Consider the following 110,066-nt stretch of genomic DNA (forward strand, 5'->3'; position numbering starts at 1 on the left):
CAGCGCGCAACTGGTCAGCCCGGCCCGGTACGCGTCGTGGAAGATCCGGTCGAGCGCGCCGAACGCCTCGGCGTCGACCGCCCGGCCGAGCATCTCCGCGTAGTAGTCGGCGATCGGCCGGCGGAACCGCACCCGGTGCTCGTCCGCGCTGACCGCCGGACCGCCGGCGCTGGCGAACGCCACGTTGGTGGCGCGCACCACCAGGTCGAGGTCGTCGAGCAGGGTGCCGTTCCAGTCCCACACCAGGTGGCGCCGCGTAGCCGTCACCCGAGCACCATAGTTCACAGTTGCGGGGTGGTCAGGTCCCGCAGCAGCCGGTCCTCCTCGACCCGCCAGTAGCCGTGCTCCTTGCCGTCGAGCAGCACCACCGGCAGCCGGTCGCCGTAGTCGCGTTCCAGCTCGACGTCGCCGCTCACGTCCTTCTCCACCCAGCGGTCGCCGGTGACCGCCACCACCCGGTCGAGCGCCGCCTTCGCGTCCGCGCAGAGGTGGCAGCCGGGCCGGGTGATCAGGATGAGCCTCGCGTCACTGGACATCGGGTACCTCCGTGCGGGTCTCGGTCGGCGGTGCCGGCGACGGCACCACGGGCGCCGGGCGCAGCTCGGTCTTGCGGACCTTCCCGATCGCCGAGTACGGCAGCGCGTCGACGAACTCGACGGCGGTCGGGCACTTGAACCGGGCCAGGTTACGCGCGCAGTGGGCGAGCAGCTCCGCCGCCGTCACCGACGAGCCGGCCGCGCGCACCACGTACGCCCGCACAGTCTCGCCGGTCCGGAGGTGCGGCACGCCCAGGACCGCCGACTCGGCCACCCCGGGGTGCGCCTGGAGCACCGACTCGACCTCGTGCGGGTAGACGTTGAAGCCGTTGACCAGGATCAGCTCGCCGAGTCGGTCGACCAGGAACAGGTCGCCGTCGCCGTCGGCGTACGCCACGTCGCCGGTGGCCCACCAGCCGTCCGGGCCGGGCCCGCCCCGCCCGTCGGGCCAGTAGCCGGCGAACAGGTTCGCGCCACGCACCACGATCTGCCCGGGGTCGGTGCCGACCGGGTCGTCGGTGAGGTCCATCCCGTCGTCGTCGGTCTCGGCGGCGGGCACCCCGTCGCGCCACAGCTCGTCGCCGTCGGAGCCGACCAGGCGCAGCTCGACGCCGGGCAGCGGGCGGCCGATCGAGCCGGGTTTCGGCTCACCGCCGACCAGCGTGGAGGTGAGCACCGGCGCGGTCTCGGTGAGCCCGTAGCCGACGTGCACGGGATGCCCGGTCAGCTCGGTGAAGCGCGCCCCGACGGGCAGCGGCAGCGGTGCCGCGCCGCAGACCGCGACCCGCACCCCGGCCAGCGCCGCGCTCGGGTCGCCGGCCGCCTCGGCCCAGGTCAGGAACATCGACGGTACGCCGAGCAGCACGCTGACCCGGTGCCGGGCGATCTCGTCGAGCGCCCCGGTCGGGCCGGGCTCGTCGACGAGCACGCCGGTGGCGCCGTGGTGCAGCACCGCCCCGAGCCCGGCGTTCAGCCCGTACGCGTGGAACAGCGGCAGCGCCAGCAGCACGGTGTCGTCGGGCCCGACCACCGGGGGGTCGATCCGGTCGGCCTGGGCGTGGTTGGCGGCCAGCGCCCGGTGCGACAGCATCGCGCCCTTGGGCCGGCCCTCGGTGCCCGAGGTGTAGAGCAGTACGGCCAGGTCGTCCCCGTCCCGCGTCGGGAACCGGGCCGGGGCGTCGTCGTCGGCGACCGGCGGGACGGTGTGCACCGTGCGCAGCGCGGGCAGGTCGGCGGGGTCCACCCGGGCGGTCACGTCGGCGGCGCCGACCAGGACGGCGGCTCCGGAGTCGGCGAGCACGTGCCGCAGTTCCCGGCCGGTCAGCGTGGGGTTGACCGGCACGGCGACCAGGCCGGCGCGGAGCGTGGCCAGGTAGGTGACCACGAAGTCGGGGGTGTTGCCGAAGCCGATCGCCACCCGGGGCGGGTGTGGCGTGCGGTCCGCCGACGGCGCGGCGGCGCGCAGCGCGTGGGCGGTGGCGGTGACCGCGGCGTCCAGCGCGGACCAGGTGAGCGTGGTGTCGCGCCAGTGCAACGCGACCCGGCCGCCGTGGTCGGTGGCGGCCCGGCGGAGGCGGTCGGCGAGGTTCGGCGCGGTGCTGTCGGCGGCGTCCTGCACGGTGGCTGAGTCTGGCACAGCGGGGTGCGCCGGGCCATGCCCCCGAGCGCCGCCCGGGTCCGCCGGGTGAGGCCGCAATTGACAGTGGACGCGATTCCCATGAGTGGGAGCGTGATCTTCACGGGCTGCGGGGGCGTGACTGGAGACGGATTCACGAACCGCGCTCACGACACGCCGGGCGGCCGAAAAATCGGCCTCGACCTGGACTTCCACTGCGGACCAGGTTGCCGCACGAAAGTCAACCACGAGCGACGGACAACCGGTCCGGCAGGAGTGCGACCACGCGGGAAATACTTCCGCTCTGTGTAACGGACTTGCCACGCGCGGGTGACGTTGGGCCTATCATCACTCGGGTCGGCTCACCCATTTGCCGTGAGTCGACACCCCTCAGCCCGAGGAGGCCCCCGTGCCCGTGAGCGCATTGGACCAGCACCTCAACGGTACGTGCCGCCCGCCGACACGTCCCGCACCGGCCGCGCCCCACCGGGTCGCGCCCGGCCCCGCAGCGCCGCACCGGCGCCCGGCGAGGTCGCTGCCCATCTGGACCGGGGAGGCACGGTGACCACGTTCGGTTACGCGGAACGGCCGGCCGGGGTGACCGGCCCGACCCAGCGGAACCCGCTCAACGAGCGCGCCGAGCCCGCGCCACGCGCGGACGGCCTGCTCGCGCTGAGCGGCGAGGCAAGACGGACCCGCAGCCGCGCGCACCACGGCAACGAGGCGCCGCTGCGCCCGGCGTCCCCCGGCGGCAACGCGAAACCCGCCGCCGGGCGCGTCGGCGCTCCGCCCCGCCCGGCCGTCCCGCCGGCCCAGGCCCGCCGCGGTGACGCGGCGCCCAGCGCCGAGCCCGCCGGCGCCGAGACCGCGGTGCTACCGGTGGTGACCGTCGGCGACACCGCGGTGCTGCCGGCCGTCCCGGCCGCCACGTCGGCCACCGGCTTTCCCAGCCGCCCCGACCCGTCCGACCCGGCCACCGAGGTCTGGACGCTCGTCGAGCGGGCGCAGGCCGGCGAGTCCGAGGCGTTCGGCCTGATCTACGACCGGTACGTCGACACCGTCTTCCGGTTCGTCTACTTCCGGGTCGGCAACCGCCAACTCGCCGAGGACCTCACCTCCGACACGTTCCTGCGGGCCCTCAAACGCATCGGCAGCTTCACCTGGCAGGGGCGTGACCTGGGCGCCTGGCTGGTCACCATCGCCCGCAACCTGGTCGCCGACCACTTCAAGTCCGGGCGCTACCGGCTGGAGGTGACCACCGGCGACGTCCTCGACGCCGACCGGGAGGACCGCGGCCCGGAGGGCAGCCCGGAGGCGGCGGTGGTCGAGCACATCACCAACGTCGCCCTGCTCACCGCCGTCAAGCAGCTCAACCCGGAGCAGCAGGAGTGCATCGTGCTCCGGTTCCTGCAGGGCTTCTCGGTCGCCGAGACGGCCCGTGCCATGGGCAAGAACGAGGGCGCCATCAAGGCGCTGCAGTACCGGGCGGTACGGGCGCTGGCCCGACTGTTGCCCGACGGCTTCCAGGCCTGACCCGCCGCATCCCCGTCCCGCCACCGGCCCGACGCCGGTGGCTGACGCGCGCCCCGGCCCGCCCGCGACCCCCGTCACACCCGGTTATTTCGCCCCCGAACGGCCCGTAACCGGCGACCGGCGCGAACCGTTTCTCCGGGTGCGACCAGTGGTTGTCCCGGCGTCCCCCGGGCCCACCCGGTCCGGCGGGTCAGGTCGGCCGTCCCGGTCGGCACTCGGCCACATGCTGCCACGGGTCGCTGGTGACGACGACGGCCGCCCGGCCGTGACCAGCGAGAGGGGGTGCCCGCAGTGGACAGCGACCTCTTCTCCGGTCGGCGAGCCGAGCGCTTCGCGCAACTCCTCGACGAGGCCAACGGCGGACGCCGACACCACGTCCGGTCCCGCGCCGACGGCGAACTCACCGCGCTCGTGGGAGTGACCCGTCGGCTCACCGTCGAGCGGCCCACCGTCGAGGTCGACGCCGACTTCCGCACCGGCCTGCGCGCGATGCTGGTGGCCACCGCCGAACGGGAGGGCGTCCCCGCCACCACCGACGCCGGCGCCGGCGGGCTCGGCGCGCTGCTACCCGCCATCACCGGCCGCCGGGCGCGGGCCCGGGGCGCGATCCTGGTCGGCGTGGCCGCCGGCGCGATCGCCCTCTCCGGCATCTCCGCCGCCAGCGAGAACGCGCTGCCCGGCGACGCGCTGTACGGCATGAAGCGCTCCACCGAACGCGCCCAGCTCGCCCTGGCCAGCTCGGACATCAGCCGCGGTCAGCTCTTCCTCGACTTCGCCCGGACCCGGCTCGACGAGGCCGCCACGGTCCGCGACGACCGGCTCGGCTTCAGCGCCGTCCTGGACGACATGGACGCAGACACCCGCCAGGGCGTACGCCTGCTGACCACGGTGGCCGCGCAACGCGCCGACCCGACCGCGCTGGACGCCGTGGACACGTTCCTCGCCGGTCAGCGCCGGGTGGTCAGCGGCCTGCTCGCCCGGCCCGACCACGCCGACCGGGACCGCACCCGCCGCTCGCTGGCCCTGCTCGACGCCGCCGGCCGACGCGCCGACGCGCTGCGCGAGACGATCGCCTGCGGGCTGCCCGCGCCGACCGCCAGCGACACGCTCGGGCCGGCGCCGGCCACCTGCCCCGGCGAACGCTGAGCGCGCGGCCACACTTCCCCCGACGGACACCCGACCGTCACGAGACGCCGGATACGGTGGACGCGGCACGCGTACCAGGGTCGTCGAGGGAGGGAGGTCGCGGTGACCGGGTCCCGCAAGGTGACGGTCAGCACCGACGTCCACGGGCACACCGCCGGTTGGGCGGAGACCCCGGCGGCACCCGCGACCACGATCGCGCCGGACCCGACGGCCGCCGCGTTCTTCGACGTGGACAACACGATGATGCAGGGCGCGTCGATCTACTGGTTCGCCCGCGGGCTGGCCGCCCGGAACTACTTCACCGCCGGTGACCTGGCCCGGTTCGCCTGGCAGCAGGCCCGGTTCCGGCTGCTCGCCACCGAGCACGCCGGGACCATGTCCCAGGCGAAGGAGGCCGCGCTCGCCTTCGTGCCTGGCTGGCGGGTCGACGACGTGGAGCGGCTCACCGAGGAGATCTTCGACGAGCTGATGGCGCCGCGCATCTGGGCCGGCACCCGCCGGCTGGCCCAGCGTCACCTCGACGCGGGCGAGCGGGTCTGGCTGGTCAGCGCCGCCCCGGTGGAGATCGGCCGGGTGATCGCGGCCCGACTCGGCCTGACCGGCGCGATCGGCACGGTGGCCGAGGTGGTCGACGGGGCGTACACCGGCCGGCTGGTCGGCGATCTGATGCACGGGCCGGCGAAGGCGGAGGCGGTCACCCAGCTCGCCGCCGTGGAAGGGCTGGACCTGACCCGCTGCGCGGCCTACAGCGACTCCGCCAACGATCTGCCGATGCTGTCCGCGGTGGGCCGCGCGGTCGCGGTCAACCCCGACCCGGCGCTGTCGCGGCGGGCCCGGGAGCGGGGCTGGGAGGTCCGTGACTTCCGCACCGGCCGTCGGGCCGTCCGCATCGCCGTGCCCTCGACCGCCGCCGCCGGGCTGCTCGCCGGCGCGGTGACCGCCGGGCTGGCCCTGCACCGCCGCCGCCAGCGCGCCTGACCCGGCGCTCAGGGGCCGAACGGGTCCGGACGGCGTTCGAGCAGCTTGTGCAGCGTCTGCTGGATGGTCTCCCGCACCTGGTCGGCGAGGTTGAACACGACAAGCGGGTCGTCCGCGGAGTCCCGCAGGTGCGCGGTCGGGATCGGCGGGCAGAACTCGATCAGCCACTTGCTCGGCAGCGGCACCATGCCCAGCGGGCCCAGCCAGGGGAACGTCGGCGTCACCGGGAAGTACGGCAGCTTGAGCAGCCGGGCGAGCGGCTTGATGTCGGCGAGCATCGGATAGATCTCCTCGCCGCCGACGATGGCCACCGGCACGATCGGCGTGCCGGTGCGCAGCGCGGCGGAGACGAAGCCGCCCCGGCCGAAGCGCTGGAGCTTGTAGCGGTCGGAGTAGAGCTTGCCGATGCCCTTGAAGCCCTCCGGGAACACGCCGACCAGCTCGCCGTTGCCGAGCAGCCGTTCGGCGTCCGGGTTGCAGGCGACCGTGCCACCGGTCTTGCGGGCCAGCTCGGACACCACGGGCATCCGGAAGACCAGGTCGGCGCCGAGCAGGCGAAGGTAGCGGTGGCTCGGATGCCGGTCGTGCAGCGCCGCGGAGAGGATCAGCGCGTCCAGCGCCACGGTGCCGGAGTGGTTGCCCACCACCAGGCCGGCGCCCTCGGCCGGCACGTGCTCCAGGCCGCCGACCTCGGTGCGGAACCAGTCCCGGTAGAGCACCCGGACCAACGGGTGGAAGACCGCGTCGGTGAGGTCCGGGTCGAAGCCGAACTCGTCCACCTCGTAGTCCCCGGCGAGCCGGCGGCGCAGGAACGCGAGCCCTCGCGCGACCCGGCGGTCCCACTGGTCGCCGGGCCGGTCCCCCACCGCCGGCCCGGACGGGCCGGTCCCGGGGGTGGCGCTCTCCGCCGTCGCCTGCCTCGCCACTGCCTTCTTCGCGACCGCCTTCTTCGCCACGGCCTTCTTCGCCACGGTCTTCTTCGCGACCGGGCGGGTGGTCGGCTCGTCGGCGGAGGTGTCCGGCTCGTCGGCCGGCTCCGGGGGCGCGGGCGGTCGGGCGGCCGGCGCGGTGACCGGCCGGTGCCCGTTGCGCCGCGCCGGCTCCGCGTCCGGCCCGGGCCCGGTCGGGGGTATGTCGAAGCGGGCGTCCCACCGCTCCGGTGTGCTGCTCACGAGCGCTCCCGAACGGTCGAGCGGACCTGCCGGATGCTCTCCAGCACCAGTTGCTCGGCCGCGGCGAGCTGGTCGCGGGTCACCACCACCCCGCCGTGGTGGGCGCGGACGAAGTCGTCGAAGGCGGCGGCGGTCGAGCGGGGGGTGAAGCCGAACTCACGCTCCAGCCGGGTGGTGTCCACCACCCGACCGTGCACGAAGAGGTCGACCTGGTCCAGGCCGTACCGGCCGAAGCCCAGGGTGCGGGCGACCGCGGCCACCCCGGCCAGGCCCGGCTCCAGCACCGGCACGGCCACCCGGCCGGCCCGGCGGATGGCCTGCGAGAGCGACAGCACGCCCGGACCGGCCACGTTGAACGTCCCCGGGTGCTCCTCGGCGACCGACCGGTGCAGCACCGTCAGCGCGTCGTCGATGTGCAGGAACTGGAGGCGCGGGTCGCGGCCGAAGATGGTGGGCACCACCGGCTGCGCGAAGTAGCGGGTGAGCGTGGTGTCGGCCGTGTAGCCGATGAACGGCGCGAAGCGCAGCACGGTGGCGGTGACGTCGGGCCGGCGACGGCGGAAGCCGCGAACGTACCCCTCGATGTCGAGGATGTCGCGGCCGAACCCGCCACGCGGCACCTCGCGCGGCTCGGTCTCCTCGGTGAAGACGGCCGGGTCGCGGAACGACACCCCGTACGCGGCGGTCGACGAGCGGACCACCAGCCGGCGCAGGCGCGGCGCGCGCTGGGCGGCAGCGAGCAGCTGCATGGTGCCGATGACGTTCTGTTCCTTCATCGCCGCCCGACCGCCGTGCTGCGGGTCGGGCGCGGTGACCAGCGCCAGATGCGCCACGGCGTCGACGTCGAGGTCGATCAGGAGACCGCCGAGCGAGTCGAGGTCGAGCCGGACCAGCTCGACGTCGGAGAGCAGGTCGGCCAGCTCGGGGTTCGGCGGGGCCGGGTCGACGCCGATGACCCGCTCGATGCGTGGGTCGGCGGCGAGCCGGGCGGCGAGGTTGGCGCCGAGGAACCGGCCGACCCCGGTGACGACGACGACCCCCGGGGCACCGGAGGTGCCACCGGGGGTCATGTCGTGCGCCTTGCGCGGCAGGCAGGATCGAGCCGGAACGTCCGCGGCCTGATCACCTGAGCCTCCGAGGGTCGACAGTTGGCAAGTGGTGCCGGTGCCGGGTCAGCGCCCGGCCCCGGTCACTTGCCGAGACGGCGACGCTGGACGCGGGTCTTGCGCAGCAGCTTGCGGTGCTTCTTCTTAGCCATGCGCTTGCGGCGCTTCTTGACCACCGAGCCCATACGACAGCCTTTCGATGCAACGTGCGGGGCGGACCGGGAGGCACCACCAACGCGGTGGCACCCTGCCCGCTTGCGGACAACGGACCGGACCAGCGTGGTGGGCCGGGCACACCAGGAGCGATCACGGTCGGGCTCCAGGGTAGCCGGAGTGCGTCAGCAGGACCAACGCGCCCCCGTCGATGCCCCTTTTCGTCGCACTCGGCTGGCGTCGCCGAGGCTCAGGCGGACTCCTGGAACGCGCCTCGGAGATATTCGTGCACGGCGTGCTCGGGCACCCGGAACGATCGACCGACCCGCACCGCGGTCAGCTCACCACTGTGCACGAGACGGTAGACCGTCATCTTGGAGACCCGCATGACCGTTGCCACCTCGGCGACGGTCAGGAACCTGACATCCGACAGCCGTGCGTCGGACTGCGACCCGGCCATGGCTCACCGACCCATTCCCGTGCCCGGCGCGTGCCACCGGGCAGGTGCTCCCGCCTCGACGAGCGACGCGCGTGTAATGAGTACGGTAGCGGGACGGCTGTGACCTGCGCGATCCCTTCCGTCCTTTGATCATGGCCGGGCGGGCGTCCGCCGGGGCTTTTTCGCCCGGACGGGTGGCGCGTCCGGATCGCCTACTCGGCGCGCAACGCCACCACCGGATCGAGCCGGCCGGCCCGCTGCGCCGGCACCACGCCGAACACGATGCCCACCGCCGCCGAGACGCCGAACGCCAGCGCCAGCGACCACCAGGTGATCGCCGCCGGGATCGGGGAGAACGCGTCGACCAGCAGCGCGGTGCCCACCCCGAGCGCCATCCCGGTCAGGCCACCGATCGAGGTGAGCAGCACCGCCTCCAGCAGGAACTGCACGCCGATGTCCCGGGGCCGGGCACCGACCGCCTTGCGCAGGCCGATCTCGCGGGTGCGCTCGCGTACCGAGACCAGCATGATGTTGGAGACGCCGACGCCGCCGACCAGCAGCGAGATGCCGGCGATCGCGGCCAGCACGCCGGTGAGCACGCCCAGGATGTCGCCGAGCACGCCGAGGATCTGCTGCTGGGTGACGGCGCTGAACTCGGTGTCCGGGTGCCGGCGGGACAGCTCCGCGACGATCCGCTCGCCGAGCTGGTCGATCCGCTCCCGGTCCGGCGCCTTGACCGCGATGCCGTCGATCCGCTGGGTGCCCCACAGCCGCTGCGCGGCGGTCACCGGGACGTGCACCTCGTCGTCCCGGTCCACGCCGAGGCTCTGCCCGAGCGGGGCGAAGACGCCGATCACCCGGAACCGTACGCCGGCCAGCGTGACCTGCTGGCCGAGCGGATCACGGTCGGGGAAGAGCGACCGGGCCACCGACGCGCCGAGCACCGCCACCCGGCGGCTGGTGTCCACGTCGGCCCCGGACAGGTAGCGGCCCCGGGCCAGCGACCGGGTGAACACCGACGGGGTGGTCTCCAGCACGCCCTGCACGGTGGTGAAGTCGGACCGGTTGCCGGCCCGCGCGGTCGCGCCGGAGGCCACCGTCACGGCCACCCGGCCGGGATCGCCGACCACCCGGGAGACGGCGTCGACGTCCTTGAGGTCCAGCGGCGACACCACCGGCGCGGTGCCCACCTCGATCTTTCCGGGCACCACCAGCAGCAGGTTCGAGCCGAGCCCCTCGACCTGCTGCTCTACCTGCCGCTTCGTGCCGGTGCCGATGGCCACCAGGATCACCACCGAGGCGACCCCGATGATCACGCCGAGCATGGTCAGCAGGCTGCGCATCCGGTTGGCGCGCAGCGCGTCCAGCGCCACCCGCCACGCCTCGGCCACCCTCACCGGGCCGCCCCGTCGCCGGCACGCGGAAGGCGTCCGGTGGCTCCGGTGGCGCCACCGGAGCCACCGGACGGGTGCCCCGGGCCGCTTCCGGACGCGGACCGGGGCTCCGCGCTGGGAGCGGGACCCAGTGTCGCAGGTCCGTCCGGGTCGTCCGACCCCGGTCGATCATGAGCGGTGTCGGACCGGATCAGCCCGTCCCGGACCGCGATCCGCCGACGTGCGCGGGCCGCCACCTCCTGGTCGTGCGTCACCATCACCAGCGCCACCCCGGACTCCGCGTTCAACCGCTCCAGCAGCTCCAGCACCGCCTCGCCGGTGACGCTGTCCAGGTTGCCGGTGGGCTCGTCGGCGAGCAGCACCGCCGGCTCGGTGACCAGCGCCCGGGCGATCGCCACCCGCTGCTGCTCGCCCCCGGAGAGCTGGTTCGGCCGGTGGTGCAGCCGGTGCCCCAGCCCGACCCGGCCGAGCATCGCCGCCGCCCGTTCCCGCCGCTGCCGCGCCCCGACGCCCCGGTAGACGAGCGGCAGCGCCACGTTGTCCACCGCGGACGTCCGGGCCAGCAGGTGGAACGCCTGGAAGACGAAGCCGATCGTCTCGTTGCGCAGCGTCGCCAGCTCCGGCGCGGTCAGCGTGGCCACGTCCCGGCCACCGATCACCAACCGACCGCCGGTGGGCCGGTCCAGCCCGCCCAGCAGGTGCATCAGCGTGGACTTGCCGGAGCCGGACGGCCCGATCACCGCCACGTACTCGCCCTGGTCGATGGTGAGCGACACACCGCGCAGCGCGGACACCGACACCCCGTCCAGCTCGTACGCGCGGGAGACGTCGACCGCCTCGACCGCGGCGACGGTCACGGCAGCTCCTGACCGTCGCGCACCTGGTCGGCGCCGCGCACCACGACCCGGTCGCCGGCCCGCACCCCGTCGACGATCTGCACCAGATCCTGGCCCTGCACGCCGACGGTCACCGGCACCCGGTCCGCCCGGCCGCCCCGCAGCACCCAGACCGCGTCCCGCCCGTCGGCGGAGAAGACCGCCGAGGCCGGCACCGCCACCGCGTCCGTCGCCTCCCGGACCCGGAGCCGGACCACCGCGTTCATGCCCGGACGGGGCGCCGGGGCGGCCTCCTCGCCGAGCCGGCCGGCGCCCAGGTCGAGCCGGACCCGGTAGGTGACACCGCCCCGCGCCGAGCTGGTGGGCAGCACGTCGACCGAACGGACCGTCGCCTCGTACGTCGCGCCGGTCACCGCGTCCAGCTCGACCGAGGCGGGCACCCCGGCGCGGACCAGCAGCACGTCCGTCTCGTCCACCTCGGCGAGCAGGCCCAAGCGGCCGATGTCCACCACGGTGAGCACCGGCGTGCCGGCGGTGACCCGGCCACCGGCCGGCACCGCGTCGTCGACCCCGGCCGGCGGGCCACCACCCGACCCGGCCGCGCCCAACGCCGACGGGTCGAGGCCGGGCACCCCCGCGCCGCCGGCCGCGCCGAGCAACCCGGCCAGGTCGGTAGGCGTCGCCGCGCGGGTGCCGCCCGGCTGCACCACGCCGGCGATCGGGGCGCGCAGCGTCAACGCGTCGACGGTCGCCTTCGCCAGGTCGTACGCCTGCTGGGCCTGGAGGCGCTGCGCGGCCGACAACGCGCCGACGGCGCTGTTCAGGCCCGCCACACCGCGCTGCACGGCGGCGACCGCGCGGTCGGCGGCGCGGGCGGCCGACGCGTACTGCCGCTGCGCGGACTCGACCTGGAGCAGCAGCGCGGCCCGGGCCTGCGGGTCGCCGACCTTGCCGGCGGCGGCCCGCGCGGCGGCGAACGCCTCGTCGGCGGCCCGGTCGGTGCCACGCCGGTTGCCGCCCAGGTCGCCGACGCCGACCCCCCGGCCGGCCCGCTTCGCGGCGCGCAGCGCGTCCCGCGCCCGGGCGAGGCGCTCCCGCGCGGACGGCGAGTCGATCACCGCGAGCACCTGGCCCCGGGTGACCCGCTGTCCGGGCTGGACCTTCAGGGCGGCCACCGTGCCGTCGGCGGGGGCGGTGAGCGTCGCCGCGGCCCGCGCGGTGACGGTGGCCGGCGCATCGATCACCTCGGTGACCGGCGCGCGCCCCACGGCGGCGACGCTGACCGCGGGGGTGTCGTCGCCGCACCTGGCGGCGGTGGTGCCGGTCAGCGCGACGGCGGCGAGAAGGGCGGTGACGAGACGGGGGCGGCGGGCCGCGGGCAGCCGCGGCGAGGGGGTGCGGGCCACCCGGCCCATGCTACGACCCGTCGACCGGTGTCGACGCCTCGGCGCGTCGGGCCGCCGCTCAGCCGGCGGCCGACCGGACGTAGGCGACGCAGTCGTCGTGCAGCGCCGGCCACGGATCGCCGAACACCTCGTCGGCGGCCTCGTCCGGGGCGCGGCGCTGGTGCACCACGGCCCGGAAGAAGTCCAGCACCCGCTGCTCGCCGTACCTGTCGACCAGGTGGCGCACCGCCAGGTACCCGACGCCGTAGGCGCCGCCGACCCGGTCGTCGGTCGCGTCGTCGGCCGGCGCCACCGCGTCCAGCCGGCCGGACCACCCGCCCCGGAGCAGCTTGTGCACCTCGGCCAGCCCCTCGTAGCGGTCCGCCGGCTGGCCGTCCGTGCCGGCGTACTCGGCCAGCCCCTCCACCAGCCACCAGTCCGCGCGGTCCGCGTAGCCCTGGTCGGGCAGCGAGGCGGCGTGCGTCAACTCGTGCCGGAGCAGGTCGTCGACGCCGGCCGGGGCGAGGCTCTGCGCGTTGAGCACGACGTCGTGGCGGCCACCGCCGACACCCACCGCGTAACCGGCGGTCCACTTCGGCCGGCCACCGCCGTACCAGCGCTGCCACTCGGCCCGACCGGCGTAGTAGACCAGGTACCGGTCGGGCGGCGGGCCGACCGCGTACCGGTCGGCGGCCCGGGCGGCGGCCTCGGCGCGGGCGAGCAGGCCGGGCAGCTTGGCCCGCTGGGCCGGCGTGGTGGCCACCAGCGCCCGCTTGCCGACCGCCACAGCCAGGTCGTCCACCTCCCACGGGCGTACGCCGGTCGGGTCCGTCCGGGACGGCTCCACCGCCACCAGCCGTGGCTCCTCCCCCACCAGCCGCCACCGGGTGCCCAGCTCCGCCGTGCTCGGCGCGCAACCCGGCACCACGAAGCAGTAGCCCACCGTCACGGCCAGCCGCCACTGACCGGGCTGCCCGTCCACCGCCACCGGCACCCGTTCGGTGCCGGGCCGCCACGTCGTGACCCGGAGCGCCCGCAGCGCCGCGTACCGCCGGGTGAGCGCCGGCCGCGCGCTCGGCTCCGCCACGGCGAGGAAGCCGGCCTTGTCGCCGCGCAGCAGCGCGCTGCCCTGCCGGTCGAGCTGCGCGACCATCCGCGCGGCGAGTTGCCGCTCGGCCGCCGTACCGGGCGCCTCCCGGCCCGCCGTCTGCTGGCCGGCCGCGTCCGGCGCGAGCTGCCGCAGGAGTACGCCGGGCACCGCGCCCGCGACCAGCCCCAGGGCCAGCCCGAGCACGGTCCAGAGCGGCCACCGCCGCCGCGTCCCGGTCGCCAGGGCCGGGGCGGGCTCGACGGGTACGACGGCCGCCTGCCCCGCCGTCGGGGTGAGCGGGGCGGGCGGGGCGACGTCCGGCCCGCCCGCACCCGACGCCGCCCCGGTCGTCGTTGACGCGGTCGTCGTTGGCGCGGTGATCGTTGGCGCGGTGATCGTTGGCACCGTCGGTGCCGGCCCGGTCGGCGCTGTGTCGGGCGACTCCGGGGCTACCGGTGCCGGGGCAGGCGCTGCCGTGTCCGGCGACTCCAGCACGGCTGATGCCGTGTCAGGCGGTGCCGCGCCCGGCGACTCCGGCGCGGTTGACGCCGAGGCAGGGATGGTCGGGGCAGGCGGTGCCGTGTCCGGCGACTCCGGCGCGGTTGACGCCGGGGCGGTGGGGGTCGGGGCGGTGGGGGTCGGGACGGCGGGGGTCGGGACGGCGGGGGTCGGGATCAGGTCCGCGGCGGCCGGCTTCGCGGCGGCACCGACGGGGTTCGGCACAGGCAGGGCCGCCGTCACGGCGGGGCCGGATGCGTTCGCCTCGGAGGTCACGGCGGTGCTCGCGTCGGCGCCGCCCTCCGCGCTCGACTCGGGCACAGCAGCGCTCGGCTCGGGCACAGCCGCGCTCGGCCCTGCGGTCACCGCTGGCGAGCCGGACGCGGCCGGTCGGGATGCGGCCGGGTCCGGCGGGGACGGGGTCGCCGGGGACGGGTCGTCCGTCGGGGTCTGCGCTGCCGGGGCCGGGCGCGGCACCGCCTCGTCGACAACGGTGCCAGGGTGCTGCCCCGCGTCGTCGTTCCCGACGTACGACTCGTCGCCGTCGGCTGCCCGGCCGGGAGGCTCCTCGTCGCCGTCGGTCACCGGCGAAGGGTACGACCAATCGGGCGTTCCGGGAAAGAGTCCTGCAAGTAATCCCTTCGTGCCCGCCCCGCACCAGATCCCGGCAGCGGGCCGGACATCGCGTCCGGGCTGGATTCACCGAGATCTTGGTACCGATCCGCCCCGCCGAGGGCGTCCTCGTACCAAGATCCGCCGCACCGGGCGGGAAGCGCGGTCAGATGGGGTTGCCGGCGCGGGTCAGGAGCGTTTTGGTGAGGGACCAGAACAGCACCAGCGCCGCGCCGGCAACGGGGTGGCCGGTCAGGGCCAGCAGCGTCCCGCCGGCCAGGAAGCACGCAGCCTGGACGCCGAGCTTGACCGGGGCGGGCAGCGGCACGGTGGCGCGGGGCGAGCAGAGCAGCCCCCAGACCAGGGCCAGGACCAGCGGCGCGCCCAGGCCGGCGAGCAGCCGCACCGGCCGACCCGCGTCGAGCGTGAAGCCCCAGAAGCCGGCCGCGGCCAGCAGCGCCAACTCCAGCAGGAAGATGCCGACCAGCAGCGCGGCCGTCACCGGGACCGCCAGCCGCGGTACGCGAGGTCGAGCCCGTCGATCATCCGGTCGAACGAGCGGTCGACGTCCCGGGGCAGCCCGAAGCCGCCCGCCGCCTCCAGCGTGACGAACCCGTGCACGGTGGCCCGGAACATCCGGGTGGCGTCGACGGCGGCGTCCCCGTCGATGCCGTACCCGCGCAGGATCGCGAAGATCGCGTCGACCGCGCGTTCGGCGGCGGCCCGGTGCTCGGGGTCGGTGGGGTCGGGCGCGCGCTGGGTGGCCGGGTAGCGGCCGGGGTGCCGCCGGGCGTACCCCCGGTAGGCGGTGGCGACCGCGCGCAGCGCGTCGTCGCCGGCCCGACCCGCGGCGGCGCTGGTCAGCACGTCGGCGATCTCGGTGGTGGCGAGCACGGCGAGCTTCTGGTGCAGCGCGTCCACGCCCCGCACGTGCTTGTAGAGGCTGGGCAGCGCGACGCCGAGCCGGCCGGCGAGCGCGGCCAGGGTGAGCCGGTCGTGGCCGACCTCGTCGGCCAGCACGGCGGCCTCCCGGACCACCGTCGCCGGGGTCAGGCCGGCCCTAGGCACGCGCGGTCACCGCCAGGAACTCGACCAGGTCGGCGGCGGTGGCGTCGGGCTGGTCGGCGTGCGGGTAGTGGCCGGAGTCGGCGATCATGCGCGCCTCGGCGACGGCGAACTGCCGGCGGGCGGCCCGCGCCTCGGCGCCGGGGTCGGGGAAGTCCGGGTCCTTCGTGCCCATCAGCACCAGCACCGGCTGCCGCACCTCGCGGGCCCGCGCGGTCCAGTGCGGGTCGACCGGCGCGACCACGCCGCGCACCGCGTCCATCCGGCCGCGCAGCCTGGCGACCAGTTCCTTCCGGTACGCGGCGTCGTCGGCCGGCCGCCCGCAGGGGAAGAGCGTGCGGTGGAACATCCCGAACAGCCGTGGACTGCGCAGCACGGCGGCCTGGAGCGCGCGCATCACCGGGTTCGGCTTCGGCTGGCTCACGAACGGGCTGATCTGCACGATGCCACCGACCAGCTCCGGTGCGTCGGCGGCGGCGAAGACCACGGCCGCACCGCTGGACGAGCTGCCGACAAGCGTGGCCGGCCCGCCGTCCAGCTCGCGCACCACGGCGAGCAGGTCGCCGCCGACCTCGGCCGGGGCGTACGTGGGCCAGTGCGGGCTGGAGTCGCCGTGCCCGCGGACGTCGATCGACGCGATCCGGTAGCCAGCGGCCACCAGCAGCGGCACCAGGTGGCGGAACGCCGCCCGGTTCTCCCCCATGCCGTGCGCGAGCACCACCAGCGGCCCCGCACCGTGCACCTCGTAGGCGATCGTCCCGCCGTCGCGCACCACCTGGCTAACTGTCATAGCCCTAAGGCTAATGGCATTAGCTTCACGCGTCAACGCTTGACCTCAACCCGACCTGAGGTCGGACGATCACCGACATGCCGATCTCCGCCGACACCCACGTACGCCTGGCGCGGCCCAGCCGCGACCTGGCCGCAGCCGTCCGGTTCTGGGCCGACGGCCTGGGCCTGGACGTGCTCTACCGGGGCGCGCCCGACGGGCCGGGCGAGCACGACCTGGTGATGCTCGGCCTCCCCGGCGCGGCCTGGCACCTGGAACTGGTGGGCGGCGCGACGCTGACCGTCGAACCCCGGCCCACCGAGGAGGACCTGTTCGTGCTCTACCTCGACGGCCCGGTGGAGGACGGCCTGGTGACGAGACTGGAACGGGCCGGCGGGACCAGGGTCTCCGCCGGCCCGTACTGGGACAGGTGGGGGATCACGTTCGCCGACCCGGACGGCTACCGCCTCGTGCTCTGCACCCGGACCTGGTCGAACGACTGACTCACTTCTTCGACATCACCGCACGGCCGAAGAACGCCAGGTTGGCCGGGCGCTCGGCCAGTCGGCGCATCAGGTAGCCGTACCACTGGTCGCCGTAGGGGACGTAGGTGCGCACCGTGTAGCCCTCGCCGACCAGGCGCTGCTGCTCCTCCGGGCGGATGCCGTAGAGCATCTGGAACTCGAAGCGGCCCGGGTCGCGGTCGAACCAGCGCGCCCGGTCCTCGCCGATCGCGATCAGGCGCGGGTCGTGGGTGGCGAGCATCGGATAGCCGTCGCCCGCCATCAGCACGTTCATGCAGCGCACGTACGACTTGTCCACCTCGCGGGCGGACTGGTACGCCACCGACTCCGGCTCCTTGTACGCGCCCTTGCACAACCGCACCCGGGAACCGGCGGCGGCCAGCTCGCGGCAGTCCGACTCGGTCCGCCGCAGGTACGCCTGGAGCACCGCGCCGGTCGACGGGTGGTCCTTGCGGAGCTTCGCCAGCACGTCCAGCGTCGAGTCGGTGGTGGTGTGGTCCTCCATGTCCAACGTGACGGTGGTGCCGGCCGCGTCGGCCGCCACGCAGATCTGCCGCGCGTTGTCGTACGCGAACTGCTCGTCGAACGCCTGGCCGAGCGCGGACAGCTTCACGCTGACCTCGGCGGCCGGGGTGAGGCCGGCGGCGCCGAGCAGGCGCAGCAGGGTGAGGTATTCGTCCCGGGTGGCGTTCGCCTGCTCCGGGGTGGTGGTGTCCTCGCCCAGGTAGTCGAGGGTGACCGCTTGGCCGTCACCGACGAGTGCGCGGGTCGCGCGCAACGCGTCGTCGGTGCCGGCGCCGGCGACGAACCGGCGGACGACGTCCCGGGTGAACGGGGCCGTCGCGACGAGCCGCTCCACCTGGGATGACCGGGAGGCGGCGAGGATGACGGAACGGAGCATGAGCCGAGCGTAACGCCCACCCCCACACCCGCGCCGGGCACGTGCAAGGCCGGGCCCCCTGTTATCGCCGGGCGATAACAGGGGGCCCCGCCAATCACACCGACTGGCGACGATCAGCTACAACGTTCACGTGGAACGACACCCCCGCCGCCGGCTCCGCTCCGCCACCGTGCAGCTCGGTGCGCTGACCGCGCTGGCGCTCGCGCTCTCCGGCTGCAACAACGGCTACGACGACGACGATGACGACTGCGCCCTCGGGCCGGCCGGCGGGGGCGGTGACACCGTCGCGGTGGCGCTGCGGGTCCCCGCGCCGGCCGCCGCGCGCGGCGACGTCGCCCCGACCACCGCCGCGCTGCCCGACCGCGGCGGCTTCGGCACCTTCCTCGCCTCCTGCGGCGGCTGACGTGCGCCGCGAGGCCAGCACGCCGCGCCCCGACTGGGACGACACCATCCGGGCCCAGGGCCTGGTGTACGTCGACACCGAGCTGCCCGACGGCGAGATCATGTCGTACTGGGACGAGACCGCGGCGTACGCGTTCACGCTGGACGAGGTGCTCCGGCTGGAGGAGGCGACCGAGGAGCTGCACCGGATGTCGGTGGCCGCCGCCGAGCACGTGGTGGCCCGCCGCCGCCACGCCGAGTTCGGCATCCCGGAGTGGGCCGCCGAGGCGGTCGCCCGCTCGCTGCGGGAGGCCCCGCCGACGCTCTACGGCCGCTTCGACCTCGCCTACGACGGCAGCTGGCCGCCGAAGATGCTGGAGTACAACGCGGACACCCCGACCGCGCTGGTCGAGGCCAGCATCGTGCAGTGGTACTGGCTGGAGCACACCCACCCGGACGCGGACCAGTGGAACAGCCTGCACGAACGGCTGGTCGGCGCGTGGGCCAAGATCGGCGCCGGGCTGCACGACCCGCGCGTGCACGTCCTCTGGTCGAACGAGGAGGAGTCGGGCGAGGACCAGATCACCGCCGGCTACCTCGCCGAGACGGCCCGCCAGGCGGGGCTGGACGTGACGCTCATGCCGATCCAGCGGGTCGGCTGGGACGGGCGGCGCTTCGTCGACGCCGACGACCGGCCGATCACCACCTGCTTCAAGCTCTACCCCTGGGAGTGGATGCTCGCCGAGCCGTACGGGCCGCCGGCGCTGGACCCGGGCACGCCGACCACCTGGATCGAGCCGGCCTGGAAGCTGCTGCTGTCGAACAAGGCGCTGCTGGCCGTGCTCTGGGAGCTGTACCCCGGGCACGAGCTGCTGCTGCCGGCATACCTGGACTCGCCACGCGGGATGTCCGAGTACGTGGCCAAGCCGTTGCTCGGCCGCGAGGGCGGATCGGTACGCATCGTGACCGGCGACACCGAGATCACCAACCCGGGGATCTACGGCGACGAGGGCTTCTGCTTCCAGGAGTTCCGCGCGTTGCCCCAGTTCGACGGCAACCACACAGTGCTCGGAAGCTGGGTCGTGGACGGCGGGTCGGCCGGCGTGGGCGTACGCGAAAGCGAGAGCCTCATCACAGACGGTTACGCGCGGTTTCTGCCCCACTACATCGACGCGCCGCGTCCGCGCTGAGTCGTCTACCGTTGGTCCCGTGAACTTCGACGCGTACGCCCGGACCGGGGTCGAGCTCGTCAACGCCCGGCTGGACGACCTGGACGGCCTGCGGGCCCTCTTCCCGGACGAGAACGCCTGGATGCGCGACGAGGTCGCGGAACGGGACCTGGCGATCTTCCGGCGGGCGCAGAAGCGCCTCCGGGACGTCTTCGAGTACGGCACGTCGGGGCGCGACGCCGACGCCGTCACGGAGCTGAACGCGCTGCTGGAGGCGTTCCCGGTGCAGCCCCGCATCTCCGGGCACGACTCCTCCGACTGGCACATGCACGTGACCAGCCGGGGCGCGTCGGTCTCCGCGGAATACCTGGCCGGCGCGGTCTGGGGCCTGTCGGTCTGGCTCTGCGAGTACGGCAGCGCCCGGTTCGGCGTCTGCGCGGACGAGCGCTGCGGCAACGTCTACCTGGACACCTCGTCGAACTGCTGCCGGCGCTTCTGCTCGGAGCGCTGCGCCACCCGCTCACACGTGGCGGCGCACCGGGCCCGCAAGCGCGCCGCGGTCGGCGAGCAGCCGGTGCCGGCCCAGCCGCTCGCCCCGGTGAGCTGACGTCCGGGCCGGCGGCCGGTTCCGGGGCCGCCATGCCGGGTGCCGGTGACGCCGACGACCCGGCCGGTCACGCGTCGCGGGACCGAACGGTCAGGCGTCGACCGGGGAGGGGGCGGTCAGGTTCGCGCGGGCGAACGCCAGCGCCTCGCGCAGATCCGCCTCGCGGACCGCGCGACTCTTCGCGCCCCGGGTGGTCACCTCCACCGCCACCGAGCCGGTGAAGCCGCGCCCGGCCAGCGAACGGAGCAGCTCCGCGCAGGGCTGACCGCCCCGGCCGGGCACCAGGTGCTCGTCCCGCCCCTCGCCGGTGCCGTCACCCAGGTGCACGTGCGCCAGCCCGGCGCCCATCCGGTCGGCCATGGCCAACGCGTCGGTGTGCGAGGCCGCGCAGTGCGACAGGTCCAGCGTGTAGGAGGCGTAGCCGGTGTCGGTCGGGTCCCAGCCCGGCACGTACGGCACGAACTGCCGGCCGGCCATCCGCACCGGGAACATGTTCTCCACCGCGAACCGCAGCCCGCCGAACCGCCCGGCGGTGGCCGCCAACCCGTCGCCGAACGTCCGCGCGTAGTCCCGCTGCCAGGTGAACGGCGGGTGCACCACCACGGTCGGCGCCTCCAGCGTCTCGGCCAGCTCGGCGGCCCGGCGCAGCCGCTCCCACGGATCGGCGCTCCACACCCGCTGGGTGACCAGCAGGCACGGCGCGTGCACCGAGAGCACCGGGACGCCGTAGTGCTCGGCGAGGCCGCGCAGCGCGCCCGCGTCCTGGCTCACCGGGTCCGTCCAGACCATCACCTCGACGCCGTCGTATCCGAGCGCGGCGGCGAGCTGGAACGCCGCCGCGGTCCGTTCGGGGAAGACCGAGGACGTGGACAGGAGCACCGGCACGCGGGAAGTCACACCCCTCAGGGTAGCCGCCCCCGCCAGGAGGCATCGGGACGAGCACCCGCAAAGCGCCCGAAGCGAGCGCCCCGGATCACATCGGCGCGAGCTGATCCAGCCGACGCAGGATGACTCCCTCCCGCAACGCCCACGGGCAGATGTCCAGGCTGTCGACGTCGAGCCGGCGCATCACCGCCTCGGCCACCACCGCGCCGGCGAGAAGCTGGTGGGCCCGCTGCGCGCTGACCCCCTCCAGCTCCGGCAGGTGGGCCGGTGGGATGTGCCGGACGAAGCCGAGCACCTGCCCCAGCCCGGTGCGGGTCAGGCTGCGCCGGGCCCAGAGACCGGCGCCGGACGGCACGGCGCCGGCCAGCCGGGCCAGCGTGCGGAACGTCTTCGAGGTCGCCACCGGACGCTCCCAGCCCACCTCGGTCAACTGCTTCACCACCGGGTCGAGCTGCGCGTCCACGTACTCCCGCAGCCCCTCCACGGCCTCGGCGGACGGCGGCAGCGGGCCGGCCGGGTCGACCGCCAGCCGCTCCCGGCTGAGCCGGCCCGCGCCGAGCGGCAGCGAGACCGCGACGTCCGGATGCTCGTCGATGCCGGCGGCCAGCTCCAGCGAGCCGCCGCCGATGTCCATCGCCAGCAGCCGGCCGGCGGACCACCCGAACCACCGCCGCACCGCGAGGAACGTCATCCGCGCCTCGTCCGCGCCGGAGAGCACCTCCAGGCGTACGCCGGTCTCGTCGCGGACCCGGGCCAGCACCTCGCCCGCGTTGGTGGCGTCCCGGACCGCGCTGGTGGCGAACGCCAACAGGTCCTCGGCGCCCAGCCCGTCGGCCGCCGCCCGCGCCATGCCGACCGCCTTGACCAGCCCGTCCGCGCCCGCGTCGGTCAACGCGCCGTCCGGGCCGATCTGCTCGGCCAGCCGCAGCACCACCTTCTCGGAGTGCGCCGGCCAGGGGTGCGCGCCGTGGTGGGCGTCGACCACCAGGAGGTGCACCGTGTTGGAACCGACGTCGAGGACACCCAGTCGCATGGGAAAGACCCTAGGGGCAACACGTTTCGTCGGCTCGCCGGCCGGGCGGGAAGAGCACGCGTACGCTGGTCCGGGTGACAGGGCAGATCGAGCTTCGCGTGCTGGTGGACGACCCGGACGACCCGCGCAGTCGCGAGGTCGGGCTGGACTTCCCCCGGGAGTGGATCGAGTTCGTCGACCCGGCCGACCCGAAGCACGTCGTCCGCGCCGACCTGACCTGGCTGCTCTCCCGCTGGACGTGCATCTTCGGTCAGGGCTGCCACGGCATCGTCGCCGGGCGGGCCGCGGACGGGTGCTGCTCGCACGGCGCGTTCTTCACCGACTCCGACGACGAGAAGCGGGTCCGGGCGGCCGTCAAGCGGCTCACGCCGGAGACCTGGCAGCACTTCCGTCGTGGCTTCAAGAACTGGACCGAGAACGACACGGTCGACGGCAAGACGCCGGCCCGGCGCACCGCCACCCGGGACGTGGACGCGCCCTGCGTGTTCCTCAACGACGCCGACTTCCCGGCCGGCGGCGGCTGCGCGCTGCACGCCCAGGCGCTGCGCGACGGCGTGCACCCGCTGGAATACAAGCCCGACGTCTGCTGGCAACTGCCGGTCCGCCGGGACCAGGAGTGGCACAAGCGGCCGGACAACACCAAGGTGCTCATCTCCACGCTGGCCGAGTTCGACAGGCGCGGCTGGGGCGCGGGCGGGCACGACCTGGACTGGTGGTGCACCTCCTCCACGGACGCGCACGTCGGCGCCGAGCCGATGTACGTCTCCTACGGCCCGGAGCTGACCGCACTCATCGGCGCCCCCGCGTACGCGAAGCTGGTCGAGCTGTGCGCCGCCCGCCACCGCCAGGGCCAGATCGCCCCCCACCCCGCGAGCGAGTAAGGCCGGGCCCCCGCTTAACGCCTCCGGTAGAGCAGCGCGCCCCGCTCAGCGTTTCGGGAGCGCCGCGTCGATCAGGGCGCGGGCGCTCCGCTTCGCCGCGTCGGCGATCACCGGATCACCGTCGAGGACGCCGCCGGCCAGGCCGCCGTCGAGCAGCAGGGTGAGCTGGCGGGCCAGCGACTCCGGCTCGGCCGCCCCGGCCTGCCGGGCCAGGCCGGTGACCCAGTCCCGGACCGCGTTCTTGTGCGCGACGGTGCGGGCGTGCACCGGGCTACCGGCCGGTGTCTCCGCAGCGGTGTTGATGAACGCGCAACCGTGGTAGCCCTCCCGGCGACAGGCTCCGCCGAGCGCGTCGAACATGCCGACGAGCTGCTCGCGCGGGTCGGCCCCGGCGGCCTCCGCCGCCGCCCGCAGCGCCGCCGACCAGGCCAGGTCGACCTTGTCGAGGTACGCCAGCACCAGGTCGTCCTTGCTCGGGAAGTGCTTGTAGAGCGTGGCCTTGGCGACGCCCGACTCGGCGATGACGGTGTCGACCCCGACGCCGCGCGGTCCGTACGCGTAGAACAGCCGGAACGCGGTCTCCAGGATGCGTGCCCGGGCAGCGCCGGCCGGAGTGCGGGCCATGGTTCCTCCTCGTTCTGCGCCGCAGAGTCTACAGACAGGTACGTCTCCTCGGTCCTGTTAGTAGACAGACCTGTCTGTTAGCCTGAGTCGCACCGAGCGCGTTCCGCGAGGCTCGGCCGAGACCGGAGGACGGATTCGACATGCGCATCGCAGTACTGGGCACCGGCATGGTTGGCCGGGCCATCGCCGCCCGCGCCGCCGAGCTGGGCCACGAGGTGACCGTCGGCACCCGGGATGTCACCACCACCCGGGCCGGGAGTTGGGGCGAGTGGGCCAGCGGCCATCCGGGGATCGCCCTGGCCGGGCACGCCGACGCCGCCGCCGGGGCGGACCTGGTCGTGAACGCCACCAACGGCGACGGATCCCTCCCCGCCCTCGACGCGGCGGGTGCGGAGAACCTGGCCGGCAAGATCCTGCTCGACATCGCCAACCCACTCGACTTCAGCCAGGGCTTCCCGCCCACCCTCTCGGTGCTCAACGACGACTCGCTCGGCGAGCGGATCCAACGGGCGTTCCCGCGTACCCGGGTGGTGAAGGCGCTCAACACGCTCACCGCCGAGCTGATGGCCCACCCCCGACAGCTCGCCGACGGCGACCACACCGTCTTCGTGTCGGGCGACGACGCCGACGCCAAAGGCGTGGTCACCGAACTGCTCACCAGCTTCGGCCACACCGACGTGCTCGACCTGGGCGACATCACCACGGCGCGGGGCACCGAGATGCTGCTGCCGATCTGGCTGCGTCTCTACGGCCGACTGGGCACGCCGCTGTTCAACGTGAAGGTCGTGCGCTGAGCCCACGCAGAAGGCCGGCACCCCTGTCCGGGGTGCCGGCCTTCGTGGCGTCTTAGCTGTTCCAGTGCTTGTTGACCAGGTCGGTGGCCTGCTTCTCCCACTGGGCGTACGCGTCCGGGTAGGCCGACACCTGCACCGTCTGCGCGGCCTGGGTCACCGGCATGTCCTGCCAGCCGTCGACCTGCTTCAACCCCTTCAGGAACGCAAGCGTCGAGTACTCCGGGTCGGTGATCTGCTCCGGCGTGCCCCAACCCGAGGACGGACGCTGCTGGAACAGACCCAGCGAGTCGTGGTCGTTACGGTCGCCGAGGTGGCCCAGGTTCTCCAGCTTCGACTCCTGCAACGCCGTCGCGATCGAGACCACCGCCGCCCGCTCCGGCAGCCCGGCCTTCTTCGTCGCCGCGATGATCGCCTTGACGTTGGCGGTCTGCTCGCCGTTCAGGGTGATCGTGGACTGCTCACCCTGCACACTCGCGACCGCGATCGGCTTGCTGGCGGTGGCGGCGTGCGCGGACTCGACGTGACCGGCGATCGGACCGGCGAACACACCACCGGTGAAAGCCAGACCAGCAATACCCAGCACACTCTTACGCAGCATCGTGTTCATGGCGAGGGCTCCATTCGGGGGTCAACGCACCGGGGGGTGCGGGCACCGTCAGGCGCACAAGAAAAAGCTCGGGGGATCCGGCTGCTCGCGGGGCGGGGGCCTCGACGCGGGCGCCGGAAGACTGTGCAACGACCGGGGGCCCACCGTCATTCCCAGGCGGGAGGGCGCTTGCCTTCCTCGGCCGTGCACCGGGATACAACGCCGCGACCCCGTCGACGATTCCGCCGCCAGAGTGCCGCCCACCACCGCCGAACCGGACAAACCACCCACCGGGGCCCGTTCGGCGGCACGCCACCGGCACCTTGGCGCGCTCAGACACCCATGACGTTCCACCCACCGAGAACTCCCCGCACCACTTCCGACAAAGCGCCAGCGATCATGAAGTTGACCGGACCTGGCGTCCGATTTGTCGGCGCCAACTTCATGATCGACGCAGACGGGTAGGCAGCGGGCGAGAGTGTCGGGGTGGTTACGGCTCGAACTTGTAGCCCAGGCCCCGGACCGTGACGATGTAGCGCGGTGTGGACGGTTCCGGCTCGATCTTGGAGCGCAACCGCTTCACGTGCACGTCGAGCGTCTTGGTGTCACCCACGTAGTCGGCGCCCCAGACCCGGTCGATGAGCTGCCCCCGGGTGAGCACCCGGCCGGCGTTGCGCAGCAGCAGCTCCAGCAGCTCGAACTCCTTGAGCGGAAGCTGGACGCCCGCGCCCTCCACGGTCACCACGTGCCGCTCGATGTCCATCCGGACCGGGCCGGCGGCCAGCGTCGGCGCGCCCGACTCGCTCGCCTCGGCGCTCTGCCGGCGCAGCACCGCCCGGATCCGGGCGACCAGCTCACGGGGCGAGTACGGCTTGGTCACGTAGTCGTCGGCGCCGATCTCCAGGCCGACCACCTTGTCGATCTCGCTGTCCCGGGCGGTGACCATGATGATCGGGACGTGCGACCGCTGGCGGAGCTGGCGGCAGACCTCGGTGCCCGACATCTCCGGCAGCATCAGGTCGAGCAGCACGATGTCGGCGCCGGTCCGGTCGAACTCGGTGAGGGCGGAGGTGCCGGTCGCGGCGACCGAGACCTCGAACCCCTCCTTGCGGAGCATGTAGGACAGGGCGTCGGAGAACGACTCCTCGTCCTCGACCACCAGTACGCGGCTCAACGGGTGTTTCCTTTCCTGTGGTCAGACCTGCCGGAGCTCGGCCGGGCCGGCCTCGATCCCAGCGGAGGCGAGTGTCGCCTCCAGGTCGTCCGGGGGGCGGGCAGGCAGCCGGAGGGTGAACGTCGAGCCCCCACCAAGGGTGCTCGACACATCCACCCGACCGCCATGGTTGCTGGCGATGTGTTTCACGATGGCCAGCCCCAGGCCGGTGCCACCGGTCGCCCGGGAGCGGGCCTGGTCGGCGCGGTAGAAGCGCTCGAAGATCCGGTCGACGTCGTTCGGGGCGATGCCGATGCCCTGGTCGGCCACCGCGATCTCGACGTGTTCGTCGGTGGCCCGCGTGGTCACCCGGACCGTGGTGTCCTCGGCCGAGTAGGTGACCGCGTTCTCCACCAGGTTGGCCACCGCGGTGGCGAGCTGGCTGTCACTCCCGTACGCGGTCAGGCCCCGCTGCCCGGCCATGACGATCTCCACCCGGCGGGCGGTGGCCGCGGTGCGGGTCCGGTCGACCACCTCGGCGAGCACCCAGTCCAGCGAGACCGGCTCGGGTGGGGGCTGGGGTTCGGCGCCCTGGAGCCGGGTCAGCTCCAGCAGCTCCTGCACCAGCCGGCCGAGCCGGGTCGACTCGTGCTGGATCCGCTCGGCGAACCGCCGCGCGGCGATCAGGTCCTCGGACAGGCCGGGCCCGTCGTCGACAGCCGGCTCGGTGGCGTCCACCAGCGCCTCGGCGAGCAGTTGGAGCGCGCCGATCGGGGTCTTCAGCTCGTGGCTCACGTTGGCCACGAAGTCGCGGCGGACCCGGGCCAGGCGGTGCGACTCGGTGACGTCGACCGCCTCGATCGAGATGAAACCGGCGCCGAGTCCCATGGCCCGCAGGTGCACGCCGAGCGGGTTGTCACCGGCGCTGTCGCGACCTCGGGGCAGGTCCAGCTCGATCTCGCGACGCACGCCCGTGCGGCGGACCTGACCGGCCAGCGTACGGATCAGCGGGTGCGCCGCGATCGAGCCCGGGGCCGCCCCGGCCCGGAGCAGGCCCATCGCGCGGGCCGCCGGGTTCACCAGCACCGGCACGTCGTTCGGGTCGAGCACCACCACGCCGGCGCGCAACGAGTCGATCGTCTTGCGGCCGAGCCCGGAGAGGCCCCCCTGCGCTTCGTCCGGAATCGTCGGCCTCCCTGCGTCACGGCGGGCGGTCCCGCCGCCCCGCGACGCCCACCGGCGCCGCCACTGTCCCACCGGCCCGGACAGCATCGCCCCGGCGACCAGTCCGGTCACCAGCGCCACGGCCACCGCGATGGCCACTGCCCACTCCACCCGGCGATCGTAGGGTCATTGTTAACCCAGGGATCGGTCAGAAAGGGATGAATCACTCTCGCTTCCGGGAATGTTCACCCACGGGTCCCGCGTCGTTCATCCGCGTTCACCCTGGTGCCGGCCGTCCGGCCTACCGTGGGGCGCGCACCTGCTCATGCCGTACCCGAAGGAAGTGACGATGCGCGACGAGTTCCGGGCCGACCTGCAGATTGTCAGCCAACTGCTGGTGGACATGGCCGAGGCGGTGCGCGCGGCCATGCGGCAGGCCACCAGAGGGCTGCTCACCGCGGACCGCGTGGCGGCCGAGACGGTGATCGCGCGGGACGCCGAGATCGACGATCTCTACCGGCACGTGGAGGAGCGGGTCTGCGACCTGCTCGCGCGGCAGGCCCCGGTCGCCTCCGACCTGCGGGCCATGATCACCGCGTTGCACGTGGCGGCCGACCTGGAGCGGATGGGCGACCTGGCCGACCACGTGGCCAAGACGGCGTTGCGCCGGCACCCCTCCCCCGCGGTGCCGGCCGAGCTGCGGCCGGTCTTCACCGACATGGCCGGTATCGCGGACCGGATGGCCGAGAAGATCGGCGCGGTGCTGGCCAAGCCCGACGCGGACGTCGCCGCCGAACTGGACCGCGACGACGACGCGATGGACGACCTGCACAAGAGCCTGTTCGGCGTGCTGCTCGGCGACGACTGGCCGTACGGGGTGGAGACCGCGATCGACGCGACGCTGCTGGGCCGCTTCTACGAGCGCTTCGCCGACCACGCGGTGAACGCCGGTGAGCACGTGGTCTACCTGATCACCGGCTCGCCGTCGGCCTGACCCACCCGGCCCCGAGCCAAGGAGGGGCCCCTTCTTAACAGGGGAGTGTTAAGAAGGGGCCCCTCCTCTACCGCAAGCGTTAAGAAGGGGCCCCGCCTTACATCAGCGGCCCTGGTTGGCTACCGCGGCGGCAGCCGTTTTGGCTGCGTCGGGGTCCAGGTAGGTGCCGCCTAGCACCTGGGGGCGCAGGTCGGCGTCCAGGTCGTAGCGCAGCGGGATGCCGGTCGGGATGTTCAGCTTGGCGATGGCCTCGTCGGAGATCTGGTCGAGGTGCTTCACCAGGGCGCGCAGCGAGTTGCCGTGCGCCGCCACCAGCACCGTCCGGCCGGCCAGGATGTCCGGCACGATCGAGTCGTACCAGTAGGGCAGCATCCGGTCGACGACGTCCTTGAGGCACTCGGTGCGCGGCATCAGCTCGGTCGGCAGCAGCGCGTACCGGGGGTCGCCGACCTGCGACCACTCGTCGTTGTCGTCGATCGGCGGCGGCGGCGTGTCGTACGACCGGCGCCAGAGCATGAACTGCTCCTCGCCGTACTCGTCCAGGGTCTGCTTCTTGTCCTTGCCCTGGAGCGCGCCGTAGTGGCGCTCGTTGAGCCGCCAGGACCGGCGTACCGCGATCCAGTGCCGGTCGGCGGCGTTCAGCGCCAGCTCGGAGGTACGGATCGCCCGGCGCAGCAGGCTGGTGTGCACCACGTCCGGCAGCAGGTCGTGCTCACGGAGCAGTTCGCCGCCGCGCCGCGCCTCGGTCTCGCCCTTCTCGGTCAGGTCGACGTCCACCCAGCCGGTGAAGAGGTTCTTGGCGTTCCAGTCGCTCTCGCCGTGCCGCAGCAGGACCAGCGTCCCGATGGTGGGCCCTTCGCTCGCAGTCATGCGGATCATCCTGCCGTACCGGCCCGATGGACACGCGGGGACCTGTGGTGACGACCACCACGTGGAAATGCGGGTGACCGGCGTTCCGGCAGGCCACTAGGTTGTAAGGCATCTGCGTTTGATCGGTCATTACCAACGGGGGCGTCGGGGATGCGGACGGTACAGGGCTGGTTCCGGGACACGGCGGGCGGCTTGCCGCGTTCCTTCTGGTACCTCTGGACCGGCACGCTGATCAACCGGCTCGGCTCGTTCGTGCTGATCTTCCTCGCCATCTACCTGACCCGGGAGCGCGGCTTCTCGGCGGTCCAGGCCGGCCTGGTGATCGGCCTCTGGGGCGTCGGTGGCGCGATCGGCACCACCATCGGCGGCATGCTCACCGACCGCTGGGGGCGGCGGCCCACGCTGCTCACCGCGCACCTCGGCGCGGCCACCATGATGGTCGGGCTCGGCCTGGCCCGCCCGCTCTGGGCGGTGGCCGCGGGCGCGCTGCTGCTCGGCCTGTTCGCCGAGGCGGCCCGCCCGGCGTTCGGCGCGATGATGGTCGACGTGGTGCCGGAGAAGGACCGGCTCCGCGCGTTCTCGCTCAACTACTGGGCGATCAACCTCGGCTTCGCCTGCGCCGCCGTGCTGGCCGGCCTCGCCGCCCAGGCCGGGTACCTGCTGCTCTTCCTGGTGGACGCGACCACCACGGTGGTCACCGCGCTGATCATCTTCACCCGGGTCAAGGAGACCCGGGTCGCGCCGACGGTCGTGGTCGCCAAGGGCGCGGCGGTTCCGGCCGGCGCGCTGCGCACCATCCTCCGGGACCGGGTCTTCCTCGGCTTCGTGGCGCTCAACCTGTTCGCCGCGCTGGTCTTCCTCCAGCACATCTCGATGCTGCCGATCGCCATGGGCGACTCCGGGCTCAGCCCGGCCACCTACGGCTCGGTGATCGCGCTCAACGGGGTGCTCATCGTGGTCGGGCAACTCTTCGTGCCCCGGCTCATCTCCGGCCGCAGCCGGTCGCACGTGCTGGCGTTGTCCGCGCTGATCATGGGCGTCGGGTTCGGGCTGACCGCGTTCGCGGACACGGTCTGGCTCTACGGCCTCACGGTGCTCATCTGGACGCTCGGCGAGATGCTCAACTCGCCGTCCAACGCCACGCTGATCGCGGAGCTGTCGCCGGCCGCGCTGCGCGGGCGCTACCAGGGCGTGTTCTCCCTCTCCTGGCAACTCGCCGGCGCCAGCGCGCCGATCCTCGGCGGCCTGCTCCGGGAACAGGCCGGCAACACCGCGCTGTGGCTGGCCTGCGCCGCGATCGGCGCGCTGACCGCGATCACCCACCTGGTCTCCGGCCCCGCCCGGGAACGGCGGGCCGCCCAGCTCCGCGCCGCCGGCAGCCCGGTCGCACCGGTCACCCTCACCCGCACCCCGGCGCCGCAGTCGGCCGAGGCCGCGGCGGCGTCCCCCGCCGCGCCGGTCCGGGCCGGTTCCTGAGTACGCCCGCGCGCGCCCGCCGCCGACGCGGTCGCTACCGTGTCGGAAGGGATCAGTAAGGAAACCTTCCTGGAGGACGGGTGCGCGGCCTACGGCGCTGGTGGGACGACACGGCCGGCGGGCTGCCCGCCACCTTCTGGTACCTCTGGTCCGGCCTGCTGATCAACCGGGCCGGCGCGTTCGCGCTGCTGTTCCTGTCGCTCTACCTCACCGCCGCGCGGGGCGCCTCGCCGTCGCTGGCCGGGCTCGTCGTCGGCGCCTACGGGATCGGCGGCGCGGTCGGCACGCTGCTCGGCGGCGTACTGGCCGACCGGTGGGGCCGGCGGGCCACCCTGCTCGCCGCCCACCTCGCCGCCGCCGGGCTGATGGCCGCGCTGGCGTTCAGCCGGCACCTGGCGGTGATCGCCGTGCTGGCCACGCTGGTCGGGGTGGCGCACTCGATGCCGAGCCCCGCGTTCGTGGCGGCCATCGTGGACGTGGTGCCGGAGGCCCGCCGGTCCCGCGCGTTCAACCTCCAGTTCTGGGCGTTCAACCTGGGCATGGCGGTCGCCTCGCTGCTGGCCGGGGTGCTCGCCGAGGCGAGTTTCCGGGCGCTGTTCCTGGTCGACGCCGGGGCCACCCTGGCGGCTGCGGTGGTCATCGCGCTCAAGGTGCCGGAGACGCTGCGCCACCGTCCGGCGGTGACCCCGGAGGCGGTGGTGGGGCGGCGACCCGGGCTGCACACCGCGCTGACCGACCGCACCTTCCTCGCCTTCGTCGCGCTGACGTTCCTGCTGGCGGTGCTGACCATGCAGACGTCGACGATCATGCCGTTGGCGATGCGTGCGGACGGACTGCGCCCGTCCGCGTACGGACTGGTGGTGGCGCTCGGCGGGGCGCTGATCGTGGCCGGGCAGCTCTTCGTGCCACGGCTGATCGAGCCGTACCGGCGCTCGACCGTGCTGGCCGTCTCGACCGGGCTGATGGCGCTCGGCTTCGGCACGCTGACCGTCGCCGACGGGCTGCCGCTCTATCTGGGGGCGGCGGTGGTCTGGACCGCCGGGCAGATGCTCGCCGCGCCACCGAACGCGCAGATCAACGCGGATCTCGCGCCACCGGAGCTGCGCGCCCGTTACCAGTCGGTGTTCTATCTGACGTTCCCGGCGGCGTCCTTCGTGGCGCCGGCGCTCGGCGGGCTCAGCCTGGAGCGGCTCGGCGACCGGCACTGGCTGGTGGTGGGCGGGCTGGGCCTGCTGGCCGCCGCCGGCCACCTGATCGCCGGGCCGCCACGGGAGCGCCGGGTCGCCGCACTGCGGGCCGCGTCCCGACCGGCGGAGACGATCCGCCGGTGAGAACGGCCGAGCGCCCATCCCGACCCCCGTCGAGATGGGCGCTCGCACCGTACGCCCGGCGGCGGCGGGCGACACTCACCCCCGTAAGCGTCGCCCGCTCGCGCCGCCGGTTTCCCCGGGCGGCACCGTCCCCCAACGGTGTGCTCCGCCCGATCTTCGCGTCGCGCCTGCGCGGATCTGATCGATCCGCCGCTCCCCCGAACGAAAACAAGCGGGACGCGGTGCAATAAAGTTAGTTCGCCCGGATTCCGGATTCAACCCGGATCGCTGTCTTACCCGTCACAGCATCCGTGTCGGGAATCCGGCTGTCCCTGCTGCGGCCTCCCGGGGTGGCCAACACGCGGATTCCCGCCGGCCATTCCCGTAAACCTCAACCGTCCTCGCGATTCGGGTTCTCGGTACGGAAGAAGTTGCTCTGCCGGCCGTCGCGCATCTGCTCCTGGTAGATCAGATTGAGCCGCCGTGAGTCGAACGTCCGGAACCAGGCGTCCCAGGTGATCTCCCGGAGCCGGCTGCTCTCCCGGTAACCCGGCAGGTTGAACGTCAACACGCCGGGCCGGTCGCCCCGCTCGGTGCCGGCGATGGTGGCCGGTTTCGCACCCCGGGCCCGTGCCCAACGCTGGATCACCTCGTGGTTGCGGGTCACCAGGCTCCGCCCCGGGCGCTCCGGACGATCCGCGAGAGACATGATGAGCTGGGACGATCCGATCGACCGGCTGGACGCCGGCCCGCGCGTCAGCGCGGCCTGCGCCCGCGCGGGTGCCGCCTTACGCGCCGACGCCGCCTTCGCGCGGGACGGTGCTGCCTTCGCCCGAGCGGGTGCTGCCTTCGCGCGAGCGGGTGCTGCCTTCGCGCGAGCGGGCGCTGCCTTCGCGCGGGAGGCGGTCGCCTTCGCGCGGGAGGCGGTCGCCTTCGCGCGGGCGGGGGCCGCCTTGCGCGTACCCGTCGCCTTGGCCCGGGCGCCGGTGGCCCGGGTGGCCGGCGCGGCCTTGGCCGCGGACGTGGCCTTCCGGCGGGCCGGCGTGGTCTTCCGGGCGGCGGTCTTCTTCGCCGCCGCCGGCCGACCGGCCGGGCCGGTGCTCCGCCGGGCCGCGCCGCCGCGCCCCTCCGCGCGCATGGTGCGCGCGAGCGTCTTCACCAACTCCGGCTTGCGCAGCGTGGAGGTCCCGGAGACCCCGCGCCGGCGGAGCTGGCCCCGGATGTCGTCGACCTTCATCCGGGAGATCTCGGATTCCGACACCTGCGGGGTGTTCGGCGTCCGGTTACCGGTGTGCCGCTTGGTCCGGGTCGCGGTCGTGCCGCGACCTGAGCTGTTGCGCTGAGCCATGGGACACGCTCCTCGACAGTCCGTCCTCGGCGCGCGGCGGGTCCCGATGCTCCGCACCGCGCGAGGCGGCATACCCGTCAGGCGGGGCCTGAACCTCCGGCGGCCGGGCCGGCCGGGGTCGACGGCTCGAAGAGGTGGGCGAACGCGGCCAGGTTGGCGGTCGACTCGCCGCGCTTCACCCGCCACTCCCACTCCCGGCGGATGGCGGTCCCGAAGCCGATCTCCAGCATGCTGTCGAACGACTCGTCGGCATAGGTCAGCACGGAGCCGAACAGGCGGTCCAGCTCGTCGGCGTCGAGCCCGGCCAGGTTGACCCGGCCGGTCAGGTAGACGTCGCCGACCGCGTCGATGGAGAACGAGACGCCGTACATCCGCGCGTTGCGCTGCAACAGCCAGGCCCACAGCTCCTCGCGGCGCTCGTCGGGCTGGCGCATCACGAACGCCTCGATCCGCAACGCGTGCTCGCCGACGATCAGGTTGCAGATCGTCTTGAGCTTGTGCGTGCCCGGCAGGGTCACCGCGTACGACGCCTCGCCGGTGGACTCCCACTCCAGCTCGCGCTCCGCGCAGACGGCCTCGATCAGCGCGGAGACCTCACTCGTACGGCTCATCGCGTCCACTCTACGGTCGGCCGGGCCTCCTCGCCCGACGGGCGGTCACCAGGAGCAGCTCAGCGCCGGGTCGCCGAGTCGGCCGGCCAGCCGGGCCCGGTGCTCGGTGATCGCCTCCCCGTAGACCGCGAGCAGCCCGGAGACGGTCCGGTGCCAGGAGAAGTCGCGGGCGTGCCGCTCGGCGCCCCGGGCCAGCACGGCGCGCCGGCTCCGCTCGGGCAGCAGGCGGGCCAGGGCGTCGGCCCAGTCGACCGGGTCGTGCCCGTCGATGAGCATCCCGCTGACGCCGTCGCGTACCGCGGTGACCAGTCCGCCCACGGCGGCGGCCAGCACCGGCGTGCCGCAGGCCTGCGCCTCCAGCGCGACCAGCCCGAACGACTCGTTGTGCGACGGCACCGCGACCAGGTCGGCGGCGCGGTAGAGCGCGGGCAGGTCGTCGCCGGTCCGCGGCGGGAGGAAGCGGACCCGGTCGGCCACGCCGAGCGAGTGGGCCAACTCGATCAGCGCGGTGGGCCGGTCCAGCCCGCTGCCGCTGGGGCCGCCACAGATCACCACCGTCAGCTCGTCGGCGAGTGCCGGGTCCCGTTCGCGCAGCGCGGCGACGGCGCGGACCAGCACGTCCGGGGCCTTGAGCGGCTGGATACGGCCGACGAACGCGACCACGTAGCCGTCGACCGGCAGACCGAGCCGGCGGCGGGCAGCCCGGTTCGCGGCCTCCCGGTCACCGGCGGCCGGGCGGAACCGGTCCAGGTCCACGCCGGGCTCCACCACGGCCACCCGGTCGGGGTCGGCGGCGTACCTGTCGAGCAGGTCGCGGGCCTCCACCCGGGTGTTGGCGACGAGCCGGTCCGCCTCGGCGACCACCTGCTCCTCGCCGATCACCCGGGCCTTCGGCTCCGGCCGGTCCCCGGCCGCGAGCCGGGCGTTCTTGACCTTGGCGAGGGTGTGCGCGGAGTGCACCAGCGGGACGCCCCAGCGCTCCTTGGCCAGCCAGCCGACCTGGCCGGAGAGCCAGTAGTGCGAGTGGATCAGGTCGTAGTGGCCGGGCGGGCGGGCCGCCTCGGCACGCAGCACGCCGGCGGTGAACGCGCAGAGCTGCCCGGGCAGCTCCTCCTTGGTCAGCCCCTCCAACGGCCCGGCGGTGACGTGCCGGACGGTCACCCCGGGCGCCATCTCGACCACCGGGGGCAGGTCACCGGCGGTGGCCCGGGTGAAGATCTCCACCTCGACGTCGGCCTCGGCCAGCCGCCGGGCGACCTCCAGGATGTAGACGTTCATGCCGCCCGCGTCGCCCGTGCCGGGCTGGTGCAGCGGCGAGGTGTGTACCGACAGGGTGGCGATGCGACGTGGCCGGGGCCACGGCAGGGCACCTCGCTGACGACCGACACCGGTGTGCACATCCGCCACGTCCGCTCCCTCTGTCACGGTTGATGCCGTCCCGCACGACCGGCGCCTCTCGGTCAACCCGTACGCCGGGTGTCATCTTCCCCATCGGGGTTCGGAAATGCCTGTCGCGGGTTCCCGGGCGTGACGGACCTCATCACGTCGCGGGCCGCGACGGCGGGAGAGAATGACCGGATGACCTCAGTCGCCATCGTCACCGGAGCGTCCAGCGGGATCGGCGCGGCCACCGCCCGCCGGCTGGCCGCCGAGGGTTTCCACGTGCTGGCCGCGGCGCGGCGTACCGACCGGCTGGCCGCGCTGGTCGCCGAGATCGAGGCGGCCGGCGGCGCGGCCACCACGGTGGCCTGCGACGTGACCTCGGACGAATCCGTCGCCGGCCTGGCCGCCGCCGCGGACGCCGCGCCCGGGCCGGTCACGCTGCTGGTGAACAACGCCGGCGGCGCGCGCGGCCTGGACCCGGTCGAGACCGCCGACGTCGGCGACTGGCAGTGGATGTACGACGTCAACGTGCTCGGCACGCTGCGGGTCACCAAGGCGCTCCTGCCCGCGCTGGAACGCTCCGGCGCCGGCACCGTGGTGATCGTCAGCTCGACCGCCGGGCACGTCGTCTACGAGGGCGGTGGTGGCTACACGGCGGCCAAGCACGCGCAGACCGCGATCGCCTGCACGCTCCGCCTGGAGTTGTGCGGCCGGCCGGTCCGGGTGGTCGAGATCGACCCGGGCATGGTGCGGACCGAGGAGTTCGGCCTGGTGCGGTTCGACGGTGACGCGGCGCGCGCCGAGGCGGTCTACGCCGGGGTGGCCGAGCCGCTTGTCGCCGACGACGTGGCCGACTGCGTCGCCTGGTGTGCCACCCGCCCGCACCACGTCAACGTCGACCGGCTCGTGGTCCGCCCGCTGGCCCAGGCCGCGCAGCACAAGGTGCACCGGGTCTAGCGTGAAGCGCGAGGAGTGAGCCGGGTCTGCGAGCCGCGCAGCCGCGAACCGGGGAGGCGCTGATGAAGCCCCTGGGCGTCGTCACCCGGGGCACGACGAACCCGAACCGGCTCCGGCGGGTGGACAACTGGATCGTCGGGGCCTGCGGCGACGCGCTCCGCGCCGCCGCCGACCCGCTCGTGGTGGACCTCGGCTACGGCGCCACCCCGGTCACCCCGGTCGAGCTGCGGGCCCGGCTCGCGGCCGGCGTCCGCGCGGACGTGCGGGTGGTCGGGCTGGAGATCGATCCGGTACGCGTGGCCGCCGCCCAGCCGGCCGCGGACCCGCCCGGGCTGACGTTCGCCCGGGGCGGCTTCGAGTTGGCCGGGTTGCGTCCCGCCCTGGTGCGGGCGTGCAACGTGCTGCGCCAGTACGACGAGAGCGAGGTCGCCGACGCCTGGCGCACGATCACCGGGCAGCTCGCGCCGGGCGGGCTGCTGGTCGAGGGGACCTGCGACGAGTTGGGCCGGCTCGGCGCCTGGGTGCTGCTGGACGCCACCGGCCCGCGCACGCTCACGCTGGCCGCGAAGCTGACCACGCTGGAGAGCCCGGCGACGCTCGCCGAGCGGCTGCCGAAGGCGCTGATCCACCGCAACGTGCCGGGTGAGCGCGTGCACGAGCTGTTCGGCGCGCTGGCGCACGCCTGGCGCTCGGCCGCCGGCTACGCCCCGTTCGGCCCCCGCCAGCGCTGGCTGCGCACCGTGGCCGCCCTGAAGGAGGCCGGCTGGCCCGTCCAGGATCGCCCCCGAGCCTGGCGCCACGGCTACCTGACCCTCCCCTGGCCCGCCATCGCCCCCACCTGACCCACCCCACCCGGCCTTACCCCACCCCACCCCACCCCGCTTCACCCCACCTCACCCCACCTCACCCCACCTCACCCCGCCCCCGCGATCTTGCAGTTACGGCCCTCGGGATGCGGCATTGGCGATGATTGTCCGGGCCGAAAGTGCAAGATCGACGGGCGGAGGGGGCGGGGTGGGGACGGGTGGGGGCGGGGTGGGGACGGGGGGACGGGGTTAGAGGGTGCAGTTGATCAGGACGGGCTCGGGGTGGAGGGGGACGCCGAAGCGGGCGTGCACGCCGTCGCGGATCTCCCGGGCCAGTGCCACCAGCGCGGCGGTGCTGGCGGTGCCGGACCGGTTGGTGAGCGCCAACGTGTGCTTGGTGGAGATGGCGACGCCCTCCGGGCCGGCGTACCCCTTGCCGAAGCCGGCCTGCTCGATCAACCAGGCCGCGCTGATCTTCACCACGTCACCGGCGCCCGGCCAGGCCGGCGGCTCACCCACGCCCAGGCCGGCCGCGCGCCCCCGGAGCAGCTCGTACGCCTCGCGGTCGAGCACCGGGTTGGTGAAGAACGAGCCGACCGACCAGGTGTCCGGGTCGGCCGCGTCGAGCACCATGCCCTTGCCGGCCCGCAGTCGACGCACGGTGGCCCGGGTGTCGGCCAGTGGCGCTGGGTCCCCCACCTCGACGCCGAGCGCGCGGGCCAGCTCGGCGTAGCGGATCGGGGCGGACAGCGGCGAACGGGTGAGCCGGAAGTCGACCGAGAGCACCACCCAGCGGTCGCTGTACTTGAAGATGCTGCCCCGGTAGGCGAACCCGCAGTCGGCCGCCGGGATGCGGACCACCTCGCGGTGCGCGCGGTCGTACGCCTCGACCGCGACGATCGTGTCGGCGACCTCCTGGCCGTACGCGCCGACGTTCTGGATCGGCGTCGCGCCGGTCGAGCCGGGGATGCCGGAGAGGCACTCCAGGCCGGCCCAGCCGCGCTCGACGGTGGCCGCGACCAGCTCGTCCCACGGCTCGCCGGCGGCGACGCGTACCGTGACGGTGTCGCCGTGCTCGGCGACGACCGTGAGGCCCCGGGAGCGGACGAGCACGACGGTGCCGGGGAAGCCCTGGTCGCCGATCACCACGTTGCTGCCGCCGGCCAGCACCAGGACGGCCTGGTCGCGGGCCTCCGCCGCGCGCACCTTCGCCACCAGATCGGCGGCGTCGCCGGCGATCTCCAGCCGCCCGGCCGGGCCGCCGAGCCGCAGCGTGGTGTAGCGCGCCAGGCTGGCCGGATCGGTCGGCCCGGCGGCGGTCGTCGGTTCGGCGTAGACGTCTGGCACGCCTTTCACCCTAGGCTGAGGGGTAGCCGTGGCACCCACTGGTGGCTCGGTCACCCCCGGGAGGATGGCGATGAGCAGACTGCACCACACGAAGGACTTCTGGATCGGCGCGTTGCGGACGGAGGGGCCCGCGTTCGCCACGGCGGTGGCGGAGGCGCCTCCCGAGACACCCGTGCTGTCCTGTCCCGGCTGGACGGTCACCGATCTCGCCCATCACCTGAGCCGCGCCTACCTCTGGGTGGGCACGGTGCTGACCGCCGGTGGCACCGCCCGTCCGGAGCGGCACGAGGTGGAGCCGCCGGCCGGTCTCACCCCGGCCCAGTGGTACGCCCAGGAGTACGAGCGGCTGACCGCGCTCCTGGAGGGGCTGGACCCGGAGGCGCCGGCGTGGAACTTCGCGCCCCAGCCGAAGAAGGCCGGTTTCTGGCCGCGCCGGGTGGCGCACGAGACGGCCGTGCACCGCTGGGACGCCCAGCTCGCCATCGGCGCGGGGGACCCGATCGAGGCCAAGCTCGCGTCCGACGGCGTGAGCGAGGTGCTGGACACCTGGCTGCCGGCGGGCCGGCGGGTGCGGTCCGGCCAGTGGCACGGGGTGGTCCAGTTGACCGCCACCGACGCCGCGCAGGAGTGGTACCTGCGGTTGCGGGGTGAGGGGGTCGCTCTGCTGGACACCGCGACGATCCTGGACCACGACGACCACCGGGCCCGGGCGCAGGTGACCGGCACGGCAAGTGACCTGCTGCTGGCGCTGATGGGCCGGATCAGCTTCGACACGCTGGGCGTGGCCGGTGACCGCACCCTGTTGGACGGGCTGCGGGTGGGCTGACCGAGGCTGCGATACCGGGCGGAGAGGGGCGGGATCGACCCTCTCCGCTTTTTTCGGGCAGTAAGAGAGCGCTCTCTTGACAGGATCGAGGGCATCGACCACGCTCTCGTGAGAGCGCTCTCTTAGTACCGGAACCGCCCTCCACCACCAGTTACGACCCCGAGAGGTCAGGACAGCATGCTCACCTTCACGCGCCGTCGACTGGCGGCGGTGGCCCTCGTCGCCGCCACCGCACTGCTCGGCACCACCGGCTGCGGCGGCGGCGACGAGCCCGCCGCCGACGGGCCGGTCACGCTCACCGTCGACGTCTTCGGCCAGTTCGGCTACGCGGACCTCTACCAGGAGTACATGGCCAGCCACCCCGACGTGAAGATCGTCGAGCGGGGCACCGGCAGCAACCTCGACGAGTACTCGCCGAAGCTCACCCAGTGGCTCGCCGCCGGCAAGGGCGCCGGCGACGTGGTCGCCATCGAGGAGGGGCTGCTGGTCGAGTACAAGGCCAACCCGCAGAACTTCGTGAACCTGCTCGACCACGGCGCGGCCGACCTGAAGGGCAACTTCCTCGACTGGAAGTGGAACCAGGGGCTCACCGCCGACGGCAAGCAGCTCATCGGTCTCGGCACCGACGTCGGCGGTATGGCCATGTGCTACCGCAAGGACCTGTTCGCCAAGGCCGGCCTGCCCACCGACCGGGAGGCCGTGTCCAAGCTCTGGCCCACCTGGCAGGACTACGTCAAGGTCGGCGAGCAGTTCACCGCGAAGAAGACCGGCGCTTCGTTCCTCGACGCCGCGACGAACACGTTCAACACCATCCTGCTCCAGACCGCCGGCAACACCAGCGGCTACAGCTACTACGACACCAGCAACAACCTGGTCGTGGGCAGCAACCCGGCGGTACGGCAGGCGTACGACACCACAATGGACATCATCGACTCCGGCCTCTCCGGCAGGTACGGCTCCTGGTCCGAGGAGTGGGTCTCCGCGTTCAAGCAGTCGAAGTTCGCCACCATCGCCTGCCCCGCGTGGATGACCGGCGTGATCGAGGGCAACGCCGGCCCGGCCGCCAAGGGCAAGTGGGACATCGCCCAGATCCCCGGTAACGGCGGCAACTGGGGCGGCTCCTTCCTCGCCGTGCCGAAGCAGAGCAAGCACCAGGCCGAGGCGATCGAGCTGGCCAAGTTCCTGACCAGCGCCAAGGGTCAGATCGGCGCGTTCAAGCTCAAGGGCCCGCTGCCCTCGTCCCCGCAGGCGCTGGCCGACCCGGCGATCGTCGACTCGAAGAACGCCTACTTCTCCGAGGCCCCGGTCGGCAAGATCTTCGCCGAGGGCGCCAAGAACCTGAAGCCGGTCTACATGGGCCCGAAGAACCAGGCCGTCCGCACCGAGGTGGAGAACGCCGTGCGCACCGTGGAGCTGGGCAAGCGCTCCCCCCAGCAGGGCTGGACCGACGCCGTCGCCAACGCCGAGAAGGCCGCCGCCAAGTAACCCGAGCAGCACGTGCGGGCGGTCCCGGCGACGGGTGCCGCCCGCACGGCGGAAAGGAATACCGGGTCATGGCAGTCCAGCTCGACGCCCGCCCGCCGGTCACACCGGCCCCCCGGCACAGCCGTCCCGTCCGGGGCGCCCGGCTCAGCCGGTTCGACACGAAATACTCGCCGTACCTGTACATCGCCCCGTTCTTCCTGCTGTTCGGCGTCTTCGGGGCGTACCCGCTGGCGTACACGTTCTGGGTCTCGCTGCACGACTGGGACCTGCTCGGCGCGGAGCACCCGTTCATCGGCCTCGACAACTACAGCCAGCTCCTCGCCGACCCGGACTTCTGGCACTCCGTGGTCAACACGCTGGGCATCTTCGTCATCTCCACGGTCCCGCAACTGCTGGCCGCGCTCTGGCTGGCCAACCTGCTCAACCGCCAGCTCCGAGCCCGCACCACGTGGCGGATGGCGGTGCTGGTCCCGAACGTCACCTCGACCGCCGCGGTGGCGATCGTGTTCGCGGTGCTGTTCGGCCGCGAGTTCGGCATGATCAACTGGCTGCTCGACCACGTCGGCGTGAGCGCGATCGACTGGAAGGCGAACAGGTTCGCCGCCTGGGTCGCCATCTCCACCATGGTCGACTGGCGGTGGACCGGCTACAACGCGCTGATCTTCCTGGCCGCCATGCAGGCCATCCCGCGCGACCTGTACGAGTCGGCGTCGATCGACGGCGCCGGCCGGGCCCGGCAGTTCTGGTCCATCACCGTGCCGCTGCTCAAGCCCACCATCATCTTCGCGGTCATCATCTCCACCATCGGCGGCCTGCAACTCTTCACCGAGCCGCGGATGTTCAACTCCGGCACCAACGCGATCCGCGGCGGGCCGCTGCGCGAGTCGCAGACCGTGACCATGTACATGTTCGAGAACGCGTTCGCGCCGCACTACAACTTCGGTTACGGGTCCGCCATCGCCTGGCTGCTCTTCGCGCTGATCGCGGTGGTCGCGGCGATCAACGTCCTGCTCCTGCGCCGGCTCGGCGGCGGCTCCCGCAAGGAGGTCTCCCGATGACCCGCGTCTGGTCGGCCAGCCGGCTCACCTATCTGGCCCTGGGGCTGTCGGCCCTGCTGTCGATCTTCCCGATCTACTGGATGTTCGTGGTGGCCAGCCGCACCAGCGACGCCATGGGTCAGGTCCCGCCGCCGCTCACCCCCGGCGGCAACCTGGGCGCCAACATCGCCCGGCTGTTCGACAACACCGACGCGTACTTCCTCACCGGCCTGATCAACTCGACGATCGTGGCCGTCACGGTGACCGTCTCGGTGGTCTTCTTCGCCACGCTGGCCGGGTTCGCGTTCGCCAAACTGCGCTTCCGCGGACGCAACGCGCTGCTGCTGGTCATCGTCGCCACCATGATGGTGCCCACCCAGCTCGGCGTGATCCCGCTCTACCTGCTGATGACGAAACTGAACTGGAACGACCGGCTGCCCGCCGTGATCGTGCCGGCGCTGGTCACCGGCTTCGGCGTGTTCATGATGCGGCAGTACGCCGGCCAGGCGGTCAGCACCGAGCTGATCGAGGCGGCCCGGATGGACGGCTGCAACACCGCCCGGATCTACTGGAACGTGGTGCTGCCCGCGCTGCGCCCGGCCGCCGCCGTGCTCGGCCTGCTCACGTTCATGACCACCTGGAACGACTTCCTGTGGCCGTACGCGGTGCTCAACGACCCGGAGAACCCCACCGTGCAACTGTCGCTGCGGGCCCTCTCCGACGGTTACTACCAGGACATGTCGCAGGTGTTCACCGGCACGGCCATCGCCACGTTGCCGCTGCTGCTGGTCTTCGTCCTGTTCGGCCGCCAGATCATCGGCGGGATCATGGAAGGTGCGGTCAAGGCATGACGGATCTCCGATTTCCCGAGGGCTTCGTCTGGGGCGCGGCCACCGCCGCGTACCAGATCGAGGGCGCCGCCCGCGAGGACGGCCGCGGCCCGTCGGTCTGGGACACCTTCAGCCGTACGCCGGGCGCGGTGCACTCCGGCCACACCGGCGACGTCGCCTGCGACCACTACCACCGGTACGCCGAGGACGTCGCGTTGATGGCCGAGCTGGGGCTGCGCGCGTACCGGTTCTCGGTGGCCTGGCCCCGGATCCAGCCGGACGGCACCGGCCCGGTCGAGCCACGTGGGCTGGACTTCTACGACCGGCTCACCGACGCGCTGCTGGCGCGGGGCATCGACCCGATCGTCACGCTCTACCACTGGGACCTGCCGCAGTCGCTGGAGGACCGGGGCGGCTGGACCGTCCGGGAGACCGCCGAGCACTTCGCCGACTACGCGGTCGCGGTGCACCGCCGCCTCGGCGACCGGGTCCGCACCTGGACCACGCTCAACGAGCCGTGGTGCTCGGCGTACCTCGGCTACGGCAACGGGGTGCACGCGCCGGGCCGGCAGGACGCCGGGGACGCGTTCCGGGCCGTACACCATCTGCTGCTCGGCCACGGCCTGGCCGCGCGGGCGCTGCGCGCGGCCGGCGCGGAGACGCTCGGGATCACGCTCAACCTGGCCGACGTGCAACCGGCCGACGCCGGCAGCGCCGCCGACGCCGAGGCGGTACGGCTCGTCGACGGGCTGCACAACCGGATCTTCCTGGACCCGCTGACCGGCGCCGGCTACCCGGAGGACGTGCTGGCGCACGTCAGCCGGATCGTGGCGACCGACTTCGTGCGGGACGGCGACGAGAAGGTCATCGCCGCGCCGCTGGACCTGCTCGGCCTGAACTACTACTCGCCCACCTACGTCGCCGGGCGGGCGGACGGCGCGGGCGGCAGCGCGTACCCGGGCACCGAGGGCGCGGTCGAGTTCCTGCCGGCGGCCGGGCCGCTCACCGACATGGGCTGGGCCATCGAGCCGGCCGGGCTCACCCGGCTGCTGGAACGGGTGGCCGCCGACCACCCCGGGCTGCCGCTGATGATCACCGAGAACGGCGGCGCGTTCCCGGACGCCACCCGCGACTCCTCGGGCCGGGTGGCCGACGCCGACCGGACCGCCTACCTCGACGGACACCTCCGCGCCGCGCACCGGGCCATCGCCCGCGGGGTCGACCTGCGCGGCTATCTCGTATGGTCGTTGCTGGACAACTTCGAATGGGCCGAGGGTTACCGGAAGCGGTTCGGGATCGTCCACGTCGACTACCTGACCCAGCGGCGCACACCCAAGCAGAGCGCCCGCTGGTACCAGGAGGTGATCGCCCGGAACGGGCTGTGACGAGGTGGTGGTAACGGGGATGACGACGGCACAACGGCCGACCCTGGAGGCGGTGGCCCGGCGGGCCGGCGTCTCCCGGGCCACGGTCTCCCGGGTGGTCAACGGCTCGACCACGGTCGCCGAGTCGATCCAACAGGCGGTCCGCCGGGCGGTCGAGGAACTCGGGTACGTCCCGAACCTCGCCGCCCGCAGCCTGGTCACCCAGCGCACCGACTCGGTCGCGCTGGTCATGCCGGAGGCGGCCACCCGGGTCTTCTCCGACGACCAGGTCTTCCCCGGCATCATCCGGGGCGCCGCCCAGGAGCTGGAGGCAGCCGACAAGCAGCTCGTGCTGATGCTGGCCGGCTCGCCGGCCGGGCACGAACGCGTCGAGCGGTACACCACCGGGCGGCACGTCGACGGCGTGCTCTTCGCCTCGCTGCACGGCGAGGACCCGCTGCCCGGCCGGCTCGCCCGGCTCGGCATCCCGGTGGTGTGCAGCGGCCGGCCGCTCGACGGCGCCGACGTGCCGTACGTCGACGTGGACCACGAGGGCGGCGTGACCCGGGCGGTGGAGCACCTGATCGCCACCGGCCGGCGGCGGATCGCCACCATCGCCGGCCCGCAGGACATGGTCGCCGGCATCGAGCGGCTGATCGGCTACCGCACCGCGCTCACCGCCGCCGGGCTGCCGGAGCTGGTCGCGTACGGCGACTTCACCCGGGAGTCCGGCACCGCCGCGATGCGCGCACTGCTCGCCGCCGACCCGGAGCTGGACGCGGTGTTCGCCGCCTCCGACCTGATGGCGCACGCCGCCCTGCGGGCCCTGCGTGAGGCCGGGCGACGGGTGCCCGAGGACGTCGCGGTGATCGGGTTCGACGACATCGAGACGGCCGCCTACACCGAGCCGCCGCTGACCACCGTGCGACAACCGATAGTGGAGCTGGGCCGGGCGATGACCCGGCAGCTCCTGCGCATCGCCGCCGGCGAGCACGTCGAGCAGGCGCTGATGCTCCCCACGGAGCTCATCCTCCGCGACTCCGCGTAAGGCGGGGCCCCCTGTTAACGCATTCCGCATAGCAGGGGGCCCCGCTTAACAAACCGGTCGCGGCGTCGACGCGGGATGGCTAGCGTCGCCCGGATGAGTGAAGCCCTGATCCGGCCCGCCCGCGTCGACGACGCGCCCGCCGTGGTGGCGCTGCGCGCGCTGGTCTTCCCCTACCTGGTACGCGGCGTCGAGTCGACCCGCCGGATGATCGGCCAGCCGCCGCCCGGCGAGGACTGGGCGGCCTGGGTCGCCGAGGCGGACGGACAGGTGGTCGGCTGGACGTCGGCGTACCGCAACACGCAGACCTCGACGCCCGGGGTCGGTGAGATCTCCACGCTGCACGTCCACCCGGGCCATCGCGGCCGGGGCACCGGCACCGCGCTGCTCGACACCGCGCTCGACCATCTGCGGACGCTCGGGTCGACCCGGGTCCTCACCCACGCCCGCGCCGAGTCGCTCCCGTTCGCGCAGCGGCACGGCTTCACGCCCAGCCGGGAACTGCGCTACTCCGCGCTCGACCTCGACCCGACCCCACCGGCGCCGGAGCCGCCGCCGGGCGTACGGCTGCTGCCGACCGCCGGGCTCGACCCGCGCCGGGTCCATCGGGTGGACTCCGAGTCGGCCCGCGACGAACCGGGTGACGTGCCGACGGACGCGCTCGGCTACGACCTGTGGCTCCACGAGTGCTGGGAGAACCTCGGGCTGGACCGGGAGGCCAGCACCGTCGCCGAGATCGACGGCGAACTGGTCGCGGTGAGCCTGGTGAAGCGCGACGGCGACCGGATGTGGTCGGACTTCACCGGCACGCTGCCCGCGTACCGGGGTCGGGGGTTGGCCCGGCTGACCAAGCAGGCCGCGCTGCACGCCGCCGCCGCGCGCGGGGTGCGGGCCGCCTACACCTCCAACGACGAGGCGAACGCGCCGATGCTGGCCATCAACGCGGCGCTCGGCTACCGGCCGGTCGACAGCCAGTGGTCGTGCCGACGCACGCTCACCTGAACCGCCCGGCGAAGCGGTAGCCGTGCCGGCGCACGCTCAGCGTCCTGCCGGCGCACGCTCAGCCTCCTGCCGGCGCACCCTCAGCGTCCTGCCGGCGCACGCTCAGCGTCCTGCCGGCGCACCCTCAGCTCAGTGCCCGGCGGCGACCCGCGCCGCGGTCGCGTACGCGTCGGCGCCGAACAGCACCAGCCGGGCCTCGACCAGGTGCGTCGGGTCGGCCGCGTGCAACACGGTCAACGCCTGCGCGACCGCGTCCTCGGCCGGCCAGCCGTAGATCCCGGCGGAGATCAGCGGGAACGCGACGGTCAGCGCGCCCAGTTCGTCGGCGACGCGCAGGCTGTTGGCGTAGCAGTCGCGCAGCAACGCCGAGCGGTCCTCGCGCGGCGAGAAGACCGGACCGACGGTGTGCACCACCCAGCGCGCCGGCAGGTCGCCGGCCGTGGTGGCGACCGCCTGCCCGGTCGGCAGCCCTCGCCCGTAGCGGGAGGCGCGCAGCGCCTCGCACTCGGCCAGGATCGCCGGCCCGCCGCGCCGGTGGATCGCGCCGTCCACGCCCCCGCCGCCGAGCAGCGACGAGTTCGCCGCGTTGACGATCGCGTCGACCTGCTGGGCGGTGATGTCGCCCTGGATCAGCACCGTGTCCATGGTGTCAGCGCTCCTCGTTCATGGTGTCAGCGCTCCTCGACGTGCTGGCCGAGCGACCGGCGGGTCAGCAGGGCGGCCCCGGCGACGGCGGCCGGCATGACCAGCACCGCGCCGAGCGGGATCAGGAAACACAGGAAGACCGCCACCCCGAAGCCCAGCGCGGTCGGCCGGTCCGCCCGTAGCTTCGACCGCCGGTCCGGCAGCCGCATGCCGCGCCGCTGGAACGGCGCGCCGACCAGCTCCAGCGCCAGGAACCAGCCGCCGACCAGGGCGCCGACCACCGGCACCACCGTCTGCCCCACCAACGGGATGAAACCGGCCACGAACAGGGGTACGCCGACCAGCGCGGAGATGGCCACCAGGCGCAGCGAGTCGGCGATGCTGCGCCGCATCGAGGCCCAGAACGGCACCTCCACCATGCCCGGGGTGCCGCCGAGCCGGTCCTCGACCCGCTCGGAGATGGCCTCGTAGAACGGGTCGCCGACGGCCAGCGTGACAGCGGTGAACGTGAGCACCCCGACCAGTGCGGCCACCCCGACGACGGCCAGCCCGGCGGCGACCCGCAGCAGCCCGCGGGCGGTCGACGACCAGTCGTCGGCGAACGGGGTGAGCCAGGCGGCCAGGTCGTCCACGAAGTAGAGCAGGGTGGCGAAGAGGGCCAGGTAGAGCACGCCGGAGATGAGCGCCGGCACCACGCCGAGCAGCATCAGTTTCGGGCTGCGGACGTACATGCCGAAGCCACGCAGCAGCAGGCCGGCGCCGCCGAGGAAGCGGGTCGCCGCGCCGGTGACGGGCGCGACGGTACGGGAGGCGTTCACGACGGCACAGCCTAGTGGGCTCACGCACCCCGCCCGGGTGAGGTGTAAGGAGGGGCCCCCTCCAATCCCTATGCGTTAAGAGGGGGCCCCTCCTTACACAATGGGTGGGTGCGTGCGTCACGGCTGATCTCGTTGGTGCTGCTGCTCCAGTCCCGGGAGACGATGACGGCGGCCGAGCTGGCCCGCGAGCTGGAGGTCTCGGAACGCACCGTCTACCGGGACGTGCTGGCGCTCTCCGCCGCCGGGGTGCCGGTCTACGCCGACCGGGGCCGGGCCGGCGGCTACCGGCTGCTCGGCGGCTACCGGACCCGGCTGACCGGGTTGAGCCGCGACGAGGCCGAGGCGTTGTTCCTGGCCGGGCTGCCCGGGCCGGCCGGCGACATGGGACTGGCCGACGCGGTGGCCGCCGCCGAGTTGAAGGTGCTGGCCGCGCTGCCGCCGAGCCTGCGGGACGCGCCCGCGCGTACCGGTCAGCGGTTCCACCTGGACGTGCCGGGCTGGTTCCGGGAGAGCGCGCCGCCGCCCCGGCTGGCCGAGCTGGCCGGGGCGGTCTGGCGGGACCGGACCGTCGAGCTGCGCTACCGGCGCGGTGACCGGGAGGTGACCCGCACGCTGGCGCCGTACGGGCTGGTGCTGAAGAACGGCGTCTGGTATCTCGTCGGCCGCGTCGGCGACGGGTGGCGGACGTACCGGGTGGACCGGGTGGTCGACGTCGAGGTGGGCCCGGAACGCTTCGACCGGGACGAACGCTTCGACCTCGGCGCGTACTGGCGGGAGCAGGCCGGGGCGTTCCTGCGCGACCTGCTGCGGGACCGGGTCACCGTGCGGCTCGGGCCGGCCGGGCTGCGCGTGCTGCGACACCTGGTGGACGCGCCGTTCGTGTACGAGGAGGCGGTCGCCGCGGCCGGCCGGCCCGACGGGCAGGGCCGGCTGGTGCTCCGGCTGCCCGTCGAGTCGGTCGACGTGGCGTACGCCCAACTGCTGGCGCTCGGCCCCGAGGTGGAGGTGCTGGCGCCGCCGGAGCTGCGGGCCCGGTTCGCCGAGGCGGCCCGCCGCGCGGCGGCGCTGTACGCGGACCCGCCGCCGGACGCCGGCCCACCCCGGGGGGCGGACCCGCCGCCGGACGCCGGGCCGCCCGGAGACGGACTGTCCGGGGACGCCGGTCAGCGGTAGCCGGTGTCGTCGGCCGGTTTGCCCGGCGCGACCACCTCGTCGTGGTAGCGGGCCCAGTGCGGGCGGGTGCCGTCGAGGTCGGTGAAGCCGTACACCTGGGCCAGCCCGCCGCTGTCCAGCGACTGCCCGTTCCAGCGGTGCCGGTCCGGGTCGGCGGCCAGCGCGACCACGGCCCGCCCCACGAACGCCGGCGTCTCGGACATGACGAAGTGCCTGTCGGTCTTCGCGCCGTCGCGCCAGTTGGCCTCCGTGACGCCGAAGTGCTCCAGCATCGCCTCGGAGCGCAGCCAGCCGGGCGTGAGCGCGACGGCGGTGCCGCCGTGCGGGGCCAGTTCGTGCGCCTGGGTGAAGCCGAGCCGGTTCACCGACACCTTGGCCAGGTCGTAGAAGACGGAGAGGCGGTACGCCGTGTCGTTGTACGCCTTCGTGCCGTCGCCGATCTCGACGACCAGCCCGCCCGGGTTGCGGATCAACAGCGGCAGCGCGAAGTGGCTGGTGATGATGTGGGTGTCGACGGCCAGCCGCAGCGTGCGGAAGCCGGCGTCGAGCGGCTGCTCCCAGACCGGCTTCTCCCAGGTGATCAGCGGGTCCGCGCCCCAGATGTCGTTGACCAGCACGTCGAGCCGGCCCTGCTCGGCGTCGATCCGCTCGACCAGGCGGCGTACCTGTTCCGGGTCGAGGTGGTCGACGGCGACCGCGATGCCGGTGCCGCCGGCGGCGGTGACCAGCTCGGCGGTCTCCTCGATGGTCTCCGGCCGGTCCATCTCCGAGCGGCGGTCCCGGGTGGTGCGGCCGGTGGCGTAGACGGTGGCTCCGGCGGCGCCGAGCTGGACGGCGATCTGCCGGCCGGCGCCCCGGGTCGCGCCCGCGACGAGCGCGACCTTTCCGGTCAGTGGTGAGTTCATGGGTTCACCGTGTCACCGATACCTGACAGCCGAAGTCCGGTTTCCCGACGACTGTGGATCGGCGATCATGACGGCATGCACCTGCTGCTCTCCGGCATCGTCGGCTCGGTCGCGTACGGGCTGGCCGGCCCCGGCTCGGACACCGACCGGCTCGGCGTCTTCGCGGCGCCGACGGTGGCGTTCCACGGCCTGCGTCCGCCCCGGGAGTCGGTGGTCACCACCGAGCCGGACGTCACGCTGCACGAGGCCCGGAAGTACGCGCTGCTGGCGCTGAGCGGCAACCCGACCGCCACCGAGCTGATGTGGCTGCCGGACGACTGCTACGAGACCCGGACCGCGTTCGGCGATCGACTGATCGGCATCCGGTCGGCGTTCCTCAGCGCCCCCCGGGTCCGGGACGCCTATCTCGGCTACGCCGCCCAGCAGTTCCGGAGGCTGACCACCGCGCCGGCGGACGTGGGCGGCCGGCGACGGTCGGCCAAGCACGCCCGGCACCTGGCCCGGCTTCTGCACCAGGGCCGGGCCCTCTACGCCACCGGCGTGCTGGAGATCCGGCTGGCCGACCCGGAGTGGTTCCGGGCGTTCGGCGAGCGGGTCGCCGGTGGCGCGCTGGCCGAGGCGCAGGCGCTGGTGGCGAGCGCCGAGGCGGACTTCGCCCGGATCCGCACACCGCTGCCGGAGCGCCCGGACGAGGAGCCGGTGGAGCGGTGGCTGCTCGACGTCCGGGCGGCCCACCTGCCCCGCTGACTCAGTCCGCCAGGCGGACCCGGACCCGACGGTTGGCCCGGCCCTTGCTCTCCACCTTGACCACCTGGACCTTGCCGATCTGGGCGGTGGAGGCGACGTGCGTGCCGCCGTCGGCCTGCACGTCCAGGCCGACGATGTCGACGATCCGCACCTCCTGCTCGTCCGGCGGGATCAGGTTGGACTGGGTTCGGATGATGTCCGGCAGCGCCAACGCGTCGGCGCGCGGCAGCACCCGGACCGCGACCGAACGGTCGGCGGCCACCTCGGCGTTGACCAACTCCTCGATGCGGGTCTTGAAGTCCGACGGCACCTCGGGGAGGTTGAAGTCCATCCGGGCCTCGCCCGGTTCCATGTTGCCGCCGGTGACCAGCGCGCCGAAGTCCCGGAACACCACGCCGCAGAGCACGTGCAGCCCGGAGTGGGTCCGCATCAGCATGGTCCGGCGGGCGTCCTCCACCGCGCCGGTGACGTCGACGCCGACCGGCGGCACCGGATCACCCTCGGCCGGGATCAGCCACAGGTCGTCGCCCTTGCGGGTGCCCACGATCCGGGTCTGTACGCCCTGCCAGAGCAGCACCCCGTGGTCCGGCGGCTGGCCCCCACCGCCGGGGTAGAACGCCGACCGGTCCAGCACGATGCCCTGCTCGGGGTCGGCCGCCAGCACCCGGCACGTCCACTCGCGCAACGTGGGGTCGGCGAGGTCGAGGCGGTGCGTACGGCCGTGGTGTGTGACGCCCATGCCGCCCGACGTTACCCGTTGAGGAACGACGAGACGCGCTCCCGTACGTCGGCGCGTTCGGTCCAGAGCACGCCGGGCCGGTCGTACACGTGCAGGGTGGCGGCCGGCAGCGCGGCGGCGAGCTGCTCGGCGACGGCGACCGGGTGCAGGTCGTCGTCGACGCACCCGATCACCAGCGCCGGGGCGGTGACCGCGGCGAGCGCGCCGGCGTCGTCCAGCGGAGCCTGGCCGGGCAGGCTGGCCAGGCCGGGTGCGAGCCCGTCGCGCAGCAGTTGGTCGAGCCGTTGCCGCAGGTAGGCCCAACCGGCCGGGGTGTTGCGGACCGACGGTGGCAGCTCCAGCGACACCACCTCGGCGAGCGCGTGCGCGTCGCCGTCGGCCACCGCGTCGAGCAGGCCGGTGAGGCGGGCCCGCGCCACCTCGCCGCGCGGCGCGTCCAGCACCGCGGGGAGGAAGAAGACGAGTTTCTCGAAGCGTTCCGGGCTCTCGGCGAGCAGCCGGCACAGCGCGCCCGCGCCGAGGCTGGCGCCGAACGCCCGGGTGGCGCCGCCCAGGTCGGCGACGGCCCGCAGGTCACGGGCGAGGTCGAGGTAGGTCCACGGCCCGGGTGGGGAGTCGGACCGGCCGTGCCCGCGGAACTGGAAGAAGACCCGCCGGCCGGTGACGCCACTGCCGAACGGCCGGGTGGTGGCGATGCCGTTGCCCAAGCCGTGCGCGAACACGGTGACCGGATCGCCGACGCCGGTGACCAGGCGTTCCAGGCTCACCCCGTGCGGGGTGTCGACAAGCTCGGTGTCCGGCTCGGGCAGCGCGGGCCGGCCGGTCCGTGGCCCGCCGGGGCCGGGACCCCAGGTGCGGGGGCCGCCGTCCGGCGGCGGGGGCCAGCGGAAACCTCTCACCAGGACCCTCGGCCGTCGTGCAGGTCCCGTAGGCCGGGTCGCACGTCGAGCAGGTAGATGAGGCCGGCCGCGATGCCGACCAGTCCGAAGAGGCTGATCGGGCCGAAGCCCAGCAGGGTCAGCAGCAGGCAGACCGCCAGGATGGCGACCCAGCCGCCCTTGGGCAGCGTGCCGAGCGCGGCGAAGCCGTCGCCGCGCTGGGTGATCGCATGCACCAGGGCCACACCCTGGATGACCAGGGCGAAGACGAGCAGGATCAGCTGAATCACGGAGCGGACTTCGAACGCGAAGATCGGCGCGGCGTAGGCCATGTCGGCAAGCTTATGCCGAGACCCCGGAAACGTCCGACAGGACGCTGTCCGGGGTCTCGGTGGAGAGTCGGGTCACTCGGCGGCGGAGCGGGTCCGCTTCGTGGCCTTCGGCAGCTTCGCCGACGGGGTGGCCGGCTTGCCGGCGACGGCCCGGGTGGCGGTCGCCTTGGTGGCCCGGGTCCGCTTCACGGCGGCCGGCTTGGCGGCCACCGCCTCGGCGACCTCGGCCGGGCTCGGCACCTCGGTCTTCGGGGCCTCGGTCGTCGTCCCGGTCTTCGGGGCCACCGTCGACACGGCGGTCGGGGCACTCTCGGTGGTCGCCTCGATGTCGGCGTTCACCGTGTCGGCGGCCTCCAGCACACCGGCGCCGACGACCCGCTCACCCCGGGCGACCAGCTCGGCGTACGCGGCCAGGGCGCGCTCCTGCGCGGCGTACGCGCTGGACACGACGGCGGCGGCGTTACGCGTGGCGGCCTCGCGGAGCTTGTCCAACTGCGCGGCCTCGCGGAGCTTGTCCAGCTGCGCAGCCTCACGGAGCTTGGCCAACTGGGTGGCCTCGCGGAGCTGGTCGAGGTCGGTGGAGCGCAGCCCGGTGGCGGTCAGGTTGGCCGTCTTCAGCGTCTCGGCAGCCTTCTGGCGCAGCTCGTAGCCGGTGCCGACGGCCCTGCCGCCGAGGTCGGCCACGACCCGCGTGCCCAGGCCGCTGACCACGGTGGGCAGCTTGCGGAGCTGCTCCAGGGCCAGCTCACCGGCGCCGGCGGCGGCGTAGAGGGGGGCGGGGATGCGGTTGGTCTTCGGCTGGGTCATGACTGCTGCTCCTCTTCGGCCGCACCGGCGGCCTTCCGGGCCGCCCGGCGGGCGGTCGTGCGTTCACGGGCGGCGGTGGTCGGCGCGGGCGCGGGGCCCGCCTCGGTGACGGCTACCGATTCGAGGACGGCCTCGGTCGGGGTGCCGTCGGGTGTCACGGGGCCGGTCGCGGCCGGCGCGACGGTGGCCGGGGCCTCGGGCGCGGCGGCCGGCTCGGCGGGCTCGGCGCCCTCCGCCGGCCCGGGCGTGGCGGCCGTCGGCTCGGTGGGCTCCACCGGTCCGGCCGTGCCGGTCGCCTCGGCCAGGCGCGCGTTCTCCCGGCGGAACGTCTCGTAGATCTGGGTGAGCGACTGCTTCTGGGCCATGGTCAGCTCGGCGTCGACCGCGATGGCCGCGAGCACGCCCTGCCCCTCCTTGTCGTCCAGCAGTCCGGCCCGCAGGTACATGGCCGGGGTGGAGACGCGTAGCGCGCTGGCGAGCTGCTGGAGCACCTCGGCGCTCGGCTTGCGCAGCCCGCGCTCGATCTGGCTCAGGTACGGGTTGCTGACGCCGGCCTGCTCGGCGAGCTGACGCAGTGAGATCTTCGCGTTGCGCCGCAGGTCGCGAATGAACCCGCCGACATCGGGAAGGTCCTTGCTGGTGGCCATGACTCAACGCTAGCGCGCGCTGCTAGCTGCTGCAAGCAAAGTGCTAGCCAGAGTTAGCGACGTCACCCGAAGTCGGTTGCGGGGTCGGCGTCCGCCTCCGTACCGTTCCGCCGTGACGAAGATCGAGATCAACGGCGCGGCGCTCGCCTACGACGAAGCGGGCAGCGGCAGCGCCGTGGTGCTGCTCCACGCCGGCATCGCGGACCGGCGGATGTGGCGCGACCAGGTGCCGGCGCTCGCCGCCCGGCACCGGGTGATCGTCCCGGACCTGCGCGGCTACGGCGAGTCGGAGCTGCCGCCCGAGCCGTTCGCCCACCACGACGACGTGGTCGGGCTGCTCGACGCGTTGGGCGTCGAGCGGGCCGCGCTGGTGGGCTGCTCGTTCGGCGGCCGGGTCGCGGTGGACACCGCGCTGGCCCACCCGGATCGGGTGAGCGCGCTGGCGCTGTTCGGCGCCCCGCTCTCCGGCCACGAGTGGTCCGAGGAGACCGAACAGCTCTGGGAGAACCTGGTCGGCGATGTGGACCCGGAGGACTTCGGGGCCACCGCCGCCGGCGAGGTGCGGTTCTGGGTGGTCGGCCCGAGCCGGCAGCCGGCCGACGTCGACCCCGAGCTGATCCGGTTCGCCGAGGAGATGGACCGCCGGGCGCTCGCCGCCGAGCAGGCGCTCAGCGCGATCGAGGTGGGCGAGCTGGACCCGCCGGCCGTCGACCGCCTGGGCGAGCTGCGGATGCCGGTGCTGGCCGCGGCCGGCGCCGACGACATCCCCGACATCCGCCGCCTGGCCGACCGCATCGCCGCCGAGGCCCCCCACGGGGTACGCCTCCCCGACATCCCGAACGCCGCCCACCTGTTCCCCCTGGAGCACCCCACCGAGGTCAACACCGCCCTCCTCACCTTCCTCCCCTGACCATCAACGAGGGTCACCAGAGGGGGCGGACGGCGCCTACCGGAAGGCCGCCGCCCAGCAGGGGCACCTCGGCGTACTCGGTGAGGATGGGGGCGGTCAGGCCCAGCCGGGTCAGGGCGGAGGTCAGGACCGGCATCCTCGGGCGGGCGGCACCGTCGTCGATCTTGAGGGCGACCGCGCCGACGCCCGGGACCGCCGCCGCGATCACCCCCTCCGCGCCGATCTTGGCGAGCAGACCGGGTACGCCACGCATCAGCCGGGTGTCGTCGGCCTGGGTGCCGCCGACCAGCTCCGGGTACGCGCGCATGGCGTCCGCCACGGTTCGCTCCACGGTGCCCGGCTCGGCGGTGACCAGCCGCAGGAAGGCGCGCGCCAGCCCGGTCACCGACACGGCGTGCACGGGTGCGCCGCAGCCGTCCACCCCCACCGCCGCCGCCCGCTCCCCGGTGAACTCCTCCACGGTGGCGGTCAGCCGCTGCTGGAGCGGGTGCTCCGGCCGCCAGTACCCGTCCCACGACCAGCCGGCGGCCCGGCAGGTCAACAACATGCCGGCGTGCTTGCCGGAGCAGTTCATCAGCACCCGGGACGGGCCGCCACCGGCCCGCAGCACCGCCTCCCGGGCGGCCTCACCGAACGGCAGGTCCGGCGGGCAGTGCAGCGCCTCCGGGGTCAGGCCGGCGCCCCGGAGCAGCGCGGTGACGCGTTCGACGTGGAACTCCTCACCGGCGTGGCTCGCGGCGACAAGCGCCACGTCGGCCGGGTCGGTCAGCGCGAGCCCGGCCCGGAGCATGCCGATCGCCTGCATCGGCTTGTTCGACGACCGGGGGAAGATCGGCGAGCCGACGTCGCCGGCGCCGGCGACCGGCGTGCCGGCGGCGTCCAGCACCACCACGGAACCACGGTGGACGCCCTCCACGAACCCGGACCGGACCACCTCGGCGAGCGGCACGCCGCCCTCGTACGTCTTTCCCACAGGGTGGACGGTACCGACGGGACTGTCACGGACGGCAGCGGGGTGACCTGGGACGCCGACCGCACGCGTACAGGTGCGGGTGCTTGTGCGCCGCTTACACGCCGAGCAGCGCGCGGGCCTCGGCGTTGGTCAGCGGCGGGCGCTGGGCGAGTTGGGCGAAGCCGACCGCGCGCGCGACGAGCTGCATGTTGGACTCCACCGGGCGGCCCTTCGCGTAGGTGACCGTGTCCTCCATCCCGACCCGCAGGTGACCGCCGGTGGCGAGCGAGGACAGCATCACCGGGATGGTGCTGCGGCCGATGCCGGTGGCCGCGAACGTGGTGCCGTCGGGCAGGTCCCGGAGCATCTGCTGGGCGGCGACGAGGGTGGCGGTGGTGCCCGGCATGCCGCCCGGCACGCCCATCACGAAGTCGACGTGGACGTGCCCGCCGTGCGGCAGGCCGTACTTGCCGAGCAGCCGCTGCAACGCGGTGAGGTGGCCCAGGTCGAAGATCTCGTACTCGGGGACGACGCCCCGCTCCTGCATCCGGGTGTGCAGGTCGACGATGAACTCCCAGCGGTTGAGGAACACGTCGTCACCGAAGTTGACCGTGCCCATGGTGCAGGAGGCCATGTCCGGCCCGGCGTCGAGCACCGCGAGCCGGTGCGCCTCCGGGTCGGTCACCGCGCCGCCGGAGGAGAGCTGCACGATCAGGTCGGTGCTCTCCCGCAGCGCCGACACGGTCTCCCGCAGCCGGCCCGGGTCGAGCGTGGGCCGCGCCTCGTCGTCCCGGATGTGCACGTGGATCACGGCCGCGCCGAGCGCCTCGCACTCCTTGGCGGTCAGCAGCAGTTCGTCGAGCGTCACCGGCAGCGCCGGCACATCCGCCTTGGCCGACTCCGCACCGGTGGGGGCAACCGTGATCAACGTCCCTGTCGTCATGCCCCGGATCCTAGACCGGCCCCCGGCACCGGGTCGACCGCAGGATTTCCGGTGCGAGCGGCGTCAAGAAGGGAACCTTTCTCTACCAGAGGCGTTAATAAGGGGCCCTTCCTTACACGTCGATGGCGGCGGCGGTGTCGCCCACCATCAGGCGGGCGTCGTCGGGGGTGTTGCGCTTGAGCACGGCGAGCGCGATCTGCCCCAGCTCGTAGTGGTGCACGGCGGTGCCGACGAAGCCGACCGTGCGACCGTCAAGCGTGACCGGCGTGCCGGCGGACGGCGGCTGGTCGGTGGTCACGCCGTCCAGGTGCAGCAGCGCGAGCCGGCGCGGCGGCTTGCCCAGGTTGTGCACCCGGGCCACCGTCTCCTGCCCCCGGTAACAGCCCTTGTCCAGGTGCACGGCCGGAGCGATCAGGTCCACCTCGGCGGGGATGGTGCGGTGGTCGGTGTCCACCCCGACCCGGACCCGCCGGGCGGCCACCCGGATCGCCTCGTACGCCCACAGCCCGGCCACCGGCACGCCCGCGCCGCGCAGCGCGGTCACCACCTCGGCCATCGCCGGACGGGGCACCAGCAGGTCGACGCCGAGCGCCACCCGCCGGGCCCAGCCGCCGGACGGCAGCGGCTTGACGTCGTACACCACGGAGGGCCGCGCGGGCAGCTCACCGGAACGGAACTTCGGACCCGGCACCCCGACCAGGTCGGGTGCGGCCAGGCCGGTGACGCCGAGCGTGCCGAGCGCGTCGACCGCCTCCGGCCCGACCAGCGAGAGCACCGCGTGGTCGGCGGTCGCGTCGCGCGGGTCGACCTTGCTGAAGAAGCGCATCTTCGCCAGGTACGCCAAAAGGCCGCCGGTCATCCCCGGCTCGGTGTCCAGCCAGGTGGTCTCGCCGTCCTCGGCGACCAGCGCGTGCTGCTCGACGTGCCCGTTCGGAGAGAGCACCAGCAGCTCGGTGCCCTGCCCGGGCGCCAGCGCGGCCAGGTGCTGGCTGGTCAGCGTGTGCAGCCAGCCGATCCGCTCCTCGCCGGGCACCGCGACGACGCCCCGGTGCGAGCGGTCGACCAGACCGACGCCGGTGGCGAGGACGCGCTGTTCGCGCATCGGGTCGCCGTAGTGCGCGGCCACCGGCGCGACGCCGGCCGCCCGGTGGGCCGGCTCGGGCTGGTCCCGGGTCTCCTCGTCGATGGCGGCGGCGGCCACCGCGCCCGCGATGTCGATCATTTGCGTTCCCCGTCCTGTGCGCACCGGCCGCAGACCCCGAAGAGGGCCACGTGCCCGATGTCGACCTGAAATCCGCGCTGCCCGGCGAGCTGGTCGGCGAGCGGCCCGAGCATCTCCGGGGAGATCTCGTCGATCGCCCCGCACTCCCGGCACACCAGGTGCACGTGCTGGTGCTCGCCGGCCGCGTGGTACGTCGGCGAGCCGTGCGACAGGTGGGTGTGGGTCACCAGACCGAGCCGTTCCAGCAACTCCAGCGTGCGGTAGATGGTGGTGATGTTGACCCCGGCCGCCACCTCGCGGACCGCCGTGTGCACCTGCTCCGGGGTGGCGTGCCCCAGATCCAGGACGGCCCGGAGGACCAGCTGCCGCTGCGCCGTGAGCCGCAGCCCGCGCGAGCGGAGCAGTTCCGCGAGGGAGGATTCCGACACCCTCCGATCATAGTTCGGCCGCCGCGCCGGTCCCGGTCGCCGCCGGGGTACGCCGCTACGCTGCGCCGGTGGAGGGTGCTCGGCGGCAGCATGGCCGGCCTGATCGCCGCCCGGGTGCGGAGCGAGGCGCGACCCGGGTGGCGGTGCCCGGCCGAGGGCTGGTCCCGGCCGGCGAGGCGGTGCTGCGCGGCGACGACCGGGGCGTCCTGCACGGCGACGGCCTGTTCGAGACGCTGCACCTGCGCGCCGGCCGGCCCTGGCTGCGCGACGCCCACCTGGCCCGGCTGCGGGCCGGCGCGGCGGCGATCGACCTGCCGCTGCCGCCGGTCGAGGCGCTGGTGGAGCTGCTGGACGCGGTGCGGGCCGGCTGGCCGGCGGAGACCGAGGGCGCGTTGCGGCTGGTCTGCACGCGCGGGCCGGAGGACGACGGCCCGCCCACGGTGTACGCCACGCTCGGCGAGGTGCCGGCGGCGGTTCGGCGGGCCCGGCGGGACGGGGTGACGGTGGCCACCCTGCCGCTCGGCGTGGCCGCCCGGTCCCGCCCCGAGCTGGGCTGGCTGCCGGCCGGTGTGAAGTCCATCTCGTACGCGACGAGCACCGCGGCCCGGCGGTGGGCGCGACGCGCCGGCGTGGACGACGTGCTCTGGGTCTCGACGGACGGCTACGTGCTGGAGGCGCCCACCGCGAACGTGGTGTGGCTGACCGCCGGCACGCTGCTGACCGTGCCGGCGGCGGCGACCGGCGTGCTGCCCGGCGTGACCGCCCACCACCTGCTGGCAAGGGCCACCGAGCTGGGCCTGACCGCGGCCGAGCACCTACCCACCGTCGCCGACCTGCACAACGCCGAGGCGATCTGGCTGACCAGCTCCCTCCGCGGCCCCACCGAGGTCACATCCCTGAACGGAACCCCCCGCCCCCGCTCCCCCCTGACCCCCCGCCTGCAATCCCTCCTGGGCTTCCCCCACCCGCCCTCCCGGGGTTGATCAAGGAGTTCGCGTCGGAGTTGATCTCCTTGTTGACGCAAACCTCTTGATCAGGGCGCCGGGAAAGGGGTCAGCCGGCTACTCGGGTCAGGCGGGCGGAGAGGTGGGGGGTCAGGGGGTGGCCCATGGCGGCCATCTCCTGCGCGTAGAGCAGGGCGCCCTCCACGATGCCGAACAGGCGGGCACCGGCGGTGACCTCCTTCGCGGTGGCCGTGCGGACCACCGCGTCGCTCGCGAACTCGATCTGGGTGCCCTTGCGCTTGCCGATGTGCAGCTCCATCACACCGGTCGGCACGCTCATCAGCGCCTCGATCTCGTCGGTGACCCGCTCGCCGTCCAGCACCGGACGCCACCAGCCCACCTCGCGACCGGCCGGGCGGACCGGGCGGCTCTCCTCGTCCAGGATCCACGCCCGGGACTCGTAGAACAGGAACGGCCGGCCGTCGTGGCTGATCCGGATCTCCTGCCCGTAGTCGAAGTCCTCGATCGTCGGGAACCCGCCCCGGCCCCGGCCGCGCCACACCCCGATGTACGGCAGCAGCCCATCCAGGCTCGGGTGCAGCTTGGGACCGACGCGCAGGTCGTGGCTCTCCTCGTACGGGTACTCCTCGACCGGCGGCGCGTTCAGCCACGGCGGCTGGAGCGGATTCTCACTCACCATCTACCTCTTGCTATCCGGACTGCGACGTAGACCAGACCGCCGGCGAGCGCGCCCAGACCGGCGACCAGCAGGCTGACGAACCCGATCTCGGTAACCATCCGGGCCATCCTATGCTGGGCGGCATGACGCGCACTCTCGTCGTCAAGGCCACCGCCGGCGCGGACGCCCCGGAGCGGTGCGCCCAGGCGTTCACCGTCGCCGCCACCGCGGCCGCGGCCGGGGTCGACGTGTCGCTCTGGCTGACCGGCGAGTCGACCTGGTTCGCGCTGCCCGGGCGGGCGGAGTCGTTCGAGCTGCCGCACTCGGCGCCGCTGGGCGAGCTGCTGCACGTGGTGCTGGCCACCGGCCGGGTGACCGCCTGCACCCAGTGCGCGGCCCGGCGGGACATCGGCCCGGACGACGTGATCCCGGGCGTACGCATCGCGGGAGCGGCGGTCTTCGTCGAGGAGGCCATGGCCGAGGGCGCGCAGGCGCTGGTCTACTGACCCACGCGTGGGTTGTCCATTCTGACCGGTGCGCCGATCCTGACCCGATATGCCGGGACCCCGCCTACCATTCGGATGTGAGTGAGGCGATCGAACGGTTCTTCGCGTCGTTGCCGGCGCGCGCCCCCGCCGTGCTGCGCGGCCCGATCGGCGGCACGCTCCGGATCGACCTGGCCGACGGCAACCGCACCGAGCACTGGTACGTGATGCTGGCGCCCGGGTCGGCCCGGGTGACCCGGCAGGAGGAACCCCGTCCACCCGACGCCGTGCTGACCGTCGGCACCCCACTCTTCGAGCGGCTGGTCACCGGCCGGGAGGCAGGGCTGGCCGTGGTGCTGCGCAACGAGGCCACGTTCGGCGGTCACGTCGTGCTGTTCCTGGCGCTCCGCCGCTTCCTGCCCGACCCACCCGGCGTACGGGACCCGAGGGAGACCGCCCGCGAACACGCCCGGCGGTCGGCGTGAAGGAACGGATCAGCATCCTCGACGGCAACACGTTCCTGGTCAGCGACCGGCGCGGCAACATCGAGCCGTCGTACGACTTTCCCACCGGGTTGTTCTCCTTCGACACCCGGTTTCTCTCCACCTGGATCCTGTCCCTGGACGGCCAACTGCTGCACGCGCTCTCCATCGATGACGCGCTGTCGTACAAGACGCGGTTCTTCATGGTTCCCGGCGAGCCGACGCACTACCTGGACGCCGACGTCTCGGTGATCCGCAGCCGCTCGATCGGCGGCAGCTTCGACGAGGAACTGACCCTGCTCAACCACTCCGGGCAGGAGCGGGAGTTCCGCCTCCGGCTCGACATCGCCTCCGACTTCGCCGACCTGTTCGAGATCAAGCACCAACGGGAGAAGAAGGGCAGCACCACGCCGACCGTGGAGGAGAACGGGCTGCGGCTCACCTACCGGCGGCAGGGGTTCCACCGGGAGGCGATGATCAGCAGCACCGCCCCGGCCGAGGTGGACCGGGGCGGGATGACGTTCCGCATCCGCATCGGGCCACACGGAGAGTGGACCACCCGCCTGCACGTCGCCACCATGATCTACGGGGCCCGGGGCGAGGACATCCGGGCCACGCTGCCGCTGGGCGGCCACCGCTCGGTGGCGGCCATCGAGGCGGAGCACCACGAGCTGATCAAGCAGGCGCCGACGCTGAGCTGCGACTGCGAGCCGCTGGCGGGCGCGTACCGGCGCAGCCTCACCGACCTGGCCGCGCTCCGGTACGAGTCGATCACGCTCGGCGTCCGGCTGGTCGCCGCCGGCCTGCCCTGGTTCATGACGCTGTTCGGCCGGGACAGCATCTTCACCTCGCTCCAGATCCTGCCGTTCCTCCCCGAACTGATCCAGCCGACCATCCTCATGCTGGCCGGGCTCCAGGGCGGCCGGATCGACGACTTCCGCGACGAGGAGCCCGGCAAGATCCTGCACGAGCTGCGCTACGGCGAGACCGCCGGCTTCGAGGAGCAGCCGCACTCGCCGTACTACGGCGCGGCCGACACCACCGCGCTCTTCGTGATCCTGGTCGACGAGTACGAGCGGTGGACCGGCGACGGAAAGCTGGCGCAACAACTGGAGTACGAGACGCGGGCGGCGCTGGAGTGGCTCGACACGTACGGAGACCTGCTCGGCACCGGTTACGTCTGGTACATGTCCCGCAACCCGGAGAGCGGGCTGCCGAACCAGTGCTGGAAGGACTCCCCGGACGGCATCTCCTACTCCGACGGCCGGCTGCCGGAGTTCCCGCTCGCCACCTGCGAACTACAGGGATACGCGTACGACGCCAAGCTGCGCGGCGCCCGGATGGCCCGCGAGTTGTGGGGCGACCCGGCGTACGCGGACCGCCTGGAACGCGAGGCGGCGGCGCTGAAGAAACGGTTCAACCGCGACTTCTGGATCCCCGAGCGGGAGTACTACGCGCTGGCGCTCGACCCCCAGGGACGACGGGTGGACGCGCTCGCCTCGAACATCGGCCACCTGCTGTGGAGCGGCATCGTCGACGAGGCCCGGGCACCGGCGGTCGCCGCCCACCTGCTCGGCCCGCGCCTCTTCTCCGGCTGGGGCGTGCGCACGCTCGCCGACGACCAGGGCCGGTACAACCCGATCGGCTACCACGTCGGCACGGTGTGGCCGTTCGACAACTCGATCATCGCGTGGGGCCTGTGGAAGTACGGCTTCCGCGAGGAGGCCGGCCGGATCTGCGAGGCGATGCTGGACGCGTCCCAGTATTTCGACGGGCGACTGCCCGAGGCGTTCGCCGGCTACGAGCGCGGCCTCACCGACTATCCGGTGGAGTACCCGACCGCGTGCAGCCCGCAGGCCTGGTCCGCCGGCACGCCGCTGCTGCTGCTGCGCGTCATGCTCGGGCTGGAGCCGCAGGACGAACACCTGATCATCGACCCGGCCGTGCCGCCGGGGATGGGCCGGGTGGAACTGCTCGACATCCCGGGCCGGTGGGGCCTGGTGGACGCGCTGGGCCGCAGTCGCACCCCGGACGACGAGAACCGGGGGCGCTGACCGGTCGGGTCAGGCTCGGCAGGGGTTGGTGACCGCCACCCGGACCCGCCCGTCGACCCGTTCGGCCAGCACCGCCGGGTCACCCGGGCGGGCGTACCGGTCGGCGGAGTCCACCACCGGCGCGGCGCCGGCCCCGAACGCGGCGGCCAGCGGCTGGTCGGCCGCCACGGCGGCCTCGCCCCGGGCGGTCCGGGCCGTCCCACCACCCGGGCACGGCGCGGCCAGCACCTGGACCGCTCCGGTCGGGCCGCCCCAGCGGCCCAGCGCGCGGGCCAGCACGGCCGACTCGGCGGCGGCGTCGACGGCCGGCGACCGGTAGCCGTCGCCGACCGGACGGCAGCCGGTGTCGGCGGTCAGCAACACCCGACCGGGCCCGCCGGAGCGGCCCTCGACCGCCACGAAGTCGCCGGCGTCGGCACGCAGCAACGGCTCGCCGTCGAACGTCGAGACGCCGGCCCGCCACTCCGGCGGCAGTCGGTCGGCCACCCCGCGCAGCAGGTCGCGGACGTCACCGTCGGCGGTCGCCACCTCGATGCCGCGTTCCAGCGACGCGCCGGCGTCGATCGGCGTCACCCGGCAGCCCCGCTCCAGCCGGTCCGGCAGGAGCGCCGGCACTCCGGACGACCCGATCGCGGCGGTCATCTCCCCGATCGCCCGGTCCACCACCGGGCCGGCCTGACTCAGCGAACGCTGCTCCTTGACTGTGGGCGGATCGGTGCGCACCGACCACCAGGTCAGCCCCGCGAGCAGCACGGCCCAGACCACGGTGGCGACCAGCAGCCAGCGCTGCCGACGCCGGCCGGACGGCCGGTCGGGCGCATGCTGGTCGGGTCGGGACGGCGGGGCGTACCCCGGCTGGACAGCACCGCTCACCGGGCCATGGTGTCACGCCCCGACGACCCGCCGACCGTGACCGGTCACCCGACGTTCGGATCTTGGAACGAAACGGCCCCACCGAGGCACTTTCGGCCCGGCACGGCTCGGGCCGGTCACCCCGGGGCGGGGCGACCGGCCCGAGCCGATGCGCGTGGTGCGGAGGTGTCAAGCGGGGCCCCCGCCTATACCGGAGGCGTTAACAGGGGGCCCCTCCTTACGCCTTCACGGTGACGGTGACCTCGTTGATGCCGCGGGCCGCCGTCACGGCCGTGTCGCCGTTGCCGTGCCGGGAGAGCGCCCGCAGCGTCCACGAGCCCGGCGCGGCGAAGAACCGGAACTGACCGGCCGGGGACGTCACCACCTCGGCGGTGAACTCGCCTGTCGAGTCGAGCAGCCGGACGTACGCGCCCGGCACCGCCTCGCCGGACTCGGCCAGCACCTGACCGGTGATGACGGTTTCCTTCTCCAGGTCGAGGCTGGCCGGGAGCGGGGCGGCCTGGTCCGGCGCGGCACAGCCGGCAGCGGTGGGAGCGGTCGGAGCAGTCATGTCAGGCCTCCCCGGGCTCGTCGCCGAGCGCCACCGGCACGCCGACCAGCGAGCCGTACTCGGTCCATGATCCGTCGTAGTTCTTCACGTTCCGGTGCCCGAGCAGCTCCTGGAGCACGAACCAGGTGTGCGAGGAGCGCTCGCCGATCCGGCAGTAGGCGATGGTCTCCCGGCCGTCGTCCAGCCCGGCGTCGGCGTAGATCTTGCGCAGCTCGTCGTCGGACTTGAACGTGCCGTCCTCGTTGGCCGCCTTGGACCACGGCACGCTGATCGCGGTCGGCACGTGGCCGGCGCGCTGCGCCTGCTCCTGCGGCAGGTGGGCGGGGGCGAGCAGCCGCCCGGCGTACTCGTCGGGGCTGCGCACGTCGACCAGGTTCTTGGTGCCGATGGCGTCGACCACCTCGTCGCGGAACGCGCGGATCGAGGTGTCCGGCGCCTGCGCGACGTACTGCGTGGCCCGGCGGGCCACCGCGTCGGTGACCAACGGGCGGGCGTCCAGCTCCCACTTCTTGCGACCGCCGTCGAGCAGCTTGACGTCGCGGTGGCCGTAGAGCTTGAAGTACCAGTACGCGTACGCGGCGAACCAGTTGTTGTTGCCGCCGTAGAGGATGACGGTGTCGTCGTTGGCGATGCCCCGCTCGGAGAGCAGCTTCGCGAACTGCTCCTGGTTGACGAAGTCGCGGCGGACCTGGTCCTGGAGGTCGGTCCTCCAGTCGAGCTTGATGGCGCCGGCGATGTGGCCGGTGTCGTAGGCCGAGGTGTCCTCGTCGACCTCGACGAAGACGACGCCCGGGACGTCGAGATTCTTCTCGGCCCACTCGGCCGAGACGAGTGCGGTGTCGCGACTCATCAGATCACTCCCTGTGAGGATGGGTGGTGAGCCTGCGCGCGGAGATCGAAGCCGGTGGTAGTCGCACCACGCGCGGGACCCTGAGCTAGGAACGGATCACGGGTACGTGCGACGGCGCCGCTGCCGGGCGTTCGGGGGGTGAGAGGAAACCCTTGGTGCCGGTGGCCGCTAGGCGGCCGGAGACAGCCCCGCCGTCAGATGACGGGGCGACACAGGCAGGTGGCCACGCGGCACAGGTCGACCGCGCGCCGTTTGGTGAGGTGGGTCCCCATGGGAAGGCACACTACCAGCCGACCCGGCGTGTGCCACCGGGCCGACCAGCATGCGAGACGTCAGCGGGCGGAGTTGATCGGCACGTTCGCGGCGTCCGCGGTGACCACCAGACCCTCCGGCCTCGGCTCCACCTTGCGGACGTTGAGCTGGAACGGCAACTCCGGCAGCGGCACGTCGATCGAGATGCTCCGGGCGTAGTTGGCCAGCAGCGTCCGCGCCAGCGCCACGTTCGGCAGGCCGTCGGCGGTGAGGTCGCTGAAGCGCAGTGCCACCTTGCCGTCGGCCACCGTCACCGCGGCGGTGCCGTTGACGGTCAGCTTGACGCCGAGGATGTCCACCGGGGCGGTGACCGCCAGCTTGCCGTCCCGCTCGCCGAGCGTCAGGCCGGGCCGCTTCAGCAGCTTGGCCAGGCTGTCGTAGGTGACGGTGCCCCGCCCGTCGACGCGCTCGGCCACCACGTCGCCCCGGCCGGAGCGGATCGTGTCCAGCGACGCGGTCACGTCGCGGGCGTCCACGTCCAGCCGCGGCACGTCGACCGTGTCGCCCTGCACGCTGCCCTTCACGTCGGTCAACTGGATGGAGATGCGCTCGTACCTGCCGGCGAGCACCTGGTTGAGGAACGGGAAGCCGCCCACCTCGACCTTGGGCGGGGCGGACTGGGCGTCCTGCTTGGCGACCTCCTGCCGCACCTGGTCGGCGATCGCCCGCTCGGCCACCCCGGCGGCCACCCGGTCGGCGACGACCAGCAACCCGGCGAGCACCAACAGCAGCACGAGGAAACCGATCAGCACCTTCCGACCCCGGCGACGGGGCCGGCCCTCCGCCGGGTACGCCTCTGCCACGCCGCCTCCAGTCCTCGCCGCCGTCACCGCGCCTCGCGGCGCAACCGTACTTACCCGGGGCGAGCTTCCCGCAACCGGGCGATCAGAGGAAGAGCACGCACATGGCGTACGCGGCCGGTGCGGCCAGCGCGAAGCCGCCCAGCGGCCCCTGCATGTGCCGGGCCACCCACATGGTCGGCGGCTCCCCCGCCATCAGCCGGCCCGCCTCGGCGTACCCGACGGCGAGGTCGGCCAGCACGGCGGTGGCGGCGGTGACCACCCCGACCAGCGCGGCGCTGGTCGGGGTGAAGCCGACCAGGTAACTGCCGAGCACGGCACTGGTCAGCGTGCCGAGCATGGCGCCCGCCACCACGCCGGTCGCGCCGCGCGGCACCTGGGGGGCGAGCCGGGGCCACGGGGCCACCGCGTCGGTCAGCCGGGCCACCAGCAGGGCCACCCCGGCGGCGGTGAGGCAGACCGTGATCGCCTGGGTGCCCTTGGGGATCCGGCTGAGCACGATGAGCGAGGCGAAGGCGACCACCCCGACCACGATGAGCAGGGTGCCGCCCAGCGAGTCGGTCACCCGGACCCGGTCCACCCGGCGGACGAGCTGGCCCAGCACGCCGAGCACGAGGCCGGCGACCGCGGCGTACCCGAGGGGGGCCAGGCCGGCGACGTCGGCCCGTACGGCGGCGACGTCGGCGATCCCCGCGGTGCCGGCGCTGACCAGCGCGACGAGCAGCAGCGCGGGCGGTCGCATGGCCATCGTCCAGGCGAGCACGTAGAGCAGTTGGACGCCGAAGATGATGGCCGCGAACGGCAGCCGGTGCCCCGGACCGGCGGTCTGCGCGCCGAGCACGAGCCCGACGCCGAGCAGCGCGGCGAAGCCGGCCACGGTGAGCGCCAGCGGCCGGCGGAACTCCACCGGCGGCACCTCGTCCTCGGGCACCTCGTCGGGGGCGTCGTCGGGGCGTCGGCTCGGGCCGCCCTTGCGGAGCCGACGTGGGCCCTTACGCTCCCGCGGCTCCGCCTCCTCCGCACCCGTCCCGGCGCGCGGGGCGGGCGGGTAGCCACGGGCCGGGCCGGACGGCCCGGAGGACGGGTCGTCGTCGGCCCACGGTTCACGACCGGCGTCGCGCGAGGTGGAGGGAAACACGCCCCGATCGTGCCAGACCCGGGCGGCCCGGCGGAGGTCACGGTTTCGGCAACGTTAAAACCTGCGCCGCGATCGAGGGCAGAAGGGGCAAACGGGAAAAGGCGCGAAGGTGACGGCCGGACCATCGGTTACGCTCAACCCGTTACCCTGCCCGTCAGCGACGCCGGGACCCACGCAAGTTCACAGCGCCGCCCCCCACCCGGGCGTGCCGCTGGTCGCGCGCGGCCGAAGGGCCGCCGGGACGGAGGTGATCGTGGAGCTCCTGCTGCTCGTGACCGCACGGGCGGGCGAGCCGTCGGCGGTGTTGCCGGCACTCGACCTGCTGCCGCATTCGGTGCGCACCGCACCCCGTGACGTCCGCACGCTGGTCTCCGGCCCGACGCCGGACGCCGTCCTGGTGGACGCCCGCTCCGAACTGAGCGAGGCGCGGGCCACCTGCCGCATGCTGCACGCCACCGGGCTCGGGGTGCCGCTTGTCGCGGTGGTCACCGAGGCCGGCCTGATCGCGCTGAACGCCGACTGGGGCGTGGACGACGTGATCCTCGCCGGGGCCGGCCCGGCCGAGGTGGAGGCGCGGCTGCGGCTCGCGGTCGGCCGGCTGAACAACGCCGTCGCGGGCGCCGGCGGCTCGATCCGGGCCGGCGAGCTGAACATCGACCCGGACACGTACGCCGCCAAGCTGAAGGGCCGGCCGCTCGACCTGACCTACAAGGAGTTCGAGCTGTTGAAGTTCCTCGCCCAGCACCCGGGGCGGGTGTTCACCCGGGACCAGTTGCTGCGTGAGGTCTGGGGCTACGACTACTTCGGCGGCACCCGCACGGTCGACGTGCACGTCCGGCGGCTGCGCGCGAAGCTCGGCTCGGAGTACGAGTCGATGATCGGCACGGTTCGCCAGGTCGGCTACAAGTTCGTCGTGCCGCCGTCGCGCTCGCTGCCGGAGTCGGAGCCGGTCCCGCTGCCGGTCTGACCACCCCCCAGGGGGATATTTTCCCCGTATGCCCCATTTGAGCACTGAGCCGCTCATATCCTGACTGCCGGATTGGTCAGGTTGAGGGGGGCCACGGTGCGCGCGGTGACCACGGGGGCGGCGAACGGCCGGTACCACTGATGCCCGGCTCGACGCTCAAAGCGGTGGCGGTGGTGACGGCGGTGCTCATCGGGCTGCTGGCCTCGGCGTACGCGCTGGGCCGCAGCCTGGTGCCGCAGGCGCATCCGAGCGCCACCGGCGTGCCCACCGCCGCCAACGCCCCGCACTACGCCGACCAGCCGCCGGACACCGGCCGGCCGAGCCCGGCCGTCACCGCGAGCGCGCCAACCGTTACCGGCGACGGCGACGGCCCGTACGGCGCACACGTCACCACCGGCTCGTCCCGGGTCGCGTTGACCTTCGACGACGGCCCCGACCCCCGGTGGACGCCACAGGTGCTCGCCCTGCTGAGCCAGTACGGCGTCAAGGCCACGTTCTGCGTCGTCGGCGAGAACGCGGAGAGCTACCCCGACCTGGTCCGCTCCATCGCGGCCGAGGGGCACACGCTGTGCAACCACTCCTGGAAGCACGACGTCAACCTGGGCCGGCGCACCCCGGAGACGATCCGGGCGGACCTGATCCGCACCAACGACGCGATCCTGGCCGCCGCGCCGGGCGCCCGGATCGCGTACTACCGCCAGCCGGGCGGCGCCTGGACCGGCCCGGTGGCGTCGGCCTGCGCGGAACTGGGCCTCACGCCGCTGCACTGGAGCGTCGACCCGTCGGACTGGCGGGCGCCGGGGGCGGCCACCGTGGCCGCGCGGATCCGCGCGCAGATCGCGCCCGGCGCGATCGTGCTCATGCACGACGCGGGCGGGGACCGCTCCGGCACGGTCGCGGCGTTGCAGCAGCTCCTGCCCGAACTGCTCGCGCGGTACGAGCTGGAACCGCTGCCCACCCGCGCCCCGTGACGAGTGCCACCGCACGCCGTCGCCGCTCACCGGGAACGACCGCCCGCCGGCCGCTACCGTGACGGGGTGAGCAGCACCGAGCCCGCCAGCGGTCCCGAATCCGAGACAGCGACCCCGCCCGGCCCTGTCGCCTCCACCGACCGGCTGACCACGGCCGAGATCACCGACGTGCTGGCGCTGGCCCGCACCGCCGGCGACACCGACGGCGCCGATCCGCTCGACGAGCACGTGCTGCTGCGGCTGCGCGACCCGGCGGCGCCGGCCGTGCACCTCACCGCCCGTGCCGCCGACGGCACCCTGACCGGGTACGCGCACCTGGACACCACCGACCCGACCGAGGGCGTCGGCGTGGAGCTGGTGGTGCACCCGGCACACCGGCGGCGGGGCACCGGCCGGGCGCTGGCCCACGGCGTGCTGACCGCCGCCACCGGGCCGCTGCGCGCCTGGGCGCACGGTGACCACCCGTCCGCCGCCGCGCTCGCGGTCGACCTCGGCTTCACCCGGGCCCGGGTGCTCTGGCAGCTCCGCCGCCCGCTGACCGAGGCGGTGCCCGCGCCGGCCCTGCCGGAGGGGGTGGAGCTGCGCGCGTTCCGCCCCGGGGAGGACGACGAGAACTGGCTGGCGGTCAACAACGCGGCGTTCGCCCAGCATCCCGAGCAGGGCCGGTGGACGCTCGACGACCTGCGCGTACGCCTCGCCGAGCCGTGGTTCGACCCGGCCGGCTTCCTGCTCGCGGTGGACGCCGCCACCGGCCGGCTGCTCGGCTTCCACTGGACCAAGGTGCACGAGCGGCCCGGCTCGGCCCGGATCGGCGAGGTCTACGTGCTCGGCGTCGACCCGTCCGTGCACCGGGGCGGGCTCGGCCGGGCACTCACCGCCGCCGGCCTGGCCCACCTGCGCGAGCGGCGCGGGCTGGACCGGGTAATGCTCTACGTCGACGAGAGCAACACCGGCGCCGTCTCGCTCTACGAGCGGACCGGTTTCGCCCGCTGGTCCGCGCACGTCAACTACCAGCGCGGTTGAGCACCGACAGGGCGCCGAGCGGCGGTCACGGGAGCATCACGCCAGGGGCTCGGCACGGTAACGGCCGCCCGGATAAATCACGCTAAAAGCGATAGCGGGTCGCGAGTTCACGAAATGGACAGGCCCACCTCAGCATACGGCCACCTCGCCGGCCGGACGTGTTCATCCCGCGTTCACTTCCGACCGGCGAACCGTCCACCTGGTCCTCCTAACTTTCACGTCAAGCCGGTCAGCGCCGGCCCCCGGCAACCCCGGGCGACCTGACCAAAGACGTGAAGGGAAACCCCTCAAGTGAAGCTCCAGCGGCACGGCGCCATCGCCTGTCTCGCTCTTACCGCGGTTCTCGGTCTCAGCGCCTGCGGCTCGGACAACAACGAGCCGGCCGGCGCGTCCGCCTCCGGCTCCGCCGCCGCCGTCGACTGCGGCAAGGGCACGCTGAACGCGCAGGGCTCCTCCGCGCAGAAGAACGCCATGGCCGAGTGGATCAAGGCATACCAGCAGAAGTGCGCGGGCACCACGATCAACTACGAGCCGAGCGGCTCCGGCGCCGGCATCCAGGCGTTCATCGCCGGCACCGCCGACTTCGCCGGCTCCGACTCCGCGCTCAAGCCGGAGGAGCAGCCGCAGGCCGACGCCAAGTGCGCCGGCGGCCAGGCCCTCAACCTGCCGATGGTGATCGGCCCGGTCGCGGTCGTCTACAACGTCAGCGGCGCGGACAACCTCCAGTTCAGCCCGGCCACCCTGGCCAAGATCTTCGCCGGCAAGGTCACCAAGTGGGACGACCCGGCGATCAAGGCCGACAACCCGGACGCCAAGCTGCCGTCGGCCGCGATCCAGGCCGTGCACCGCTCCGACGAGTCGGGCACCACCGACAACTTCACCAAGTACCTCGCCAAGACCGCCGCGTCCGACTGGACCTTCGAGAACTCGAAGGCGTGGAAGGCCCCGGGCGGCGTCGGCGCGGCCAAGTCCGACGGTGTGGCCAGCAAGGTCAAGAGCACCGACGGCACCATCAGCTACGTCGAGTGGTCGTACGCCGAGAACTCCGGCCTGAAGATGGCCAAGGTCAAGAACGGCGCCGGTGAGTTCACCGAGCTGACCGCCGAGTCGGCCGGCAAGACCATCGCCGGGGCCAAGTTCGAGGGCCAGGGCAACGACCTCAAGATGTCGATCGACTACAACACCAAGGAGGCCGGGGCGTACCCGATCGTCCTGGCGACCTACGAGATCGTCTGCAGCAAGGGCCTCGCCGCCGACAAGCTTCCGCTGGTCAAGGGCCTGCTCGGCCACGCGGCCAGCGCGGAGGGCCAGCAGGAGCTGGTCGAGCTGGGCTACGCCCCGCTCCCCGACGAGGTCCGCACCAAGGTCGAGGCCGCGGTCAAGAGCCTCTCCTGACGCCCTGATCGACACCACCTCAACGCGAAACGAGCGAGCAGATGGGTGACACCCCTCAGCGCTCGGCGCACGCCGGCACCGGCGGGAACCCCGTGGCCACGAGCCACGAGCGGCCCGCCGGTGCCTCGGCGCGTGTGGCCGAGCGCTCCGGCAACCCTGGCCGTCCCGACGGCGGCCTCGGCGGGGGCGGCGGCCTGCCCCGCGCCCGCGCCTTCGGCGCGGAACGGGCCTTCCGTGGCCTGACCCTGGCCGCCGGCAGCACCGTACTGATCGTCATCGCGGCCATCGCGATCTTCCTGATCGCCAAGGCCGTACCGGCGCTGCGGGCCAACACCGAGTCGTTCTGGACCTTCGAGGGCTGGTTCCCGAACGACAACCCGCCGAAGTTCGGCATCGGCGCGCTCGCCTTCGGCACCGTCCTCAGCTCGCTGCTGGCGCTGCTCGTGGCCGTGCCCGTCGCGCTGGGCATCGCCCTCTACCTGTCGCACTACGCCCCACGCCGGCTCGGCAACAGCCTGGGCTTCCTGATCGACCTCTTGGCCGCCGTGCCGAGCGTGGTGTTCGGCCTCTGGGGCCGGGACTACTTCGCCGGCCCGGTCGCCGACCTCTCCGTCTGGCTGAACAAGTACTTCGGCTGGATCCCGATCTTCGGCGAGGGCCCGTACGGCAGCTCGATCCTGCTCGGCTCCGTGGTGCTGGCGATCATGGTGCTGCCGATCGTCACCTCGCTCTCCCGCGAGGTGTTCCGGCAGACCCCGACCGCCAACGAGGAGGCCGCGCTCGCGCTCGGCGCCACCCGCTGGGAGATGATCCGCACCGCGGTCCTGCCGTACGGCCGGCCGGGTGTCATCGCCGCGGTGATGCTGGGCCTGGGCCGGGCGCTCGGCGAGACCATCGCGCTCGCGCTGACGCTCGGCTCGACGTACGCCATCTCGTTCAACATCCTCGAAGCCGGCGGCAACTCGATCGCCGCGAACATCGCCAACCGCTTCGGCGAGGCGAACGACACCGGCCGCGGCGCGCTGATCGCCTCCGGCCTGGTGCTGTTCGCGATCACGCTGATCGTCAACATCACCGCGCGGGCGATCATCTACCGTCGCCGCGAGTTCACGGAGTCGGCTGCCTGATGACCACCACACTCCCCACCCACCGCCCGCGCCCGCCGGCCCAGCCGGCCACGCTGCGGGCGAGGCGGCTTCCCGCGTACGCCGCGCCCGCCATCGCCGTCGCGGCGCTGCTGCTGTCGGCGGGCCTCGTCTACGGCGCCGGCATCGGCGGCCCGGTCCTGGTCGTGGTGGTCGGCGCGCTGCTCTACCTGGTCGGTCTCTTCGTCGCGGCGAACGCGGTGGAGGGCCGCCGGTCGGCCCGCGACCGGACCTGGAGCGCGCTGATCCACTCCGCGTTCGTGCTGGCCGTGCTGCCGCTGGCGTCGGTGGTCTGGACGCTGGTGAGCAAGGGCTCCGAGCGGTTGGACGCGAACTTCTTCGGCACCTCGATGAACAACATCGGGGCGCGGGACGCCAACGGCGGCGCCTACCACGCGATCATCGGCACGCTGGAGCAGGTCGGCATCGCCGCGCTGATCACCGTGCCGCTCGGCGTGCTCTGTGCGATCTACATCGTCGAGTACGGCCGCGGCCGGTTCGCGTTCACCATCCGCTTCTTCGTGGACGTGATGACCGGCATCCCGTCGATCGTCACCGGCCTGTTCGTGCTGGCGTTCTGGGTGCTGATCGTCTCGCCATGGTTCAACGACGGCCGGCCGGGCTTCTCCGGCTTCGCCGCCGCGCTGGCGTTGAGCGTGCTCATGCTGCCCACCGTGGTCCGCTCCACGGAGGAGATGCTCCGGCTGGTGCCGGCGCCGCTGCGCGAGGGCGCGTACGCGCTCGGCGTGCCGAAGTGGAAGACCATCCTGCGGGTCGTGCTGCCGACCGCGCTGCCCGGCATCGTCACCGGCATCATGCTCGCCATCGCGCGGGCCGCCGGCGAGACCGCGCCGGTGCTGCTCGTCGCCGGCGGCGGCGCGGCGATCAACTTCAACCCGTTCGAGAACAACCAGTCGTCGCTGGCCCTCTTCGTCTACCAGCAGGCCGGCGAGGCGTCGAAGTACTCGCCGGCGCGGGCGTGGACCGCGGCGTTGACCCTGGTCGCGCTGGTGCTCGTCCTGACCGTCGCGGCGAAGCTGCTCGCCCGTCGAAACCGGCTCGGCCGATGAACCCCGGAGGTACCGCCACCATGGCCAAGCGCGTCGAAGCCTCGAACGTCACCGCCTACTACGGCGGGTTCAAGGCGATCGAGAACATCAACCTCACCGTCGAGCCGAAGACCGTGACCGCCCTGATCGGCCCGTCCGGCTGCGGTAAGTCGACGTTCCTGCGGTCGATCAACCGGATGCACGAGGTGCTGCCCGGCGCCCGGGTCGAGGGCAACCTGACCATCGACGGGCAGGACGTCTACGACCGTGACGTGGACGTCACCGCGGTCCGCCGGATGATCGGCATGGTCTTCCAGCGGCCGAACCCGTTCCCCACCATGAGCATCTTCGAGAACGTGGTGGCCGGGCTGAAGCTCAACGGCGTGCGCCGCAAATCGATCCTGGAGGAGGCGGCCGAGAAGGCGCTCCGCTCGGCCAACCTCTGGGACGAGGTGAAGGACCGGCTGGGCAAGCCCGGCGCCGGCCTCTCCGGCGGCCAGCAGCAGCGGCTCTGCATCGCCCGGACCATCGCGGTCGAGCCGCAGGTGGTGCTGATGGACGAGCCGTGCTCGGCGCTGGACCCGATCTCCACGCTGGCCATCGAGGACCTGATGTTCCAGCTCAAGGACAAGTTCACCATCATCATCGTCACGCACAACATGCAGCAGGCCGCGCGGGTGTCGGACCGCACCGCGTTCTTCTCGATCGAGAAGACCGGCGACCCGGGCCGCCTGATCGAGTACGACAACACCCAGAAGATCTTCAGCAACCCCACCCAGAAGAAGACCGAGGACTACATCACCGGCCGCTTCGGCTGAGGTGTAAGGCGGGGCCCCCTGTTAACGCATTCCGCATAGGAAGGGGCCCCGCTTAACAACCACGCTCAGCGCAACACGAAGCGCGGCTCGGCGCCGTCCAGATCCTCGATGTGCGGCACGATCGGCGTACCCGGTTCGCGTTCCGCGGCGGCCCGCGCCACGCCGGCGAGGTCGCCGGCGGCGGCTATCTCGCCGAGCGTGACCATGGTCGGCGGCAGCATGGTCAGCTCGCCCGCCTCCGCCCGGGCCAGCGCGTCCGCCGGGCGGAGCCACAGCGTGTGGTCGGCCTCGCCGGAGACGTCCCGGGTCCGCTGCCCCTCGGGCAGCAGGGCGACGAAGAAGTACGTGTCGAAGCGGCGCGGCTCGAACTCCGGCGTGATCCACCGGGTCCACGGCAGCAGCAGGTCCGACCGGAGCGTGAGCCCGCGTCCGGCCAGCAGGTCGGCGAAGCCGGTACGCCGACCCACCAGGTCCTGCCGGGCGGCCTCCCAGTCGTCGCCGCTGACGTCACCGACCACGGTCGTCTCGTCCGGACCGGCCAGCAGCACGCCCGCCTCCTCGAAGACCTCGCGGGCGGCGGCGCAGACCACCGCCTGGGCATCCGCCGGGTCGAGCCGGAACCGCTCACCCCAGGCCGCCGGTGTCGGCCCGGCCCAGCCGAGGTGCGCCTCCGAGTCGGACCGGTCCACCCCGCCACCGGGAAACGCGTACATCCCGCCGAACGTCATCGCCGCCACCCGCCGGATCAGGTAGACCTCGAAGTCGTCGCCGGCCGGGCGCAGCAGCAGCACGGTGGCGGCGACCCGGGGCACCGCGGGCTCGCCGCCCTCGGCGTGGAACCGGCGGGCGTGCTCCACCAGGGCGGGGGGTACGGCGAAGCCGTCGATCGTCATGCGCCGAGCCTAGGCCCTGCCTCCCGGATCATGTTCGGACGCAGGCGCCCGCCCGGCCCGACCAATGACACCATGGGCCGATGACCGATGGCCTCGATGCCGTGATCGCCAAGGTTCTCGACTGGGAGCCCGGGGCCGACGAAGCCCTGACCGCCGCCGGGCTGACCGGAGCGAGACGTGTCTTCGACCTCTACTACGGTAGGGCCACGGCGAACCTGGTCACGAGCGCCACCGGCCGGGAGCTGGCCGACGGCTGGTCGGCCGCCCTGCACATCGCCGCCTCGATCGCGCCCGAGGAGTTCCTCGCCCAGATGCCGAGCCGCGTCGGCACCACGGAGATCGTGATCCTCGGCGACATCAACGATCCCCGCGCTACGCACATCCTCTGCGAGCAGGCTCGGCACAAGGACTTCCTGCACCGCGTCAACGCCGTCAGGGCACTGGCCAAGCACACCGGCCCGGCGAGCCGAGCGGCGGTCGAGCAGGCCCTCGCCGATGAGGATCTCGTGGTGCGCAGTGCGGCGATCCGCTGCGTCGCCGACGCGGATCCCAACCGGGGCAGGATCTTGTACGAGGCATTCCTGGGAGAGCCTCGCCTCACCCCCCTCCTGCGGCAGGAGACGCGGAAGACGTTGTCCCACCTGCGTGAAGGCACTCCGATACCGCCTCACCCGTGACGATGGCGGCCGGATTCAGCTCGGCGGAGACGGCGAGGTCCTCGGCGACCCGCCCCGCCGCGTCCAGCCGAGGAACCGGGCCCGGAGGGTCACCGGATCCTCGCCGATGAGCTGCCCGGCGGCCTCCGCCTGAAGTGCCGCCAGGTAGACCGCGAGTGTCAGCCGGTCGTCGCCGTACTCGGCCAGCAGCGTGCGACGGGCGGCGTCGCAGGGCCACGACTGGCCGCAGGTGTCGCAATGCCAGGCGGGACGCCGGGCGACGTGGCTCATCGCAGCCTCAGCGCGATGGCCCGCGCCTCGTCGTCGTTCAATGGCAGGAACCACAGGAAGCGCTTGACGATCTCGGGCGGGGTCGGGCCGTCCGCCCGGCCACGAAGGTCGCGAATGGCCCGCCGGGTCAGCCGGCTGAACTCAGGAATCAGCGTCGCGCGGCGGACGGCGTCCGTCGGGGCGGCGCGCAGCGTCGGGCACGGCCAGTCGTGGCCGCAGCGCGCGCAGATCCAGGCCGGGCCGTCCGCCATGTGTGCCGAGAGCGGAACAGCAGAGGTACGCGGAGACCATCGCGACTCCGGCGCGGTGTTCTTCGACCGCTCCGGGCTGCGGCGGGGTACGGCACTAGTCGGTCCTGGCATGGGCTTCTCGTCGGGCATGGCGCTCCCCTAGTCGGACGATCAGGGAGGGGCCGCCGCCCGAGTGCTCGCTCACCGCGACGGCCCCGCGCGACGCGACCGCCGGGCTCCGCCTCCACCAGCCGCGCCACCTCTGAGCAACTGTGCTTTGAGTGGTGAGACATTTACACCGCGTAGGGATATGGTAATGAGACATCTAAGACATGCGATGGAGGGGCCATGAACGATGCTTTGCGTGCCGCCCTGCATCAGACGAGTCAAACCGTTGAATCACTTGCCTCTCAGGTCGGAGTTGATCCGAAGACGGTCGGCCGTTGGCTGACCGAGGATCGGATTCCGCATCCGAGCCATCGCACTGCTGCGGCCGAAGCGCTCGGTCGATCCACATCTGACATTTGGCCGGACACTTCCAGACGTCGCGAGCCAGCATGGTTCAGACCTTGGCAGGAGATCGAACGGGAGGCCGTGGCGCTCCGCTGGTTCGAGTCGCTGGTCCTGCCCGGTCTCCTCCAGACGGAGGCGTACGCCCGTGCCGTGCTCAGCGGCGCGGGCCTGATTCCCCGGGCTGACGTCGAGCGCCACGTGGCCGCTCGGCTTGCCCGCCAGAACGTTCTCCGCCGCGACGACCCACCGCTGTTCACGGCCGTTGTGGACGAAGCCGTGCTCCGGCGGCCCGTCGGCGGCCGAGAAGTCATGCGCGAGCAGATCCTGACCGTGATCGAGGCCTGCGCTGAACCCCACATCAGGATTCACGTGGTTCCCGCATCCGTCGGCGCGTACGCGGGACTGAACGGTCCGTTCGTCATCGCCACCTGCTCCGACCATCGGACCGCCGGCTACCTCGACAACCAGTTGCAGGGACAAGTGGTTAGCGCGCCGGACGAGGTGGCCGCGATACTGACGGCGTGGGAAGCCGTTCGCGGTGAGGCTCTCGCACACTGGCAGTCGGTCGAACTTCTGAGGGAAGTGGCGGAGACATGGACCTGAGCGACATGGAGTGGCGCAAGAGCAGTCGCAGCAGCGGCAACGGCGGGGCCTGTGTCGAGGTGGCCGACAACCTTGGCGGCGTGGTCGGCGTACGCGATTCGAAGGACCCGACCGGGCCGGCGCTGGTCTTTCCGGCGGCGTCGTGGCGGGTGTTCGTCGCGGAGGTCGCCGGCCGGGCCTGACGTCCCGACGGGTGGATCATGCTGCCGGTGAACAAGCCGGACGGGATAGCGTTCCGGGCATGACGCGTTGGGGAATCCTGGCCACCGGACACATCGCCGCCTGCTTCGCCACCGACCTGCGCCTGGTGCCGGACGCCGAACTGGTGGCGGTCGGGTCGCGTACCCGGGAGAGCGCCGAGACGTTCGCGCGGCGGTTCGACGTGCCGCGGGCGTACGCCTCCTGGGCCGAACTGGCCGCGGACCCGGACCTGGACGCGATCTACGTGGCCACGCCGCACGCCGCGCACCACGAGGCGGCGCTCGCCTGCCTGGCCGGCGGCAAGGCGGTGCTGGTGGAGAAGCCCTGCACGCTGGACCTGCCCACCACCGTCGAGTTGGTGGAGACGGCGCGCGAGCGCGGGCTCTTCTTCATGGAGGCCATGTGGATGCGGACGAATCCGCTGGTCCTGCGCGTGCTGGAGCTGATCTCCGACGGCGCGATCGGCGAGGTCACCCACGTCCGGGCCGACTTCGGGGTGGCCGGGCCGTTCCCGCCGGAGCACCGGATGCGGGCCCGTACGCTCGGCGGCGGCGCGCTGCTGGACCTCGGCGTCTACCCGCTGAGCCTGGCCCATCTGGTGCTCGGTATGCCACAGCACGTGCAGGCGTGGGCCCGGCTGGGCCCGGAGGCGGTGGACGAGAACACCGGCATGGTCCTGGGCTGGGACTCCGGCGCGGTGGCCACGCTGAGCTGCGGCATGGTCGGCGCCACCGCGATCACCGCGTCGATCACCGGCACCACCGGCCGGATCGATCTGCCGGAGCCGTTCTTCCGGCCCGGGTCGGCGGTGCTGCACCGGCTCGGCGCCGAGCCGGAGACGATCCCGGCGGACCTGACCGGTGGCGGCTACCAGTACGAGGCGATCGAGGTGGGGCGCTGCCTGGCGGCCGGGCTGACCGAGAGCCCGCTGGTGCCGCACGCCACCACGCTGGAGATCATGACTTTGATCGACGACATCAAGGCCCGGATCGGCGTCTCCTACGCATGAAGGAGGGGCCCCTTCTTAACTCCAGGCGTTAAGAAGGGGCCCCTGCTCTACCGGAGGCGTTAAGAGGGGGCCCCTCCTTCGCTAGAACAGCGGGCGGACCAGCAGGTACGCGAGGCAGGCGATGGCCGCCGCCGCCGGGAACGTGATGATCCACGCGATCACGATGTTGCCGGCGACGTTCCAGCGGACCGCGGAGAGCCGCTTGGTCGCGCCGACACCCATGATCGCCGAGGTGATCGTGTGGGTGGTGGAGATCGGGGCCTTGAGCACCAGCGCGTTGAAGTAGAGCACCGCGCTGGCCACGGTCTCGGCCGCGAAGCCCTCCGCCGGGCCCAGGTCGATGATCTTCCGGCCCAGGGTCCGGATGATCCGCCAGCCGCCCGCGTACGTGCCGAGCGCCAGCATCGTCGCGGAGGTCCAGAACACCCAGCCCGGGATGTGCGTCTTGCTTTCCTGGAAGCCGCCGGTGTAGAGCGCCAGCACGATGATGCCCATGGTCTTGGCGGCGTCCTGCATGCCGTGGCCGACCGACATGGCGGCGGCGGACGCGGTCTGCGCCCAGCGGAAGCCGCGGTTGAGCTTGCCCGGCTGCCCCTTCCGGAACAGCCACATGATCGCCAGCATCACCAGGAAGCCGAGGACCAGGCCGACCACCGGGGAGAGCACCATCGGGAGGAGCACCTTCTCCACGATGTTGCCCCACTGGACGATGCCGTCGGCGGCGAACAGGGTCGCGCCGACCAGGCCGCCGAAGAGCGCGTGCGACGAGGAGGAGGGCAGGCCGAAGTACCAGGTGATCAGGTTCCAGGCGATCGCGCCGAGCACGCCGGCGAAGACCACGCCGAGGCTCTCCACCCCGGTCGGGAGCGTGACCAGGCCGTCGCCGACCGTCTTGGCGACCCCGGCGCCGAAGTGCGCGCCGACGAAGTTGCCGACGGCGGCCAGGCCGAGGGCGATCCGGGGTGTCAACGCCCGGGTCGAGATGCTGGTGGCGATCGCGTTGGCCGCGTCATGGAAGCCGTTCGTGTAGTCGAACGCCATGGCGACCGCGATCACCGCCAGTACGGCGATGAGTTCGGGGCTCACAGGATCAGGACTCCTTGACCGCGATGGTCTCGACGGTGTTGGCGACGTGCTCGAAGGCGTCGCAGGCGGCCTCCAGCTCGTCGGCGACCTCCTTCATCTTCAGCACCGTGAGCGCGTCGTACTCGCCGGAGAAGAGCCGGACCAGCAACATCCGGTACGCCTGGTCGCCGTCGTTCTCCAGCCGGTTGCACTCGATCCAGTAGTCCTCGAGATCCTTCATCGACTTCAGCCGGGGCATCGCCTCGGCGGTGAGCTTGGCCTGCTGGTCGAGCACGTTGACCAACTCGTGCAGCTCGCGCGGGAGCGACGGCAGCTTGGTCAGGCCGTACAGGTAGAGCAGGTTGCCGACCGCCTCCAGGTGGTCCATCACGTCGTCGAGCAGCGAGCCCAGCCGGTAGATGTCCTCCCGGTCGAACGGCGTGATGAAGGTGGAGTTGATCTTCTTGTAGAGGTCGTGCGTGATCTGGTCGCTGTCGTGCTCGACCTCGGTCAGCCGCTCGCTGATCGACTGCACGTCGGCGCCGGGCAGGCCCAGCTCGTTGAGCAGGTCGGTCCCCTTCACCAGGTTCTGCGCGGCCCTGGTGAAGAGCTCGTAGAAGGCGCCCTCGGTGGGACGGAAGGAAAACTTCACAGCACGGACCTCGTCGTGTCGGTGGAAGGGTGGCCGTCGCCTGGCAAGGCGCCTGCTCTGGGCATGCTAGGGACCCGGTGGAACCGGGCATCGACCGGCCCACCCCTGGTCAGACCCGATTCACCGCTCGTTCACCTGCTGTTCACCTGAGTGCTCGAAGCCCTGGTCACGCAACCGGTCACGCTCCCGTTCCACGTCGAAATCGGCAGCCGGATACCCGAGATCCAAGCCGTCGAACGTCTCGCGCAGCAGGTGGGCCAGCGCCCAGTCGCGGTACCACTTGCGGTCCGCCGGCACCACGAACCAGGGCGCGGCGTCCGTGCCGCAGCGCTCCAGCGCCTCGGCGTACGCGGCCTGGTAGTCGTCCCACCGGGCCCGGGTGTCCAGGTCGCTCGGGTTGTACTTCCAGTGCTTCGTCGGGTCGGTCAGCCGCTCCATCAGCCGCTCACCCTGCTCGGCGTAGGAGATGTGCAGCATGACCTTGACCACGGTGACCGCCTGCTCGGTCAGCTCCCGCTCGAAGTCGTTGATGATCTCGTAGCGGGACCGCCAGGTGGCCTCGTCGACCAGCCCTTCCACCCGCGCGATCAGCACGTCCTCGTAGTGCGAGCGGTTGAACACGCCCACGTAGCCCGGGGGTGGCAGCGCCCGCCGGACCCGCCACAGGAAGTCGTGCCGCAACTCCTCCTCGGTGGGCGGGCCGAACGAGCGGATGTGCAACCCGAGCGGGTTCATCGCGCCGGCCACCCGCTTCACCGCGCCGTCCTTGCCGCCGCAGTCCATCGCCTGGAGCACCAGCAGCACCCGGCGCGGCCGACCCGCACCCAGGTGCGCCCCGGCCTGGACGGGCGCGCTGGTGGCACTGCCCGGGCCGGCGGCGACCTGGGCGGCGGCGTACAGCATCTCCTGCTGCCGGGCCAGCTCCGCACCGACCAGTTCGACCTGGCCACGGGCCCATTCCTTGCGCGCCGAACCACGACCGGCCGCCTTCGGCAGCCCCGGCGTCGAGCGGGGGTCCACGGCCGTCAGGTCCATCGACCCCGGCCCCACCCGCAGCAGTTCCCGCATCGGCCCGTCCTCGGGCCCCACCACCCCAGTCATTCCCCGATCCTCACCCGCCGGGACCGATCATGGGTACGGAGCGTCCGAGAGGTCCGCTACGTGCTTTTTGTTCAGACCACCAGGGCCAACCACTTCCGGTACGAGGTGGCGAACGGCTCGGTGCCGTCGCCGAGCGCGCCGAGCAGCCAGCGGGACGCCGCCTCCGCCTCGGCGACCAGGTCGTCCGGGTAGTTCCACCGGGCCCGGTGCTCGGCGAACTCGTCCTCGTCGCGCAGCTCGACCAGGCCGGTCTCGCGGCGGCGCACCACGTCCAGGTCGAGGTCGACCAGGTGGACCGTCTCGTCGCCCTCCCACCGGGCCGGAGTGGCGATGTCGCAGTAGACCTCGCTGGTGCGCGGCGGTGGGTTGAACATGCCCGTCCACCAGGCGTTCCGGGGCACCAGCAGGACGAACGGAATCTGCTCGACCGACGGCCGGCCGTGGTAGACCGACTCGGTGCCGGCCGGTACGCCGAGCCAGATGCCGAGGTCGTCCTCGGCGAGCCGACGGGCCGGGTAGTCGCGGTGGGCGCTGCCGTCGTACTTGCGGTAGATCACGCGGACCACATCGCTCGGCATGCCTGGCACCCTAACCGATTCCGGCCACGCCACGCGATCGGCAGGTAACCGGACGCGACCCGGCACCGCGCCACGCCGCCGGAGCGGCCGGACCGGCGTCGGTGCCGGCGGGTACGGTCGCACGGTGAGCCCGTCCCGCACCGCCACCCCCGTCCCGAAGAAGCGCCGGAGTGGCCGCGCGAGCGGCACGGAGCTGCTGGCCGCCGCGGTCGGCGCGGTCCCGGGCGGCGCGACCCGGCCCGGCCAGCAGCTCATGGCCGAGGCGATCGAGCGCAGCATCGCCTCCGGCGAGCACCTGCTGGTGCAGGCCGGCACCGGCACCGGCAAGTCCCTGGCCTACCTGACGCCGGCGCTGACCGTGGACGGCCCGGTGGTGGTCTCCACCGCCACGCTGGCGTTGCAGTCCCAGCTCGTCGACCACGACCTGCCCCGGCTGGCCGACGCGGTCGAGCCGGTGCTCGGCCGTCGACCCACGTTCGCCGTGCTGAAGGGCCGGCACCACTATCTCTGCCTGGCCCGGTTGGACAGCTCCGTCGAGGACGAGCCGGAGGACGCGCTGTTCGACGCGCCCCGGCCCGGCGGCACGAAGTGGCTCGGCGAGGCGGGCCGGCTGGGCAAGCAGGTGCAGCGGCTGCGCGACTGGGCGGAGGAGACCGCCACCGGCGACCGCGACGAGCTGGATCCGGGCGTCGACGACCAGGTCTGGCGCAGCGTCTCGATGCCGGCCCGGGAGTGTGTCGGCGCGAGCCGCTGCCCGTTCGGGCAGGAGTGCTTCGCGGAGGCGTCGCGGGCCCGCGCCCGGGAGGCCGACCTGGTGGTGACCAACCACAGCCTGCTCGCCGTGGACATGCTCGCCGGACGGCACATCGTGCCCCCGCACCGCCTGCTCGTGGTGGACGAGGCGCACGAGCTGGCCGACCGGGTCTCCTCGGCGGCCCAGGCCGAGCTGGTGCCGGAGCTGATCGACAGGTCCACCCGCCGCGCCCGGCCGCTGCTGCGCCCCGACCACGCCGACCGGCTCACCGAGGCCGGCGACGCGCTGGCCGTGGGGCTGGCCGAGGCGCCCGCCGGTCGGCTCACCGCCGGCCTGCCGCCCGCGCTGCGCGAGGCGTGCACGTTGCTCGACTCGGCGACCCGGGCCGCGCTGGAGGCGATCGGCGACGTGAAGGCCGACGACCCCGACCCGGTCCGCAAACAGCAGGCCAAGGCGGTGCTGGACGAGCTGTCCACCACCGCCCAGCGGTTGCTGGAGGAGGGCGACCACGACGTGGCCTGGGTGGAGAAGCCGGAGAACGGCAGCCGCCGGGCACTTGTGGTGGCGCCGCTGTCGGTGGCCGGCACGCTCGCCACCCACCTCTACGACGAACGCACCGTGGTCGCCACCTCGGCCACGCTGGCGCTGGGCGGGCGCTTCGACACGGTGGCCCGGGCGCTCGGGCTGGACGCGCCGCCACCCGCCCCGCCCTCGCCGGCCGCCGCCGCGGCGGCCACCGCTGCCGCCGCCGGCCGCGGCACCGACCCGGCGCCGGTGGCGAGCACCGAGGGCAGCCGGGCGGCGATCGGCACCGTGCCGGCCACCGAGGGTCCGGGCTGGCGGTCGCTCGACGTCGGCTCGCCGTTCGACTACGCCCGGCAGGGCATCCTCTACGTGGCCGCGCACCTGCCCCGCCCCAGCGTCTCCGGGCTGCCCACGGCGGCCGGCGAGGAACTGCTGGCGCTGGTCGGCGCGCTCGGTGGGCGTACCCTCGGGCTCTTCTCCTCCCGGCGGGCCGCGCAGCAGGCGGCGGAGCTGCTGCGCGCGCGGACCGACCTGCCCGTGCTGCTCCAGGGCGAGGAGGCGTTGCCGCTGCTGGTCCGCCGCTTCCGGCAGGAGCGGGAGAGCTGCCTGTTCGGGGTGATGTCGCTCTGGCAGGGGGTGGATGTGCCGGGCGACGCCTGCCAGCTCGTGGTGATCGACAGGCTGCCGTTCCCCCGGCCCGACGAGCCGCTCGCCGCGGCCCGGGCGGCGGCGGTGGACGCGGGCGGCGGCTCCGGGTTCGCGGCGGTCAGCGTGCCGATCGCGGCGGTCCGGCTGGCGCAGGGCGTGGGTCGGCTGATCCGGGCCACCGGCGACCGGGGTGTGGTGGCGGTGCTCGACTCCCGGCTGGAGACGGCACGCGGCTACGGCCCGTTCCTGCGCCGCTCGCTGCCCCCGTTCTGGTACACGACCCGGCCCGAGGTGGCCCGGGGCGCGCTGGAACGGCTGGCCAAGAGCTGACGCCCGCGCCTCCCCGGGCGGGGTGACGCGGGCGTCGGCGGATCGGGCCGGGTCAGGGCGCCTGGGAGGCGACCACCACGGCGTCCGGCGGGGTGTCCGGCACGGTACGCGCGGCGAGCCGGCGGACCGCGGTGTTGAGCACGGCGATCAGCGGCACCGAGACCAGCGCGCCGGCGATGCCGGCCAGCACCACCCCGGCGGCGATGCCGATGATCACGGCGAGCGGGTGGATGGCCACCGCGCGGCCCATGATCAGCGGCTGGAGCACGTGGCCCTCGATCTGCTGCACGCCGACCACCACGCCCAGGATGATCAGGGCGGTCACCGGGCCGCTGTCGACCAGCGCGACCAGCACGGCCACCACGCCGGACAGGAACGCGCCGACGATCGGGATGAACGCGCCCAGGAAGACCAGCGCGGCCAGCGGGAACGCGAACGGGATGTCGAAGATGACCAGGAAGATGCCGATGCCCACGGCGTCGATGAACGCGACAAGCACGGTGGCCCGCACGTACGCGCCGAGCGTCGCCCAGGACGCGCGCCCGGCGTCGTCGACCTTCCAGCGCGCGGCCACCGGCAGCAGCCGGACCAGGAACCGCCAGATGTTGTTGCCGTCGCGCAGGAAGAAGAACGTCGCGAAGAGCACCAGGACGGTGCCGGTGAGCACCTCGGCGAGCGTCGCGGCGGTGCTGAGCGCGCCGCTGGTGAACCGTTCGGTGTTGCCGTTGATCCAGGCCTGCGCCTCGTTGATGTAGCGGTCGAGCTGGCTGTCGGACAGGTGCAGCGGCCCGGTCTTGAGCCAGTCCTGGATCTGCCGGACGCCCTGCGAGGACTTCTCGCTCAGCTCCGGCACACCCTGGATGAACTCGTTGACCACGAGCGTGAGCGTGCCAATCACCGCCGCCAGGCCGCCGACCAGCACCACGCCGGTCGCCAGCGAACGGGGGAACCGGGCCTTCAGCAACCAGCCGACCGCCGGGGCGAGCAGCGCCGAGAGCAGCAGCGCGACGGTCAACGGGATGATCACGATGCTGATCGTGCCGACGATCTTGAGGAGTGCCCAGGTGACGATGCCGATCACGATCAGCCGCCAGCACCAGGCGGCGGCGATGCGCAGCGCGTGCGGCACCTCGGTGTCGTCCCGGCTGACCGTCGAGGAGTGCATCGCGGCCGGCGGCGGGGCACCCACCACGGCCGCCGACGGCGACGCCACCGGACCCGGCGAGGTCGGCGACGCCACGCCCGCGTCCGCCGGCGTCGGGTCGTCCTCGTACCGGCGGGACCGGGCCGACTCACGGCCTGTCTCGTACGCGCGGCGGAGCCGTCCGCGCATCCGCTCGAAGCGGCTCAAGCGCACCTCCCGCACAGTTGACCCACCCATGTCACAGGGGGGGACAGGATACGTCCGACCGCCCCACCCTAGGGCGCTCCCGCCACACATTGCCCCGCCGCCGCTCCCGGCAACCACGACGGAAGCCGCCGCTCGGCACGCGGTAGCGTCTGGCGTGTGACCGCCGACCAGAGTCTCGACGCCGGGCTGCCCATCCGCCTGCTGCACGATCGCGTGCTGGTGCGTACCGAGGGTAGTGAGGGGGAACGCCGCTCCACCGCCGGCATCGTGATCCCGGCGACCGCGGCGGTCGGCAAGCGGCTCGCCTGGGCCACGGCGGTCGGCGTGGGGCCGCACGTGCGCTCGATCGTGTCCGGGGACCGGGTGCTCTTCGACCCGGACGACCGCTCCGAGGTCGAGCTGCACGGCCGGGCGTACGTGCTGCTGCGCGAGCGCGACGTGCACGCGGTGGCGGCGGAACGGGTGGAGGACAGCGCGACCGGCTCCACCGGGCTCTACCTCTAGTCCGCCGCCCCTCCCCCGGCGCCGTTTGCGGCGCTGCCCGGCGGGAAGCCCAGGCACCTCAGTGCGCCCTGGGGAGGGACCATGCCGATCGTGATCAAGAGGATTCTCGCCTGGGGGTTCCTCGCGTTCCTGATCTACTTCATGGCGTTCCGGCCGGACGGCGCGGCGCAGCTGTTCCGGGGGATCGGGGCCGCGCTGATGGCCATCGCCCAGGGGCTCGGCGACTTCCTCACCGGCCTCATGGCCTGACCCCGACCGTGCGGCTCAGCCGTGCGGGTGCCAGGCGTGCGGGCCGTAGCCCGGGGGCGGCGGCGGGGCCAGCACCACCGGGATCGGCACCACCGGCTCGTCCGGCGCCTCGACGGCCCGCCGGGACCCGTCCGGGAACCGCAGGTGGTAGCGCTGCCCGTCCCAGACCCCGACCGGCGCCTGCGGATCACGACCGACGAAGAACGACCGGTACGCGGCGATCGCGTCCAGCAGCTCCCGTTCCTCCCGTGCCGTCCGGTCCCGCTCGGCGGGCTTGCGGTCCAGCCCTCGGCGCATCCCGTCGCGCAGCAGCGCCAGCCGGGTCGCGGCGAACTGGTAGCCGCGCATCGCCTTCACGCCGCCGTCGCCGGCCACCCGCCGGGCCCAGGTGCGGGCCGCGTGCCGCCGGCCCAGGCTGCCCAGCGCCGCCACCTCGGGCGGGGTGAGCCAACCGGCCCGGACGTAGTCGGGCAGCGTGCGCTCGGTGAGCCGGCCCTCCCAGGCCCGCAGCCAGACGGCCAGCCCCACCATGCCGAAGAAGATGGGCACCATGACGCCGAGGTAGCCGTAGAGCACGATCACCTGCTGCCCGGTGGCCTGGGCCAGGGACGGCAGCAGGTTCCAGGTGCCGTGCAGCATCATGGCCAGCAGCAGGCCGGCGAGCGGGGCGAGGATCCGCACCCGCCGGTCGGCGGTCCGCGCGGCGACGCCCAGCCCGACGCCGGTCATCGAGGTGAACAGCGGGTGGGCGAAGCCGAAGAGCAGGATCCGCACGATGAAGATCGCGATCACCTGCTGCGCCCCGGTGGCCGGGCCGTACTCCTCCACGCCGGTGCGGTAGCCGTATCCGCCCAGGTAGAGAATGTTCTCGACCATGGCGAAGCCGACCGCGGACAGCCCGCAGTAGACCAGCCCGTCGGTGATCCCGGAGATCTCCCGGCGCCGGAAGATCAGCAGCAGGATCGGGCCGGCCGCCTTGGTCAGCTCCTCGATGAACGGCGCGACGAGCACGGCGGTCAGCGCGGCGGGCAACCCGCGGTCCTCGAACAGTCGCGCGCCGGTCTCGTTGACCAGCAGCGAGATGGCGGTGGAGACGAACGCGCCCCAGGCGAAGCAGAAGATCAGGTATTTCAGCGGCTCGGGTTCGTAACGGTCGAGCCAGAGGAAGCAGGACACCAGCACCGGCACCGGCAGGATCGCCGCGATCACGCCGACCAGCAGTGCGTCCGCGCCCAGGCTCTCGCCCAGCGTGAAGACCATGAACAGCGCGCCGGCCGCGATCAGCAGCACCACCGCGGCCAGCGCCAGGAAGCGCCGCCAGCCGAGCCGGCGCAGCGGCATGCGCGGCGTCGACGCCCCGGGCGGCGGGACGGCGGGCGCGGGCGGCGGCGGTGCTCCGCCGGGCGGGGTGACGGCCATGCGGTCAGCGTAGCCACACTCGCCCCACTGGTCCGGCCGCATCGTGACGGCTATGCTACCGGGCAGGTCACGAGCGCCAGCGTCAAGCCCCGGCTTGCTGGCCGGCAACCCTCGTCGAGTTCGCGGTGGGGTGCCCCGGGTGATGACCGGGCCCAGCGCCGCGTCGCGTGCTGGGCAAGCGCGGACCCCGTCCCGGCACCCCGGGGTCCCCTGTGACCCGGAGGCTCCGCCATGACCGTCACCCTCGTACCCGCCCTCCCCACGCTGCCCGTTCCGGTCCGGCCGGACCCGCTCGGCGTGCTCGGCGTACCGGGAGAGATCAACCTGGACCACGCCGCCAGCGCGCCGTGCGCGCGGGCCGCGGCCGACGCGGTGGCCGAGCTGCTGCCCTGGTACGCGAGCGTGCACCGCGGCGCGGGCGCGCTGTCCCGGCGCTGCACGCTCGCCTACGAGCGGTCCCGGCAGACCGTGGCGGACTTCGTCGGCGCGCGTCCCACCGACCACGTGATCTTCACCCGGAACACCACGGACGCGGTGAACCTGCTGGCCCGGGCGCTGCCGGCCGGCACCACTGTGGTCACGTTCGGCGGGGAGCACCACGCGAACCTGCTTCCCTGGCCACGCGGCTCGGTCCGGCTGCCGGTGCCGGACAGCCCGGCCGGCGCGGTCCGGTCGCTGAGCCTGGCGCTTGCCGAGCTGGCCCGTGACGCCCGGCCCGGCCGGCCGGTGCTGGTCGCGGTGACCGGCGCCAGCAACGTCACCGGCGAGTGCTGGCCGGTCACCGAGCTGGCCCGGGTGGCCCACCGGTACGGCGCGCGCATCCTGGTCGACGCCGCGCAGCTCGCCCCGCACGCCCCGGTCGACGTGGCCGCGTCGGACGTGGACTACGTGGCGCTCTCCGGCCACAAGCTGTACGCCCCGTTCGGCGCCGGCGTGCTGGTCGGGCGCGCGGACTGGCTGGACGCCGCCGCGCCGTACCTGGCCGGCGGCGGGGCCACGGGTCACGTAGGCGCGGCCACCCACGACGTGCGGTGGGTGACCGGCCCGGCCCGGCACGAGGGCGGCACGCCGAACCTGCTCGGCGCGGTGGCGCTGGCGGCGGTCTGCGCGGCGTTCACGGCGGCGGACCGGACCGCGCTGCACGCCCGGGAGCAGGCGCTGCTGTCCCGGCTGCGGTCCGGCCTGGCCGCGCTGCCGGACGTGGTGGAGCTGCGCACGTTCGGCCCGGACGCGCCCCGGGTGGGCATCGTCAGCTTCGTGGTCGCCGGGCGGGACTCCGCCGAGGTGGCCGCGCACCTGGCGGCCCGGCACCGGATCGGCGTGCGGGACGGCCTGTTCTGCGCCCACCCGCTGACCCGCCGCCTGCTGACCGAGGCCGCCGCCCGCTCGGCCCGCACCGACCTGCCACCCACCGCGCTGCGCGCGAGCCTCGGCCTGGGCACCACCGCCCACGAGATCGACACCCTGCTGACCGCGCTGGCCGCCCTGGCCCGCCCCCGCTGACCCCGGGTGGGGGTCAGCCGACCGGCGGGGCGGTGGGGGACGCGTCGGCGGGCTGGTCCTTTCCGTGGAACGCCTGCCGGACCAGGCGGTTCGCCTCCTCCTGGTCGATGCCGGACGCCACCATCAGGTCGCTGGCGGTGGTCCGCACCTGGGCGATCACCACGCTGCCGGAGAAGCCCACCCCCTCGGCGTACGCCCGGCTGGCCTCGCTGACCGCCCGCAGCACCCGCTCCCGGGCCTGTTCCGGCTCCTCGCCGACGGCGAACTCGTGCCGGAGCAGGCGTACCGACTCGGCGAGGTGGGCGACGGAGTCGGGCATCGGCTCGGGGATCGACTCCTCGTCCTCGATCATGGTGACCGCGCGGCGGATCAGCGTGCCGCTGTTGCGCATCGCCCGGTCGATCGGCTCGGCCGCCTCCGCGTAGTGGGTCAGCTCGCTGCGCCGGTGCCAGCGGGCCGGCGAGATGGTGATGGTCTCCTTCGCGCCCTCGATGGCCTCGCTGAGCGCGGCCAGCTCCTCCTTGTTCTCCCGGAGCCGGAACAGCGCCCGCTGGGCCGCGCCCCGGTCCCGGTTGCGCAGCGCCTCGGCGCACACGTCGAGCTGCTCGGCCAGCAGGTCCAGCGCCGGCCGGGCGGCCCGGTTGATCACCCGGAGCGGGTTGAGCGGCAGCAGGACGGCGGTCACCAGCAGCGCGATGCTGCCGCCGATGAAGGCGTCGACGAAGCGCGGGAACTCCAGGTTCTGGGTGGACGGGCTGAGCGTCACGATCAGCACCGCGGTGGCCGCCGCCTGGATCACGATGGCCACGCTCGCCCCGGCGAAGATGGTCAGCAGGATCGCCGAGGTCACCACCAGCGCGAGCTGCCAGGCACCGGTGCCGAGGAAGTAGATCAGCACGTCGCCGACGAGGACGCCGACCGCCACCCCGATGATCAGCTCGACGGTACGCCGGAACCGCTGCCCCACCGAGGCGGCGAGCGTGCCCACCGCGGAGATCGGGGCGAACACCGGTTGCGGGTTGTGCAGCAGCCGGTGCGAGACCAGGTACGCCAGGCCGGCCGCGAGCCCCGCCTGCAACGCCAGGCCGAACGCGGTCCGGACCCGGTGCAGCCGGTCGTGCAGCGTGGCCTTGCTCCGGTGGCGCAGCTCGTCCATCGCGGCGGCGATCCGTGGCCCGTCGAGGTCACCCAGCGCTTCGCGCGTCGTCAAGCGCCGCAGGAACGGCGGTCGTCGGTCCTGGGCCATGGCGGGTACTACCCGCCCCGTCCCCGGTGAATCCTCGCCCCGACGACGGAGTGGGGCAGACTGCACCGGATGGACGAGCTGACGACGCGGTGGCGGGCGACGGCCCGGGCGGCCGGCGCGACCGACCCGGACGCCGTGGCGCGGGCCGGGGCGCGGCTGCTGGCCGGCTGGCGGGAGCCGCACCGACACCACCACACGGAGGATCACCTGCGGGCGGTGCTCGACGTGGTCGACGCGTACGCCGATCGGGCCCGCCGCCCGGACCTGGTCCGGCTCGCGGCGTGGTGCCACGACGCGGTCTACGACCCGCGGGCCGGCGGCGACGCCAACGAGCGGGCCAGCGCCGACCTGGGCGACGCGCTGCTCACCGCCGCCGGGCTGCCGACCGCGGCGGTGACCGGGGTACGCCGCCTGGTGCTGCTCACCGCCGGCCACGCGGTCGGACCGGACGACCCGGACGGCGCGTTGCTCTGCGACGCCGACCTGGCGGTGCTGGCCGCCGCGCCGGACGACTACGACAGGTACGCCGCCGCGATCCGCCGCGAGTACGCCCACGTGTCCGAGCCGGACTTCCGCGCCGGCCGGGCCGCCGTGCTGCGGCACCTGCTGGCCCTGCCGGCGCTCTTCCGGCTACCCGAGCCGCACGCCCGCTGGGAGGCGCCCGCCCGCGCCAACCTGACCCGGGAGCTGAGCACGCTGAGCTGAGACCGGCGCGGCCGAGGCGAAGACGTGTTTCGGGCGGCGCAGGCCGCCGGCGCGCAGCAGGCGGACGATCTCGCGGGACGGGACCACCGTCGCGCCCAGCCAGACCGCCACCCGGAACCGCTCGGCGGGCAGGTCGTAGTGGTCCCGGTCGAAGCCGCGCCGGCCGGCGCCGAGCAGCTCGGCGAAGGCGTGCAGCTCCGCGAAGGAGACGTCGCTGATCAGGTGCGACCAGAGCCGGCCGCGCCAGGGCACCGCGGGCGGGTCCAGGTAGAGCATCGTTCCAAAGTACGCCGGTAGCCTTCCCGGCATGGCTGCCCATCCCCTCCTCGACGAACTGCGGGACGCGCTCGGCGAGTCCGCCGTGCTGACCGACCCGGACCTGCTGGCCGGGCACGAGCGGGACGAGGCCGACCTGTGCGCCTCGGGCACCCCGCTGGTGGTGGTCCGCCCCCGGGACACCGCGGGCGTGGTCGCGGCGGTACGCGCGGCGGGCCGGCACGGCGTACCGGTGGTGCCGCAGGGCGCCCGGACCGGGCTGGCCGGCGCGGCGAACGCGGTGGCCGGCGCGCTGGTGGTGAGCACGGTGGCGATGGACCGGATCGTGGAGATCGACCCGGTGGGCCGGATCGCCGTGGTGCAGCCCGGCGTGGTCAACGCCGCGCTGGCCGGGGCGGTGCGGGCGCGCGGGCTCTGGTACCCGCCGGACCCCGGTTCCTGGGAGTCGTCCACCATCGGCGGCAACGTGGCCACCAACGCCGGCGGCATGTGCTGCGTGAAGTACGGCGTGACCAGCGAGTACGTGCTCGGCCTGGAGGTGGTGCTCGCCTCCGGCGAGGTGCTGCGCACCGGCCGGCGCACCGCCAAGGGCGTCGCCGGGTACGACCTGACCCGGCTCTTCGTCGGCTCGGAGGGCACCCTCGGCGTGATCACCGAGGTGACCGTGGCGCTGCGCCCGCCGCCGGAGGCGGCACTGACCCTGGTGGCGGTCTTCGGCACCACGGCGGCGGCCGGCGGCGCGGTGGCCGGCATCGCCGAGCGGGGGCTCACCCCGAGCCTGCTGGAGCTGCTGGACCGAACGCACCTGCGGGCCATCGAGGCGTACCAGCCGATGGGGCTGCGGACCGACGCGGAGGCGCTGCTGCTGGCCGCGGTGGACACCGGCGGCCGGGCGGCCGACGACCTGGCCCGGATCGCCGAGGTGTGCACGACGGCCGGCGCCGACGAGGTCTGGGCGGCCACCGACGCGACCGAGGCCGCCGCGCTGCTCCAGGCGCGGCGGCTGGCCCACCCGGCGATGGAGCGGTTCGCCGCCGAGACGTTCCCGGCCGGCAACGGCGGCCTGGTCATCGACGACGTGGCGGTGCCCCGCGGCCGGCTGGCGGAGCTGCTGGACGGCGTGGCCCGGATCGCCGTCGCGTGTGACGTGCCGATCGGGGTGGTCGGGCACGCCGGCGACGGCAACATGCACCCGAACATCGTGGTCGACCGCGCCGACCCGGCCAGCCTGGAGCGGGGCCGGCGGGCCTTCGACGAGATCATGCGGCTCGGGCTGGACCTGGGCGGCACCTGCACCGGCGAGCACGGCGTCGGGCTGCTCAAGCGGGACTGGCTGGCGCGGGAGATCGGCCCGGTGGGTGTCCGGGTGCACCAGGCGATCAAGGCGGCGCTGGACCCGGCCGGGCTGCTCAACCCCGGCAAGGTGCTCTGACTCAGCCCTTGTCGTCGGCGGGCGTGGCCTGGGTGAGCAGCAGCAGCACCTCGTACGCCACCGGCGGCGCGGGCTCGCCCGGGCAGTCCTGGATGGTGACGGTCAGCCCCGGCGGGATCAGCAGCGTCGAGGTCAGCACGCCGATGCAGAGCTGCCGGTACCGCCGGGCCTGGTCGGTCTCCCGGGCCAGCGCCGGGTCGGCGAGCATCCGCTGCAACCGGGACGTCTGCTCCGGGTTCAGCGAGCCGGTCGCGTCGACGCCGTCACCGGCGCAGTCCCGGCACTGCCACCGGCCGGTCGGCTCCACGTCGAGCGTGCGGACCGGGCCGTCCCCGCCCAGCCGCTGCATCAGGGTGACGAGGTTCCCGGTCGGTGTCGGGGTGGCCGAGCCCTGCTGACCTGAGGTGGTGGCGCTCCCGGCGTCGCCGAGGAGCGCGCAGCCGGTCAGGGCGGTCGCCAGCAGGACGCCGACGGACAGGGCGGGGACGCGCGACCACGATGGGCGAACCACGCGGGAAACCTACACTTCCGTAGGTAGCGCGCACTAGCCGTCGAGCGGCCGTTAGGGGTAGGGCCGGCTAGCGAGGTGCGGCCGGGAGGTCGGTCCCCCGGTCGGCCGCGAAGCCCCGCACGTCGGGCGCGCCGAGCCGGGCCGCGTCGGCCCCGATGTCGTCCGGCATGAGCTGCGACGCCCGCTCGGCCTCCACCCGCGCCCGGTAGTGGGCGACCTCCCGGGCCCGGGTCGCCGCGTCCCAGCCGAGCACCGCGCCCATCAGCTCCGCGACGTGCTCCGCCGACTCCAGGCCGCGGTGGCTGGTCTCGATGGAGATCCGGGTACGCCGGGTGAGCACGTCCTCCACGTGCAACGCGCCTTCGGCCCGGGCCGCGTACGTGACCTCGGCGGCGAGGTACTCCGGCGCGCCGGCCAGCGGCGAGGCGAGCAGCGGATCGGCGTCGACCAGGGCGAGCAGGTCCAGGGTGAGCGTGCCGTAGCGCTCCAGCAGGTGCTCCACCACCCCGACCGGCACCTGGTGCCGGCGGGCCAGGTCGGCCCGGTCCCGCCACATGGCGGCGTACCCGTCGGCGCCGAGCAGCGGCAGGTCGGCGGTGCGCGACGGGCGGGTCCGGCCGAGCCGGCGCGCCGCGTGGTCGACCACGTCGGCGGCCATCACCCGGTATGTCGTGTACTTCCCGCCGGCCACCAGCAGCAGGCCGAGCATCGGCTCGACCACGGCGTGCTCCCGGGACAGCTTGGAGGTGGAGTCCGCCTCGCCGGAGAGCAGCGGGCGCAGCCCGGCGTAGACACCCTCGATGTCGGCGGTGGTCAGTGGCCGGTCCAGCACGGTGTTGACCTGCTCCAACAGGTAGTCGATGTCGCGTGCGGTGGCGGCCGGGTGGGACCGGTCGAGCTGCCAGTCGGTGTCGGTGGTGCCGATGATCCAGTGGCCGCCCCACGGGATGACGAAGAGCACGCTGGTGGCGGTGCGCAGGATCAGCCCGGTCTCGCCGACGATCGCCGAGCGCGGCACCACCAGGTGCACGCCCTTCGACGCCCGGACCCGCAGGCCGGGACGAAGCCCGACGTCGTTGAGCATCCGCGACATGTCGTCGCTCCACACGCCGGTCGCGGCGATCACGGTGCGGGCGCGGACCTCGAACTCGGCGTCCGGCGAACCGGCCGGCGCCTCCAGGTCACGCACCCGGACGCCGGTCACCTCACGGGCCTGGCGGATCAGCCCGACCGCCCGGGCACTGGTGACGACCGTCGCGCCGAGGCTGGCCGCGGTGCGGGCCAGCGTGACCACCAGGCGGGCGTCGTCGACCTGGCCGTCGTAGTAGCGGATCGCGCCGGCCAGCGTGTCGGGCCGCAGGCTGGGGAAGATCCGGCGGGCGCCCTCGCGGGTGAGGTGCCGGTGCAGCGGCATGCCGCGCCCACCGCCGAACAGTCCGGCGAACACGTCGTACGCGGCCACACCGAGCCCGTAGTAGGAGCGGCGGAGGACCCGCCGGGGCAGGTCGCGTACGCCGCCCTCGGCCGGCAACGGCACCAGGATCGGCACCGGGCGGACCAGGTGCGGGGCGAGCCGGGTGGCGAGCAGCCCGCGCTCGGTCAGCGCCTCGTGGACCAGGTGGAACTCCAACTGTTCCAGGTAGCGCAGGCCACCGTGGATCAGCTTGCTGGACCGGCTGGACGTGCCGGCCGCGTAGTCGCGCGCCTCCACCAGGGCGACCTTCAGCCCTCGGGACGCGGCGTCCAGCGCGGCGCCCGCCCCGGTCACCCCGCCGCCGATGACCAGCACGTCGAACCGCTCGGCGCGGAGCCGGCGCAGGTCGGCGGCGCGGCGCTCGGCGGAGAGCTGGCCGGCCTCGGATCGGGACACGTTGGGGTCGCGCACCCGTCCACGGTAGCCGTCCGCACGCCACGGCGACACGTCCCGGCCGTACCGTGATGACCATGCTGACCGGCCCGCCCGCTGCGCCCGTACCCCCGCCGCCGCCGCGCGAGACCGGGCCGTGGCCGGTCGTCGCGGCGGTCGCGGCCGGCGTCTGGGCGGTGCTGGTGACCGTGCCCGGCCAGGTCACCGGCTGGCTGGTCGACCAGGTCGTGCTGGTCACCGGGCTGGACCGCGCGGTGGCCGTCTGGCCGGTGGTCGCGGTGGCCACCGTGCTGCTGGTCGGCGCCCCGGTGCTGGCGTTGGCGCTGCTGCCGCGCTCCCCGGCGCTGCGGGCGGCCGGGCGGGCGTGGGCCGGCGGCGCGTTCACGCTGGGCGCGACGACGCTGCTCCGGGCGCTTCCGCCGGTGCACCACGAGGCGTACCTGGCGGCGCTGGCGGCGACCGCCGCGCTGCTCGCGCTCGCCGCCGCCCGGCTCGCCCGCCGCCGCCCGCCCACCCCGGCGGGTCGCGGGGGCGGGCGTCCCGGCGCGGTGACGTTGCTGGCGGTGGCCGCCGGGCTGGCGGTGCTGCTGCCCTGGGTGTGGGTGGGCGCGCTGGGCGGCGCGCTGGAGACGCTGCTCGCCGGCCTGGCCGCCGCCGCGTTCGGGATGGTGGCCGGCGTGCTGCTCGGCCCCGGGTTCTGGGCCGCGTTCGCCGCCGGGCCGACGCCCCGACCGGTCCGGCTGGTGCTGCTCGGCGGCCTGGTCGCGGGCGTCACGCTGACGATGCTGGCGGCCGGCGCGGGGCAGTCCGGCGCGCAGTTGCCGGGCCTGCTGCTGCTGCCGCCGCTCGGCTTCGTGCTGGCCGCGCTGGAGGCCGCGGCGCGACACGCCGGCCGCCCCGCCGGGGCCGCGCCGGCGCGCTGGCTGGTCGGCCTGGCGCTGGCCGGGCCGCTGGCCCTCACCGACCCGGAGGAGATCACGCTGCTGCTGGCCAGCAGTCGCGACGTGCCGTTCTGGGTCGCGGTGGGCACCGGCGCGGCGTTCGCGGTCGCGGTGCTGCTCGCCGTCGGGTACGCCGTGCTGCTCGCCCGTCGCCACGCCGGCGTGCCCCGGCGGGGGGTGGCCGGGCTGGCCGCCGGGGCCCTGCTGGCCGCCGTGGCGGTGGTGTACGTGGTCCCCGGCCAGCCGGGCCTGTACGGCGAGCGGCTGCTGGTGGTGCTGCGCGAGCAGGCGGACCTGAGCGGCCTGCCGGCCGGCGCGCCGGGCCGGGCGGGGCGGGACGCGCGGGCCGCCGAGGTCTACCGGCGGCTGGTGGCGACCGCCGACCGCACGCAGGGCGACCTGCGCCGCACGCTGACCCGGCTGCGCCTGAACCCGACGCCGTACTACCTGGTCAACGCCATCTCCACGGACGGCGGGCCGGCCCTCCGGGCGTGGTTGTCCGGCCGGCCCGAGGTGGCCCGGGTGCTCGTCGACCAGCGCCCGCGTCCGCTGCCCGCGGCGGCACCGCCGGCCCGCGGCGACACCCCGGCGCCGACCGGTCCCACCTGGAACGTGTCGCTGATCGGCGCGGACCGGGTCTGGTCGGAGCTGGGCGTGACCGGCGCCGGCGTGGTGGTGGGCAGCTCCGACTCCGGGGTGGACGGCCGGCATCCGGCGCTGGCACCCGGGTTCCGGGGCGGCGACGACTCCTGGTACGACCCGTGGGAGCACCGCCGCACGCCGGCCGACCGGGGCGGCCACGGCACCCACACGCTCGGCAGCGCGGTGGGCCGCGACGGGATCGGGGTGGCGCCCGGGGCGAGCTGGGTGGGCTGCGTCAACCTGGACCGCAACCTCGGCAGCCCGGCCCGCTACCTCGACTGCCTCCAGTTCATGCTGGCGCCGTTCCCGCCGGGCGGGAACCCGCTGACCGACGGCCGGCCGCGGCGTGCGCCGGACGTGCTGACCAACTCGTGGGGCTGCCCGCCGCTGGAGGGCTGCGATCCGGGGGCGCTGCGCCCGGCGACCGCCGCGCTGGCCGCGGCCGGCATCCTGGTGGTGGCCGCCGCCGGTAACACCGGCCCGAACTGCGGGTCGATCGTCGACCCGCCGGCGCCGTACCCGGACGTGCTCACGGTCGGCGCGGTCGACCGGGCCCGCCGGCTCACCGAGTTCTCCAGCCGGGGCCCGACCGGGGAGGCTCCCAAGCCCGACCTGGTGGCGCCCGGCGCGGCGGTGCCGTCGGCGTTCCCCGGCGGCGGGTACGCCACCCTGGACGGCACCTCGATGGCGACACCGCAGGTGGCCGGCGTGGTGGCACTGATGTGGTCGGCGAACCCGGCGCTGGTCGGGGACCTGGCTCGGACCCGCCGGATCCTCACCGAGACCGCCACGCCGGCCACCGCCCCGGCCGGTACCACCTGCGGCGGCACCCGGGACCTGGTCGGCGCCGGCCTGGTCGACGCGTACGCGGCGGTGCGGGCGGCGCGGAACGGTTAACAACCCTGCCGGAATGGCCTAGGGTCGGCGACCATGGACGTGGAGATCATCGAGCTGGGTCCGGACCGCCTGCCCGAGGTCGTCGCGCTCTGCCGGCGGGCGCTGGACCTGCCGGAGGACGCGGCCGAGGCACCGGCCGTGGTGGCCACGCTGGCGGTGCGGGCGGCGGCCGACCGGCCGGTACTGCTGCTCGGCGCGGTCCGCGACGGCACGCTGGTCGGGGTGCTGGTCGGGTCCCGGTCGGTGACCGATCCGCGGCTCGGTCACGTCGACCTGGTCACGGTGGCCCCGGCGCACCGCCGCCAGGGGATCGGCGCGGCGCTGCTGGCCGGCGCGGAGGCCCGGCTGGCCGCGCTCGGCGCGTCCGAGGTGCTGCTCGCCGGCAATCCGCCGCACTACGCGTGGCCGGGCATCGACGTCCGCTACACGCCGGCGGTCTGCGCCGCGTTGCGGCTCGGGTACCGGCAGGACCGGACCGCCTGGAACATGACCGCCTCGCTGACCGAGGGGTCGGCGGCGCTGCGCCCCACCGAGACCACCGAGCGGCGGCTGGCCGAGCGGGGCGTGACGGTACGCCGGGCCGTACCCACGGACCTGCCGGCGCTGGAAGCGTTCGCCCGCGCCACGTTCGGCGGCGTCTGGGACGGTGAGCTGGCCGGTTCGGTGGGCCGCCCGGACGCGGGCACCCACCTGGCCGAGCGGGACGGCGAGATCCTCGGGTTCGCCGCGTACGGGTCGGCGCGGCCGAGCTGGTTCGGGCCGATGGGCACCGCCCCGGCGGCCGAGGGTTCCGGGATCGGTGGGGTGCTGCTGCGCCGCTGCCTCCGCGACCAGGCGGCGGCCGGGATCACCGAGGCGCAGATCGGCTGGGTCGGCCCGGTGCCGTTCTACTCGAACGCGGTCGGGGCCCGGATCGAGCGCGTCTTCTTCCTCTACCGGAAAGCCATCAACGGGGCATAACGCCGTTCCCCCTCCACGTCTGTCGACCGGCCCCTACCGTTCGAGGGGCAGAGGAGGCCCGTTATGACCACGGAGAACGAACGGACCGACGACCCGGCAGCGGGCCGGCGCCAGAGCGGCGAGCTGCCCACCGAACGGCTCGACGTGGGCGACGCCGAGCAGGACGCGGCGGACCAGCCGGCCGTGGAGGAGCCCCGGCAACCGGTGGACGAGCCGAGGCGGCTGCTGCCGCCGTACGACCGGGCGCACAAGCGACGCAACCAACGCCCACTGCCCACCTGACGCACACGCGACAGGGGGCGGACCGCTGACGCGGCCCGCCCCCTGTCGGCGTACTGGGTGGAGCTGGACTCAGAAGTCCATCTCCCCGCCACCCGGGCCAGCCGGGGCGGCCGGGGCCTTCTCCGGCTTGTCCGCCACGACGGCCTCGGTGGTGAGGAACAGCGCGGCGATCGAGGCGGCGTTCTGCAGCGCGGAACGCGTCACCTTGGCCGGGTCGATGATGCCGGCGGCCAGCAGGTCCACGTACTCGCCGGACGCGGCGTTGAGGCCGTGACCCGGGTCGAGGTTGCGCACCCGCTCGACGACGACGCCACCCTCAAGGCCGGCGTTGACGGCGATCTGCCGCAGCGGGGCGTCCAGCGCGATCTTGACGATCTGCGCGCCGGTCGCCTCGTCGCCGGCCAGGTCCAGCTTGTCGAAGGCGGTCTTGCCGGCCTGCACCAGCGCGACGCCACCACCCGGGACGATGCCCTCCTCGACGGCGGCCTTCGCGTTGCGGACGGCGTCCTCGATGCGGTGCTTGCGCTCCTTCAGCTCGACCTCGGTGGCCGCGCCGACCTTGATCACCGCAACACCGCCGGCCAGCTTGGCCAGACGCTCCTGCAGCTTCTCCCGGTCGTAGTCGGAGTCGCTCTTGTCGATCTCGGCCCGGATCTGGTTCACCCGGCCCTGGATCTGCTCGGCGTCACCGGCGCCGTCGACCACGGTGGTCTCGTCCTTGGTCACCACGACCTTGCGGGCGCGGCCCAGCATGTCGAGGGTGACGGCGTCCAGCTTGAGGCCGACCTCCTCGCTGATGACCTGGCCACCGGTGAGGATGGCGATGTCGCCGAGCATGGCCTTGCGGCGGTCACCGAAGCCCGGCGCCTTGACGGCGGCCGACTTGAAGGTGCCACGGACCTTGTTGACCACCAGCGTGGCGAGGGCCTCGCCCTCCAGGTCCTCGGCGATGATCAGCAGCGGCTTGCCCGACTGCATGACCTTCTCCAGGATCGGGAGCAGGTCCTTCACCGACGAGATCTTGCTGTTGACGATCAGGATGTACGGGTCGTCGAAGACGGCCTCCATACGCTCCGGGTCGGTCATGAAGTAGGCGGAGATGTAGCCCTTGTCGAAGCGCATGCCCTCGGTGAGCTCAAGCTCCAGGCCGAAGGTGTTGCTCTCCTCGACGGTGATGACGCCTTCCTTGCCCACCTTGTCCATCGCCTCGGCGATGATCTCACCGACGGTGCTGTCACCGGCGGAGATGGAGGCGGTGGAGGCGATCTGCTCCTTGGTCTCCACGTCCTTGGCGAGCTTGAGCAGCTCCTCCGAGACGCTGGCCACGGCGGTCTCGATGCCCCGCTTCAGGGCCATCGGGTTGGCGCCGGCGGCTACGTTGCGCAGACCCTCGCGAACCAGGGCCTGGGCCAGGACGGTCGCCGTCGTCGTGCCGTCACCGGCGACGTCGTCGGTCTTCTTCGCGACCTCCTTGACCAGCTCGGCGCCGATCTTCTCGTACGGGTCCTCGAGCTCGATCTCCTTGGCGATGCTCACACCATCGTTGGTGATGGTGGGGGCACCCCACTTCTTCTCGAGCACGACGTTGCGGCCCTTGGGTCCGAGCGTCACCTTCACGGCGTCGGCGAGCTGGTTCATGCCCCGCTCGAGGCCGCGGCGCGCCTCTTCGTCGAACGCGATCATCTTGGCCATACGGCGTTGTCCTCCTGGACACTCACGGGCCACCCGGGATGCCCGGATGGGCCGTCTGGTGTACGCACCTTGGGGACGTCGCCACCTGGCGACGACGACGTCCTCCTCGGTCGGGCCGGACAGCCCGCGACGACCGGCCCCGTTCCGCTCCGGCACCCCTGCGGGCACCGACGCGGCCGTGGCCCTACCGCCCCGACCATTGGCACTCACCGTACGCGAGTGCCAATGACTTGTTTAGCACTCTCCCTAGCCGAGTGCAAGCACGACCGCACCGCTCAGCCGAGTTCCGCAGCCAGCCGGGCCGCGTTCACCGGGCCTTCGTGGGCCCGCTGCTCGGCGTACGCGACGACCAGCCCGACGAGCTGCGCGAGATAGGCCGGCGCGGCCAGCGCGGCACCCACCACGGCCAACGTCACTGCCCCGACCGCGGTGCCCGGCCCGGACATCGGATCGGTGCCGAACGCCGCGCCGCTCACCGCACCCATCACGGCGTCCAGCACGACAGCCGCGACCAGCGCGCACGCCACCAGCGCCACCCGACCCAGCACCATGCCGAAACGGTTGTGGAACATCCGCCAGGCCCGCCCGACCGGCTCCTGCCGCTCGAACAGGTAGACCGGCCCGAACAACGCGACCGCGAACCCGGCGTAGATGCCGGGCAGCAGGCAGAGACAGGCGCCGACCGTGATCAGCAGCGAGACGACGATCGTCCAGCCCCAGAGGCCGAGCGCGCGCCGCACGCCGTACCGGAGCGCCCCGCCGAGGCCGGCCGGCTCGCCGGCCGCCTGCCGGGCGACCACCCAGGTGCCCGCACCCCAGCCGAGCGCCTGGAGCGGACCGAAGACCAACGCGGCGAACAGGACCGCGCCGTAGAACACGAACATGTGCTCCAGATAGCCGTCCGGCAGCACCGGCGCGCCGTCCGGGCCGGTCGCCATCTCGTCGGTGGGAACCAGAAAGAGCGAGAGTACGGAGATCACCGCCGCCGGGACGCCCTGGGTGAGCAGCACGATCGGCAGGAGTTGCCGCCACCCCCGCCGCACCGCGCCGACGCACCGCGCGAACCATCCCCCGACGCCCGCGTACGGCGGGGTGACCAGCGGGTCCTGCGGATCGAGACCGGGGTACCAAACCCCGGACCCCGGGTGCCCCGGATATGCGGCGCCCGGCATCGGCGGCCCGGGGTAGACCGCACCCGGCATCGGCTGACCCGGATACGGCACGCCCGGCATCGGCTGACCCGGGAACGCCGCACCCGGCATCGGCTGGCCCGGATACCCCGCGCCCGGCATCGGCTGGCCCGGGAACGGCACGCCCGGCATCGGCTGGCCCGGGTGCGCCGCGCCCGGCATCGGCTGGCCCGGGTGCGCCGCGCCCGGCATCGGCTGGCCCGGGTGCGCCGGCCCGGCGGCGGGCCAGGGCCAGCCGGCAGGTGGCGTGGAGCCCGGCGCGGGCCCGCCCGGCGGGAAAGGCGGGGCGGCGGGCCAACCGGGCGGCGGGGTACCAGGCAGGCTCGGCGCCCCCGGGGCGGAGCCCGGCGCGGACCAGCCCGACGGGACGTCCAGCGTGGCGGGCCAACCGGGCGGCGCGGGCTCCGGCGCGGGCCAGCCGGCAGGCGGGGCCGAGTGGGGCCAGCCGGCAGGCGGGGCCGAGTACGGCCGATCGGCGGTGGTCAGGTCAGCCCACGGATCGACGGGCGGCTGACCGGCGGGCGTCTGACCGGCGGCGGGCAGTTGCGGCCAGGACGGCCCGGACTGCTCCGGCACCGGCCCGGCGGGCGGCTGACCGGCAGCGGGCGGCTGCGGTCCGGACTGGTCCGGCACCGGCCCGGCGGGCGGTTGCGACCCGGACGGACCCGACTGCTCCGGCACCGGCCCGGCGGGCGGCGTGGGCCGGGCCGGGTCGGCCGGGGGCACCGGCTCGGTGGAACCCGACGGGGGCAGGTCGGACATGGGCCCTCCTCAGCGGCAACGGCTGGAACGGCTCATGATCTTCCACGGTGCGGGGCGGCATCGCAGCCCCGGTCGGGGTGGTTCGGCCGCGGGCGACGGCCGGCAGCGATCAGGCGATGAGGCGGACGTGCTCGGCCTGCGGACCCTTCTGGCCCTGGGCGATCTCGAACTCGACCCGCTGGCCGTCGTCCAGAGCCTTGTAGCCGTCCATCTCGATCGCGGAGAAGTGGACGAAGACGTCCTGACCGCCGTCGACGGCGATGAAGCCGTAGCCCTTTTCGGAGTTGAACCACTTCACGGTGCCCTGTGCCACGGTGCACTTCCTCACTCTGCGCGGCGTCCCAACACCCGGAGACCGGCGGACCGGCACCGGCGGCGCACCGGTTTCGGCGATCGGCGAGGGCCGCTGAATCGGTGACCGAAATCGCACGCTACACGAGGAGTGACGACCGCGCACGACCACAAATCGGGCATATTCCGGGCGCGGTACGGCACCCGGACGCGCCCGCTCCGACCCGGTCCGGTATGTATGCGGCATGACCAGCGCGCCCGTCCCGCCCACGGTCCGGCGGATCCGTCCGGAGGACGCCGCCCGGATGCGGGCGCTCCGGTTGGAGATGCTGGCCGACAGCCCGCTGGCCTTCCTGGAGACGGTGGCCGAGGCCGCCGCCCGCTCGCACGCGGACTTCGCGGCCCGGGTGGCGACGGTCTCGCGCGGCGACCAGGTCGCCCAGTTCGTCGCCGAGGCGGACGCCCGCCTGGTCGGTCACGCCGGTGGCATCGCCGCCCCGGACGAGCCGGGCCTGACGCTCGTCTACGCGGTCTACGTGACCCCGGCTCGCCGGGGCACCGGGCTGCTGGCCGGGTTGGTGGACGCGGTGGCGGCCTGGTCCCGGGCCTGCGGGCGGCCCGAGTTGATGATGGAGGTGGTGGTCGGCAACGACCGCGCCTGCCGGGCCTACCGCAAGTTGGGCTTCACCGACACCGGGGTACGCGTCCCGCACCCCCGGCTGCCCGTCCTGCGCGAACTCCAGATGCGCCGCCCCGCCTGAGCACGGTGCGGTGCGGTGCGGTGCGGTGCGGTGCGGACGACCAAACCGTCGATATTTTCCCAGTCGAAGAAGATTGTCTCTTACGGTATCTATGTCCTTTCTACGCGACATCGGAGGATCGTGATCGAGATGGCTCAGAAGACGCAAGCCACCAAGCCCATGCCGGTCGTGTTCATGTTCTCGCCGGACCAATACCGCGTCGTTCCCAACGAGGAGCTCAGTGAGTGGGAGGACATGCTGTTCAAGCGCTTGGGCCTACGGGCGGAGATGCGGAGCGGCTCGCTGCCCACCGTCTCGTTCTGCGGTTCCGGGACAGCGATCGAGGACGCCTGCGACTGTGACACCCTGGCCGCGTAGCCATCGACGCGTGGCGCTGCCTCACGCCGGGGCCTGCTGGCGCAGAAACTGCGCCAGCAGCTCCGTCAGCGGCAACCCGGCTCCGGCTTCGGCGAACAGGAACTGGCCCTGGGGGTTCAGTTCCAACCACACCGGCTGCCCGTCCTCGTCCAGCTTGAGGTCGACGATCCCCATGCGTACGCCGAGGAGCCGCAGTACCGACCGCAGTTTCGCCAGCACCTCGGGCGGCGTGTCCCAGGGCTTCATGGGCGTCGTATGGTCGATCCGCCAGTCCAAGCGCTCCGAGTCGAGCAGCGCGGCGTGGACCTGATCGCCGAAACAGTGCGCCCGCACGTGGAACCTGCCGGGGACGTACCGCTGGTAGATGGCAGGGCAGAGCCGCATGGACTCCTCCGACGCGAGGATCTCCTCGGTCACCATGCCCGTGATGAGGCCGCCCGCGCCGCGTGCACCCTGCACCGCCTTGACCACCACCCGGTGATCCATCGCCTGACAGAAGTCGCGGATCCGGGCCGGATCCTGACTCACCAACGTGGGTGGTATCCGAAATCCCGCGCGGCCCGCGGCCCGCAACTGCGCCATCTTGTTGTCCGCGGCGTCGGTGGCGTGCGGCTCACTCACCCACGTGCCACGGAACTCCGCCTCCAGGACGCCGCGCAACGCCGCCCGACAGTTGCTCTGGATCACCGCCAGGTGTGCCGGGTCGTCGATCTCCGGCGGGACCTTCTGCGGCGTGTTCACCCGACGCCACCAGATGACGTCGATGTCCTGGACGGAAATCTCGCCGTCCGTGCCGGGCAGGACGCAGTCGCCGCGGTCGCGGTGGGACCAGGAGAAAGAGTCCGAACCGGACAGCCGGTCCGTCTCGACGATCTGGCAGCGGGTGTCCGGGTAGGCGTTGAGGGCGCCAGCCACCGCGAGGGCGTGCAGGTCACCCGCCTCGCTCAGGATGACGATCCGGTTGTGACGCACCCCTACGCCCCTCGTCCGACAACACGCGACAAAGCAACTATATTACTTTTGTCCGTATCGGCGGCGAGAGCCGGCCGGTCGCAGGATCACCGTTGAGAGGGGGCCCCTTCTCTACCGGATGCGTTAAGAAGGGGCCCCGCCTTTCATGCGTGGCGGCGTGACTGGACCACGCGGAAGCGGTTGGACACGTAGGCGCCGTCGGTCAGGGCGGAGTTGGCCGCCGCGTTTGCGCCGGAGCCGTGGAAGTCGGAGAACGCCGCCGACTGGTTGACGAACACGCCACCGGTCAGGTTGCAGGACAGGTGCACGCCGGCGTCGATCGCCGCCGCCTCGGCCGCGTCCAGCACGGCCTCGTCGGTGGAGTAGACGGCCGCGGTCAGCGCGCCCTTCTCCCCCACCGTCTCGCGCAGGATGCGCAGGCTGTGCTCGGTCGAGTCGGTCGCGATGGCGAACGAGATCGGCCCGAACCACTCCCGCGCGTACGTCGCGGTGTCGCCGGCGTCCAGCTTGACGACGGTCGGCGTACGCACCACGGCGCCCGGGAAGGACGGGTGCTCAACGGTGCGGGACTCCAGCACCGGTTCGCCGACCTTGGTCACCTCGTCGAGGCGCTCCAGCACCCCGTCGTTGACGATCGCGCCGGTCAGCTCCACGCCCCGGGCCGGGTCGGCGGTGAGCTTGGCGACCGCGCCGGCGATCCCGGCGGCCACCTCGTCGAAGCTCTTGTGCCCCTGGTCGGTCTCGATGCCGTCGCGCGGGATGAGCAGGTTCTGCGAGGTGGTGCACATCTGGCCGCTGTAGAGCGTGAGCGTGAAGCCCAGGTTGCGGCAGAGCCCGGCGAAGTCGTCGGTGGAGTCGATCACCACCGTGTTCAGGCCGGCCTTCTCGGTGTAGACGGCGGCCTGCCGGGCGTTCGCCTCCAGCCAGTCGCCGTACTCGGTGGAGCCGGTGAAGTCGACGATCTTCACGGCCGGGTGCAGGGCCAGCGTCGAGGCGAGCTTCTCGCCGTCCGCCTCGGGGGCGAGCTGCACCAGGTTCGGGTCGAAGCCGGCCTCGGCGAGCACCTGGCGGGCGTACTTCACGGTGATCGCCAGCGGCAGCACGGCGCGCGGGTGCGGCTTCACGACCACCGGGTTGCCGGTGACCAGCGATGCGAAGAACCCGGGGTACGAGTTCCAGGTCGGGAACGTGTTGCAGCCGATGACCAACGCCACCCCGCGCGGCACCACGTGGAACGTCTTGGTCATCCGCAGCGGGTCGCCCTTGCCGGCGGCCTTCTCCCAGCCGGCCGTCCCCGGGTGGCGGCTCATCTCGGCGTACGCGTAGGCGACCGCCTCCAGCGCCCGGTCCAGCGCGTGCGCGCCGCCGGCCTGGAACGCCATCACGAACGCCTGCCCGCTGGTGAACTGCACGGCGTTGGCCAGCTCGAACACGTTCTTGTGCAGCCGGTCGAGGATCTCCAGGCAGATGCCCGCGCGGGCCTTCGGGCCGGCGTCGCGCCAGGCCGGCAGCGCGGCGGTGGCGGCGGCCACCAGCTCGTCCGCCCCGGCGTGCGGGTAGCGGACGTCCAGCGCCACGCCGAACGGGCTGGCCTCGGTGGCCACGGTGGTGCCGTCGCCCGCCTGGTCGAGCGGGAAGTCGCCGCCCAGGTACGCCTCGAAGGCGGCCTTACCGTCGGCGGCGGCGGTCTCGCCGTACACCCGGGGGCTGGGCGACTCGGGATAGGCGGACCAGTACCCGCGCTCCGTGATGGCGGTCAGCGCCCGGTCGAGGGTCTCGGCGTGCCTGGCGTACAGGGGGTGCGGGGTCTCCGTCATGCCCGCCATCATGCAACAGGAAGGCACCAGATCAGTAGGGGCGTGTCACAACTCAGATCGCCAACTGCCAGTCGACCGAGCCGGCGGCCGGGCGGAAGCCGAGCTGCTCGTTGATCGCGATCATGGGACCGTTGGCGGCGGCGTTCCAGGTGTCGACGGTCCGCAGCGCCGGTTCGTGCCCCAGCGCGTACGCCAGGTTGGCGACCTTGCAGAGCAGGCCGAGCCGGTGGCCGCGGTGCCCGGGTTCGACGATGGTGATCTGCTGCCAGGCGTGGTCGGTGCTGCTCGCCGCCAGGCTGAGCTGGCTCCAGCCGACCAGCCGGCCGGACGCCTCGTGCACCGCGCCGGTGTTGTAGCGGCGCACCCCCCGGGCGTCGAGCGCCCGCTCCACGCCCCGTTTCCGCTCGGCGTCCATCTTCTCCTGCTCCCACTCCAGCTCACCCATCGGCGCGTCGAGCAGCAGCCGACCCTCCAGGTGCGCGGTGTCCGCGACGTACTCGTCGGGCGTGTGGTCGCGCCAGTGCACGGTCCGGTAGCCGGTGGCCGCCGCGCGGGCGTCGGCGTGCAGCGCGGCCAGCCGGGTCCGGTCGAGCGCGGTCACGTCGAGCCGGCGGCGGACGTCGGCGTTGGCCGCCCTCGCGCCCATCGCGGCGGCGAACGCCGCGCCCGGGAACTCCCGGTCCTCCTCGCCGGGCAGCGCGGCGGCGGTGGAGCCGACCAACCGCTTGCCGCCGTGCTCCCGGAACAGCCGTACGCCGTGCTCGTGCAGCACGCGCCCGATCCCGCGACGCCGGTGGGCCGGGTCGACCACCAGCTCGACGCTGGCGTTCTCGGTGTTCTCCAGCGTGTGCAGATGCAGCCGGAGCCAGCCGACCGGCTCGCCGTCGAGGCGGGCGACGAGCCACCGCCCGTCGATGCCGGGCATCGGGTGCCGCAGCAGCGCCTCGAACCGCCGCCGGCAGGTCGGCGGCAGGTCCGGCTCGTCGACGGCGCGGGCCGCTTCCGCGATCCGGTACGCCGCGTCGAGCGTCGGCAGGTCGGCCGCGTCGAGCGGGGTGACGGTCAGGCCCATGGCGGCGAGCCTGCCCCGGAAAAAGCGACAGGGCCAGCGGTTTTCCGCTGGCCCTGTCCTACGTTGGTCGGGAGGGACGTTCGCACAACGCCTCCGGCGTTGGGTCGCAAAACTTTGAAAAGTCTCCGGCGAATGCCCTCCCGCACCGAGCATCTTGCGCCGTCCGGTTCCTGCCGTCAAGTCCTGCGGTGACAGTTTTCCGACACGCGCCGCACATCCCCCGTCACCGCTGGTCGCCCGCGATCCCTCTCCCGGGCGAGCCCCCGCCCCCGCCGCACCAGGCCCCCGCCCGGCCCGGCGCGCGAGTTGACCAAGGAGTTTGCGTCGGGCGCAGCACTCCACGCCGACGCGAACTCCTTGGTCAACCTCGCGGGTGGGTGGGGTGGGGTGGGGGTGGGTCAGCCCAGGAGGCCGGCGTCGCGGGCGGCGCGGAGGCTGGGCTTGATGCGGTGGGTGGGGCCGGAGGCGGCGGCGACCGCGTCGAGCGTCTTGAGGCCCTCGCCGGTGTTGAAGATCACCGTCTCCGCGGTCGGGTCCAGCCGGCCCGACTCGACCAGCTTGCGCAGCACCGCCACCGTCACGCCGCCCGCCGTCTCGGCGAACACGCCGGTGGTGCGCGCCAGCAGCGTGATCCCGGCGCGGATCTCGTCGTCGTCGGCGTACTCCATCCAGCCGCCGGTGCGGCGGACCGCCTCCAGCGCGTAGACGCCGGCGGCCGGGTCGCCGATGTTGAGCGACTTGGCGATGCCGGTCGGCTTGACCGGGACGATGGTGTCGCGGTCGTCGTGCAGCGCGGTGGCGATCGGGTTGCAGCCGGCGGACTGCGCGCCGAACACCTTCCAGCCGCCGGCCGGCGCCTCGACCAGGCCGATCTCCACCAGCTCGGTGAACGCCTTGTCGATCTTGGTGAGCAGCTCGCCACTGGCCATCGGGATCACCACCTGGGCCGGGATCCGCCAGCCGAGCTGCTCGGCCACCTCGTAGCCGAGCGTCTTGGAGCCCTCGGCGTAGAAGGGCCGCACGTTCACGTTGACGAACGCGGTGTCCTCGAACTCGTCGGTCTCCACCAGCTCGCCGCAGAGCCGGTTCACGTCGTCGTACGAGCCGTCGATGGCGACCAGGTCACCACCGTAGACGGCGGTGGTGACCACCTTGCCCTGCTCCAGGTCGCTGGGGATGAAGACCACCGACGGCACACCGGCACGGGCCGCGTGCGCGGCGACCGAGTTGGCCAGGTTGCCGGTGGACGCGCAGGCGTAGCGGGTGAAACCGAGCGCCCGGGCGGCGGTCAGCGCCACCGACACCACCCGGTCCTTGAACGAGTGGGTGGGGTTGGCGCTGTCGTCCTTCACCCACAGCGACGCGGTGATGCCCAGCTCGGTGGCGAGGTGACCGGCGGCGACAAGCGGGGTCAGCCCCGGGTCGAGGGTGACCCGGGTGGCCGGGTCCTGACCGGCCGGGAGCAGAGCGGCGTAGCGCCAGATGCTGTTCGGGCCGGCCTCGATCTGCTCCCGGGTGACGGCGGCCAGGGCGGCGGTGTCGTAGTCGACCTCCAGCGGGCCGAAACACTCGTAGCAGGCGTGCTGGGCGGCCAGCGGGTAGCGCGCGGAACAGGCGCGACAGACCAGGGCGCGGGCCGGGCTGCGGGAGGTGTCGATGCCGGGGACGGCGGAGAGCGTCGACGTCATGTCGAGGAAATTCCTCTCATCTTTCCCCGCATCGCCGGGTGCGGCGGGGACGGAATTGGCACCTGCCCGCAGGGCGCTCGGCGTCGAGCGTGCGGGTGGTTGCCGGGGCGTCGTCGGGCCGTATCCCTCAGCCCCTCTGGATGAGGTATGCAGTTGTGCCGTCGATTCTATGCGCCGCCCACGGCCCCGCCACCCCGGGTCTCACGCAGTGGGCCGCCCCACCGGCCCC

At 73.6% G+C, this 110,066-nt stretch carries 116 protein-coding genes and 2 riboswitches (1 of these 118 only partly in view); of the genes, 50 read left to right on the top strand and 66 right to left on the bottom strand.

Translation table 11 applies throughout. The annotated features are described in order from the left end of the window. The 3 genes in view from ACZ6O5_RS05320 to ACZ6O5_RS05330 are tightly spaced (at most 14 nt apart) and all read right to left on the bottom strand, a layout consistent with a single transcriptional unit that may run on beyond the window. Positions 1-267: the beginning of an HAD family hydrolase gene (locus tag ACZ6O5_RS05320; RefSeq protein ID WP_405091342.1), read on the bottom strand. 384 nt of this gene lie to the left of the window's left edge; the window shows 267 of its 651 coding nt (coding positions 1-267); its start codon is at positions 265-267; its stop codon lies beyond the left edge, outside the window. A 14-nt stretch (positions 268-281) separates the two neighbouring features. Then, the gene (locus ACZ6O5_RS05325; protein WP_465974545.1) at positions 282-536 is read right to left on the bottom strand and encodes a glutaredoxin family protein; all 255 of its coding nucleotides are present in this window, start codon (positions 534-536) and stop codon (positions 282-284) included. Then, on the bottom strand, positions 526-2,154 hold the full coding sequence (locus ACZ6O5_RS05330; protein WP_465974546.1) for an AMP-binding protein: 1,629 nt from the start codon (positions 2,152-2,154) through the stop codon (positions 526-528). The genes ACZ6O5_RS05325 and ACZ6O5_RS05330 overlap by 11 nt, the downstream gene beginning before the upstream one ends. Positions 2,155-2,712: 558 nt before the next feature. On the opposite strand from ACZ6O5_RS05330, the gene ACZ6O5_RS05335 reads away from it, so the two are divergent. The 3 genes from ACZ6O5_RS05335 (at position 2,713) to ACZ6O5_RS05345 (ending at position 5,808) form a co-directional block, all read left to right on the top strand. After that, complete coding sequence (locus ACZ6O5_RS05335) at positions 2,713-3,684, top strand: ECF subfamily RNA polymerase sigma factor, BldN family (RefSeq protein ID WP_465974547.1); 972 nt, start codon at positions 2,713-2,715, stop codon at positions 3,682-3,684. A 291-nt stretch (positions 3,685-3,975) separates the two neighbouring features. Next, positions 3,976-4,830: a DUF5667 domain-containing protein gene (locus ACZ6O5_RS05340; protein WP_465974548.1), complete on the top strand. Its 855-nt coding sequence runs from the start codon at positions 3,976-3,978 to the stop codon at positions 4,828-4,830. Positions 4,831-4,932: 102 nt separating this feature from the next. Then, a complete protein-coding gene (locus ACZ6O5_RS05345) occupies positions 4,933-5,808 on the top strand; it encodes an HAD family hydrolase (RefSeq protein WP_465974549.1) in 876 nt (291 codons plus the stop codon). Between the two features lie 8 nt (positions 5,809-5,816). Here the strand turns inward: ACZ6O5_RS05345 and ACZ6O5_RS05350 are convergent, their stop codons facing one another. The 11 genes from ACZ6O5_RS05350 to ACZ6O5_RS05400 form a co-directional block, all read right to left on the bottom strand. After that, complete coding sequence (locus ACZ6O5_RS05350) at positions 5,817-6,674, bottom strand: lysophospholipid acyltransferase family protein (RefSeq protein WP_281938619.1); 858 nt, start codon at positions 6,672-6,674, stop codon at positions 5,817-5,819. Between the two features lie 302 nt (positions 6,675-6,976). Continuing rightward, positions 6,977-8,050, bottom strand: coding sequence for an NAD-dependent epimerase/dehydratase family protein (locus ACZ6O5_RS05355; protein ID WP_281938308.1), 1,074 nt, complete (start codon positions 8,048-8,050; stop codon positions 6,977-6,979). 119 nt (positions 8,051-8,169) lie between these two features. Then, entirely contained in the window at positions 8,170-8,271 is a 102-nt protein-coding gene (locus ACZ6O5_RS05360) for a 30S ribosomal protein bS22 (protein ID WP_007465623.1), read from the bottom strand. A 218-nt stretch (positions 8,272-8,489) separates the two neighbouring features. Then, entirely contained in the window at positions 8,490-8,699 is a 210-nt protein-coding gene (locus ACZ6O5_RS05365; RefSeq protein WP_013288759.1) for a helix-turn-helix domain-containing protein, read from the bottom strand. A 191-nt stretch (positions 8,700-8,890) separates the two neighbouring features. After that, a complete protein-coding gene (locus ACZ6O5_RS05370; RefSeq protein ID WP_465974550.1) occupies positions 8,891-10,075 on the bottom strand; it encodes an ABC transporter permease in 1,185 nt (394 codons plus the stop codon). After that, complete coding sequence (locus tag ACZ6O5_RS05375; protein WP_465974551.1) at positions 10,072-10,929, bottom strand: ABC transporter ATP-binding protein; 858 nt, start codon at positions 10,927-10,929, stop codon at positions 10,072-10,074. Before ACZ6O5_RS05375 ends, ACZ6O5_RS05370 begins: the two co-directional genes overlap by 4 nt. Beyond that, a complete protein-coding gene (locus ACZ6O5_RS05380) occupies positions 10,926-12,323 on the bottom strand; it encodes an efflux RND transporter periplasmic adaptor subunit (protein ID WP_465974552.1) in 1,398 nt (465 codons plus the stop codon). Before ACZ6O5_RS05380 ends, ACZ6O5_RS05375 begins: the two co-directional genes overlap by 4 nt. A 49-nt stretch (positions 12,324-12,372) precedes the next feature. Beyond that, on the bottom strand, positions 12,373-13,788 hold the full coding sequence (locus ACZ6O5_RS05385) for a hypothetical protein (protein WP_465974553.1): 1,416 nt from the start codon (positions 13,786-13,788) through the stop codon (positions 12,373-12,375). Between the two features lie 871 nt (positions 13,789-14,659). Then, complete coding sequence (locus tag ACZ6O5_RS05390) at positions 14,660-14,995, bottom strand: YrdB family protein (protein ID WP_465974554.1); 336 nt, start codon at positions 14,993-14,995, stop codon at positions 14,660-14,662. Continuing rightward, positions 14,992-15,561 (bottom strand): TetR/AcrR family transcriptional regulator, encoded by a 570-nt coding sequence (locus ACZ6O5_RS05395; RefSeq protein ID WP_465974555.1) that lies wholly within the window; start codon positions 15,559-15,561, stop codon positions 14,992-14,994. Before ACZ6O5_RS05395 ends, ACZ6O5_RS05390 begins: the two co-directional genes overlap by 4 nt. Continuing rightward, positions 15,554-16,348: an alpha/beta fold hydrolase gene (locus ACZ6O5_RS05400; RefSeq protein ID WP_465974556.1), complete on the bottom strand. Its 795-nt coding sequence runs from the start codon at positions 16,346-16,348 to the stop codon at positions 15,554-15,556. Before ACZ6O5_RS05400 ends, ACZ6O5_RS05395 begins: the two co-directional genes overlap by 8 nt. Positions 16,349-16,425: 77 nt before the next feature. Here ACZ6O5_RS05400 and ACZ6O5_RS05405 point away from each other — a divergent pair, with 77 nt between their 5' ends. Next, positions 16,426-16,830, top strand: coding sequence for a VOC family protein (locus ACZ6O5_RS05405; RefSeq protein WP_425791576.1), 405 nt, complete (start codon positions 16,426-16,428; stop codon positions 16,828-16,830). Position 16,831: 1 nt separating this feature from the next. Here the strand turns inward: ACZ6O5_RS05405 and ACZ6O5_RS05410 are convergent, their stop codons facing one another. After that, positions 16,832-17,752 (bottom strand): proline dehydrogenase family protein, encoded by a 921-nt coding sequence (locus tag ACZ6O5_RS05410; RefSeq protein WP_343444890.1) that lies wholly within the window; start codon positions 17,750-17,752, stop codon positions 16,832-16,834. Between the two features lie 130 nt (positions 17,753-17,882). Between ACZ6O5_RS05410 and ACZ6O5_RS05415 the strand changes: the two genes are divergently transcribed. From ACZ6O5_RS05415 to ACZ6O5_RS05425, 3 genes are read left to right on the top strand one after another with little or no spacing between them, the layout of a single operon-like run. Next, the gene (locus tag ACZ6O5_RS05415; RefSeq protein WP_405091354.1) at positions 17,883-18,155 is read left to right on the top strand and encodes a hypothetical protein; all 273 of its coding nucleotides are present in this window, start codon (positions 17,883-17,885) and stop codon (positions 18,153-18,155) included. Position 18,156: 1 nt separating this feature from the next. Then, positions 18,157-19,323 carry a glutathionylspermidine synthase family protein gene (locus ACZ6O5_RS05420; protein WP_465974557.1) on the top strand — a complete coding sequence of 389 codons (1,167 nt, stop codon included), beginning with the start codon at positions 18,157-18,159 and terminating at the stop codon, positions 19,321-19,323. A gap of 19 nt (positions 19,324-19,342) precedes the next feature. Then, positions 19,343-19,909 carry a CGNR zinc finger domain-containing protein gene (locus ACZ6O5_RS05425; protein ID WP_107160407.1) on the top strand — a complete coding sequence of 189 codons (567 nt, stop codon included), beginning with the start codon at positions 19,343-19,345 and terminating at the stop codon, positions 19,907-19,909. A gap of 90 nt (positions 19,910-19,999) precedes the next feature. Here the strand turns inward: ACZ6O5_RS05425 and ACZ6O5_RS05430 are convergent, their stop codons facing one another. Beyond that, positions 20,000-20,806: a sugar phosphate isomerase/epimerase family protein gene (locus ACZ6O5_RS05430; protein ID WP_465974558.1), complete on the bottom strand. Its 807-nt coding sequence runs from the start codon at positions 20,804-20,806 to the stop codon at positions 20,000-20,002. A 76-nt stretch (positions 20,807-20,882) separates the two neighbouring features. Beyond that, complete coding sequence (locus ACZ6O5_RS05435) at positions 20,883-21,827, bottom strand: Ppx/GppA phosphatase family protein (protein WP_465974559.1); 945 nt, start codon at positions 21,825-21,827, stop codon at positions 20,883-20,885. Positions 21,828-21,901: 74 nt separating this feature from the next. On the opposite strand from ACZ6O5_RS05435, the gene ACZ6O5_RS05440 reads away from it, so the two are divergent. Beyond that, positions 21,902-22,708, top strand: coding sequence for a DUF3109 family protein (locus ACZ6O5_RS05440; protein WP_107160412.1), 807 nt, complete (start codon positions 21,902-21,904; stop codon positions 22,706-22,708). A 45-nt stretch (positions 22,709-22,753) separates the two neighbouring features. On the opposite strand, the gene ACZ6O5_RS05445 is transcribed toward ACZ6O5_RS05440, so the two are convergent. Continuing rightward, complete coding sequence (locus ACZ6O5_RS05445; RefSeq protein ID WP_465974560.1) at positions 22,754-23,332, bottom strand: TetR/AcrR family transcriptional regulator; 579 nt, start codon at positions 23,330-23,332, stop codon at positions 22,754-22,756. Positions 23,333-23,472: 140 nt separating this feature from the next. On the opposite strand from ACZ6O5_RS05445, the gene ACZ6O5_RS05450 reads away from it, so the two are divergent. Beyond that, positions 23,473-24,126: an NADPH-dependent F420 reductase gene (locus tag ACZ6O5_RS05450; protein WP_465974561.1), complete on the top strand. Its 654-nt coding sequence runs from the start codon at positions 23,473-23,475 to the stop codon at positions 24,124-24,126. A 52-nt stretch (positions 24,127-24,178) separates the two neighbouring features. Here the strand turns inward: ACZ6O5_RS05450 and ACZ6O5_RS05455 are convergent, their stop codons facing one another. The 3 genes from ACZ6O5_RS05455 to ACZ6O5_RS05465 form a co-directional block, all read right to left on the bottom strand. Then, the gene (locus ACZ6O5_RS05455) at positions 24,179-24,733 is read right to left on the bottom strand and encodes a hypothetical protein (protein WP_465974563.1); all 555 of its coding nucleotides are present in this window, start codon (positions 24,731-24,733) and stop codon (positions 24,179-24,181) included. 469 nt (positions 24,734-25,202) lie between these two features. Next, on the bottom strand, positions 25,203-25,886 hold the full coding sequence (locus ACZ6O5_RS05460; protein ID WP_465974565.1) for a response regulator: 684 nt from the start codon (positions 25,884-25,886) through the stop codon (positions 25,203-25,205). 21 nt (positions 25,887-25,907) lie between these two features. Further along, positions 25,908-27,188 carry a sensor histidine kinase gene (locus ACZ6O5_RS05465; protein ID WP_465975034.1) on the bottom strand — a complete coding sequence of 427 codons (1,281 nt, stop codon included), beginning with the start codon at positions 27,186-27,188 and terminating at the stop codon, positions 25,908-25,910. 190 nt (positions 27,189-27,378) lie between these two features. Here ACZ6O5_RS05465 and phoU point away from each other — a divergent pair, with 190 nt between their 5' ends. Beyond that, complete coding sequence (phoU, locus tag ACZ6O5_RS05470) at positions 27,379-28,023, top strand: phosphate signaling complex protein PhoU (RefSeq protein ID WP_465974567.1); 645 nt, start codon at positions 27,379-27,381, stop codon at positions 28,021-28,023. 102 nt (positions 28,024-28,125) lie between these two features. Here phoU and ACZ6O5_RS05475 read toward each other — a convergent pair whose 3' ends face one another. Beyond that, positions 28,126-28,893, bottom strand: coding sequence for a phosphoglyceromutase (locus ACZ6O5_RS05475; protein ID WP_431936176.1), 768 nt, complete (start codon positions 28,891-28,893; stop codon positions 28,126-28,128). 150 nt (positions 28,894-29,043) lie between these two features. Between ACZ6O5_RS05475 and ACZ6O5_RS05480 the strand changes: the two genes are divergently transcribed. Then, positions 29,044-30,369, top strand: coding sequence for an MDR family MFS transporter (locus ACZ6O5_RS05480; RefSeq protein WP_465974569.1), 1,326 nt, complete (start codon positions 29,044-29,046; stop codon positions 30,367-30,369). Between the two features lie 80 nt (positions 30,370-30,449). Next, entirely contained in the window at positions 30,450-31,700 is a 1,251-nt protein-coding gene (locus ACZ6O5_RS05485; RefSeq protein WP_465974571.1) for an MDR family MFS transporter, read from the top strand. Between the two features lie 370 nt (positions 31,701-32,070). Here ACZ6O5_RS05485 and ACZ6O5_RS05490 read toward each other — a convergent pair whose 3' ends face one another. The 3 genes from ACZ6O5_RS05490 to mshA all read right to left on the bottom strand — a co-directional run bounded on the left by ACZ6O5_RS05490 (position 32,071) and on the right by mshA (position 35,045). Beyond that, positions 32,071-33,027, bottom strand: a complete 957-nt coding sequence (locus ACZ6O5_RS05490) for a hypothetical protein (protein WP_465974573.1) — start codon at positions 33,025-33,027, stop codon at positions 32,071-32,073. Positions 33,028-33,104: 77 nt separating this feature from the next. Beyond that, a complete protein-coding gene (locus ACZ6O5_RS05495) occupies positions 33,105-33,638 on the bottom strand; it encodes a type III secretion system chaperone family protein (protein WP_465974575.1) in 534 nt (177 codons plus the stop codon). A gap of 45 nt (positions 33,639-33,683) precedes the next feature. Next, positions 33,684-35,045, bottom strand: coding sequence for a D-inositol-3-phosphate glycosyltransferase (gene mshA, locus ACZ6O5_RS05500; RefSeq protein ID WP_465974577.1), 1,362 nt, complete (start codon positions 35,043-35,045; stop codon positions 33,684-33,686). A 171-nt stretch (positions 35,046-35,216) separates the two neighbouring features. Between mshA and ACZ6O5_RS05505 the strand changes: the two genes are divergently transcribed. Together ACZ6O5_RS05505 and ACZ6O5_RS05510 are read left to right on the top strand one after the other, a co-directional pair. Beyond that, the gene (locus ACZ6O5_RS05505; protein WP_465974578.1) at positions 35,217-35,978 is read left to right on the top strand and encodes an SDR family NAD(P)-dependent oxidoreductase; all 762 of its coding nucleotides are present in this window, start codon (positions 35,217-35,219) and stop codon (positions 35,976-35,978) included. Positions 35,979-36,040: 62 nt separating this feature from the next. Further along, positions 36,041-36,820 carry a class I SAM-dependent methyltransferase gene (locus ACZ6O5_RS05510; protein ID WP_465974580.1) on the top strand — a complete coding sequence of 260 codons (780 nt, stop codon included), beginning with the start codon at positions 36,041-36,043 and terminating at the stop codon, positions 36,818-36,820. 213 nt (positions 36,821-37,033) lie between these two features. On the opposite strand, the gene ACZ6O5_RS05515 is transcribed toward ACZ6O5_RS05510, so the two are convergent. Further along, positions 37,034-38,131 (bottom strand): UDP-N-acetylmuramate dehydrogenase, encoded by a 1,098-nt coding sequence (locus ACZ6O5_RS05515; protein ID WP_465974582.1) that lies wholly within the window; start codon positions 38,129-38,131, stop codon positions 37,034-37,036. A gap of 70 nt (positions 38,132-38,201) precedes the next feature. Here ACZ6O5_RS05515 and ACZ6O5_RS05520 point away from each other — a divergent pair, with 70 nt between their 5' ends. The 7 genes from ACZ6O5_RS05520 to ACZ6O5_RS05550 all read left to right on the top strand — a co-directional run bounded on the left by ACZ6O5_RS05520 (position 38,202) and on the right by ACZ6O5_RS05550 (position 45,720). Continuing rightward, a complete protein-coding gene (locus ACZ6O5_RS05520; protein ID WP_465974584.1) occupies positions 38,202-38,957 on the top strand; it encodes a maleylpyruvate isomerase family mycothiol-dependent enzyme in 756 nt (251 codons plus the stop codon). A gap of 177 nt (positions 38,958-39,134) precedes the next feature. After that, complete coding sequence (locus tag ACZ6O5_RS05525) at positions 39,135-40,442, top strand: ABC transporter substrate-binding protein (protein ID WP_465974586.1); 1,308 nt, start codon at positions 39,135-39,137, stop codon at positions 40,440-40,442. Positions 40,443-40,510: 68 nt separating this feature from the next. After that, positions 40,511-41,500, top strand: coding sequence for a carbohydrate ABC transporter permease (locus tag ACZ6O5_RS05530; RefSeq protein ID WP_425788981.1), 990 nt, complete (start codon positions 40,511-40,513; stop codon positions 41,498-41,500). After that, on the top strand, positions 41,497-42,330 hold the full coding sequence (locus tag ACZ6O5_RS05535; protein WP_107160444.1) for a carbohydrate ABC transporter permease: 834 nt from the start codon (positions 41,497-41,499) through the stop codon (positions 42,328-42,330). The genes ACZ6O5_RS05530 and ACZ6O5_RS05535 overlap by 4 nt, the downstream gene beginning before the upstream one ends. Continuing rightward, on the top strand, positions 42,327-43,694 hold the full coding sequence (locus ACZ6O5_RS05540) for a GH1 family beta-glucosidase (RefSeq protein WP_465974588.1): 1,368 nt from the start codon (positions 42,327-42,329) through the stop codon (positions 43,692-43,694). Before ACZ6O5_RS05535 ends, ACZ6O5_RS05540 begins: the two co-directional genes overlap by 4 nt. A gap of 19 nt (positions 43,695-43,713) precedes the next feature. Then, complete coding sequence (locus tag ACZ6O5_RS05545; protein WP_465974590.1) at positions 43,714-44,721, top strand: LacI family DNA-binding transcriptional regulator; 1,008 nt, start codon at positions 43,714-43,716, stop codon at positions 44,719-44,721. Between the two features lie 93 nt (positions 44,722-44,814). Further along, on the top strand, positions 44,815-45,720 hold the full coding sequence (locus ACZ6O5_RS05550) for a GNAT family N-acetyltransferase (protein WP_465974592.1): 906 nt from the start codon (positions 44,815-44,817) through the stop codon (positions 45,718-45,720). 129 nt (positions 45,721-45,849) lie between these two features. Here ACZ6O5_RS05550 and ACZ6O5_RS05555 read toward each other — a convergent pair whose 3' ends face one another. Further along, positions 45,850-46,365: an O-acetyl-ADP-ribose deacetylase gene (locus ACZ6O5_RS05555; protein ID WP_465974594.1), complete on the bottom strand. Its 516-nt coding sequence runs from the start codon at positions 46,363-46,365 to the stop codon at positions 45,850-45,852. Positions 46,366-46,391: 26 nt separating this feature from the next. Further along, on the bottom strand, positions 46,392-47,183 hold the full coding sequence (locus tag ACZ6O5_RS05560; protein ID WP_281938368.1) for an EI24 domain-containing protein: 792 nt from the start codon (positions 47,181-47,183) through the stop codon (positions 46,392-46,394). Between the two features lie 108 nt (positions 47,184-47,291). Between ACZ6O5_RS05560 and ACZ6O5_RS05565 the strand changes: the two genes are divergently transcribed. Further along, positions 47,292-48,356: a helix-turn-helix transcriptional regulator gene (locus ACZ6O5_RS05565; protein ID WP_465974597.1), complete on the top strand. Its 1,065-nt coding sequence runs from the start codon at positions 47,292-47,294 to the stop codon at positions 48,354-48,356. On the opposite strand, the gene ACZ6O5_RS05570 is transcribed toward ACZ6O5_RS05565, so the two are convergent. Beyond that, a complete protein-coding gene (locus tag ACZ6O5_RS05570) occupies positions 48,347-49,261 on the bottom strand; it encodes an SDR family oxidoreductase (protein ID WP_465974599.1) in 915 nt (304 codons plus the stop codon). The two genes, ACZ6O5_RS05565 and ACZ6O5_RS05570, sit on opposite strands and share 10 nt — an antisense overlap. A 75-nt stretch (positions 49,262-49,336) precedes the next feature. Between ACZ6O5_RS05570 and ACZ6O5_RS05575 the strand changes: the two genes are divergently transcribed. Continuing rightward, a complete protein-coding gene (locus tag ACZ6O5_RS05575; protein ID WP_465974601.1) occupies positions 49,337-50,008 on the top strand; it encodes a nucleotidyltransferase domain-containing protein in 672 nt (223 codons plus the stop codon). A gap of 1 nt (position 50,009) precedes the next feature. Here the strand turns inward: ACZ6O5_RS05575 and ACZ6O5_RS05580 are convergent, their stop codons facing one another. From ACZ6O5_RS05580 to ACZ6O5_RS05600, 5 genes are all read right to left on the bottom strand, one after another. After that, entirely contained in the window at positions 50,010-50,747 is a 738-nt protein-coding gene (locus ACZ6O5_RS05580) for an alanyl-tRNA editing protein (protein WP_107160463.1), read from the bottom strand. Between the two features lie 11 nt (positions 50,748-50,758). Continuing rightward, positions 50,759-51,646, bottom strand: coding sequence for an alpha/beta fold hydrolase (locus ACZ6O5_RS05585; protein ID WP_465974603.1), 888 nt, complete (start codon positions 51,644-51,646; stop codon positions 50,759-50,761). Then, positions 51,643-51,957, bottom strand: coding sequence for a DUF2516 family protein (locus ACZ6O5_RS05590; protein ID WP_465974605.1), 315 nt, complete (start codon positions 51,955-51,957; stop codon positions 51,643-51,645). The genes ACZ6O5_RS05585 and ACZ6O5_RS05590 overlap by 4 nt, the downstream gene beginning before the upstream one ends. A 72-nt stretch (positions 51,958-52,029) precedes the next feature. Beyond that, a complete protein-coding gene (locus ACZ6O5_RS05595) occupies positions 52,030-52,764 on the bottom strand; it encodes a hypothetical protein (protein WP_465974607.1) in 735 nt (244 codons plus the stop codon). Continuing rightward, the gene (locus tag ACZ6O5_RS05600; protein WP_465974609.1) at positions 52,761-53,411 is read right to left on the bottom strand and encodes a helix-turn-helix domain-containing protein; all 651 of its coding nucleotides are present in this window, start codon (positions 53,409-53,411) and stop codon (positions 52,761-52,763) included. Before ACZ6O5_RS05600 ends, ACZ6O5_RS05595 begins: the two co-directional genes overlap by 4 nt. Positions 53,412-53,523: 112 nt before the next feature. On the opposite strand from ACZ6O5_RS05600, the gene ACZ6O5_RS05605 reads away from it, so the two are divergent. After that, positions 53,524-54,321: an alpha/beta fold hydrolase gene (locus ACZ6O5_RS05605; RefSeq protein ID WP_465974611.1), complete on the top strand. Its 798-nt coding sequence runs from the start codon at positions 53,524-53,526 to the stop codon at positions 54,319-54,321. Between the two features lie 13 nt (positions 54,322-54,334). Here the strand turns inward: ACZ6O5_RS05605 and ACZ6O5_RS05610 are convergent, their stop codons facing one another. The 4 genes from ACZ6O5_RS05610 to ACZ6O5_RS05625 all read right to left on the bottom strand — a co-directional run bounded on the left by ACZ6O5_RS05610 (position 54,335) and on the right by ACZ6O5_RS05625 (position 57,866). Continuing rightward, complete coding sequence (locus tag ACZ6O5_RS05610) at positions 54,335-55,294, bottom strand: asparaginase (RefSeq protein WP_465974613.1); 960 nt, start codon at positions 55,292-55,294, stop codon at positions 54,335-54,337. Between the two features lie 94 nt (positions 55,295-55,388). After that, positions 55,389-56,216 (bottom strand): beta-keto acid cleavage family enzyme, encoded by an 828-nt coding sequence (locus ACZ6O5_RS05615; protein WP_465974615.1) that lies wholly within the window; start codon positions 56,214-56,216, stop codon positions 55,389-55,391. A 112-nt stretch (positions 56,217-56,328) separates the two neighbouring features. Beyond that, a complete protein-coding gene (gene ygfZ / locus ACZ6O5_RS05620) occupies positions 56,329-57,438 on the bottom strand; it encodes a CAF17-like 4Fe-4S cluster assembly/insertion protein YgfZ (protein WP_465974617.1) in 1,110 nt (369 codons plus the stop codon). Continuing rightward, the gene (locus ACZ6O5_RS05625) at positions 57,435-57,866 is read right to left on the bottom strand and encodes a Fur family transcriptional regulator (RefSeq protein WP_357300105.1); all 432 of its coding nucleotides are present in this window, start codon (positions 57,864-57,866) and stop codon (positions 57,435-57,437) included. Before ACZ6O5_RS05625 ends, ygfZ begins: the two co-directional genes overlap by 4 nt. 137 nt (positions 57,867-58,003) lie before the next feature. On the opposite strand from ACZ6O5_RS05625, the gene ACZ6O5_RS05630 reads away from it, so the two are divergent. Then, positions 58,004-58,849: an aminotransferase class IV gene (locus ACZ6O5_RS05630; RefSeq protein WP_465974619.1), complete on the top strand. Its 846-nt coding sequence runs from the start codon at positions 58,004-58,006 to the stop codon at positions 58,847-58,849. A gap of 70 nt (positions 58,850-58,919) precedes the next feature. Here ACZ6O5_RS05630 and ACZ6O5_RS05635 read toward each other — a convergent pair whose 3' ends face one another. Further along, a complete protein-coding gene (locus ACZ6O5_RS05635) occupies positions 58,920-59,510 on the bottom strand; it encodes a heme-binding beta-barrel domain-containing protein (RefSeq protein ID WP_465974621.1) in 591 nt (196 codons plus the stop codon). Then, positions 59,504-59,608, bottom strand: a complete 105-nt coding sequence (mtfM, locus tag ACZ6O5_RS05640; RefSeq protein WP_013475110.1) for a small membrane protein MtfM — start codon at positions 59,606-59,608, stop codon at positions 59,504-59,506. The genes ACZ6O5_RS05635 and mtfM overlap by 7 nt, the downstream gene beginning before the upstream one ends. Before the next feature lie 12 nt (positions 59,609-59,620). Between mtfM and ACZ6O5_RS05645 the strand changes: the two genes are divergently transcribed. The 3 genes from ACZ6O5_RS05645 (at position 59,621) to ACZ6O5_RS05655 (ending at position 62,510) form a co-directional block, all read left to right on the top strand. Then, complete coding sequence (locus tag ACZ6O5_RS05645) at positions 59,621-59,995, top strand: DsrE family protein (protein WP_465974623.1); 375 nt, start codon at positions 59,621-59,623, stop codon at positions 59,993-59,995. A 77-nt stretch (positions 59,996-60,072) separates the two neighbouring features. After that, positions 60,073-60,459, top strand: coding sequence for an SCP2 sterol-binding domain-containing protein (locus ACZ6O5_RS05650; RefSeq protein WP_465974625.1), 387 nt, complete (start codon positions 60,073-60,075; stop codon positions 60,457-60,459). Then, on the top strand, positions 60,456-62,510 hold the full coding sequence (locus tag ACZ6O5_RS05655; protein ID WP_465974627.1) for an amylo-alpha-1,6-glucosidase: 2,055 nt from the start codon (positions 60,456-60,458) through the stop codon (positions 62,508-62,510). The genes ACZ6O5_RS05650 and ACZ6O5_RS05655 overlap by 4 nt, the downstream gene beginning before the upstream one ends. A 9-nt stretch (positions 62,511-62,519) precedes the next feature. On the opposite strand, the gene ACZ6O5_RS05660 is transcribed toward ACZ6O5_RS05655, so the two are convergent. The 6 genes from ACZ6O5_RS05660 to ACZ6O5_RS05685 all read right to left on the bottom strand — a co-directional run bounded on the left by ACZ6O5_RS05660 (position 62,520) and on the right by ACZ6O5_RS05685 (position 67,033). Next, positions 62,520-63,383 (bottom strand): hypothetical protein, encoded by an 864-nt coding sequence (locus tag ACZ6O5_RS05660; RefSeq protein ID WP_465974628.1) that lies wholly within the window; start codon positions 63,381-63,383, stop codon positions 62,520-62,522. Positions 63,384-63,600: 217 nt separating this feature from the next. After that, positions 63,601-63,933 (bottom strand): DUF1416 domain-containing protein, encoded by a 333-nt coding sequence (locus ACZ6O5_RS05665; protein ID WP_396773721.1) that lies wholly within the window; start codon positions 63,931-63,933, stop codon positions 63,601-63,603. A gap of 1 nt (position 63,934) precedes the next feature. Continuing rightward, positions 63,935-64,783: a sulfurtransferase gene (locus tag ACZ6O5_RS05670; protein ID WP_465974631.1), complete on the bottom strand. Its 849-nt coding sequence runs from the start codon at positions 64,781-64,783 to the stop codon at positions 63,935-63,937. Positions 64,784-64,977: 194 nt separating this feature from the next. Then, positions 64,978-65,055: an Ms5788A family Cys-rich leader peptide gene (locus ACZ6O5_RS05675; protein ID WP_310503780.1), complete on the bottom strand. Its 78-nt coding sequence runs from the start codon at positions 65,053-65,055 to the stop codon at positions 64,978-64,980. A gap of 60 nt (positions 65,056-65,115) precedes the next feature. Continuing rightward, a complete protein-coding gene (locus tag ACZ6O5_RS05680) occupies positions 65,116-65,898 on the bottom strand; it encodes an LmeA family phospholipid-binding protein (RefSeq protein ID WP_465974633.1) in 783 nt (260 codons plus the stop codon). Positions 65,899-65,980: 82 nt separating this feature from the next. Continuing rightward, complete coding sequence (locus ACZ6O5_RS05685) at positions 65,981-67,033, bottom strand: hypothetical protein (protein ID WP_465974635.1); 1,053 nt, start codon at positions 67,031-67,033, stop codon at positions 65,981-65,983. A 247-nt stretch (positions 67,034-67,280) separates the two neighbouring features. On the opposite strand from ACZ6O5_RS05685, the gene ACZ6O5_RS05690 reads away from it, so the two are divergent. The 7 genes from ACZ6O5_RS05690 (at position 67,281) to pstB (ending at position 74,401) form a co-directional block, all read left to right on the top strand. Further along, positions 67,281-68,000 (top strand): winged helix-turn-helix transcriptional regulator, encoded by a 720-nt coding sequence (locus ACZ6O5_RS05690; protein ID WP_465974637.1) that lies wholly within the window; start codon positions 67,281-67,283, stop codon positions 67,998-68,000. A 140-nt stretch (positions 68,001-68,140) separates the two neighbouring features. Then, a complete protein-coding gene (locus ACZ6O5_RS05695) occupies positions 68,141-68,971 on the top strand; it encodes a polysaccharide deacetylase family protein (protein WP_465974639.1) in 831 nt (276 codons plus the stop codon). A gap of 66 nt (positions 68,972-69,037) precedes the next feature. Then, positions 69,038-69,994, top strand: coding sequence for a mycothiol synthase (gene mshD, locus ACZ6O5_RS05700; protein WP_465974641.1), 957 nt, complete (start codon positions 69,038-69,040; stop codon positions 69,992-69,994). A 291-nt stretch (positions 69,995-70,285) separates the two neighbouring features. Next, the gene (pstS, locus tag ACZ6O5_RS05705; RefSeq protein WP_281938408.1) at positions 70,286-71,389 is read left to right on the top strand and encodes a phosphate ABC transporter substrate-binding protein PstS; all 1,104 of its coding nucleotides are present in this window, start codon (positions 70,286-70,288) and stop codon (positions 71,387-71,389) included. A 41-nt stretch (positions 71,390-71,430) separates the two neighbouring features. Then, positions 71,431-72,516, top strand: a complete 1,086-nt coding sequence (pstC, locus tag ACZ6O5_RS05710; protein WP_465974643.1) for a phosphate ABC transporter permease subunit PstC — start codon at positions 71,431-71,433, stop codon at positions 72,514-72,516. Then, positions 72,516-73,604 carry a phosphate ABC transporter permease PstA gene (gene pstA / locus ACZ6O5_RS05715; RefSeq protein WP_107160520.1) on the top strand — a complete coding sequence of 363 codons (1,089 nt, stop codon included), beginning with the start codon at positions 72,516-72,518 and terminating at the stop codon, positions 73,602-73,604. Before pstC ends, pstA begins: the two co-directional genes overlap by 1 nt. A 20-nt stretch (positions 73,605-73,624) precedes the next feature. Next, positions 73,625-74,401 (top strand): phosphate ABC transporter ATP-binding protein PstB, encoded by a 777-nt coding sequence (gene pstB, locus ACZ6O5_RS05720; RefSeq protein ID WP_465974646.1) that lies wholly within the window; start codon positions 73,625-73,627, stop codon positions 74,399-74,401. A gap of 65 nt (positions 74,402-74,466) precedes the next feature. Here the strand turns inward: pstB and ACZ6O5_RS05725 are convergent, their stop codons facing one another. After that, the gene (locus ACZ6O5_RS05725; RefSeq protein WP_465974648.1) at positions 74,467-75,294 is read right to left on the bottom strand and encodes an NUDIX hydrolase; all 828 of its coding nucleotides are present in this window, start codon (positions 75,292-75,294) and stop codon (positions 74,467-74,469) included. A gap of 80 nt (positions 75,295-75,374) precedes the next feature. Between ACZ6O5_RS05725 and ACZ6O5_RS05730 the strand changes: the two genes are divergently transcribed. Next, positions 75,375-75,971, top strand: coding sequence for a HEAT repeat domain-containing protein (locus ACZ6O5_RS05730; protein ID WP_465974650.1), 597 nt, complete (start codon positions 75,375-75,377; stop codon positions 75,969-75,971). A gap of 15 nt (positions 75,972-75,986) precedes the next feature. Here the strand turns inward: ACZ6O5_RS05730 and ACZ6O5_RS05735 are convergent, their stop codons facing one another. Beyond that, positions 75,987-76,241, bottom strand: a complete 255-nt coding sequence (locus ACZ6O5_RS05735; protein ID WP_465974652.1) for a flavin reductase — start codon at positions 76,239-76,241, stop codon at positions 75,987-75,989. Then, positions 76,238-76,621, bottom strand: a complete 384-nt coding sequence (locus ACZ6O5_RS05740; protein WP_465974654.1) for a hypothetical protein — start codon at positions 76,619-76,621, stop codon at positions 76,238-76,240. Before ACZ6O5_RS05740 ends, ACZ6O5_RS05735 begins: the two co-directional genes overlap by 4 nt. 198 nt (positions 76,622-76,819) lie before the next feature. Between ACZ6O5_RS05740 and ACZ6O5_RS05745 the strand changes: the two genes are divergently transcribed. From ACZ6O5_RS05745 to ACZ6O5_RS05755, 3 genes are read left to right on the top strand one after another with little or no spacing between them, the layout of a single operon-like run. After that, the gene (locus ACZ6O5_RS05745) at positions 76,820-77,587 is read left to right on the top strand and encodes a Scr1 family TA system antitoxin-like transcriptional regulator (RefSeq protein WP_465974656.1); all 768 of its coding nucleotides are present in this window, start codon (positions 76,820-76,822) and stop codon (positions 77,585-77,587) included. Beyond that, entirely contained in the window at positions 77,578-77,769 is a 192-nt protein-coding gene (locus ACZ6O5_RS05750; protein ID WP_465974657.1) for a DUF397 domain-containing protein, read from the top strand. The genes ACZ6O5_RS05745 and ACZ6O5_RS05750 overlap by 10 nt, the downstream gene beginning before the upstream one ends. Positions 77,770-77,828: 59 nt before the next feature. Then, on the top strand, positions 77,829-78,797 hold the full coding sequence (locus tag ACZ6O5_RS05755; RefSeq protein ID WP_465974659.1) for a Gfo/Idh/MocA family protein: 969 nt from the start codon (positions 77,829-77,831) through the stop codon (positions 78,795-78,797). An 81-nt stretch (positions 78,798-78,878) separates the two neighbouring features. On the opposite strand, the gene ACZ6O5_RS05760 is transcribed toward ACZ6O5_RS05755, so the two are convergent. From ACZ6O5_RS05760 to ACZ6O5_RS05775, 4 genes are all read right to left on the bottom strand, one after another. After that, positions 78,879-79,883: an inorganic phosphate transporter gene (locus ACZ6O5_RS05760; RefSeq protein WP_281938419.1), complete on the bottom strand. Its 1,005-nt coding sequence runs from the start codon at positions 79,881-79,883 to the stop codon at positions 78,879-78,881. 4 nt (positions 79,884-79,887) lie between these two features. Further along, positions 79,888-80,514 (bottom strand): DUF47 domain-containing protein, encoded by a 627-nt coding sequence (locus ACZ6O5_RS05765; RefSeq protein ID WP_089157475.1) that lies wholly within the window; start codon positions 80,512-80,514, stop codon positions 79,888-79,890. Between the two features lie 120 nt (positions 80,515-80,634). Beyond that, positions 80,635-81,615, bottom strand: coding sequence for a PPK2 family polyphosphate kinase (locus ACZ6O5_RS05770; RefSeq protein WP_465974662.1), 981 nt, complete (start codon positions 81,613-81,615; stop codon positions 80,635-80,637). A 71-nt stretch (positions 81,616-81,686) separates the two neighbouring features. Then, the gene (locus ACZ6O5_RS05775) at positions 81,687-82,193 is read right to left on the bottom strand and encodes a DUF402 domain-containing protein (RefSeq protein ID WP_107160545.1); all 507 of its coding nucleotides are present in this window, start codon (positions 82,191-82,193) and stop codon (positions 81,687-81,689) included. Between the two features lie 124 nt (positions 82,194-82,317). Here ACZ6O5_RS05775 and ACZ6O5_RS05780 point away from each other — a divergent pair, with 124 nt between their 5' ends. Further along, entirely contained in the window at positions 82,318-84,450 is a 2,133-nt protein-coding gene (locus ACZ6O5_RS05780; RefSeq protein ID WP_465974664.1) for an ATP-dependent DNA helicase, read from the top strand. A gap of 52 nt (positions 84,451-84,502) precedes the next feature. Here the strand turns inward: ACZ6O5_RS05780 and ACZ6O5_RS05785 are convergent, their stop codons facing one another. Further along, positions 84,503-85,831 carry an AI-2E family transporter gene (locus tag ACZ6O5_RS05785; RefSeq protein ID WP_465974666.1) on the bottom strand — a complete coding sequence of 443 codons (1,329 nt, stop codon included), beginning with the start codon at positions 85,829-85,831 and terminating at the stop codon, positions 84,503-84,505. 126 nt (positions 85,832-85,957) lie between these two features. Here ACZ6O5_RS05785 and ACZ6O5_RS05790 point away from each other — a divergent pair, with 126 nt between their 5' ends. Beyond that, positions 85,958-86,305: a GroES family chaperonin gene (locus ACZ6O5_RS05790; RefSeq protein ID WP_465974668.1), complete on the top strand. Its 348-nt coding sequence runs from the start codon at positions 85,958-85,960 to the stop codon at positions 86,303-86,305. Positions 86,306-86,386: 81 nt separating this feature from the next. Further along, a complete protein-coding gene (locus tag ACZ6O5_RS05795) occupies positions 86,387-86,554 on the top strand; it encodes a hypothetical protein (RefSeq protein ID WP_199199902.1) in 168 nt (55 codons plus the stop codon). A 15-nt stretch (positions 86,555-86,569) separates the two neighbouring features. On the opposite strand, the gene ACZ6O5_RS05800 is transcribed toward ACZ6O5_RS05795, so the two are convergent. Continuing rightward, the gene (locus ACZ6O5_RS05800; protein ID WP_465974670.1) at positions 86,570-88,015 is read right to left on the bottom strand and encodes a PrsW family intramembrane metalloprotease; all 1,446 of its coding nucleotides are present in this window, start codon (positions 88,013-88,015) and stop codon (positions 86,570-86,572) included. A gap of 23 nt (positions 88,016-88,038) precedes the next feature. After that, a riboswitch (SAM riboswitch) is annotated at positions 88,039-88,160 on the top strand. 44 nt (positions 88,161-88,204) lie between these two features. Between ACZ6O5_RS05800 and ACZ6O5_RS05805 the strand changes: the two genes are divergently transcribed. After that, positions 88,205-89,476 (top strand): aminotransferase class V-fold PLP-dependent enzyme, encoded by a 1,272-nt coding sequence (locus ACZ6O5_RS05805; protein ID WP_465974672.1) that lies wholly within the window; start codon positions 88,205-88,207, stop codon positions 89,474-89,476. A 13-nt stretch (positions 89,477-89,489) separates the two neighbouring features. Here the strand turns inward: ACZ6O5_RS05805 and ACZ6O5_RS05810 are convergent, their stop codons facing one another. Next, the gene (locus ACZ6O5_RS05810) at positions 89,490-90,722 is read right to left on the bottom strand and encodes an FUSC family protein (RefSeq protein WP_465974674.1); all 1,233 of its coding nucleotides are present in this window, start codon (positions 90,720-90,722) and stop codon (positions 89,490-89,492) included. 69 nt (positions 90,723-90,791) lie between these two features. Here ACZ6O5_RS05810 and ACZ6O5_RS05815 point away from each other — a divergent pair, with 69 nt between their 5' ends. Beyond that, positions 90,792-91,427 carry an HD domain-containing protein gene (locus ACZ6O5_RS05815; protein WP_465974676.1) on the top strand — a complete coding sequence of 212 codons (636 nt, stop codon included), beginning with the start codon at positions 90,792-90,794 and terminating at the stop codon, positions 91,425-91,427. Here the strand turns inward: ACZ6O5_RS05815 and ACZ6O5_RS05820 are convergent. After that, on the bottom strand, positions 91,353-91,703 hold the full coding sequence (locus ACZ6O5_RS05820; protein WP_465974678.1) for a DUF4031 domain-containing protein: 351 nt from the start codon (positions 91,701-91,703) through the stop codon (positions 91,353-91,355). The genes ACZ6O5_RS05815 and ACZ6O5_RS05820 overlap by 75 nt on opposite strands. A 31-nt stretch (positions 91,704-91,734) precedes the next feature. Between ACZ6O5_RS05820 and ACZ6O5_RS05825 the strand changes: the two genes are divergently transcribed. After that, on the top strand, positions 91,735-93,135 hold the full coding sequence (locus ACZ6O5_RS05825) for an FAD-binding oxidoreductase (RefSeq protein ID WP_465974680.1): 1,401 nt from the start codon (positions 91,735-91,737) through the stop codon (positions 93,133-93,135). Position 93,136: 1 nt separating this feature from the next. On the opposite strand, the gene ACZ6O5_RS05830 is transcribed toward ACZ6O5_RS05825, so the two are convergent. Next, positions 93,137-93,646, bottom strand: coding sequence for a hypothetical protein (locus ACZ6O5_RS05830; protein WP_465974682.1), 510 nt, complete (start codon positions 93,644-93,646; stop codon positions 93,137-93,139). A gap of 67 nt (positions 93,647-93,713) precedes the next feature. Then, a complete protein-coding gene (locus ACZ6O5_RS05835; RefSeq protein WP_465975036.1) occupies positions 93,714-95,516 on the bottom strand; it encodes a glycerol-3-phosphate dehydrogenase/oxidase in 1,803 nt (600 codons plus the stop codon). Positions 95,517-95,584: 68 nt separating this feature from the next. Here ACZ6O5_RS05835 and ACZ6O5_RS05840 point away from each other — a divergent pair, with 68 nt between their 5' ends. The 3 genes from ACZ6O5_RS05840 to ACZ6O5_RS05850 all read left to right on the top strand — a co-directional run bounded on the left by ACZ6O5_RS05840 (position 95,585) and on the right by ACZ6O5_RS05850 (position 99,235). Further along, positions 95,585-97,993, top strand: coding sequence for a S8 family serine peptidase (locus ACZ6O5_RS05840; RefSeq protein WP_465974684.1), 2,409 nt, complete (start codon positions 95,585-95,587; stop codon positions 97,991-97,993). Between the two features lie 33 nt (positions 97,994-98,026). Next, positions 98,027-98,953, top strand: coding sequence for a GNAT family N-acetyltransferase (locus tag ACZ6O5_RS05845; RefSeq protein ID WP_465974686.1), 927 nt, complete (start codon positions 98,027-98,029; stop codon positions 98,951-98,953). A gap of 63 nt (positions 98,954-99,016) precedes the next feature. After that, complete coding sequence (locus tag ACZ6O5_RS05850; RefSeq protein WP_465974688.1) at positions 99,017-99,235, top strand: hypothetical protein; 219 nt, start codon at positions 99,017-99,019, stop codon at positions 99,233-99,235. 69 nt (positions 99,236-99,304) lie between these two features. Here ACZ6O5_RS05850 and groL read toward each other — a convergent pair whose 3' ends face one another. From groL to ACZ6O5_RS05865, 3 genes are all read right to left on the bottom strand, one after another. After that, the gene (gene groL, locus ACZ6O5_RS05855) at positions 99,305-100,927 is read right to left on the bottom strand and encodes a chaperonin GroEL (RefSeq protein ID WP_465974690.1); all 1,623 of its coding nucleotides are present in this window, start codon (positions 100,925-100,927) and stop codon (positions 99,305-99,307) included. A 275-nt stretch (positions 100,928-101,202) separates the two neighbouring features. Beyond that, positions 101,203-102,879 (bottom strand): hypothetical protein, encoded by a 1,677-nt coding sequence (locus tag ACZ6O5_RS05860; RefSeq protein WP_465974692.1) that lies wholly within the window; start codon positions 102,877-102,879, stop codon positions 101,203-101,205. A gap of 109 nt (positions 102,880-102,988) precedes the next feature. Further along, positions 102,989-103,192, bottom strand: a complete 204-nt coding sequence (locus ACZ6O5_RS05865) for a cold-shock protein (RefSeq protein ID WP_357300033.1) — start codon at positions 103,190-103,192, stop codon at positions 102,989-102,991. Positions 103,193-103,415: 223 nt separating this feature from the next. Between ACZ6O5_RS05865 and ACZ6O5_RS05870 the strand changes: the two genes are divergently transcribed. Continuing rightward, a complete protein-coding gene (locus tag ACZ6O5_RS05870; protein ID WP_465974694.1) occupies positions 103,416-103,931 on the top strand; it encodes a GNAT family N-acetyltransferase in 516 nt (171 codons plus the stop codon). 120 nt (positions 103,932-104,051) lie between these two features. Beyond that, a complete protein-coding gene (locus ACZ6O5_RS05875; protein ID WP_465974696.1) occupies positions 104,052-104,288 on the top strand; it encodes a hypothetical protein in 237 nt (78 codons plus the stop codon). Positions 104,289-104,309: 21 nt separating this feature from the next. On the opposite strand, the gene ACZ6O5_RS05880 is transcribed toward ACZ6O5_RS05875, so the two are convergent. The 4 genes from ACZ6O5_RS05880 to thrC all read right to left on the bottom strand — a co-directional run bounded on the left by ACZ6O5_RS05880 (position 104,310) and on the right by thrC (position 109,837). Further along, positions 104,310-105,260, bottom strand: a complete 951-nt coding sequence (locus ACZ6O5_RS05880; RefSeq protein ID WP_465974698.1) for an ATP-grasp domain-containing protein — start codon at positions 105,258-105,260, stop codon at positions 104,310-104,312. A gap of 143 nt (positions 105,261-105,403) precedes the next feature. Beyond that, positions 105,404-107,077, bottom strand: a complete 1,674-nt coding sequence (gene paaN, locus ACZ6O5_RS05885) for a phenylacetic acid degradation protein PaaN (RefSeq protein WP_465974700.1) — start codon at positions 107,075-107,077, stop codon at positions 105,404-105,406. Positions 107,078-107,129: 52 nt separating this feature from the next. Then, positions 107,130-108,149 (bottom strand): GNAT family N-acetyltransferase, encoded by a 1,020-nt coding sequence (locus tag ACZ6O5_RS05890; RefSeq protein WP_465974702.1) that lies wholly within the window; start codon positions 108,147-108,149, stop codon positions 107,130-107,132. 398 nt (positions 108,150-108,547) lie between these two features. Continuing rightward, on the bottom strand, positions 108,548-109,837 hold the full coding sequence (gene thrC / locus ACZ6O5_RS05895; protein WP_465974704.1) for a threonine synthase: 1,290 nt from the start codon (positions 109,835-109,837) through the stop codon (positions 108,548-108,550). Between the two features lie 13 nt (positions 109,838-109,850). Continuing rightward, positions 109,851-109,984: riboswitch (SAM riboswitch) on the bottom strand. Positions 109,985-110,066: the final 82 nt, after the last annotated feature.

The sequence above is a fragment of the Micromonospora sp. NPDC049201 genome (genome assembly GCF_055586805.1).

Bases quoted from the DNA above. Each gene is read 5' to 3' on its own strand.
- ACZ6O5_RS05405 (WP_425791576.1), top strand. From the start codon at position 16,426: ATGCCGATCTCCGCCGACACCCACGTACGCCTGGCGCGGCCCAGCCGC.
- ACZ6O5_RS05505 (WP_465974578.1), top strand. From the start codon at position 35,217: ATGACCTCAGTCGCCATCGTCACCGGAGCGTCCAGCGGGATCGGCGCG.
- ACZ6O5_RS05455 (WP_465974563.1), bottom strand. From the start codon at position 24,733: ATGAACACGATGCTGCGTAAGAGTGTGCTGGGTATTGCTGGTCTGGCT.
- ACZ6O5_RS05775 (WP_107160545.1), bottom strand. From the start codon at position 82,193: ATGCCGAGCGATGTGGTCCGCGTGATCTACCGCAAGTACGACGGCAGC.
- ACZ6O5_RS05735 (WP_465974652.1), bottom strand. From the start codon at position 76,241: ATGAGCCACGTCGCCCGGCGTCCCGCCTGGCATTGCGACACCTGCGGC.
- ACZ6O5_RS05365 (WP_013288759.1), bottom strand. From the start codon at position 8,699: ATGGCCGGGTCGCAGTCCGACGCACGGCTGTCGGATGTCAGGTTCCTG.
- ACZ6O5_RS05480 (WP_465974569.1), top strand. From the start codon at position 29,044: ATGCGGACGGTACAGGGCTGGTTCCGGGACACGGCGGGCGGCTTGCCG.
- ACZ6O5_RS05600 (WP_465974609.1), bottom strand. From the start codon at position 53,411: ATGGCCACCAGCAAGGACCTTCCCGATGTCGGCGGGTTCATTCGCGAC.
- ACZ6O5_RS05795 (WP_199199902.1), top strand. From the start codon at position 86,387: ATGCCGATCGTGATCAAGAGGATTCTCGCCTGGGGGTTCCTCGCGTTC.
- ACZ6O5_RS05745 (WP_465974656.1), top strand. From the start codon at position 76,820: ATGAACGATGCTTTGCGTGCCGCCCTGCATCAGACGAGTCAAACCGTT.
- ACZ6O5_RS05590 (WP_465974605.1), bottom strand. From the start codon at position 51,957: ATGGCCTACGCCGCGCCGATCTTCGCGTTCGAAGTCCGCTCCGTGATT.
- ACZ6O5_RS05750 (WP_465974657.1), top strand. From the start codon at position 77,578: ATGGACCTGAGCGACATGGAGTGGCGCAAGAGCAGTCGCAGCAGCGGC.
- ACZ6O5_RS05615 (WP_465974615.1), bottom strand. From the start codon at position 56,216: ATGACGACAGGGACGTTGATCACGGTTGCCCCCACCGGTGCGGAGTCG.
- ACZ6O5_RS05730 (WP_465974650.1), top strand. From the start codon at position 75,375: ATGACCGATGGCCTCGATGCCGTGATCGCCAAGGTTCTCGACTGGGAG.
- ACZ6O5_RS05575 (WP_465974601.1), top strand. From the start codon at position 49,337: ATGCACCTGCTGCTCTCCGGCATCGTCGGCTCGGTCGCGTACGGGCTG.
- ACZ6O5_RS05800 (WP_465974670.1), bottom strand. From the start codon at position 88,015: ATGCGGCCGGACCAGTGGGGCGAGTGTGGCTACGCTGACCGCATGGCC.
- ACZ6O5_RS05445 (WP_465974560.1), bottom strand. From the start codon at position 23,332: ATGGCCCGCACTCCGGCCGGCGCTGCCCGGGCACGCATCCTGGAGACC.
- ACZ6O5_RS05490 (WP_465974573.1), bottom strand. From the start codon at position 33,027: ATGGCTCAGCGCAACAGCTCAGGTCGCGGCACGACCGCGACCCGGACC.
- ACZ6O5_RS05520 (WP_465974584.1), top strand. From the start codon at position 38,202: ATGAGCAGACTGCACCACACGAAGGACTTCTGGATCGGCGCGTTGCGG.
- ACZ6O5_RS05355 (WP_281938308.1), bottom strand. From the start codon at position 8,050: ATGACCCCCGGTGGCACCTCCGGTGCCCCGGGGGTCGTCGTCGTCACC.
- ACZ6O5_RS05525 (WP_465974586.1), top strand. From the start codon at position 39,135: ATGCTCACCTTCACGCGCCGTCGACTGGCGGCGGTGGCCCTCGTCGCC.
- ACZ6O5_RS05815 (WP_465974676.1), top strand. From the start codon at position 90,792: ATGGACGAGCTGACGACGCGGTGGCGGGCGACGGCCCGGGCGGCCGGC.
- ACZ6O5_RS05510 (WP_465974580.1), top strand. From the start codon at position 36,041: ATGAAGCCCCTGGGCGTCGTCACCCGGGGCACGACGAACCCGAACCGG.
- ACZ6O5_RS05740 (WP_465974654.1), bottom strand. From the start codon at position 76,621: ATGCCCGACGAGAAGCCCATGCCAGGACCGACTAGTGCCGTACCCCGC.
- ACZ6O5_RS05755 (WP_465974659.1), top strand. From the start codon at position 77,829: ATGACGCGTTGGGGAATCCTGGCCACCGGACACATCGCCGCCTGCTTC.
- ACZ6O5_RS05540 (WP_465974588.1), top strand. From the start codon at position 42,327: ATGACGGATCTCCGATTTCCCGAGGGCTTCGTCTGGGGCGCGGCCACC.
- ACZ6O5_RS05410 (WP_343444890.1), bottom strand. From the start codon at position 17,752: ATGCTCCGTTCCGTCATCCTCGCCGCCTCCCGGTCATCCCAGGTGGAG.
- ACZ6O5_RS05545 (WP_465974590.1), top strand. From the start codon at position 43,714: ATGACGACGGCACAACGGCCGACCCTGGAGGCGGTGGCCCGGCGGGCC.
- ACZ6O5_RS05770 (WP_465974662.1), bottom strand. From the start codon at position 81,615: ATGACTGGGGTGGTGGGGCCCGAGGACGGGCCGATGCGGGAACTGCTG.
- ACZ6O5_RS05695 (WP_465974639.1), top strand. From the start codon at position 68,141: ATGCCCGGCTCGACGCTCAAAGCGGTGGCGGTGGTGACGGCGGTGCTC.
- ACZ6O5_RS05555 (WP_465974594.1), bottom strand. From the start codon at position 46,365: ATGGACACGGTGCTGATCCAGGGCGACATCACCGCCCAGCAGGTCGAC.
- groL (WP_465974690.1), bottom strand. From the start codon at position 100,927: ATGGCCAAGATGATCGCGTTCGACGAAGAGGCGCGCCGCGGCCTCGAG.
- ACZ6O5_RS05475 (WP_431936176.1), bottom strand. From the start codon at position 28,893: ATGACTGCGAGCGAAGGGCCCACCATCGGGACGCTGGTCCTGCTGCGG.
- pstC (WP_465974643.1), top strand. From the start codon at position 71,431: ATGGGTGACACCCCTCAGCGCTCGGCGCACGCCGGCACCGGCGGGAAC.
- ACZ6O5_RS05785 (WP_465974666.1), bottom strand. From the start codon at position 85,831: ATGGGTGGGTCAACTGTGCGGGAGGTGCGCTTGAGCCGCTTCGAGCGG.
- ACZ6O5_RS05675 (WP_310503780.1), bottom strand. From the start codon at position 65,055: ATGGGGACCCACCTCACCAAACGGCGCGCGGTCGACCTGTGCCGCGTG.
- thrC (WP_465974704.1), bottom strand. From the start codon at position 109,837: ATGACGTCGACGCTCTCCGCCGTCCCCGGCATCGACACCTCCCGCAGC.
- ACZ6O5_RS05805 (WP_465974672.1), top strand. From the start codon at position 88,205: ATGACCGTCACCCTCGTACCCGCCCTCCCCACGCTGCCCGTTCCGGTC.
- ACZ6O5_RS05325 (WP_465974545.1), bottom strand. From the start codon at position 536: ATGTCCAGTGACGCGAGGCTCATCCTGATCACCCGGCCCGGCTGCCAC.
- ACZ6O5_RS05645 (WP_465974623.1), top strand. From the start codon at position 59,621: ATGCTGGGCGGCATGACGCGCACTCTCGTCGTCAAGGCCACCGCCGGC.
- ACZ6O5_RS05380 (WP_465974552.1), bottom strand. From the start codon at position 12,323: ATGGGCCGGGTGGCCCGCACCCCCTCGCCGCGGCTGCCCGCGGCCCGC.
- ACZ6O5_RS05550 (WP_465974592.1), top strand. From the start codon at position 44,815: ATGAGTGAAGCCCTGATCCGGCCCGCCCGCGTCGACGACGCGCCCGCC.
- ygfZ (WP_465974617.1), bottom strand. From the start codon at position 57,438: ATGATCGACATCGCGGGCGCGGTGGCCGCCGCCGCCATCGACGAGGAG.
- ACZ6O5_RS05580 (WP_107160463.1), bottom strand. From the start codon at position 50,747: ATGGGCGTCACACACCACGGCCGTACGCACCGCCTCGACCTCGCCGAC.
- ACZ6O5_RS05535 (WP_107160444.1), top strand. From the start codon at position 41,497: ATGACCCGCGTCTGGTCGGCCAGCCGGCTCACCTATCTGGCCCTGGGG.
- ACZ6O5_RS05890 (WP_465974702.1), bottom strand. From the start codon at position 108,149: ATGGGCCTGACCGTCACCCCGCTCGACGCGGCCGACCTGCCGACGCTC.
- ACZ6O5_RS05860 (WP_465974692.1), bottom strand. From the start codon at position 102,879: ATGTCCGACCTGCCCCCGTCGGGTTCCACCGAGCCGGTGCCCCCGGCC.
- phoU (WP_465974567.1), top strand. From the start codon at position 27,379: ATGCGCGACGAGTTCCGGGCCGACCTGCAGATTGTCAGCCAACTGCTG.
- pstA (WP_107160520.1), top strand. From the start codon at position 72,516: ATGACCACCACACTCCCCACCCACCGCCCGCGCCCGCCGGCCCAGCCG.
- ACZ6O5_RS05825 (WP_465974680.1), top strand. From the start codon at position 91,735: ATGGCTGCCCATCCCCTCCTCGACGAACTGCGGGACGCGCTCGGCGAG.
- ACZ6O5_RS05450 (WP_465974561.1), top strand. From the start codon at position 23,473: ATGCGCATCGCAGTACTGGGCACCGGCATGGTTGGCCGGGCCATCGCC.
- ACZ6O5_RS05595 (WP_465974607.1), bottom strand. From the start codon at position 52,764: ATGACCCAGCCGAAGACCAACCGCATCCCCGCCCCCCTCTACGCCGCC.
- ACZ6O5_RS05670 (WP_465974631.1), bottom strand. From the start codon at position 64,783: ATGAGTCGCGACACCGCACTCGTCTCGGCCGAGTGGGCCGAGAAGAAT.
- ACZ6O5_RS05845 (WP_465974686.1), top strand. From the start codon at position 98,027: ATGGACGTGGAGATCATCGAGCTGGGTCCGGACCGCCTGCCCGAGGTC.
- ACZ6O5_RS05665 (WP_396773721.1), bottom strand. From the start codon at position 63,933: ATGACTGCTCCGACCGCTCCCACCGCTGCCGGCTGTGCCGCGCCGGAC.
- ACZ6O5_RS05530 (WP_425788981.1), top strand. From the start codon at position 40,511: ATGGCAGTCCAGCTCGACGCCCGCCCGCCGGTCACACCGGCCCCCCGG.
- ACZ6O5_RS05820 (WP_465974678.1), bottom strand. From the start codon at position 91,703: ATGCTCTACCTGGACCCGCCCGCGGTGCCCTGGCGCGGCCGGCTCTGG.
- pstB (WP_465974646.1), top strand. From the start codon at position 73,625: ATGGCCAAGCGCGTCGAAGCCTCGAACGTCACCGCCTACTACGGCGGG.
- ACZ6O5_RS05435 (WP_465974559.1), bottom strand. From the start codon at position 21,827: ATGCGACTGGGTGTCCTCGACGTCGGTTCCAACACGGTGCACCTCCTG.
- ACZ6O5_RS05840 (WP_465974684.1), top strand. From the start codon at position 95,585: ATGACCATGCTGACCGGCCCGCCCGCTGCGCCCGTACCCCCGCCGCCG.
- ACZ6O5_RS05360 (WP_007465623.1), bottom strand. From the start codon at position 8,271: ATGGGCTCGGTGGTCAAGAAGCGCCGCAAGCGCATGGCTAAGAAGAAG.
- ACZ6O5_RS05850 (WP_465974688.1), top strand. From the start codon at position 99,017: ATGACCACGGAGAACGAACGGACCGACGACCCGGCAGCGGGCCGGCGC.
- ACZ6O5_RS05570 (WP_465974599.1), bottom strand. From the start codon at position 49,261: ATGAACTCACCACTGACCGGAAAGGTCGCGCTCGTCGCGGGCGCGACC.
- ACZ6O5_RS05495 (WP_465974575.1), bottom strand. From the start codon at position 33,638: ATGAGCCGTACGAGTGAGGTCTCCGCGCTGATCGAGGCCGTCTGCGCG.
- ACZ6O5_RS05725 (WP_465974648.1), bottom strand. From the start codon at position 75,294: ATGACGATCGACGGCTTCGCCGTACCCCCCGCCCTGGTGGAGCACGCC.
- ACZ6O5_RS05635 (WP_465974621.1), bottom strand. From the start codon at position 59,510: ATGGTGAGTGAGAATCCGCTCCAGCCGCCGTGGCTGAACGCGCCGCCG.
- ACZ6O5_RS05870 (WP_465974694.1), top strand. From the start codon at position 103,416: ATGACCAGCGCGCCCGTCCCGCCCACGGTCCGGCGGATCCGTCCGGAG.
- ACZ6O5_RS05810 (WP_465974674.1), bottom strand. From the start codon at position 90,722: ATGGCCCAGGACCGACGACCGCCGTTCCTGCGGCGCTTGACGACGCGC.
- mtfM (WP_013475110.1), bottom strand. From the start codon at position 59,608: ATGGTTACCGAGATCGGGTTCGTCAGCCTGCTGGTCGCCGGTCTGGGC.
- paaN (WP_465974700.1), bottom strand. From the start codon at position 107,077: ATGACGGAGACCCCGCACCCCCTGTACGCCAGGCACGCCGAGACCCTC.
- ACZ6O5_RS05400 (WP_465974556.1), bottom strand. From the start codon at position 16,348: ATGACAGTTAGCCAGGTGGTGCGCGACGGCGGGACGATCGCCTACGAG.